This window comes from Gluconobacter frateurii (genome assembly GCF_002723955.1).
GTDB classification, from domain to species: domain Bacteria; phylum Pseudomonadota; class Alphaproteobacteria; order Acetobacterales; family Acetobacteraceae; genus Gluconobacter; species Gluconobacter frateurii.
This window is the reverse complement of record NZ_BEWN01000001.1, coordinates 1-115343: the sequence shown is the minus strand read 5'-3', so window position 1 is coordinate 115343 and position 115343 is coordinate 1. Positions and strand designations below refer to the sequence as shown.

Genomic DNA, 115343 nt, shown 5'->3' with positions numbered 1-115343 from the left:
CCGTCTTGTAGTACTGCGTGGGCGCCTGAAAGATCACGCGGGCTAGTGGAACAGTCGGATCGAGCGCGTCGTGAAAGCCTTTCACATCGCCCTCGCCCAGCAGTTTTACGCCCCGCGCCGCAAGCGGTGCGATCGGATCGAAAATGCCGAGAAGAGCGTGGCTATAGCCCTGCTCGTCACCAGCGATCAGTTCCGGGTAATTGAAGTCATCACCCGTATACATCCGCACACCTTTTGGCAGGCGACGACGCATGATGATTTCCTTCTCCTTGTCGAGAAGGGAAATCTTGATGCCGTCCACCTTCGAGACGTTTTCTTCAATGATGCTCAGGACTGTTTCCAGTGCCTCATTGAAGTCATCCGTGCCCCAATAGCCAGCCAGAGCCGGATCGAAATCCTTGCTCAGCCAGTGCAGAACGACAGGCTCATCACAGGCAGAGAGCACTTCGCGGTAGACCCGCTTATAGTCCTCAGCACTGGACGCCACGCGAACGAGGGCACGGCTGGCCATCAGAATGACGCGTGCGCCAACCTTCTGGATCGCCTCGACCTGTTCCATGTACGCCGCGAGAACATGATCGACGGAGCGTGCATCCTTCGGGTCCAGATGGTCTGTCCCCGCACCGTTCACGACCATCGCATCCGGCAGTTCGGCCTTGGTGCGACGGATCAGATCCAGCGCGCCGGGCCAGTCCAGCCCCATGCCGCGCTGGGCCGTATCCATGGCTTCCGCAATTCCAAGGCCCATGCCGACGAGATAGCGACGGAACTCAAGCGTTTTCTTCCAGTCGATCGTTGCGCGGCCGGACGGTGCATTATCCGTGAACGGATCAGCGACGACATGGGCCGCCGAATAGACGATCCGGGCCGGATTGGCAGGAAGGACACTGCGAGGAACAGGAGTACCGATCAGATGGTAATCCATCTTCCGGCCGGTTTCGTCGGGCAGGATGATCTTCATAACCGTTTCTCAGAAGCGCGGCACAAGCATTCCGGCATCCGCCGAAATGACCTGGCCTGTGGTGTAAGGCAGTTTCCCGGTGGCAAGGGCCGCAATGATGCGCCCCATGTCCGAGGGCTCTCCAACACGGGGAAGCAGGGTCAGTCCCTCTTCCGCGCGCTGGCGGTAGTGCTGGATCACGGCAGCCGTCATTTCTGTAGCGATCAGGCCAGGCTGAACGTCATAGACCGCGATATTCTCGATCCCGAGACGCACGGCCAGAGCCTTTGACACCATGGCCGCCGCAGCCTTTGACGCGCAGTATTCAGACCGCTGCACCGCCACAGCCGTCGCGTTCGACGATGTGACGTTGACGATCGAATGGAACGCATCCGCTGACCGTTCCCGTCCCAGAAGACGCTTTGCGAAAGCCTGTGAGAGAAAGAACATCGCCTTCGCATTGATTGTCAGGCAGCGGTCCCAGCTTGCTTCGGACACCTCCAGCAGGTCACCCCGCTGGAGAACGCCGACACCCGCATTGTTCACCAGCGTTGTCAGCGGGCCGAGTTCGTCTTCGATCCGCGCCAGAACACCGGCATGGGCGCTGATGTCGGAGACGTCGAACGGGGCAGCCACAACCTTAGCGCCCAGCCCTTCCAGACGGGCCACAGCTGCACGCAGTTCTGCATCATCAACTGGCCCGTTGACCGCTAAAGAGAATCCCTCTTTAGCGAGCGCTTCAGCGGCGGCGAGGCCAATCCCGCGTGAAGAACCGGTGACGAGAGCGACCTGTTTCATGCACGGGCGCCCTTCTTGAGCAGTTCACGCGCAATGATCATGCGCTGGATCTGGTTCGTACCTTCGTAGATCTGCGTGATCTTGGCATCGCGATACAGGCGCTCAACTTCGAAGCCACGGATGTACCCGGAACCACCAAAAACCTGCACGGCATCGGCGGTGCGAGCCACCGCCATGTCACCCGCAAAGCACTTTGCCATGGAACAGGAGCGTGTGGCATCCTGCCCGTTGTCGATCTTCACCGCAGCGGAATGAACCAGCAGACGGGCAGCTTCGATGTCCTTGGCCATATCGGCCAGAAGCCACTGAACACCCTGAAATTCAGAGATATGCTTGCCGAACTGCTTGCGCGTTCCGGCATAATCTACAGCGGCTTCAAGGCCAGCCTGTGCAATGCCAACGGCCAAAGCCGCGATGCCAACGCGCCCCTTGTCCAGCACGCTCATCATCATGTGGAAGCCACGGTTCATCTCGCCCAAAAGGGCATTGGAACCCAGGCGCACATTGGTGAAATCAAGCGCACCGACCTGACTGGCGCGCTGACCCATCTTGTGTTCCTTCGGGCCGCGCTCAACACCCTTGGCGTGCAGGTCCACAATGAAGATGGACATGCCACGGTTGCCGGCTTCCTTGTCGGTCCGAGCCAGAACGAACCCGAGATCCGCTACCGGAGCATTATGGATCCAGATTTTGCCGCCATTCAGGATCCAGCCGTCGCCATCGCGTTCGACCGTCGTGCGGATACCGGACACATCCGTGCCAGCTTCCGGCTCAGTGATGCAGTAGGCGACCTTGCGCTTCATGGAGAGAATGTCTGGTAGAAGGGCTTTCTGCTCATCCGTGCCGTGACGCACCAGCAGCGTGGAAATCAGTTCCACCAGACCGCACTGGTCGGCAACGCTGGCGTAACCGCGGGACAGTTCTTCCATCACGACGGCATAGGTCAGGGTATCGAAGCCAGGCCCACCCAGCTCTTCCGGAACAGCAATACCGAACAGGCCCAGACGACCCATCTCTTCATAAATTTCGGCCGGGAAACGCTCTTCGCGGTCGAGGGCCTCAGCAGCAGGGCGAATAACTTCATCCACGAAGGCTCGTGTGGTTTCGCGAACCTGCTCCTGAATTTCATTGAGAAACATAACCCGATTCCCTTAGTTAGTAACTAACTGGTTAGTTAGTATGTTGGCTGATCTGTTTTCAAGGCTATTCTGCATTATGAAATCAAAAGAACTTGATATTCGTAATAGTCAGAATGAATTCGTTCTTATTCAATAACAGTTTTTACTTCGCCATCTTTTTCTACCTCAGCAGAATAGCGCGAAAATCATTGACGTTCGTTCCCGTAGGACCTGGAACAAACAGGTCATCCAATGCCTCGAAAGCAGTATAGGCATCGTTTTCCGCCAGCAGGACGGACGGGTTAATTCCGCGCTCCCGCAGTCGCCCCATACTCTCCCCATCTGCAAAGGCCCCGGCATTATCTTCAGACCCGTCAATTCCGTCCGTATCCGCTGCGAGCGCGGAAACAGGCAGGCCTTCAGCCGCGAGCGCAAAGGACAGGAGAAACTCCGTATTGCGTCCGCCTCGTCCACGCCCGTGCAGGGTCACCGTTGTTTCGCCACCTGACAGAATGACGACCGGCTTCTGAAAAGGCTGATTGCGGATACTGACCTCACGGGCAATCGCCGCGTGAACCTTGCCAACGTCCCGCGCCTCTCCCTCAATCGCATCAGACAGAATAACGGCGGGAACCCCGAGATTCCGTGAGGCCGCTGCAGCTGCCTCCAGAGACAGATGAGCCGACGCCACGATCCGGACTTCATTTCCGTCAAACGCCGGATCTTCCGGGCGGGGTGCCTGCCCGAGTTCCCCATCGAGCCATGCCTGAACTTTAGGCGGCAAAGTCAGCTTCCAGGCTTTGGCCATGTGGCGAGCATCTTCGCGTGTCTTTGTATCCGGAACCGTCGGACCGGACGCAACCTGCGCCGGATCATCGAACGGCACATCCGAAACCACGAGCGACACCACTTTTGCCGGGGCAGCTGCAACAGCCAGACGGCCGCCCTTAATGCCCGAAAACTGCTTGCGGATGGTGTTCATGACAGAGATCGGCGCTCCTGACGACAGAAGAACTCGGCTGAGCTCTGCTTCGTCTTCCAGCGTGAACCCTTCTGGCGGGCAAGGCAGCAGGGCTGACCCACCCCCACAGATCAGAGCGACAACCAGATCATCCGGACCCAATCCACGCACGGCCTCAAACAGAGCCGCCGTTGCAGCCAGACCGGCTTCATCCGGGACCGGATGGGAAGCCTCCAGAACACGGATCTGTTCTGTAGGGTAGCCATAGCCATAACGGGTGACGACAACACCTTCCAGCGGGCCATCCCACACGCGCTCGAAAGCTGCGGCAAGCTGGGCTGCACCCTTCCCGGCCCCAACCACGACCGTCTTGCCTTTCGGGCGCTCCGGCAGGTTAGCAGCCAGCACGAGGTCTGCGTCGGCAGCCGTAATGGCGGCGTTGAACAGACCCGTCAGGAAACTGTGATCGTCGACTGTCATGGCTTCTTTCAGACTCCACTCACGGAAAAGACGGCCCAGCGCGTTCAGAGCGTGAGCCCCATCACGGCATCTCTGAACAGAACGGCATCCATTTCCTTCAGTTCAGGAGAAACCTTCAGCGGCGTAGAAGCCTGGTCAAGCACGTCTTTCTGAAGATCAATACCTGGCGCGATTTCCGTAACCGTCAGTTCACCGTTCAGAAGCTTGAGAACACAGCGTTCCGTCACATAGGTCACATCCTGCCCTGTTTCGGTGGCTCTGCGCCCTGAGAAGCTGACCTGATCCACCTCCGGCACGATCTTGGAAATCTTGCCTTCCCGATCAATCACGAGCCGACCGTCTTCAATGTGCATCTTGGCTCCAGCATTAAAATTGCCTGAGAAAATGATGCGCTTGGCCCGTGCCGTAATATCCACGAACCCGCCCGCCCCTGCCGTACGGTGCGGCGTGGCAGCAAGGCGGCTGACGTTGACCGATCCATCAGCCCCAATCTCAAGGAAGGACAGCAGGGAGCAGTCAAAACCGCCCGCCTGGAAGTAGCTGAACTGATGGGGCGAAGCGACAAACGCCTCGGCATTACTGGCGCAGCCGAACTTGAAATCCAGCAGCGGAACGCCGCCAACCGGTCCCTGTTCGATGACCCATGTCACGCTGCCATGCAGGCCTTCTTCCAGCAGGATGCGCGGCACATTGGCGGAAATACCGAAGCCGATATTGACCGCCCAGCCATCCTTCAGCTCCTGCGCCACACGTCGCGCAATCACCTTGCCCGGATTGAAATCCGGAATGGCAAACGACGACAGAGGCCGGAAAATCTCGCCAGAAATTGCAGGATCATAAGGCGTGGCAGTGGTCTGAAGCTGATCAGGCGCTTCCACGACAACATCCACCAGAATACCCGGCACTTTGACATCATGCGGCTTCAACGTGCCCTGTTCTGCCACACGCCGAACCTGCGCGATGACCAGTCCACCATTGTTATGAGCCGCCAGAGCCATTTCCATGGCACCAAGGGTGGCGCCTTCCTGCTCGAACGTCAGATTGCCATTTTCGTCCGCTGTCGAGGCGCGAATGATGGCTACATCTGGCTTGAGCGCAGGGAAATACAGCCAGTCCTCCCCTTCGAAGTCCAGGTGGCGCACGATGGGATTGGAGCGTGCGGTTTCATTCATCGCACCGCCTTCCCGCTTCGGGTCCACAAATGTGTCGAGACCGACTTTCGTCAACACGCCGGGGCGCAATGCCGCGCCCTCCCGCAGCATGTCGAAAATGACGCCGGACGGAAGATTATAGGCGGCAACGTCCTCGGCCAGAATACGCTGCCAGATGAGCGGCGGCTCTGCATTGCTCGGACCGGACGGGTAAGATCCGCCAATAATCTTCCGGATCATGCCGGGCTGCGCGATGTGATCCACGCCCTTGGTTCCAAACATGTCACCCGTCGCAATCGGATGGATCGTCGTGAGCTTCTTGGGCGCAGCGTCTTTTTCAAAACGCTCGCCAAGAGCCTTCAGGACATCATCAGGACACAGCAGGCCGGATGAAGCGTTAATTGCGATCGTGGCCCCGTCCTTGATGAGACTGACGGCTTCTGCGGCGGTTCTGGTCTTAGTCATTAGTTCTGATCCACTATAACTATCTTATTAGTTACTTATGATCGCGTGAAATATGCTCTTTGCGAGGAAGCGCCTGAAAAACATTGTCTTCAGGCATTCCCCAGAATGAAATCAGCCGCTCGCTCACCAATCATGACCGTTGCCGCATTGGTGTTGGACCCGAGCAACGAGGGCATGACCGAACTGTCACAGATCCGGATGCCTTCCAGACCATGCACATGCAGTCGTGGGTCAACCACGGCCATCTCGTCTCTGCCCATCTTGCAGGTACAGGTCGGATGATAAGATGTGCGCCCCTGCTGACGGGCATAGTCCTCATAAGCCTTGAGCGTACGGCCGCCACCTTCTGGCAGACAAACCTTGCTGATGTATTTCTGTAGCGAATGACTTCCGAACATTTCGTAGCTCAGGCGAACGCCTTCTGCCGTTGTCCGCAGGTCATCCGGATGTCCAAGGAAGTTCGGATCCACAATCGGCGCTTCCCGCGGATCGGATGAGCGAAGCGTGACAGACCCACGCGCTTTTGGACGGAGCGTATAGCTGTTGAGCGTGATGCCGGACGTACCTTTCGGTACCGAGGCCACACCCGCTTCCGCACCTGCTCCCGCCAGAAAGTGGAACTGAAGATCAGGACAGCTTGCCGCCGGATCGCCGTACCAGAAAGCTCCGCCTTCCACGACGTTCGAGGCCACCGGACCACTTCTGAACAGCGAATATTGCAGGCCAGCCCACATCATCCACTTGTACTGGTTGTACTTGTCGAAACTGTCATGGCCTTTCAGCTCAGCAACGATATCGACACCAAAGTGGTCCTGCAGGTTCTGCCCCACACCCGGCAGATCATGAACAACGGGAATACCATGTTCTTTCAGATGTGCAGCCGGACCAACGCCAGACAGCATCATCAGCTTCGGCGTTCCGATCGCACCGGACGTGACCAGCACTTCCTGCTCCGCACGCGCGATATGAACCTGCCTGTCAGCCACGTACTGAACGCCAACGGCCCGCTTGCCTTCAAAGACAATCTTCAGAACCATCGCACCAGTAATGACCGTCAGGTTTTTCCGCTTAAGGGCCGGACGCAGATAGCCAACAGCTGTGGAGCAGCGGCGGTTATTGCGAACAGTGAGCTGATAAATACCAGCGCCCTGCTGAACTGGACCGTTAAAGTCAGGGTTATACGGAATTCCGATTTCCTGACAGCTCTGCACGAAGGCGCGGCTGACGGGGTTCGGGCAATCCAGGTTTGACACGCCGAGTGGACCATCCGTTCCGTGCCATGATCCGGCCAGAATGGAATTTCCTTCAGAGCGGATGAAGTACTTCTGGATGTTTTTGAATCCCCAGCCATCTGCACCCTCTTCTTCCCACCGATCGAAATCAGATGGGTGCCCGCGGGTAAAGACTTCTGCGTTGATGGAGGATCCCCCCCCAAGAACGCGCGCCTGTACATACGGAATTTGGCGGTTATTGGCGTGTTTCTGCGGCGTGGTGACAAGCCCCCATGTCAGGGGACCTGTCGTCATTTTCGCAAAGCCAACCGGCATGTGAATGAGCGGATTGGTGTCACGCTTGCCTGCTTCGATCAGGCAGACGCGCACCGCCGGGTTTCGGGAGAGACGGGCGGCAAGAACACATCCTGCCGAACCGCCGCCAACGATAACGTAATCGAAACCAGTCATATCAGGAGATCCAGTGCGTCCGTTTACCGAGATCGACGTGAACGGATTTGATCTGGGTGTATTCCTCCACTCCGTACATCCCCGCTTCACGGCCCCAGCCGGACTGCTTGAAACCACCCAGCGGCATTTCGGGGCCGCCAGCCATGATCGTGTTGACCCAGAAGCGCCCGGCCTGAACCTTGCGTGTCACTTTCAGGGCTTTGCTGATGTCCTTCGTCCAGACAGACGCCGCCAGACCGTAAACCGTGTCATTGGCTAGAGAGATCGCTTCTTCCAGGCTGCTGAACCGGAAGACGGACAGCACCGGGCCAAAGATTTCGTCCGTCGCAATGGACATATCCGGTTTCACATTCGTGAAGAGCGTTGGCGCAATATACTGCCCACGACCCAGATCGACCTTGTTGCCGCCGCACAGAACGCGCGCGCCTTCAGCCTTACCCTTCTCAATATAATCAAGAATGGTTTTATTCTGCGCATCCGTCGTAATGGCGCCAATCTGCGTTTCCGGGTCGAACGGGTCACCCACGCGGATCTTTTCCATCTTGGCGACAACAAGCTTTTCGAACTTGTCGGCCACAGACTCTTCAACGATCAAACGGCTGGACGAGACGCAGCACTGCCCGGTGTTGAAGCTGATCCCAAAGGCCACCGCATCGGCCGCATCTTCCAGATCGCTGTCCGCAAAGACGACAATCGGGTTCTTGCCACCAAGCTCCAGGCCAAGCTTCTTGAGATTGCTGTCTGCGGACGCATGGATACAGGACCGGCCAACACCCGTGGAACCAGTGAAGGACAGCATATCCACATCCGGATGCTGCGTCAGAGCCTGACCGACACTCTTTCCGGTGCCTGTCACGACATTATAGACGCCCTTTGGCAGGCCCGCTTCCGTCAGAATATCGGCAAGCATCAACGTGGTTGCGCTGGTGACTTCCGCTGGCTTCACGACGACCGTGCAGCCCGATGCCAGAATGAACGGCACGCGCTCACACAGAATCATGAACGGGAAGTTCCAGGGCGTGATGAGGCCAACGACACCCACCGGCTCGCGCAGAACCATTCCGAACAGGCTTTCGCCCAGGTTATTGAAGCTGTCGCCGTGCAGAAGGCGCGCGGCACCGGCAGCCATCTCGAAACAGGAAATACAGTTGTCGATCTCGGCCTTAGCCTGAGAAATTGGCTTGCCGTTCTCCAACACTTCCCAGAAGGCAATATCGTCGCGACGCTGCTTCAGCAGTTCAGCCGCCTTCAGCAGGATCGCACTACGTTCCGAACTCGCCAGGCCAGCCCATGTGCCGTTTTCAAACGCACGCCGGGCAGCAGCAACTGCATCGTTCAGATCGGCTTCCGTGCAGCGGGCAATCCGCGTGACTACAACATCGTGACTGGGAGACTTGCGCTCGAACATCTCACGTCCGTGGCGCCACTCACCATCGATGAAAAATCCAAAGTCACGAGCCACTCCGGATGGAGCCAGTTTCTGTGCCATCTTGTTCATGGACGGCTTCTCCCTGTCTTTCTGGCGACTGCGCAGGCACATCGCCGTTTCAGTTTCTGCTGTGAGAAGACGGTCATCAGATCAAAAATCTTTAACGCTAAAGATTCTCGTGAACGTTCTTCACACCAACGGCTTCAAAAAGGGACGCTTCATTGACGGGCGATATCCGGAAACAGTCCTCTCCAAAGGAAAGCCCTTCAACCCAGAACGTTTCAGGAAAAACTTCTGCGCTGGAATATTCCTTCAACCTTGCCCGCCGAGCTTCTCCTTCTCGCTTCTGGACGGGAAACACCCCCCTTTTTGCACCGATTGGTTACTTTGGTAGCGCACAACGGAAAATCTCATAAATCACGTTATAGTGATATATAAATCGCTTTTCTATGTGATTTTTTATGTGATGTTTTGACGTCTGATCATTTCTCGCCATAAAGCGGGAAAACTTCCGGCCCGTTCCAGCAAAAGCGAGACACTCCGTTGAGCGCACAGCCCACAGACACACAGCCATCCCGCCCCCGGATCCGGGATGCCGAAGCAACCAAGGGCCGTATTCTTGATGCTGCAAAGAAAGAATTTGCACGTAATGGCCTGGAAGGCGCGCGCGTCGATGCCATTGCGCTGGAAGCCAATGCCAACAAGCGCATGATTTATCACTACTTTGAAAGCAAAGAAAAACTCTTCCAGACAGTTCTGGAAAACGCCTATTTCGATATTCGGGAATCCGAAAAAAAGCTGGAACTGGACAGTCTGGATCCGCGTGAAGCTCTGGAGAGACTCGTTCGCTTTACCTGGAACTATTACATTCAGAATCCGGAATTCATCTCACTGGTAAACAGCGAAAACCTGGCTCAGGCTCGACATCTCAAAACCTCCGAACCCGTGAAGATCGTGAGTCGGCGCTTCGTCGGGCTGGTCGACACCATCCTGAAACGTGGTGTCTCTGAAGGGATTTTTCGCTCCGGGATTGACCCCGTGCAGCTCAACATCACCATCGCAGCGGTGAGCTATTACTACTTCACCAACCAGTATACTGGTTCGATCATTTTTGAGCGGGATCTTATGTCCGAATCCGCTCAAGCTGAGCGGATCCGCTTCAATATCGACACGATCTTACGCATCGTCTGTTTGTGAAAGGAAATAGTTTTCTGTGCCAGCTGGTCCAGAAGACTTTGACCGATTAATAATCAATTTTGGAAATTTGGCTGGTGCTGCTGGCGAGGATTGAACTCGCGACCTCTCCCTTACCAAGGGAGTGCTCTACCACTGAGCTACAGCAGCATACCGGTGCCTTGGCGCGCTTCGTATCCTCTCAGCGCGCCAAGTGCAACCCCCTTAATCGTCGCGATGTACCTTTTCCATGCGCTCATGGCGTTCCTGCGCATCAATGGAAAGCGTGGCAATCGGGCGTGCTTCCAGACGTTTGAGACCAATCGGCTCACCCGTTTCTTCGCAGAAACCGTAGCTTCCGTCCTCAACGCGCTGCAGAGCCATATTGATCTTGGCAATTAGCTTACGGGCTCGGTCACGGGTTCTCAGCTCGAAAGCGCGGTCCGTTTCGACACTCGCACGGTCGGTAATGTCAGATTCATGAATACCGCCTTCTGAAAGGCTGGCGAGCGTGCCGTCGGCCTCTTTCAGCAGGTCAGCACGCCAGCGCAGAAGCTTCTGCCTGAAGTACTCCACCTGGAGGGGGTTCATGAATTCTTCTTCGTCGGAAGGGGTATAATCCGGCGGCAGCGTAATCATGCGCATCCAATCCCTGCTAGTCCGCCAACGTCCGATCGATAGCCGCGGGCGATAACGCGCGGCTTATAGCCATCACAAGCCGTTTCGCCAACCCCGAACATCCTTTTCGATTTCTGCGCCAAGGGCAGAATTCAGCGCCTGTGTTAGGTGTTTCTTTACGATAGCGCGTCATCCTGAGCGGCGAAGGGTCTTTGTTACAGCCCCACCCGTCAGGATTTCACTGAATTTTCATGTCTGTCCTATCGCTTCGTTTCCCTCATCTTTGGCGCCTGACTGCGCTTTTCTGCGTTTTGATCCTGTTCGTCCCCACCCTGACGCTGGCCGCAACGGTCCGCATCAAGGACATCACGGACATGGAAGGCGTACGAACCAATCAGTTGATTGGATACGGGCTGGTTGTCGGCCTTAACGGTACTGGAGACAGGCTGACAAACTCGATTTTCACGCGAGAGACTCTGATTTCGATGCTCAACCGTCTGGGTGTGAACATTCGCGATCAGGAAACCCAACTCCAGACTCATGACGTGGCAGCCGTGATGGTGACAGCCGATCTGCCTGCTTTTGCGCATGGCGGAAACCGGATTGACGTCACCGTGTCCGCAGCGGGTGACTCCTCGTCCCTGACGGGGGGCACTCTTCTTGTCACCCCGCTCATGGCTGCAGACGGAGAGGTTTACGCGGTGGCCCAAGGCAGTTTGGCAACCAATGCCTTCAGTACCCGTGGCGCAGCGGCCTCCATCACCCGCAATGTCCCGACGAGTGGCCATATTGCCAATGGTGCCGTTGTGGAACGCGAAGTGCCGTTCGATCTGAGCCATCGACACAACCTTCATCTCAGTCTGCGCAATCCTGACCTGACGACTGCAAGCAGAATGGCTGCCGTAATCAATCGCACACTGGGGCCCATTGCAGTTGTCCAAGATCCGCGGACCGTCCTGTTGGATCTCAGCACGCATGACCCGGTACCCACGCTTTCGCGTATCGGAGACCTGTTGGTGACGCCGGACAATCCCGCGAAGGTCATTGTGGACGAAGCCAGTGGAACCATCATCATGGGAGCGGACGTGCGCATCAGTACCGTCGCCGTGGCTCAGGGAAATCTGACTGTACAGATCACAGAAACGCCTCAGGTTTCACAACCCGGACCATTCTCCAATGGCCAGACGGCTGTAGTCCCACGCACGAACGTGAAGGTTGATACCGGTAAAAACAATCATTTGGCTGTCATGTCCGGAGGAACAACACTACGGGAGCTGGTCTCAGGCCTGAATGCCCTGGGAGTAGGACCGCGTGACATGATCAGCATCCTGCAGGCCATCAAGGCTGATGGTGCCCTGCAGGCAGAACTGGAGATGCGTTGATGACCGTTTCATCTGTCACGACTTCCGCACAAGGCTACGCGTTGCACAACACAGCGCCCGATGCCGCAAAAACCATGAAAGCGGCTCAGGATTTCGAATCCATGACCATCAATCAGATGCTCCAGCCCATGTTTCAGAACGATGATGACAGTCAGAACATGTTCAGTGGGGGAGCTGGCGAAAAACAGTTCCGTCCCATGATGGTAGAGCAGATTGCCAAGCAGATGGAGAACAACGGTGGCATTGGCCTGACAGATGCCATTGATCGGCAAATGTTGGCCATGCAGGAGCAGAAATGACGCTTCTCATCATTCATGCCATGGAAAAACTTGTCGCCATTCTAAAAACGGAAAACGCTGCCTTGTCCCTAGGCCGCATTCCTGAAGCATTGTCGCTGACATCAGACAAGCAGACTGCGGCGTTGGAGTTGGAAAAAGCTATTGAGGCGGCTTCCATTCAGGATATGTGCGTTTTTGCAGATACGTCCATTTCTCCCGAACATCGCACTCTTCTGGAAACGATGCTGGGCCTCAGCAAACAGAATGGTGAGTTGCTACAGCGTGCCATCAAGACACAGAAGCGACTCATCGAGTTGCTGACAGACCCATTGCCATCCGAAGCGCCGCAAAGTTACGGCAGCCTAGGCCACTATGCAGAGGGCACCAGCAAGCGGCAGGCGCTTTTTGTCAGCCGCGCTTGAGCAGGAGGGTCAGTCTTCAGCAAGGACCTGACGGCTGACCTTGACCTTCGCGACACGGCGCCGTTCCATGTCCATGACTTCAAACAGCCACCCTTCGAAGGCCACCTTGTCGCCCTTGGCTGGAACTCGCCTCAGCAACGCCAGGATGACGCCACCAAGTGTATGGTAGCTGCCCCCTCCCGGAAGTTCCGGAAGATCCAGCCGCGATCGCAGCTCATCAGCGGGCATGAAGCCGTCAAACACATATTCATCGCTGCCCTCAGCGGCTTGAAGCTCAGAAGAACTGGATTCCGTCTTTTCTTCACCGACGATGGCTTCGAACACATCTGACGGCGTGACGATTCCTTCGAAAGACCCGTATTCATCCAATACGAACGTAATGCCGAGGTTCACGCCCCGCATCCGTTCGATCATGTCCTGGGCACTCAGGCTGTCTGGAATGACCGGGGGGTCACGCAATGCTGCTTCGATGGACACCGGCATACCCAGTAGCAGGCGATCCATGATGTCTTTTGCGAGAATAACGCCCACAGGATGATCGACATCCCCTTCGCACACCACAATTCGGGCATAGGATGACTGCCTGAGCTTGCGCACCAGTGTTTCCTGATCGGCATGGCGATCAACCCAGAACAGTTCGTTACGAGGCGTCATGATAGCGCGCACGGGACGGTCGGCCAGCCTGAGCAGGCGTTCGATCATGGCCTGCTCGTCTGTTTCCAGCACACCAGCGCGGGCACCTTCCGCCAGAACGGCACGCAGTTCTTCTTCTGTCACGGCAGCGCGGGTCAGAGGGCCAACGCGCAGGAGACGCAAAACCAGCGAGGAGGTGCCGCTCAGCAACCAGACAACCGGCTGAGCCACCCGAGCCACCACAACCAGCAGCCAGGAGAGGCGTGAGGCAATCAGTTCCGGCTGCTGCAGAGCAATCTGCTTGGGGACGAGCTCGCCAAAGACCAGCATGGTAAACGTAATAGTCGCCACAACCAGCACGATCGACAGTTCACCCGCAAAAGGGTGAAGGGCCGGGACGGTTGCAATCCATTCCCGGATATTGGCTTCGATCTGGCTACCGCCAAATGTTCCTTCCAGAATCGAGACCAGCGTCATGCCGATCTGAACAGTGGGAAGAAAGGCGTGCGGATCATCCGCAAGACGTAAGGCTGCTGGCGCGCCGCGCACGCCCTGTTTGACAAGAACTTCCAGCCGAGGGCGCTTGGCTGAAATAAGAGCCAGCTCTCCCATGGCAAAAACAGCGTTCAGGAGAATAAGCAGGCAAATAACAAAAATGGGGGTCAACATGATCCGGCCAGAGTAATGAGAGCCTGATGATAGTCAGGACTGACCCCGGACACCATGATATTCACGCAGCCAGAGGGCAGGATACAAAAAAACCGGCCCTGAAGACCGGTTTTTCTGTCTGTCTCAATCAGAAAGCGCTGATTTAGTCAGCTGCATCCGCAGCTGCTGGAACAGAATTGGCTGCTGCACGACCGTTGACGCGTACACGAGGCCCACGGGCAGGCTTTCCACCTGTCGAGATCTTTTCCATCTGCTGAGCCACCTGAGCCTCATAGCCGTATTCGGCTGGGCGCTGATTGGCGAGCGAGATTTCCGGGACCATCGGCTTTTCAGTTTCCGGGCCGAACAAGGCGACCTTGGCGATGTGCCAAGGACGACGAACGGCATCCATCACGGCAGTGGATTCGTAACCCGAGTGAACCATGCAGTCAGCGCATTTCTCATATGCGCCAGTGCCATACTTCTCCCACTCGGTATCGTCCATCAGCTCCTTGAAGGTCTTGGCATAGCCTTCACCCAGCAAATAGCAGGGGCGCTGCCAGCCAAACACCGTACGGAGGGGCTTACCCCAAGGCGTGCAGTGATAGTTCTCGTTACCGGCCAGGAAGTTCAGGAACAGCGGCGACTGCGTAAAGCGCCACTTCTTGCCCTTACCCAGACGGAAGACGTCACGGAAAAGCTGCTTTGTTTTCTGACGGTTCAGGAAGTGAGCCTGATCCGGAGCGCGCTCGTAGGCATAACCCGGAGCCGTCATGATGCCATCCACGCCCAGCGCCATGACTTCATCAAAGAACGCAGCCAGACGCTCAGGAACTGCGCCGTCAAAGACTGTGCAGTTGATGGAAACGCGGAAGCCACGAGCCTTGGCGGCCCGGATTGCTGCCGTTGCCTTCTCGAACACGCCATCCTGACAGACGGACGAGTCATGCATCAGCTTGTCGCCGTCCAGATGCACGTCCCAGGAGAAGAAGTGGGAGGGCTCGTAATCATCAAGCTTCTTCTCAAGGAGAAGACCGTTTGTGCAGAGATAGACGTACTTCTTCCGCGCAATCAGACCTTTGATGATCTGCGGCATTTCCTTGTGCAGAAGGGGTTCACCACCCGCAACGGCAATGACTGGAGCGCCTGCTTCCGTATCGGCATCCAGGCATTCCTGGAGGCTCATGCGCTGGTTCAGGATCTGTGCCGGGTAGTCGATCTTACCGCAGCCGGCGCACGCAAGGTTGCAGCGGAACAGCGGTTCGAGCATCAGGACCAGCGGATATCGCTTGCGGCCCGTGAGGTGCTGCTTGACAACGTACCGTCCGACTCGGACAGCCTGCATCAAAGGAACGGCCATTATAATCCTCTGGTTCTGGCCTCCGGAATAATGCGCCATGACAGCGCGCCGGGGGCCTTACACATCTGAATGAGGCCCGTGCGGCCTTGGCAATGTCGGTCTGGGGTAACCGGCACCGGAAGGGCGCGTCGGACTCTTGATTGACTGGCTATAGCCTCATTGCCATGTGGGCCTCAATGTCATTGGTTGCAATTGTATGTAGTGATGTGGCCATTCGACCACAGAACGATTTATGCATCTGGCTGTTGTTACCGTGCAGCAGGAGCATGACCTCTTGCACAAAACGTCTCAGAGGACGAAAGCATGACCATGAATTCCCGATTTGCTCAGACAGCGACTCTGTCACTTCTCTCGGCCTGCCTTCTTGCAGGAACCCCTGTGACAGCAGCACACGCTCAGACTGCCGCGGCAGAAGCCCAGAACTCCGCTTCTTCCATTGCTCCAATCCAGGGTCTTTATGACGCGCTGAAATCCGCCCAGACGACGGGGAAGACAGCCCAGCAGCGTGCAGGAATGATCGCTCCGGCCATCGACCGGGCCTTTGATCTTGAAGCGATCCTGCGCCGCTCAGTGGGTGTTCGCTACAACAGCCTGAGCCCGGATGACCGCACCCGCCTGCTCGGTTCTTTCCGTCAGTTCACAATTGCGCGATATGCGTCATCCTTCAAACCAGGCGCCAACGCTGTTTTCGTCATCAAGCCACAGACACGCTCCAATCCCACGGGCGGCCAGATCGTAGATACGACGATTGGCGCCAGCGCAGATAACGGCACGCCCATTGATTACATCATGACAAGCGGTGCCTCCGGCTGGCGCGTCACGGACATTCTGCTTGATGCGCATATCAGCCAGGTTGCGGCTCAGCGCGCAGATTTCGGCGGTGCACTCTCCAAGGGCGGTGCAAGCGGTCTTGCGGATCTGCTCGACCGGAAAACGACACAGTTCCTGCATGATTGAGCCTTGTACGGCAGGAACACTCTTCCTTCCTGACGTGAAGGGGAGATAAAAGACCGCCGTGCCATCTCCTCTTTCCATTGCAGCCGGCTTCTGCAGTCTTGTTTCAATAGCTGGCAACATCCAGGCCTTGACAGGCGCGATGCTCCTCGCGCGTTTCCGTAAGCGGGAACGCCGGGAGGACGGGGCTGTCCGCCTGTCTGACAGGCAATGGCCCTCAGTCACGGTCCTCAAGCCCCTGCATGGCAACGAACCTCTGCTGAAAGAGGCGCTGGAAAGCGTCTTCACGCAGGATTACCCAGATTTCCAGATTGTCTTCGGTGTTCAGGACGAGACTGACACGGCGCTTACAGTCGTAAAAAATCTGCGTCAGCGGTACCCGAATGTTCCCGTCAGTATCGTCATCAACGCTGCGGAACATGGACCGAACCGGAAAATCAGCAATCTCATCAATATGTACGATGAGGTGCAGCATGATGTTCTGGTCATCTCCGACTCTGACATTCATTGCGCTCCGACTTATCTGAAGCACGTCGTCACCAGCCTCGAAACGCCGGGAACCGGCCTTGTGACAACTCTTTATGCAGGGCGCACGGCAGGAGGAACGCTGGTTCAGCAACTCGGCGCCTGCCAGATCAATCACAATTTTCTGCCAGGCGTAATGATGTCACGCCTGTTGGGCCGTCAGGACTGCCTTGGCGCCACCATGGCCCTGACACGCGAGACCCTGACAGAAATTGGCGGCCTTGAAGCTCTGGTTGATCACGTTGCAGACGATGCCGAACTTGGTCAGCTTGTCCGTCAGCGCGGGCAGGGCATCGCCATTGCTCCGTCCCTCACCCATACAACTGTTGGCGAACACACCCTCAGCGAACTGCTCTCCCACGAGTTGCGCTGGGGCAGGACCGTCAAAAATGTTGAACCCGTCGGCTACGGCCTGTCTTCCATTCAGCTTCCGCTGTTCTGGGCCGTCACAGCCGTACTCTTTCGTCCCAACACATGGTGGACCTGGCTACTGCTTGGACTGACATGGGCTATTCGTGCCCTTGGCAGCCGTATTATCGACCGCGCGACGGAGTGTCCTTTACCCGCCGCAATTCCTCTTCTGGTGCTCCGTGACTGGCTCTCCGCAGCCATCATGGTTGGCAGTGCAAGAGGGTCACGCGTTGCATGGCGCGGCAGAACGGTCCATATCGCCCGAAGAAAACGTAAATCTTCGGCGCGCGCCGCAGCGTTCCAGTCTGGCGCCACCACCCACAGGAGTGTCCGATCATGATGAGAACCCTTTTTCTCCAGCCTCCTTCCTTCGACGGCTTCGATGGTGGTGCTGGCTCCCGTTATCAGGCCAAGCGTGAAATCAAGTCTTTCTGGTTTCCGACCTGGCTGGCCCAGCCGGCAGCTCTGGTGCCCGGCTCCCGCCTGATTGACGCCCCTCCGGCAAAGATGGGCATGGACCCGATCCTTGAGGACGTAAAGAATCGTGACCTCGTGGTCATGCACACGTCCACGCCGTCCTTCGCATCTGACGTCCGCGTGGCGCAGATGATCAAGGATGCCAACCCCAAGATCATGATCGGCATGGTCGGCGCCAAGGTTGCTGTGCAGCCGGAAGAGAGCATGAAGCAAGGTGGCCCGATCGACTTCGTGGCCCGTAACGAGTTCGACTTCACGATCAAGGAAATTGCTGAAGGCAAGCCGCTCGCGGAAGTGGACGGCATCACCTGGCGCAACGCCGAAGGTGAGATCATCGCGAACAAGGACCGCGCGATGATCGAGGACATGGACAGCCTTCCGTTCGTGACGGAAGTCTACAAGCGTGACCTGAACATCAACGACTACTTCATCGGCTACCTGAAGCACCCGTACATTTCCATCTACACGGGCCGTGGCTGCAAATCCCGCTGCACGTTCTGCCTGTGGCCACAGACGGTTGGCGGCCATCGCTACCGCACGCGCAGCCCGGAGCATGTCGCTGCCGAGATCCGTCTCGCCAAGCAGTACTTCCCGGACGTGCAGGAATTCATGTTCGATGATGATACCTTCACGGACGATCTGCCGCGCGCAGAAGCCATTGCCCGCGAGATGGGCAAGCTAGGCGTCACCTGGTCCTGCAATGCCAAGGCGAACGTTCCTTACGAGACCCTGAAGGTCATGAAGGAAAACGGCCTGCGTCTGCTTCTCGTGGGCTATGAGAGTGGCAATCAGCAGATCCTTCACAACATCAAGAAGGGCATGCGCGTCGAAGTCGCCAAGGAATTCACGAAGAACTGCCACAAGCTGGGCATCAAGATCCACGGCACATTCATCGTTGGCCTGCCGGGCGAGACGAAGGAAACCATTCAGGAGACCATCGCCTTCGCCAAGGAAATCAACCCGCACACGTTGCAGGTTTCGCTGGCTGCTCCGTATCCCGGCACCGCGCTGCACAAGCAGGCAACCGAGAATGGCTGGCTGAACGTCGATGCAGCCGAGCTGATTGACGAGAACGGTGTGCAGATCGCTCCCCTGCATTACCCGCACCTGTCGCACACGGAAATCTTCGAGAGCGTTGAAGAGTTCTACCGGAAGTTCTATTTCCGCGGCTCCAAGATCGCTTCCATTCTGAACGAGATGATCCGCAGCCCGCAGATGATGAAGCGCCGTCTGCGCGAGGGCGTGGAATTCTTCCAGTTCCTCAAGGACCGTCACGCGGCCTGAGACCGTCCGTGACGGCCTCGTTTTCTCAAAAGGGGCATGGCTTGACGGCCATGCCCCTTTTTTCATGATCCCCGCCCCCTGTTCCGGAACGTCATCATGACCCGTCGCGCCATTGTTTCCGCCGATGATTTCGGCATGAGCCTGGAAGTCAACGAAGCTATCGAGGCCGCCCATCGCAAGGGTGTTCTTTCAACGGCAAGTTTGATGGTGGCCGGCGATGCGGCGTCGGATGCAATCCGTCGGGCTAAATCCATGCCCGATCTGCGGGTGGGGCTGCATGTTGTCGCGATCGAAGGGAAATCCGTGCTCGACCTTCCGGCCATCACGGATGAACAGGGCTGGTTTGGTCGCGATCAGCTTCGACTAGGTGTTGAATATTTCTTCAGTCCCCATGCCCGAAGCGCCATCCGCCGTGAAATCGAAGCGCAGTACCGCGTCTTTGCCCGGACAGGCCTTCCGCTGGATCATGCCAACGCACACAAGCATATGCATCTACACCCCACTGTAGGACGCTTCCTGATCGAGTCAGGCCTCAGTCACGGCCTCAGAGCCGTTCGCTCCCCTTTTGAGCCGCCGGAGCCAGTAGATGCCAAAGACAGCTTCGGGGATCGTGCCCTGCGTCGCTGGATTGGGGTTCTTCGCCACCAGATTCACAAAGCAGGTCTCAAAACCAATGACTGGTGCTTCGGGCTGCGGTGGTCCGGCCATATGACTCCTGATCGTATCCGTTCCCTGATCCCGAAACTGCCGGATGGGGTTAGCGAGATCTATTTTCATCCCGCCACAGCCCAAAACGCCATGATGCACCGCTTTATGCCCACCTACGATCAGGAGGGAGAACTGGCAGCACTTCTTGATTCCGGGGTTCGGGATGCTTTCACACGGGAGAGCGTCCGCCAGATCGGCTGGTCGGACCTTTAAGGCGTCGCACTGCCCTCTTTTTTGCTGTTTACGTGTCATGTTGCGGTATCATTATGATAGCAGAGAGATAAACCTCTGAACCGGCGGGAGATTTTGACGCGTGAAGGTTAAAATGAACGGACGACACCTTTTCGGGCGACTGCTTGTTCTCGCAGGTTTGATGACTTCCCCCGCATGGGCTGATCCAACCTCGGTTCTCAGCGTCAAGGATGGCGATACCGTTCACAAGTTCAGCGTCGAAGAACTTTTGCACCGACCAGAGACCCAGAGGCTCGATCTTTCCCACATCAAGCAGCCGCTTGGACCAGACGTCCCCGCGATCCCGCTTTCAGCCCTGATCCATCAGGATGACGCACTGGCTTTTCAGGCCACAGATCTCTTTACGGCGGAAATCCCCCGCAGCGTCTTCGAACAGGCCCGCAAGCATCATGTTACGGCATGGATCGCAATCGAGGACAAGGAATGGCCAAAGCGCCACCCACACGGACACGATCTAGGACCTTTTGCGCTGGTCTGGACGGGAGAAGACGTCGGCATCATCAAGCAGGAACAATGGGTTGACCAGCTTGCGGCCATTTCCCCATCATCCAGCAATGAACTGCCTGTCGGAACCAGTTCCGCCGCGGCACAGGGGCAGGTTGTGTTCGCGGAAAACTGCCTTCCCTGCCATCAGTTGATGGGCGTCGGCGAAGGCACGATGGGGCCGGACCTTGGCCGCCCGATCCCTGTTACGGAATATATTACGCCCAAGGGACTACGGGCCATTGTCCGCAACCCAAAACAGGTTCGGAAATGGCCGAGCGAACATATGGAAGCCTTCCCGGAGAGCGCAATTTCGGAAACCGAGCTCGACGCTCTCTGGGCCTATCTTCAGGAAGTTGGCCAGTCTGGTTTAGCCCAGAAACATCTCTGAGACCTCTGCGAGAGGGTGATCCGGGAAACACGTCCCCGGATCATGTATTGCATCAGGCGCGAAGAGAAAAATCTTCCTGAGGGCGCGCACCGAAGCGGGTGATAATGGCGCCGGCAGCCTGATTGCCGAGCTTCGCACACGTCACAAGATCATGCTGCTTGCTGAGGCCTGCCAGGAAGCCCGCCGCGAAGGCATCGCCCGCGCCTGTCGTATCAACGACCTTGACCGGCGTGGTCGGAACATCGTGACGCTCGCCCTTGCTGATGACGACAGCGCCTTTTTCACTCCGCGTGACGACAGCGAGCTGCGTTTCTGCAGCAACCTGACGCAGGGCCTCTTCGAAATCCGCCGTTTCATACAGCGCCAGAAGCTCGGCTTCGTTGGCAAAAAGAATATCGACGTGCCCCGCAACAAGACCACGGAACGCTGCATGGTGACGGCCGACGCAGAACGTGTCTGACAGCGTCAGAGCAACCTGACGGCCAGCTTTGCGGGCCAGCGTGGCAGCATGTTCGAAAGCAGCCTGAGCGTGTGGCTTGTCGTACAGATAGCCTTCCATGTACGTGATGGCGGCATCCGTGACCGTGTCTTCATGAACGTCTGCCGGCGTGAATTCCGTACAGGCCCCGAGATAGGTGAACATGGTGCGCTGCCCGTCGGGTGTTACGAGGACGATGCAACGGGCGGTCGGGATTTCTTCAGACGCAGCCAGTGGCTGTGACGGAAACGTCAGACCCTGATCGCGGATATCCTGAGCAAAATGCGTTCCGGCCTGATCTTCGGCGACCTTGCCAAGATAGGACACCTTTGCGCCCATACGCGCGGCAACCACGGCGGTATTCGCGCCAGAACCACCACCGGCCACACGCTCAACAGCAATACGGTTTTCAATGTCCTGCGCCGTTGCCGCGTCAATCAGGGTCATACTGCCCGGAGCGGCGCCAAGATCAGCAATGACAGAGGGGTCAACGGAGGCAAGAACATCGACAATCGCGTTGCCAATGCAGAGGAGATCATGCTTGGGGGCGGACATTAAAGCTCCAGAGTTCATAAAAAAGGCAGAAAATCGTTCAAGACGCCATCTGCGCCATTAAATCAACACGATCATAGGTGCCCTCTGGGAACACGCCAACACCCCGGACAGACTCTCCCTGCCGTTGCGTACGTGTCAGATTATGACATTTAGCCGAAAGCGCGGGTTGTCCGTCCGGGGCGTGACCGTGTAAGCCTTGTCAGAGGCCGCACCTGACCGCATCTGCATTTGCAGGGCTGCCAGCGGGCGACCGAGACAGAGTCATTGTTCTTTCCAGATCCGTAGCGGGGTTTCCTTGTTCAGAAGACGCAAACCGGAAGAAGACGCAAAGCCTGCCGAGACCAGTCAGCTAGCCGGGCAGCCCATCTTTCCCAGCCGGCCGGATGCTTCCAGCCAGACCACTCCTGCGTCCGGATCCGGAACCGCCAGCCCCCAGCCCAACCAGCAGAAGGACCCCGCCTCTATGGGTCGTACCCCTTTCCCGGCGCCGCCATCCCCGAACAATCTGCCGGGCGCAACGCCTGCAACTGCGCCCCGTCCGGGTGCAGCAGGCGTACCGGGTGCTCCACGCCAGACGGGTCCGGAACGTCGCACGCTGGTCGTTGGCCGCGGCATTAGCGTTCAGGGTTCGGTTCAGGATGCCGAGCGTCTGGTCGTTGAAGGGACTGTCGAGTCCAGCATGATCCAGGCGGCTGAAGTCGTCGTTGCACAGGGCGGTGTTTTCCGCGGTGCGATCGAGGTCGAAGATGCGGAAGTGGCTGGCACGATTGACGGCACCCTGACCGTTAATGGCAGCCTCACGATCCGCGGCAGCGGCCGTCTGATCGGCAAGGCCAAGTGCCGTCGCCTGCAGGTTGAAGACGGTGGCCAGATCACCGGTCAGCTCGAAATGATCACGGATGGCGTCGCGCCCCGTGCGCCAATTGCGGAACCTGCAAAGACAACTCCGGAAGTGGCAGAGGAAAAGGCTGAGGGCTAATTCCTTCCGCTTTTATCTGACGGTTCTGAAAAACCCGCCCCTCTTCAGTGAGGGGCGGGTTTTTTCGTATAGACGCGATAAAAAATAGTAAAGAACGGATACGAAGAGCTTACAATTATAATAAATTCCATTTTAATAAATATATCTTCATTACAAGATGCATAGAATGCGCGACAGCAAACAACAGATTAAATCTGCATTTAATTAAATCTCTGTATTAAATGGGAGTTTAAATCCAGCTCTACAACATAGTGTGTATATCGGCGCATCTACCTAAACCGCATCAGGACGCGCCAACCAATGAATGCCATTGTTGTCACCGCGCTAAGACGACCCTTAACGTTCGTCGTCCTGTCGATTCTGATTGTGATGCTTGGCATCCTCTCGATCCTCAGGACGCCAACGGACGTATTCCCCAACATCAAGATTCCGGTCGTCGCAGCGGTCTGGACCTATCCAGGTCTTCTGCCACAGGAATTTGCTGGCCGTATTACCTACAACTTCGAACTGGCCGTCACGACGACAGTCCAGAATATCGAGCATATGGAGTCCAACTCCTATTATGGTCGTTCAATTGTAGACATCTACTTCCAGCCCGGCACGCCCATCGGCGATGCCGAGGCGGAAGTGACAGCAATTTCCCAGACGGTGCTCCTTGGCATGCCCCCGATGGTGCCAGCGCCCATGATCATGGCCCTGAACCCGTCTCAGGTGCCGGTCATTGCCCTGCAGATCACGTCTGACAAGCAAACACCTTCGGATCTGTTCAAACTTGGCGTGATTACGGTTCGTCCATTGCTCGCAACCGTTCCAGGTGCCGTCGTGGCTCACCCGAATGGCGGTATGGACAGCTTTGTCATGGTCTCCATGAACCAGGCAGAACTCCGGGCTCATCATCTTGCTGCGGCGGACGTTCAGGCTGCCCTGCGCAAGCAGAACATCGTTCTGCCGGCCGGTGATCAGAAGATCGACGCAACCGACTGGATGGTGCAGACCAACGCCGCCCCGCAGAGCATGGAAGACATCGCCAATATCCCCGTCAAACGGGTTGGCAATGCGGTCATCTATGTGAGGGACGTCGCGGACGTCTATCGTGGTGGTCATCCTCAGACGAATCTGGTGCTGGTAAAAGGCCGTCAGGCCGTGGAAGTCATTACCCAGAAGGGCGGCACGGCCTCCACTCTGGATGTGGTGGCCGCAACCAAGGCGCTTCTCCCGCGTCTGCGTAAAATTCTGCCGCCTGATGTACATGTCTCGATCCTCGAAGACGCCTCCGTGATGGTGAAAGACCAGATCAAGGACGTCGTGCAGGAAATGATTACCGCCGCGTTCCTGACCGGTATCGTGGTCCTGCTGTTCCTTGGCTCCTGGCGCTCCACCGTCATCATCGCCACGTCTATTCCGCTCGCCATTCTCTGCGCGCTCATCGGGCTGGGATGGGCGGGTCAGTCCATCAACGTGATGACTCTGGGTGGCCTCGCGCTGGCTGTCGGTATTCTTGTGGATGACGCCACCGTCATGATCGAGAACATCGATACCCATCTTGAAATGGGCAAGGATCTGGAACTCGCCATCATCGATGCGGCGAATCAGATCGTTATCCCGACCTTCGTCTCCACAACCTGCATCTGCATTGTCTGGCTGCCACTTTTCGAGCTGGACGGCGTGTCGGGCTACCTGTTCATGCCGATGGCAGAAGCCATCATTTTTGCGATGATCGCGTCCTTCATCCTGTCCCGTACGCTCGTGCCGACCATGGCCAAGTACCTTCTGGCAGGGCAGGTTCATCATGGCGCGCATGGTGAAACCGACCACGGCCATCCGGAGCCCAAGGGCTTCTTCGGACGGTTTCAGGCCGGTTTCGAAGCGCGCTTCAATCGCTTTCGTGATGGCTACGGCACACTTCTGGAACGCTGCATCGGTCGCCGCACGGCATTCGTTGGCGTCTTCCTGCTGATTTCGATTGCCTCAACCGGGCTCTATGCCTTCGCGGGCCGGGACTTCTTCCCGGAAGTCAAATCCGGAACCCTTCAGATGCATATGCGTGCCCCACTGGGCACGCGTATCGAAGTGGCCGGCCGTATTGCAGCCCTTGTAGATGATCGCATCCACGAGGACCTGCCTGGCAAGGTTGAAAGCATCATCTCCGATTGCGGCCTGCCAGAAGGCCCCCACAACCAGGCCTTCATGCCGACCCCAAGCGTCGGCACGCAGGACTGCGATCTGACGATTGCCCTGAAGAATGACGCCTCCCCTGTCTGGGACTACCGCAAGCTGCTCCGCAAGGATCTGTCACAGCGCTTCCCCGGCACGGTATTCACATTCCAGCCTGCTGACCTGACCCAGAAAATCCTGAACTTCGGGTCTTCCGCCCCGATCGACGTTCAGATCTCTGGTCCGGATGCCATGCAGAACTACGACTATGCGCGCCACGTCATCGGCAAGATCCGTCAGGTTCCGGGTGCTGCGGATGTGACCATCCAGCAGACCATGTCCACGCCGACCCTGATGGTGAACGGCAACCGTACCTTCGGTCAGGCGACTGGCGTGACGGAAGAAGACATCGCCCAGAACGAACTTTACACCCTGTCAGGCTCAGCCGTTGTTGATCCGCAGTTCTGGCTGGACCCGGAAGACAACGTCACCTTCCCGCTGAACCTTTACACCTCACAGGATCAGATGACGCATCTGAGCGATCTGCTGACCATTCCTGTGGATAAAGGTGAAGGTAATCCCGAAAACATCGACCCACAGCTTCTCGGCGCTGTCGCAGACGTGGTGGCTGCTGGCACACCGGGCGAAGTCTCCCACTACAACTCGATGTCCGAGATGGACATTTATGTGAACGTCGAAGGCACGGACATGGGCTCCGTTCTGGATGGCGTGAAGAAAGTTCTGGCTGACGACGCACACAACGTCCCGCGCTCGGCTGAAATCGACGTCCACGGACAGGCCACCACCATGCATGGTGCCTATTCCCAGCTTGTCTTCGGCCTCTGTGTCTCCGTGGTGCTGATCTATCTGCTGATCGTCGTGAACTTCCAGTCCTGGCTTGACCCGTTCATCATCATCACGGCTCTGCCGGGTGCTCTGGGCGGCATTGCGTGGGCGCTATTCCTGACGGGCACACGCCTGTCGGTTCCGGCTCTCACCGGCGCCATCATGTGCATGGGGACTGCCACCGCCAACTCCATCCTCGTGGTCTCGTTCGCCCGTGAACGTCTCGAAATCCATGGTGATGCCCTCAAGGCCGCACTGGAAGCTGGCTTTGGCCGTATTCGTCCGGTGCTCATGACGGCACTCGCCATGATTGTCGGCATGATCCCGATGGCGATTTCGAACTCCACGAACGCACCGCTTGGCAAGGCCGTCATCGGCGGCCTGCTGGTCGCGACGATCTCGACCCTCCTCTTTGTCCCCTGCGTTTACGCCATCCTCCACAACCGTTCCTCGCGTCAGAAGGAAACTGTCTAATGGCCAGCTCTCCGAAAATCTTCGCCATTGCGGGAAGCTGCGTTCTCGCGCTTTACGTGGGCTTCATCGTTGTTGAAAAAACCCATGCGGCAACGGAACTGAAGGCTGACACCGAAGCCGGCGCGATCCCGAACGTTGCAGTCATCAATCCCAAGCAGTCCCCGGAAAAGGTCGCCCTGACGCTCCCCGGCACGATTGATGCCTGGTATCAGGCGCCGATCTATCCGCAGGTCTCTGGCTACGTGAAGATGTGGTACAAGGACTACGGCGCTCATGTGAAAGCCGGTGACGCTCTGGCCGAGATCAATGCCCCAGCCCTTGATGCACAATATGCGCAGGCCAAGGCTGATCTGGACTCCGTGATGGCGAAATATCATCTCGCTACCGTCACGGCAGAACGCTGGCGCGCCATGGGACGGTCTCAGTCCGTCTCGGGGCAGTCCGTCTCGGTCTCCAACGCGAACGAACAGTCTGCGCATGCAGAAGTGGACGCCGCACAGCGGAACGTCGATCACTTCGAAGCTCTTGAGAAGTTCAAGACCATCGTTGCACCGTTCGATGGCGTCGTGACGGCCCGTAACATCAACGTCGGCGATTACGTCAACAACGGTGGCGGCGGTCTGAACTCAACGGGTAGCGCTTCCGAACTCTTCACAGTGGCGGACGTGCAGAAGCTTCGTCTGTTCGTCTCCGTGCCGGAAACATTCTCCTATGTTCTGCAACCTGACCTGACGGCGACCATCAGCGTCCCGCAGTATCGTGGCCGCACATTCGAAGCGAAGTACCTGACGACGTCCCGCGGGTTCGATCCCAACACCCGCACAGCCGTTGCCGAGTTTACACTTGAGAACAAGGACGAAGTCCTGTGGCCCGGCACCTTCGCCTCCGCAGCCCTGAAGTCCCACAACGAAGACGCACATCTGTACGAAATCCCGACCAGTGCACTCGTTTTCCAGGAAAAGGGCATGCAGGTCGCGGTCGTGGATGAGAGCAGCCGTGTGCATTACCGGAATGTGACGGTTGGCCGTATGGCAGACACCTCGACCGAAATCCAGACAGGCATTTCCCCGACCGACCGCATCATCTCCAACCCGCCAGCCGACGTGCTGGAAGGCGACAAGGTGAATGTCGTGGACGGTCAGCGCGGCTACAACCAGTCCGGCTTTGGAAAAGACTGATGATGAACCCTATTCTTCGTCGCGTCTCGCTCGCTTGCGGTTCAGCCCTGTCCCTGCTGGGACTTTCTGCCTGCGATCTGGCACCGACTTACAAGGCTCCGAACTTTGTTGTTCCAGCAAGCTGGCAGGGTCAGGCCCCGTTCGCTATCGCAACGCCCGCTGACACAGTCCTCCCGGAAAACTGGTGGACCATGTTGCATGACCCGCTTCTAAATGAACTGGAAGAACGGGCAACAGCAGACAACGGCGACATTCAGGCTGCGGCAGAACGCTTCATTCAGGCACGGTCGCTCGTTGCGGTCGCACGCTCCGAGCTGCTTCCGCACGCCAGCATGGAAGCGGGTGCGTCAGACAACAAACAGTCTGCCGACCGCCTGTTCCGCAATGGTGCCACCCTCACCCAAACTGAAGAAGATTACGGCGGACTGGTGTCCTGGGAGCCGGATTTCTGGTCATCCATTCGTAACCGCGTGCGATCCCAGAAGCAGTTTGCCCAGCAGCGTGCAGCGGACTTCGCCATGGCACGCCTGAGCACACAGGCCGAACTGGCGCGCGATTATATTGAACTGCGTGGTTATGACGCACAGGACGCGATCTACGAGCAGTCCATTTCCTTCTACAAACGCGCCGTCACCATTACGGAAAATCAGGTTCAGAATCAGGCCGCACCCCGTCTGGATCTGGCACGCGCGCAGGCGCAGCTTTACACGACACAGGCCGCGCAGCTGGATATTCAGGCGGCCCGTCAGGTCACGGAACACGCGATTGCGGTTCTGACCAACTCGTCTCCCTCTGCGTTCCATATTCCGCAGATTCAGACCTTCAGCTTCATCCAGCCCAGCATTCCGGCTTCTGTTCCTTCCGAGCTGCTTCAGCGTCGCCCGGATATCGCCTCCGCAGAGCGCGAAATGGCGCAGGCCAACCGGGAAATCGGCATCGCGCGTGCGGCTTTCTATCCGCATATCGCTCTGAAGCTCGGAGGCGGTTTCGCGTCCAACGGTTTTGATCTTGCCAATCTGGCCAACTCGCTCTGGACCTATGGGGCAAGTCTGGACATGCCGCTCTTTGATGGCGGCCTGCGTCGTGCGGAGCTTCAGCGCACTTGGTCGGCTTATCGTGAAACGCGGGACGAATACCGCATGAAAGTTCTGTCTGCTTTCCGCGAAGTGGAAGACGGACTGTCCCGCACGGAGCGTCTGTCCAAGGAAAATGCTGCTCTTGAGCAGGCCGTCAAAGCCAATCTGGACACCCAGAACATGACCATGACGCTCTATCAGGGCGGTGTTGGCACCTATCTGGAAGCTATTTTCAGCCAGGAAAACACACTGGAAAGCCGAATTCATCAGGTTGAAATCGCAACCCGCCTCTACAAAGCAGATGTCGATCTGATCCGCAGCCTGGGTGGCGGATGGTCAACACGCAACCTGCCGACCATGGATCAGACGCTCTCCGTGGAGCCGCTGCAATACGACAACCTGCATCACCCCCAACCGGTTGGTGACGTTAATGCGTCCCAGCATCCAGAGCAGTTCGAAAACCTGAACTCCTCTGCTCCCGACACACCGGGACTGGGTCAGGGCAACACACTGCCTGCGCTGCCCATGGGAAGTCTTTCCAACACCTCTCACTAATCCCTGCAAAGACCGGCCCTACAGAAGCCGGTCTTTTTTATGGGTATGTAATTCCAGAGCACAAAAAGGCTTTTCATTCAGTAACGTTAAGTTACATTTAGACCCGACACATGCGAAGTGTGAGGGGAAATGGAGCTACCGCCACAGAAGCCTGATACAGAACCTGCACCTCTTCCCAAGGAAGAGGCCAGCAATTCAGGCTGGCTTGGTCCACTCATGTTCTGCATCTGCCTGATGCAGTGTCTCAGCCTCGCCTGGTATCTTCCAGACAGGTCGCATCAGACCCGGCCCGCTTCCGTAAATCATTTCCTGACGTCCAACCCGCAATACCCTGCTCGTCTTCTGAAACAACAGCTTGCGGATAACGTCTCAGTTCACTGCGACATTGATGCTGAGGGACATGCACACAGTTGCCATGTCACGCAGGGACATTACATCGAGTTCAATCAGACGGCTCTGCTGTATGCGGAACGCGCCATTTATCATCCCGCTCTGCAGAACGGTAAAGCCGTACCCAGCCCCGATTTTAAATTGCACATCAATTTCATAATAGAGTGATCAGGAATATCCTCCTGATTCATAAAAAAAAGCCGCCCTGACCGGGCGGCTTTTTCTGTTCAATCCCGGCGATCCCGGATCTTCACGTAAGCAATGGCGGCATGTTCCGCACAGTAGGGTTTTCCGGGCAACGGTGTTGCCCCACAGAAATGGAAACCCGGTGTTCCCGGATCACCGATCGGCCAGCAGCAGGACGGACCACGACGGGCCGGACGGTCGATACTGGCTGTAAACCTTGGAGGCGGAGCAGGACGAACCGGCGGGGGAACACGAGGCTCTGGGGCAACAGGAGCCACACGCGCAGGAGAGTCCACTTTTGCAGCGACTGGACGCGGCGGCGGAGACATCATGACGCTTTCCAGAGCGGGCGACGGTTTGGCCGGCGCAGACTTTGGAGTGTCAGCCTTGACTGCCGCCGGCTTTGCTTCAGTCTTTTCCACCAGAAGATCTGCAGATGCCTCAGCTTTCGGAGCTGCTACCTTACGGGTGGGCGGCTTGCGGCGGGGTGTCTCCGTGGACGGTGTTTCCCCGTCCTTCACCTTGCGGTTGCGGATCGGAGATGGGCGCGGTGGCAGGCCCAGACGGTGGGCTTTGCCAACAACAGCATTCTTCGTGATGGAAAGCTGGCGGCCGATTTCAGCGGTCGAAAGTCCCTGACTCCACAGCTCCCGAAGTCTGGCGATCGTCTCGTCCGTCCAGTCCATATACCGGTTCCTCTGTCCCGCATCCGGGCCTGTCTGGCCCACTATCCTGTTGCCCGACCAACCCTGATCACAGGGTTGGGATAATCTGGCTGACGTTCCTTACCAGAAAGCCATCCATACGTCGAAGACGCTTATTCTGCCTCGACGGGCTCACCTTCTGGTGCAACCCGTTGAAGTTCAACACAGCCTTTTACAACGGCCAGTGCAATCTCACCACGGACCAGCGCCTGCGCATCCAGCCCGAAAACTTCCCGACGCCAGCCCCTGAGCGCACCGACTTCCGTCTCACCCAGCGCAATCCGGTCCAGATCATCGGACGAGGCCACGAGACGTGGCGCAACCTTGTGCTGCTCACACTTGGCCGTCTGAAGAACCCGAAGCAACGCTACCAACGCCGCAGAAGGACGTCCCTTGTCTGATTTGGAGGGGGGCTTTGGCAGATCTGCATCCGGAAGGCTCTCACCAATACGGACAGCCTCCAGAAGCCCCTGCCCCATCTTGCCTTCCGCAAAACCACGGGTCACCCCACGCACGCGGGCCAGCGCCTCGATGCTGTTCGGCTTGATGGCAGCAATTTCGAGCAGACTTTCGTCCCGGATAACACGCTGACGGGGAATATCCGCGTTCTGCGCTTCCTGCTCACGCCATGCCACGATTTCTCTCAGGATACCGAGCATCCTGCGGTTATTCGTGCGGGCCTTGAGCTTTTCCCACAGGCGGCGCGGGTCAGGGCGGAAAGTCTCTTCAGATGTCAGAACAGCCTGCTCGGCATCCGCCCAGCGCAGACGACCTTCGTCCTCAAGCTGCTTGCGAAGCGCAAGATAGACCGTGCGGAGATGCGTCACGTCTGCTGCTGCGTAGGCAATCTGGGCCTTCGTCAACGGACGGGCTGACCAGTCACTGAAACGATGCGCCTTGTCGATAGCCTGCCCCGTAATGGCGCCCACAAGACTGTCATAGCCGACCTGATCGCCAAATCCGGCCACCATCGCTGCCACCTGTGTATCAAACAGGGACTGCGGAAGCCGGTCGAAAATATGAAGGAAGATTTCAAGATCCTGCCGCGCGGCATGGAACACCTTGATGCATCCGGGCTCATCCAGAAGCTCGCCCAATGGAGCCAGATCAATACCCGGCGCCAGCGTATCAATAACGGCGACGTCTTCTTCGCCAGCAAGCTGCACGAGGCAGAGTTCGGGCCAGTAGGTCTTTTCCCGAACGAATTCCGTATCGATAGTAACAAACGGCTCCTGCTTCAGCTTGTTGCAGAGCCGTGCAACCTCCTCGCTAGAGGTCACGATGACGGGGGACGGGAAATCAGAGGCTTTCGGACGCATGGCCCGATCCTACACAAAGGAATCGCCTCTGACCACGCCCCCACTGCCCTCGAATGAAGGACAGTGGATAGCGAGTAGCCGTCAGATCAGATGGATTTTTCGATCCAGGCCTTGAGCTGGCTCTTCGGCATCGCACCCATCTGCTGCGCAACCGGCTTGCCGTCCTTGAAGACGATCAGCGTCGGGATGCTGCGGACGCCATACTGCGTGGGGGCTTCCGGGTTGGAGTCGATGTTGACCTTGGCGACCTTCAGGCGGCCCTGATACTCAGCGCCGATTTCCTCGAGCGCCGGAGCAATCATCTTGCACGGACCGCACCATTCTGCCCAGAAATCGACCAGAACCGGGCCGTCAGACTTCAGGACGTCTGTTTCAAAGCTGCTATCCGTAACGGCAACCGTATTTGCGCTCATGGACGTGTTCCTTGTGATGAAACGTGTTTCTGTAAACCGATATCGGCTTCTCTGGTCAGGACTGCAAGAGCCTGCCCATTAAATCAAGACTCCTCCAGTACACGATCCAGAAGCCCATCCGGAAGAACCATAACGGACGGTCCCTCCGTCCAGACCAGTGAACAGTGAATGGCAAAATCAGGATGTAGTTGCTGGAGAACAGCCCGATAGGCCGCCATCTGCCGTACATAGGCCACCGGTGTTCGCTCGACCCGAATCGGGGGAGTACGGTTCGTTTTGTAGTCACAAATCCAGATTTCTCCGTCCCCGATCCACAGACGATCCACCTGCCCCAAGACCACGCGCCCCTCACTGATGCCCGAAATCGGCTGCTCTGCCCTGCTGCCCGCCTGAAACAGGGGCGCGAGATCTGGATGGTGCAGGACGCCCATGACCTGATCCGTCAGACGCCCGACCTCACTCTCTGTCAGCCCGAGCGCAGGCCTGGAGAGCCAGCGGGTTGCAAGCGCCAGCCGGTCTTCAGAAGGCGTTTCCGGCAAAAGTTGAAGCAGGCGATGGATCATCGTGCCGCGCCGCATGGCCTGTTCCCGAACGGGCTTTGGCCTGCCCGCAAGCAGTTCCAGCGGGGAACGGGCTGCGGGCACTTCCCCAAACTCTGCGCCATCTGGCCGACTTGGAGCCAAAGGGCGCGTCATGGCGTCTTCCATCGGGGCGACGTCCGCGCGCCAGTCAGGCGCACGACCGAGCCACGCAGGCAATTCCAGCATGGGCGCGACGATCTGCGGCGTGGCATCCGGCGCAGGAGCCACGCTCCGCTCTTCTTCCAGAACCAGACGGTCTCCGTCCCACCCCAGTCCCAGCGGTTCGGATCGCGCATTGATGAGCGTTTCGAACCCGGCCTGACACTGACGATACCAGCTCGTGTCTTCCGGCTGACGTTTCGTGGAGGCTCCGCAGATCACCAGCCAGTCACTGGCGCGCGTCAGGGCTACGTAGAGCAGACGGTTGTTTTCCGCCCGCGCCTTCTCTGCATCCCGGGCAGACAAGGCCGTCGTGACATCCGTGCCAGCATCTTTCTTCGGCACCCAGATCGGAAGGTCCAGCCCGGCGGCCTCTTCCCACAGGAAGTCTCCACTGGCTGGCGCACGGGACAACGTATCCGGCATCACGACCAGACGGGCCTGCAAACCCTTGGACCCATGCACGGTCATGACGCGGACAGCCCCGGTTTCGCTTTCGGCTTCACGCTTACTGGTGATTTCGCTGGCTTCCAGCCAATGCAGAAACCCCTGAAGCGAAGGAGGATGCAGCCCTTCGTAGCGCAGGGCAGCGGTCAGCAGTTCGTCCACCGGTTCAGCCGCTTCAGGCCCGAGACGACGCAGAAGTCGTGTGCGCCCACCATGCGGGCCAAGCGCTTCGGCCAGCAGGCGGTACGGTGTGGCATAATCCACCCGTGCATAAAGCGCAGACAGCATCGTCCATGCCGCCTGCCATTCCGCACGCTCCCGATGACGTTCCCGCAGGACAGTCCAGAGGGGCTGACCTTTCGGGCCAAGGGCGTGGGCGCGACCATCTTTTGTCGCCAGCGCCATCAGCGAATCATCGCTCAGGCCACCAAGGGGAGACGTCAGAACCGCCGCCAGTGTCAGATCGTCTTGGGGCAAAAGCAGTGCCGCACAGAGCGTCATGAGATCGCGAACGGCCACCTGCTGCGTCAAACCGACGCGCACCAGTGTCGCCACTGGCACATTTCGCGATTTTAGTGCCCGGATCAAAGACCGCAGGAAGGACGAACGGCGCGGCACGAGAATCAGAACATCGCCCGCTTTCAAAGGCGCCTGTCCCGGTTGCGGCGAACGACCAATCTGTTGATCAATCCACCCGGCAAGCGCCTCCGCCAGACGCTGCGGCGCACTGCGCTGGCCGGTATTGGCTTGCGGAGCCTGCCAGGGGGTCAGACCTTCATCATCGTCCTCGCCTTCCAGCACCGGGACGAGCGGCCAGAGTTCAACGCGCCCACCCTGCCCCGGACGTGCGGACACATGGGGAAGCAGTGCCTCCTGCCCCTGTTCCAAAAGACCATGTGCGGCATTCGGCTGGGAAAAGACCGCATCAACGAAAGACAGAACGGGCGTGACGGAGCGGAAGGAGACGTTCAGATCCGGATCACGCCACGGCAGGCCCGCATTCTGAACGCGACGGGCAAACTCGGCTCTCCAGCTATGAAACTGTTCCGGGTCAGCGCCCTGAAATCCGTAAATGGACTGTTTGTAGTCGCCGACCGCGAACACTGTGCGGGGTCTCGGCCCCTGCTCCCAGGCACCCTCACCGGAAAAGAACTCGGATGTCAGAGCCCCGGCGATCTCCCACTGAAGGCTGGAATTGTCCTGCACCTCATCCAGCAGCAGATGGTCGATACCGCCATCCAGTTTATAGAGCACCCAGGCCGCACCCGGATCTTCCAGCAGGTTTCGCGTTTCCTGAATGAGATCGTTGTAATCCACCAGTCCACGCGCAGCCTTGCCCTCACGAAAGTTCGACAGCATTGGCGCAGCAAGAGACAGAAGCGCGCGATTCAGGGAAAGAAGCACGGCGCGCTTGATGCTTTCTGTCAGATCGAGGAGGCGCTGGCCTTCCTCTTCCAGCAGCGGCACGATTTCAGGAACGACGTCCTGTGCTTTCTTGCTAATGATGCGGTTCATCTGCCGCACGGTGCCCTTGTCCGTCAGCAGACATTTGCTCCAGACGGGTGCCGAACGGTCTTCCAACTGTGTCCCGAGCCACAGGAGCATCTGCTCCACAGTCGGCTTCGCAGCGGCCGTGACAACGCCGAGCGCCGCCTGAAGTCCGGCTCGCAATTCCGCTTCCTTGCGTGGCTGACAGATCAACCCTTCCAGATCAGACGCCGCCTCCTGCCCGGCTTTCAGGGCGCCCCGATAGGCGCTCAGCACAGCGTCCGGCAGGATCTGCCAACGGTCCAGCAGGGGACGGACGCGACTTTCTTCCATATTCAGAGCGCGGATCCGCTGGAAGAACCTGTCGATCCCGATGGTTCCCGCCACTTCCGCCACGATTTTCGGAGCCTTGGCGAGTTCATCTTCCATGGCTTCCCGCAAAGCCAGCGTTGTGTCCGTATCTTCCATCAGGGTGAAATGCGGATCAACGGACGCTTCCAGCGGGAAACGTCGCAGTAGAGACTGACAGAACGCATGGATCGTCTCGATCCGCAAACCGCCCGGCAGGTCCAGAACCTTCAGGAACAGCGCACGGGCTGCACGCCGTGTCTCATCCGTATTGGGAACACGCAGTTTCTCAAGTTCCCGGCCCAGACGCTCATCCGGGAGCGACACCCATTCGCCAAGCCGGGACTGGAGACGATTGGCCATCTCCGCGGCCGCGGCCTTGGTGTAGGTCAGGCACAGGATGCGGGATGGGTTTGCCCCTTCGGCCAACACAATCGACCCATCATCTGCTTCTACTTCAAGGGGCAGCATCAGACGAAGCAGACGATCAATCAGCAGCTTCGTCTTACCTGATCCAGCAGACGCGGACACGAAGACGGACGCCATTGGGTCAGACGCTGCAAGCTGGGTGCGATCGGCTTCAGCAATAACGTCAGCGCGGTTGCGAATCTCGCTCATGAGTCGTCTCCTTCCGCATAGGCCGCGCGCCATTCATCCACCCGTGCCAACTGGGCGTAATCCGTGTAGCGCGGCACATGCCCGGCCCAGGGCTGGGAGCGATAGGGCTGATCGGGCTGGTCATACTCATCAATGAGGCCACGCAGTTTTTCCATGGCCTCACCAATCAGGGCCGCCGCATCAAGGCTGGATTTCCGGCTTGGAACTTCGCTCTCTTTCCCCGGATCATCGCCGCCTGTCAGATGCCAGTACAGAAGCTGTTTCGTCTCGGCAGCCGGAACGCCTTCAAAAGCACCTTTGGCCAGCAGTGCCCCTTCCAGAACAAGCTGAACGGACCAGCCCCCTTCCACGGCTTTGCCGGTGGGGGGGGAACCGGTTTTGTAATCAAAGATCGTCGCCTTGCCGTCTTCATCAACATCAATGCGGTCCGCCCTACCGCGCAGTTCGAACGGTGCACGTGCAGCTTCGATCCTGAAGGACGCAGACACTTCCATATGCCGCGCGATGGCGTGCTCCTGTTCTCGACGGATCCGCTCCTGTACGGCAACCCAGTCCGCAATACGCTCCAGCCTTGGGCTCCACCAACTGACCAGCGCAGGTCGCATATTGGCCTTGGCCAGTTCTTCCGTGAAGGCACGCTTCAGGGATGAGGCTACGTTCTGCGGCCAGCGGTCCGGATAGTCTTTGAGAACGCGATCCATCGCCTCGTGCACAATCATGCCGAAATCCGCGTGTTCCGCACCTTCTTCAAGCGGCTTGAGCGCCTTTAGCTTCAGAACATGCTTGGCATAAATGGCATATGGGTCCTGCATCCACGTCTCGATCTCCGTGATGCTCAGACGACGCGGCCGGAGTGCCACAGGAGGCCTTGGCTCTGGGGGAACCACGGTTTCTGCACCATCCAGCGGCTGATCCATGGCCTTTTGCCATTCGAGCGCTGGATGCACGGGCAGTTTCTGCCCACGGCCGCCCAGAAACGCTTCCATTCGCACCATCCAGCGGGCGGGCACACCCGGGGCACCGTCCCGTCGGGCGGAGCTGGAGAACACAACCTCCCCAGCGGCCAGCGCCGTTGAGACGAAATCATGGGCGCTGATGCCGATCTGACGCTCGGGAGACGGCAGACCAACACGGGTCCGCATCGGGCGGCTCAGCCATGGCCCCGGATCTGTTGCAGGTGGCCAGACCGTTTCGTTCAATCCACCCAGAACAACCACATCGAACGCCAACAGACGCGCTTCCAGCACACCGAGAATGGTGACACGCGGATGGGCCAGTTCCACACCGCCACGATGCGCGCGAAGGCCCGTCAGCATCTGCCCGGCCATGGACGTGTTCAGGAAAGAATCCAGATGCGCCAGCCTTTGGGGTGGCAGGATGCCGGTATGCTGGATTAAAGCGGCCAAGTGACGGGATAGCGCCTCACCATCATCCCCCATCCAGAGACGTCCGCCCGGATGCAGTCCTTCTTCGGGATCGGCGGTCAGTTCAGTTTCCGTTGCGGCCAGGGCTTCGGCGGTATGGATCAGGGCTTCCAGCAATTCGGGGAGCGGAACCGCGCCAGAGAGGCTGAGCAGAGGAGCGAAAGCGGCTTCAATCCGGGCGATGAACGCTGCTGGGCCTTCCGGCTCATCAGGAGCATCCGCGCTGGCACCATTGTCCGGGTCACGCTGGTTCTGGATATACGTCTCGAGTGCCGCCTTAAGGCCCGCGATACCGGGTGCAGGAGCAGGTCCACGCAGCAACAGACGCTCCAGCCGACGGGCCGAGGCGTGACAGTTACCCGGTGTCCGACCAAGAGATGCCAAAGGGTGCTTCAGAACAGAAAGCAGAGCCACCGGGGAAAGCTGGGCCTCGGCTGCCGTGGCGATCAGGCGCAGGAACACGGCAGCTGGCGTCTGCGCCAGAGGCTCACCCGCACTGTCATCAGCATAAATCCCGAACCGCAGAAGCTCCGTCCCAACGCGCTGAGCAAGGCTACGATCTGGCGTCACAAGCGCACAGGTCTGGCCCGGGACGGACACCACATTGCGAAGGATCAGCGCGATGGACTGCGCTTCCTGCTGCTGATCCTGTGCGGGGAGCAGAGACAGGCCTGAAATATTACGCGGGTTCAGATCCCGCCCCCAGGCAGTAATCCCCTGTTCCGGCAGCATAACGCCACGCATCAGGCGCTCTCTGGCCCGATCCCGGCCGCCGTCCCAATCCGTCAGATCATCGCGTGTCAGCCCCAGATCCGTAAGAATTTCCTTGAGACCCGCCTGTGGGTGTGACGCTGGAAGCGCGTCCCACATTGCCTGAGGCAGGTCCAGATCAACACCCGGCAGAATCACCAGTCCAGCCGGTAACGTCGCAACCGCCGCCAGCACATCTGAAACCGCTGCTGACCCATCTGCAAACCCCACCGCCCATACTGGCGTGTGGGGAGGAACATGCTGCCACGCTGCCGCCTGCGCTTTCAGACGCGCGACCTGCCGGGCAACGGGGTTCGACAGACCTTCTTCTTCCAGCCATTTCGGCCAGATCGTCGTGACGATTTCCAGAAATTTCAGCGTCTGCTGCCAGTGTTCCGAAAAGCGTTCTTCCACGGCTTCTGGCAAACTTGCCGCCAGATCGACCCCACTCCGCTCAGCCTCATCCATCAGATCCGCCAGTGCCTTGGCCAGCGGCCAGGCCCGGTCGATACCCTTGGTCTTGTCCACCCCAACACTGACAATGGGCGTTTGCAGAATCAACATGGACAGCACGGCAAGCCGTCTTTGCGGCTCGACCGCCGGAGGCAGCGAGACATCAATCCCGATAGACGCCAGCGCCTCTTCATCCACGTCATTGATCGCAACGATGCGCGGCAAAAGAGAGGCCTGTCCGTCTAGTACGCGCAGGAACGCTTCCATCAACGCACGCCCGGCACGACGGCTCGGCACGAGCAGCAGCCCCGGCCCGTCCGTTCCGGCAGCGGGGTCCTGTTTCAGCCATTCATGAGCGACCCGATCCAGAAACGGCTCGGTGCCCGCGATCGTAACAACCGTCATAGCGCAATCCCGCTCAGACGTTCGTTCGGCCAGCCGGTCAGCTCTGCAAACCGTTCGTCTTCTGTCGCACCAGAGGTCAGCGTCAGATGCAGGGCATTGGCGGGCAGGAGATCTTCGGCGCGCTCTGGCCATTCCACCAGCATGATGCCTTCGCAGGCTTCATCCCAGGCCAGTTCATACAGCGCATCCGACCCATCCAGCCGCCATAGATCATAGTGGAAAACTGGCCCGGCGGCGGTGTCGTAAGGCTGAACCAGCGCGAAACTCGGGCTTGGAACTTCCATTTGCGGGTCACGGGCCAGAACCCGCAGAAATGCACGCGCGAAGGTGGTTTTCCCAGCCCCCAGACTGCCGGACAGGGCAATGCAATCGCCCGGAGCGCACCGCCCGGCGATTCGGGCCGCAAGATGTTCGGTCGAGGACTGATCAGGGAGGCGTATCTGCATGCGCATAATGTGACGCCGCACGCGTCATCCAGCAAGCGGGGGAATGTTCTGGTTTCTGACAACAGGATATTGCCCTGTACAAGCATAGAATATGACACAAAACGAAATAAAGTGAACGTTTTGTGATTCTTTGAAAAATACAAACAACCCTTATTGACTCTTTATTACATACAAAGAGAAATGGTTTTTAACTTTTCAGTAACCATTCTGAACAAGACCATTCCAATCAGGGTATTTACCGATGACATCCAATCTTCTGATCAATGAATTCATGTTTAATCCAAGTGTTTCTGGAGATCCGAACGAATTTATTGAAGTCAAAGGGGATGCTGACACAGATTACAGCGAATGGTCACTGATCGTTGTCGATGGCGACGGCAGCGTTGCGGGCAAGATTGACAATGTTTTCCAGCTCGGAACGACCAACAGCGCTGGCTACTGGGTGACGCCATACCAGACAAATGCTTTGCAGAACGGCACGCAAACTGTCCTTTTGGTCAAGAATTTCACCGGTAAGGCTGGCGATGACCTCGACACTGCCAACGCAGGCACCTTCACCTCCACACCATGGTCTGAAATAGGGGACACGATTGCCGTTTCAGACGGTGGCAGCGGCGATCCGACCTATGCTGGCGCCCCGGTTCTGACAGGCAAGCTGATTGCCGGCGCGTCCCGCATTCCTGATGGAACAGACACGAACAGTGCCTCCGACTGGGCGATTGATGACCCCTCACTTGCCGGCATTGACGGCTACGGAACCACTGCTGCTGCGGGAACGGTTCTGGTCACACCCGGTGCCGCTAATGACGGCAGCTCTACAGGCGGTTCGGGGACAGGAACCGACACAGGAGGTTCTGACACCGGCACAGGCGGCTCTACGGGGTCCGATACCGGGAGTGGCACGGGTACTGGCACCGGATCGGACACAGGTGGAAGCTCGTCTGGCGGAACCAGCACCACGCCCCAGACCCTGACAATCCAGCAGATCAATGGCGTCGGCTATTACAGTCCGTATGCGGGGGCCAGCGTCACGACCGCTGGCGTCGTCACGGCAATCGATACGAATGGCAGCATCGGCTTCTGGGTTCAGCAAGCGGATAAAGACCAGAACACCGTCGGCAGCACAGGCATCTTTGTTTATGCGGGTAAGACAGCCACCCTTCCGACCGTGGGTGAGACTGTTACCATCACCGGCACCGTCACGAACTACTCTGGCACCTCCTGGAGCAAGTCCCTTACCCTGCCAGAAATCAATCTGGTCTCTTACACAGACACGGGTGCTGCCTACGCAGAAATTGCCCCAACGGTCATTGGTCAGGGCGGCCTGACGGTTCCAGCCGCGTCTTACCTCGGGGACCTTGAGCAGGCGATCGATCTTAACAAGAGCACGGCGTCTCTAAGCCCCGACACGAATGCTCTTGATTTCTATCGTAACCTCATCGGTCAGGTCGTTACCCTGCATGATGTCGTGGCGACCGGTGCCACAGCCTCCAACGCCACATGGGTTGTGCCGGACAATGGCAATGGTCTGCTGACGCCTACCGGTGCGCTTCAGAGCACCGAGAGCAGCATCAACACTCAGCGCGTCGAAATCTATTACGACAGCGGCGTCACTCCCGGTTCTGCCATCAGCGCCGAAGTGGGCGACAAGCTCGGGGACATTACGGGCGTCCTGACTTATTACAACGGCGTTTATGAGCTAATCCCGACCACGCAGGTCACGGTCATTCACACGGAAACCCCTGCTCCGGTCACGACCTTCCACAAGGACGAGCAGAATCTTCTCGTCAGTGACTATAATATCGAGAACTTCAACGCCCTTGATCCGGCCAATGCGGACCGTCTGGCACAGGTCGCCAAGATCATCGTGCAAAATCTCGATAATCCTGACGTTCTGGCCATTCAGGAAATCCAGGACGACAGCGGCACCACGAATGACGGCACCGTCAGTGCGGAACAGAACCTTGCCGCTCTGGTCAAGGCCATCGCCGATGCGGGTGGCCCGACCTACTCCTGGGCACAGGTCGATCCGGCGAACGGCACGCAGGGCGGTGTGTCCGGCGGCAACATCCGCAGCGTGTTCCTTTACAACACAGACCGCGTCACGCTGAAAGAACCTGTCACCACCATCGGCAGTGAAGAGCTGGACGGAACCTTCAAGAACACCCGCCTGCCACTGGTTGGAACCTTCGAGTTCAACGGCAAGGACGTCACGCTCATCAACGTGCATCTGTCCTCCCAGGCTGGCAGCTCGGAACTTTATGGTGCCACGCAGCCCCCCGTGAACCATGGCGGCACGACCAGCACCGTCAACAATCGTATTGCTCAGGCCCAGTACATCACGAACTACGTCCAGAACCAGCTTTCAAGCGATCCGACCGCGAAGGTTGGCATCCTTGGAGACTTCAATGACGTGGCATGGAGCGACGCCAATCAGGTCTATGCCAATGCTGGCCTGACGGACATGGAGACCAAGGAAGACGCGAGTAATCGCTACACCTACATCTATGAAGGCAACGCCCAGTCCCTCGATCACACCATCGGCACAGACGGTTTTGCCAATGCAGGCCAGTTCCAGACCCTGCACGTCAATACAGGCCAGCTGGACGGTGAATCCGACCACGATCCGTCCCTGACGCTACTGGAAATGACGGATTACAGCGCTACGAACGGTGCAGCCCTGTCTGACGTCGCCCTGACGGGCAGCCAGACCGCGGCTGTCCACAGCGGCAGCACAGCCTCAAACGTCAGCGTTGGGGATGGCAGCCGCCTTGCGCTTTATGCCGGCAGCACGACCCGGAACATCCGTCTGGCCAGCGGCGCCAAAGTGGACCTGCCGGAACTCGCCTGGTCCGACAGTGCCACGGCAACCCTGACCGATCCCTCCACGCTGGAAGTATCCAACGGCACCGACACCTATACGATCGCCCTCGATAGCGCTTACGACGCCGACTTCTTCACCCTTCAGTCCGACAGTACGGGTGGTACGATGCTTCTGGCGGAAGGCACCCCCTGCTACTGCCGCGGCACGCTGATCCGTACAGAACGCGGCGACGTTCCGGTCGAACAGCTTGAAGTTGGTGACCTGATCCAGACGCGCTCGAACGGCCTGCGCCCCATCCACTGGATCGGCCGCCGCAGCTATTCCGGCACGTTCGCCAATGGCAACCGCGATATCCTGCCGGTCACTTTCCGCAAGGGATCTCTCGGCAAGAACATTCCTGAACAGGACCTGTCCGTCTCCCCGCTCCATGCCATGTATCTGGACGGCGTGCTGATCCCGGCTCTGTCGCTCGTGAACGGCAGCAGCATCGTGCAGGCCGAGCGCATGGATGAAGTCGCGTATTTCCATATTGAACTGGAAAGCCACGACGTCATTTTCGCAAACGGCGCGGAGTCTGAAACCTTCGTGGACGACAGCTCTCGCGGCATGTTCCACAACGCCGCCGACTACAGCGTGCTCTACCCGAATGCAGAACCGGTTCCGGCTCAGTATTGCGCCCCACGCGTTGAGGAAGGCGCTCTTCTGGCCGCCGTCCGTGGCCGTCTGAACGCCCTGTCTTCCAACATCCAGCCCGCAACAGGTGATCTGGAAGGCTATGTGGATGTTGTTACCCATAACCGCATCGAAGGTTGGGCACGCGTTGCAGGAAGCGTGAAGCCTGTCCGTCTTCAGATCATCGATAACGGTGTGGTTCTGGGCGAAATTCGGGCTGATAAGGCTCGCCCGGATATTGGGGTGGCCTGTGGCTTCCGGTTTGACATTCCGGGGGGGCTGTCTCCGTTGGAGCGTCATGTTCTCGAAGTCCGCCGCGTCACGGACGGTGCTGCCCTCGGCAACACGCCCTGGATGATGGACCAGAAGGAACACAAAGCCCCACTGGCTATCGTGGCGTCTACTCCGGTTGACCCTCTGGACGGCTGCATCGACATCGCCACCCGCAATCGCATCTCCGGCTGGGTCACGAACTCGGCAGCTCCTGAAGACGCGGTAACGCTTCAAGTCGTGGATAACGGTGTAATTCTGGCCTCCGTCCTGGCCAATGGTCGACGCCCCGATGTTGCAAAAACGGGCCGTCCGCTGCTCTGCGGGTTTGATGTCATCCTGCCGGGCGGCCTCTCGCCCCTGACGCGTCATATTCTGGAAGTACGTCGTGAAAGCGATGGCGCCCTCCTCGGCGCACCGCAGGTTCTGGAGCCTGTGGGCATGTTCGACGCAGATATGGAGCAGACCGTCGCCCGCGCTGTCGAAGCCACTGCTGACGAACAGGCTGGCGATCAGGTTCTGTCCTTTCTGCTGGGCCAGGTCGAAAAACTCCGCCAGTCCCGTGCACAGGCCATCAGCGGCCTGACGGATAAGGCGCTCAACGCCACACGCCGTCGCCGGGGCATGAAAACTGCCAGCGCACCGCAGCGCAAACGCGCTCTGGTGATCGACAGCCTGCGCCCGGATGCAAAGCGGGATGCAGGATCACAGGCCATTCTGTCTCACATGGCCGCACTGGAAGGTCTGGGATACGACGTCTGCTTCATCGCAGCAGACCAGATGACCCTGACCACACGTCTGGACACGCTCCCGACCGTGACTGTTCAGGGCGCACCGGTCTTCGTATCCGTGGAAGATGCACTGTCCCGCCAGAAAGACAGCTTTGACGTTGTGTATCTGCACCGGGAAGACGTCGCCACGCGCTACATGGCGCTTGTCCGTCGCAACCAGACCAAGGCCCGCGTCCTGTATAGTGTGGCGGATCTGCACTTCCTGCGTCTGGCCCGTCAGGCCGCCATTCAAGGACGCCCGGAACTGATGGCCAAGGCCAATCAGGTTCGGGTCGCAGAATATCGCGCCGCTCTTCAGGCCGATGCCGTGCTGACGCATTCCCAGACCGAAGCCGCACAGCTTCTCAAGGATCTGCCTCAGGCGAATGTGCATGTCGTGCCCTGGGCTGTGTCGCAAACCGCTTCCGAGACCACAAACCGCAATGGCGTGCTGTTCGTCGGCAACTACGCCCATGCCCCGAACGGTGATGCCGCCCGCTGGCTGGTTCAGGACATTATGCCGGTCGTCTGGGCCATGGACCCGACCATCACCTGCACCCTCGTAGGAGCAGAGATGCCAGACAGCATCCACGCACTGGCCAACGACCGTATCCGCATTCTGGGGCATGTGCAGGATCTGGGCAGCGTTCTCGGTCAGGCTCGCCTGAGCGTTGCACCGCTGCGTTTCGGTGCAGGCATCAAGGGTAAGGTTCTGGAAAGCCTGTCCGCAGGTGTGCCCTGCATCATGACACCCGTTGCAGCCGAGGGCTTGACCCTACCGAAGAGCCTTCAGTCGCTCGTGAAGACAACAGCGGAAGATCTGGCTCGCCAGATCGTCGCACTCCACAAAGCCAAGGACCTGTCAGACATTATTCAGGCAGGACAGGCTTACACACAGGCGACGTTCTCTGAAGACGCCGTCATGGCGGCCCTTAACAGTGCGCTGGACCAAAAATCTGCCCTTCGCGCGGCAGGTTAAGGTCTTGAGCCTCATACGTCACTACTGATGACCAAGAACCCATGTCACCGGGATGCATATCCCGGTGACATAAGAATATTTTCTCTCGCCGCCACATCCATTTCCTCACAATAAATTCCCCATACACCTCAAACACAGCAAAACAATTGCCGACCATCGTCAGCACGAGTGGAGAGCTTCAAAAGCTTGCCGGAATATGCAAGCTACGAAAAATAGAAGACGAGGAAATATCATGCAGAATTTTTCGTATACCGAAGCCTCGGTAATCAGAAAACCAATTTTTGAATCACCGTCCGATGACATCGGATATTGGGAGGCCAATCCCGATGTTGCCACATGTATGCTGTCCGCGTCCCAGCATTTCGTACACTATGGCCAGCACGAAGGACGTATGCAGGCCACTAACCAGAATGCCATTGCGGACATACGCGAGAAGAAGCTAGCCCGTATCGAATTTCGCCAGCCCCCTACCACTCCACGCACTTATGGCCAGCCCGCGAATTACATGACGGATGCCATAAAGCGGGATTTTCACATTCCCTCCTTCCCGCCCATTTCCGCTCATAATTATGGAGACAAGATCTCCAACCTCCAGAAACAGCATCCAGAATGGATGTTTCTGGACGTCGGGGCCGGACTGCGGGACAGCGTCACCAGCCAGATGGTCAACGTTGACGTTTTTCCGTCTTTAAGCACCGACGTCGTTTGTATTGGCGAAAATCTGCCTTTTGCTGATGCCCAGTTCGATTTCGTGCTTTGCGCCGCCACACTGGAACACACAAAGCGCCCCTGGGAGGTCGCTGCTGAAATTTGCCGGGTACTGAAACCCGGCGGCATAGTTCGAATAGACTATCCCTTCCTGCAGCCGGTCCATGGCTATCCCTCGCATTATTTCAACGCCACGCCCGAAGGAAATATCAGCCTTTTCGAGAAGTGGTGCGACATTCAATTTTGTAGCGTAGAGGAACATTTCCACCCCGTACACGCCCTGCGCTGGATGATGGAGGAATGGAAAAACGGCTTGCCTGAAACGGTCAAAACCCAGTTCGGCGCTCTGCGCGTGGATGACTTTCTCTCGTCCTCCATCCCGCAGATGATCCAGCAGCCCTTCTGCAAAGACCTGAACGGTGAAACTCTGAAGGTAATTTGCGCCGGCTCAACACTAGAAGGCATCAAGAAAAAAGAAGAGCAATTTTACGGCAGTTCGCGCGAAGAGCATCTCGCTCAGTCTGCCTTGGCGGCGCAGCGCGATCTTGAAATCATCCGCGCCTCTACCTCCTGGAAATTAACAGCCCCCTTACGGGCAGCCTTCAGGCTTTTCCGAAAAAAATCCTGAAAACCACCTCGCCGCTTAGCAACTCGATCCATCGGGCCATGACCGTCTCTTCCTGAAACTCCAATGCTTTGCGGCGGCCCATGGCAGACATAGCCCGCCGTTTTTCTGTCTGCTCCATCAAGGACAGAAGCGCCTCGGCCAACGCGTGAAAGTCGCCCGGCTGAACCAGAACCCCACTCACGCCGTCTTCCACGATTTCCGCTGGCCCGGTTTCACAATCGAACGACACAACCGGCAGCCCGGCCGACGCGGCTTCCAGTAGAACCATGGGAAATCCTTCATACCGGGAAGAACAAACATACAGTCCAGCCAGCCGATATTCCGCTTCAATCTGGTGTGTTGCCGGAGCCAGCATCACGCACGAAAGCCCTTCTGCGGCCTGAAGCAAACGATCCCGGTCGGGGCCGTCCCCACGGATCAGCAGAGACCAACCTGCACTGCGGGCATCAGCTTCCACCATCCGCCATGCCGCCAACAGAAGGTCGTATCCCTTCTGTGGCGTCAGTCGGCCTACCGTCAGAACGGTTCGGGATGTCTCATCATAAGGCGTTTGCCAGACAAGAGGAGCCATGTTGGGGATGACTACCAGAGACGCCCGAACGTCCCGTCCTGCCTGCCAAAGCGCCTTGTCCCGAGCCGTCAGAACAACAACATCGTCAGCCCATCTGGCCGCAATCTGTCGCCCCCAGACCCGTTTGCGACGCCCCAGCGTAATGTTGAAATTGAAGTGCTCCCACACGATGCAACGGCATCCAGCCAGACGGGCGGCAGCCACGCCATACAGAGCATGTGTGGCTTCCACGACTACCAGTGTGTCGATGCGGTTACGCTTCAGATAGCCCACCAGTCTCCCAACAATTCGGGGCCAGGAATTGAAAATTTTTACCGGCTTTTCAAACAGGGATTTTACGGGAATTCTGTCATCCAGCGGAAAAACGGGCGGGCCGTTTCCCACAAGTTCCAGCAGATGAACCGTCACATCCCGCTGAACAAGCCCGTTCATCACCGCACAGGCAGAGCGCTCGGTTCCGCCTGTTGCATTAATATGTTGGATGACAAAGGCGCACCGCATGCGGGATGGTCTACCCCATTCAACTCAAAACGCCTAAGAAACAGATATGACGATTTCACCTCAAACCCTCTCCACCGACGTCGCGATTGTTGGCGCCGGTCCGACCGCCCTCTTCGCAGCTTTTGAATGCGGAATGCTCAAACTGAGCTGCGTTCTGATTGACGCACTCGACAGTATTGGCGGCCAGTGTGCGGCGCTCTATCCGGAAAAGCCGATCTACGACATTCCAGCCCATCCTTCCATTGAGGGCGGCGCGCTGATCGAGGCTCTGGATAAGCAGATTGCCCCGTTCGACGTCCCGCGCCTGCTCGGCTCCCGCGTGGAAACGCTGACGGGCCATCGTGGAGATTTCACGCTGACAACAGCGCGTGGCGACACGGTGAAAGCCAAGGCCGTCATCATCGCGGCGGGTGCAGGGGCGTTCGGCCCGAACCGTCCGCCGCTGGATGGATTGGAAGCTTACGAGCGCACAGGTGCCGTTCAGTATTACGTCAAGAAGCGTGCTGATTTCACGGGCAAGACAATCGTGGTCGCCGGTGGTGGCGATTCCGCGCTCGACTGGGCTCTGTCCCTCTCCGAAGTGGCCGAAAAGATCTATCTTCTGCATCGCCGTGACCGCTTCCGCGGCGCGCCGGAAACACTGTCCCGCATCGAAGAGCAGATTGCCGCCGGACGCATCGAGAAGGTCGTCCCCTACCAGCTTCATGCCCTGCATGGCACGGACGGGCAGCTTTCCGCCGTAGAAGTCACCACATTAGCTGGCGAATCCCGCCATCTGGACGCCGACACGCTCCTGCCATTCTATGGTCTGTCCACGGATCTTGGCCCGATCGCCCTATGGGGACTGGATACGCATCGCAACACAGTGCCTGTCACGCCAGCTACGCTGGAGAGCAGCACGCCAGGCATTTTTGCCATCGGCGACGTGGCCACATACCCCGGCAAGCTTAAATTAATTCTTCAGGGATTTTCAGAAGGCGCAATGGCAGTTCATGCCATCCACGCCATAGTTCATCCGGATACAGCCCTGCACTTCGAATATTCTACCAGCAAGGGCGTTCCGGGCTAAAAACCGGGGGTAGACAACCGTTTCCGCTGGTGCTGATCTGATCGGTACCAAATCGAAAAAACGGTTTTCTACCAATCGGAAAGCAGCAGAACTGTCATGAAAATCATCGTCATGGGCGCCGGTGTCATCGGTGTCACAACCGCCTGGTACCTCGCTCAGGAAGGCCATGAGGTTGAAGTCATTGACCGGCAGCCTGGCGTAGGGCTCGAAACATCCTTCGCCAATGCCGGTCAGGTCTCCCCCGGATATTCAACACCGTGGGCCATGCCGGGTCTGCCGTTCAAAGTCGCCAAATGGATGATGAGCAAGCACAGCCCGCTCATCATCCGCCCGCGCTTCGATACCGCCATGTTCCGGTTCATGGGCGAACTGCTCGCGAACTGTTCGGAAAAAGCTTACGACATCAACAAGAGCCGTATGCTCCGGATTGCGGAATATGCCCGCGACAAGATCGACGCCCTGCGCGACGAAACCGGCATTACGTATGATGGCGACCAGAAAGGTCTGATCCAGCTTTTCCGGACGGACGCACAGGTCGAACACGCAGCCGAAGACATGCGTCTTCTGGCCGAAAGCGGCATCGACCATCAGCTTCTGAACGTCGATGAAATCATCGCTCATGAGCCAGGTCTGGCCCATGCACGCCATCGTCTGCGCGGCGGCCTGCGCCTTCCGGGCGACCAAACGGGTGATGCCCATCTCTTCACGCGTCGCCTCGCCGCGATGGCCGAGCAGAAAGGCGTGAAGTTCCGCCTGGGCACGAACATTGAAGCCATTGAGGCCACCAGCGATTCCATCCTGAGCATCCGCACGAGTGCGGGCCGCCTCAAGGCAGACGCTTATGTTCTTGCACTCGGAAGCTACTCTCCGCGCCTGATGAAGCCGCTGGAGCTGCGTCTGCCGATCTATCCGGTGAAGGGCTACTCCCTCACCATGCCGATCACGGACGAGAGCCGTGCACCGGTTTCGACGGTCAATGACGAAACCTACAAGGTTGCCATTACACGCCTCGGGGACCGCATCCGCATTGGTGGTACAGCTGAGCTGACAGGCTTCAGCCTGCGTCTTAGCCCGGACCGTCGTGAGACACTGGAACTGTCCTTCAATGAAATGTACGGCGGCGGCGACCTCTCTGCCGCACGTTACTGGACCGGCCTACGCCCTTGCACCCCGGACGGTACACCTATCGTCGGTCCGGCACCGCGCTATGACAACCTGTGGCTCAACACGGGGCATGGCACGCTCGGCTGGACGATGGCCGCAGGCTCCGGCCAGATCGTTGCTGACCAGATCTCCGGCCGTCAGACAGCTATCCCGTCTCTGGATCTGTCTCTCGACCGTTACCTGTAAAGACATCTTCCCCGGCAAGGTCGTCATTGCCCTTGCCGGGAAACACTGAATGCACAGTGGCACAGGCTCTGACGGCAACTGCTGAATAGTTGCTGTATAGCTAGGACAGGCAGACCAAAACGTCCTCTCTTCTCACAGCCGGAAGAGCGTTCTGAAGCTTCTGCTTACGGCCTGCATCCTCATGCCGAGGCATTGCCAGGTACTTTTGCCGGATAGAGGGTGCCTTCACCAATCAGCCATTTCCGGCAAAGCAGACTGCCGAGCTCATGCCTGTCGGCCATGAGCCGCGGCGCTGTGATCGCGCGGCAGCCTTCAGACAATAAAAAACGGGGCCAGCCCTAAGGCCGACCCCGTTTCATCACAACAGACCGGTCAAACCGGTGCCCATTCTGAAATCAGTTGGACGGAGCAGCTGCGTCGTCTGTCGGAGCGGAAGTCGCAGCTGCGGCCTTCTTGTGCTTCTTGTGATGCTTCTTCTTGTGGTGGTGCTTCTTCTTGGTCGTCGTGTCCGTAGAAGTCGCAGAATCCGTAGCAGCTGGTGCAGCAGCTTCCGGAGCAACCGGGGTTGCAGCAGGTGCCGCAGCCGTCGGCGCCGTTGTGGTTTCTGCCGGTGCGGCAGGATCAGCGAAAGCCGGAGCAGCCGTCAGGGCCAGAGCGGAAACGGCAGCGATAAGGGAACGGTTGAAAAGGCGCATCTGAGAACGAGGCTCCAGAGAACTGAAAAACGGACCACATGCCAGAAAAACTGTAGTGGCCATAGTTTGAAACTAGCACCAGACAACGTCTTCGTCGTGCATTAACTTTTTGAAATTTCAGGGGGATAGAGGCTTGTCTTCGCAAAGACGCCTCAATTCCGCCAAAGTCCCCGCGAGGACTTCCTGATTTCTTTCTCACGACTCTCAGGCACAAAAAAAACGCGCACCGGAGACCCGATGCGCGTTCTTAAAGATCAGTTCCTTATCGGAAAGATCAGCTCTCACGACTCTTGGAAGCGCGCTTACGCTCGTTCGGATCCAGGTAACGCTTACGGATACGAATGGCGGACGGCGTCACTTCAACCAGCTCATCGTCTTCAATGTAGGCGATGGCCTGCTCAAGGCTCATGCGGCGCGGCGGCGTCAGAAGCAGTGCTTCGTCCTTGCCGGATGCACGCATGTTGGTCAGCTTCTTTTCACGAACGGCGTTGATGTCCAGATCGTTCTCGCGGGAATGCTCACCCAGGATCATGCCTGTGTAGATCTTCTCGCCAGCGTCAACGAACATCGTGCCACGATCCTGAAGAGCGAACAGCGCATACTGCGTCGTCTGACCATCTTCAGCAGAGATCAGCGAGCCGTTGCGACGGCCTTCAATCGTGCCAACATATGGCAGATAGCCGTGGAACAGACGGTTCATGAGGCCCGTGCCGCGCGTGTCGGTCAGGAACTCGCCATGATAGCCGATCAGGCCACGCGACGGGATCAGGAACGTCAGACGGACCTTGCCACCACCGGACGGACGCATGTCCTGCATCACGCCCTTACGCAGGGACATCTTCTCGACAACGACGCCCGAATACGGCTCGTCCACGTCGACCAGAACTTCTTCGAACGGCTCTTCACGCTCGCCGGTCTCTTCGTTTTCACGGAAGAGCACGCGCGGACGACCGATCGTCAGCTCGAAGCCTTCACGACGCATCGTTTCAATCAGAACGCCAAGCTGAAGTTCGCCACGGCCGGCAACTTCAAAAGCTTCGCTTTCCGGGCTTTCCGTAACCTTAATGGCTACGTTGCCTTCAGTTTCCTTGAAGAGACGGTCACGGATCTGACGGGACGTGACCTTCTTGCCTTCACGGCCACCCAGCGGACCATCGTTGATGCGGAAGGTCATGGACAGGGTCGGCGGATCAACCGGGCGGGACGGGAGCGGCTCGGTGATGGACGGATCAGCGATCGTGTCAGGAATCGTTGCTTCGGACAGACCGGCAACGGCCACGATGTCACCAGCTTCGGCTTCATCAACCGGCACGCGATCAAGGCCGCGGAAGGACAGCAGCTTTGTCAGACGGCCGCTTTCGACAACCGAACCATCCGGACGCAGCACGCGAACCGGCATGTTCACCTTCGCACGGCCCTGATCGATACGACCCGTCAGGATACGGCCAAGGAAGTTGTCGCTCTCGAGAATGGTTGCAACCATTCCGAAAGGTGCATCCTTGTCGACGTCTGGCGTCGGAACGTGGCGCAGAACCAGATCGAACAGCGGAGACAGATCCTTCTTCGGTCCATCCAGCTCAAGATCAGCCCAGCCCTGACGGCCGGAAGCGTACAGCATCGGGAAGTCGAGCTGGTGCTCGTCAGCGCCGAGGGACGCAAACAGATCGAAGATTTCTTCGTGCACTTCGTCTGGACGCGCATCGCTACGGTCGATCTTGTTCACGACCACGATCGGACGGATACCGCGAGCCAGAGCCTTACCCAGAACGAACTTCGTCTGCGGAAGAGCACCTTCAGCGGCGTCAACGAGGATGATCGCGCCATCCACCATGCTCAGGATACGCTCGACTTCGCCACCAAAGTCAGCATGGCCCGGCGTATCAATGATGTTGATACGCGAGTCTTTCCAGACAACGGACGTGCACTTGGCGAGAATGGTGATACCACGCTCGCGTTCGAGATCATTGCTGTCCATCGCGCGATCAGCAACGTGCTGGTTCTCGCGGAAAGAGCCGGACTGCTTGAGGAGCGCGTCAACCAGCGTGGTTTTGCCATGATCGACGTGCGCGATAATGGCGATGTTACGGATTTCCATGTGGTCTTCCAGACGGTGCATCGAAGATAAGAATTTGCGCCGTCTTCTGCACCGAATCCCGCGAATATGCAAACTCTGTCGCAGTCTTTTCGCATAAATCACGACTTGAGCGTGGACTGAAGCTGGTCCAAATCATCAGAAAACATAGTCTTTTGCGAGTAGAATCCATTATGTCCGACACACCCCCGACCGGGCCTTCAGCGCCGGGAACCGATGCCCTGAGCCAGCTTGGCCGCAATACACCTGCCGCAAGCTGCCCCGAAGAAGCCGTTCTGGAACGCGTCCCTTCCCCGCATCAGGGTCGCAAATACGTTGTCCGTTTTACGGCACCGGAATTCACGTCCCTCTGCCCGGTCACAGGCCAGCCGGACTTTGCGCATCTTGTGATTGACTACATCCCGAGCAAATGGATCGTGGAGAGTAAGTCTCTCAAGCTGTATCTCACCAGCTTCCGCAACCATGGCGCTTTCCACGAAGACTGCTCGGTATCGATCGCTGAGCGTCTGGTCGAACTTCTGGATCCGGAATGGCTGCGGATCGGTGCCTACTGGTATCCGCGCGGCGGCATTCCAATCGACGTGTTCTGGCAGACGGGCGAGCCGCCAGCAGGCGTGTGGATTCCGTCACAGGATGTGCCAGGCTACCGGGGCCGCGGCTGAAGCATGACGGAAGCGGCTGCCATTGCCCGTTCGGGCGGTCCTGTCACACAGGCGCGCCTTACGGTCGATTTCAGACGGCTGGGCCTTGAGCCCGGCATGACTGTTCTGGTCCACACCTCCATGAGCCGGATCGGCTGGGTGTGTGGGGGGGCCAGAAGCGTTATCGAGGCGCTGTTTCAGGCTGTGGGACCGGAAGGCACGATCGTCATGCCAGCCCAGTCCTCCGAACTGAGTGATCCGTCTGGCTGGTGCGAACCTCCCGTTCCGCAGAGCTGGTGGGATACCATCCGGGCCAGCATGCCCGCTTTTGATCCCCGCCTGACGCCCACACGCGGTATAGGGGCTGTGGCAGAGGTTTTCCGCACCTGGCCGGGCACACGACGGAGCCTGCATCCGCAGGTTTCTTTCAGCGCCCATGGTCCTCTGGCGGCAGACATTCTCTCCAGCCAGCCTCTTGAGGATCCGTTCGGCGCCATATCTCCCCTCGCCGTCCTGAACCGGACTGGCGCGCATGTCCTGATGATCGGGACTGGCTGGGACACTTGCACGGCGCTCCATCTGGCGGAACGTCTGGCCGATCCGCAGGGATCGACCTTTGAAGATGGAACAGCGCTTTTCGTGGATGGTGAACGACGGTGGGTCCGCTTCCGGATGCCGCAGACAGATGTGGACCGTTTCCCGGTTCTGGGTGCCAGACTGGACGGACATCCGATGCTGCGACATGGCCATGTCGGGGCCGCGCCTGCGCGCCTCTTTCCAGTCGATCAGGCCGTCAGCCTGGCCGTACAATCATGGGGCCAACCTGCTCTCACACCGTGAGGTCGGCCCCCATAATCTGACGGGGCCGCTTCCTCAACGCGAGGATCATCAGGGCGCTACCATAGACCAGCGCCACACCATCCAGCCCCAGATCAAGACGCGACACTGATCCTGACATCAGATGGTGCGCTATATCGGCAATCGGAATCAGGAAGGTTATAACGCCTGCAAAGACCAAAAGAGGCACAATACTGCGCGTCCCCCCCAGCCAGACCGCGACAAGAAGACAGCCTAGAAGCACCGCATAAAACAGAGCTTCTACCGTTTGATAATGACCGCCTTCCGGAAGGAAGGGAACCGCAGCCAGCACTGCGGAAATTCCGCTGACACACCCGATCATGCAGCCCGACGTCAGCACCGAAAGACATCGTGTCCCAAAACTATCGGCCATCAAACCTTCAGAGCGCTCCCGCCGTCTGCGCGATGAGAGCCAGAGCTGGTTTCCCGAATAAAAAAGAAACGCGCCTCCAAACCCCAGAACGGCATAAACCCAGCGGACGAGCCACCCCCCGTAAGTTCCGAAATGCAGAGCGTAAATCAGCGTCAGAGCCTGGAATGCCGATGTCTGATGGTCCGGCAGGAAATCCGTTGTGGTCAGACGGCCGGTATAGGGACTGACATCCGCATATCCTCCCTCCGGCCGCCGGGCGATCTGTGCCTTGTTCTGCACCGTAACCCGCAAGGAAAACTTTCCTCCACGGCTGGAATAAACCAGCGCTTCAGGTTCAAGGTCCGGAACCTGCCTGTGAAACGCCTCCACAATCTCCAATGGCTCCAGCAGGGTCTGCGGACGCTGCCCTGTGCGGACATGGTCTTTTCCCGGCTGATGACTCAAGGCGGCAGGAAGAAACAGAGTTTTTTCAAGCGCCATGATCGGCTGATAAAAAGCAAATCCCGCGGCGGACGCTGCCATCACGATATGGAACGGAAGCGAGCAGCCCCCCAGAAGCGTATGGAAATCAAGCCAGACCCGGCGCAGGTTTTCATTCACCCGCAAGGCGAAAAGATTACGGACCAGCGACGGCAGCAGAACGATCGTACCGGACACCAGCGCCACTGCATACAGCAGGGCCACAATTCCCATCACGAGCCGCCCGTATTCCCGGTTCAGGGGCAGGCCAATGCGCTGATGAAGGATATTAAGAAAGTACATGGCCTGAGAAGGCGTACGCGTCTGGGTAACAAGGCTGCCATCCGGAGCAAAGCCCGCATAAACGGTTCGTGCCGGACCATGATCCCTGTCAGAAGATGTCGTCCACATGAGACTGGAAGGACTGGCAGCGTCCGGACGCAACACCACCGTGTAATTGGCAGCCATCGACGGGTCGGAAGCCTGCGCCTTCTGCACCAGTTCGGACAGGCGTTCGGCCGGAACGGGTGCGGGTAGCATGGATGTCTGGGATGCCCAGTTTCCGAGAGGCAGTTCAAACATCGTCATGCCGCCCGCATAGAACGCAATGAACAGGAACAGGCCTGCTGTAATGCCCGCCCAGCTATGGACGTTCCGATAAAGCCTGACGATATCGCCGCGTATCTTCATGCCATGAGGCCATGCAAAAGGAAGAACAGTGCCCACACACTTCCATTGAGAAGCGCCAGAACAACCCATGCCTGACGAGGCGAGCGAAAAAGGAAAGAAAACGCTACGAGAAGCCCCCAGACTGGCCCTGGAAACCAGCGCAGAAGCTGCGATGTTACGGTTTTCAGCTGGGCATCCGCATGGAAGAACAGTCCCAGCACCCCCATCAAACCGGTGGCCAATGCGGCACCGAGCACCAGCCCAGCCATGGCTTTTCCAAACCAGCCGGCCCCGTCCAGAGGCTTCTGCTGTGCAATATCTTTCACGAGAGACGCCCTTGCGGTCTGAAAACTGCGATCAGGAACGGCAGGAGAATGCTGGTCAGCATCAGAAGCGCACCCACAGCCAGACATGCCGCCAGAATATGCAACTCCTGCGCCATGACGAGGACGGCCAGAAGGATACACACCCCTCCCGGCAGGACGCCTTTCCATATCGGCAAAGGCTGCCGCAAAAGACACTGGGATGGCGCAGACAGATAGAAAAGACCGGCCGCCAGAACCGTCAGGAATACAGAAAAAAGCTCAAACACCACTGGCGAGTTACCAACGATAGGACAGAGTGACAAAGACTGCCCGCCCCGGCGCCCAGGCACAAGCGACGGAACGCGTACAGGCGGCAACGTAATGACGGTTTGTAATGTTGGTGCCGTTAAACTGAATTCCGAAGCGCTGGTAATCGATGTGCGCCTGCAAATCCCAGACAACCTGGCTTGGAACCGTGAAGGTTGCAGGAAGTGCTCCCGCGGTGTTGCCCGTATAGCGCACGCCGCCTCCCAGACCCGTCACCCAGTTCCGGGTCAGATGGAAATCCCGCTTCAGGAACAGGGATGCCATATGGGACGGGATCGCAACCGGGCGCTGATTTTTCTGAGCCGCTACAGTCGTCTTCGTAATCCGGGGATCCTGATAGGTAAACGATGCCAGAATATCGATCTTGTAAGGCAATCGCCCTACCCCTTCAGCCTCAAACCCGCGCGTTCTCTGCTCACCCGTCTGGATGTCATAGGTTGAATCCGTGGGATCCGTGGTCAGAACATTACTCTCCACCAGATTGAAAAAATCAGCAGTCAGCATGAAATCTTCGCCCCACGGCGTACCATGCGGTGGCTTGTATTTCAGACCTGCCTCGATCTGGCGTCCACGCGTCGGAACAAATGCTGCATTCTCACGCGTCGTACCCACCTGCGGCTGGAAGGACGTTGCGTAAGACACATACGGAGCCAGACCGATGGAGGATTTGTAAAGCAGTCCGACACGCCCCGTGAAAGCATTGTTCTGCTGAGGTGTCTTTCCACCCGTCAGGTTGTTGACGGTCAGGCTTTGCGTGAAATCTTCACGGCCAGAAAGCGTAAGGTAGAAACGATGCCAGTCAGCCTGTTCCTGAGCGTATAGACCCGTCTGGGTTTCCGTTTCGTTTGTATTGGTTGTGGTGCCGTAAGTTGGCCAGGAAATCGGGTTATAAACCGGATTGTACAGATCAAGGGATGGCGCTGTCTTCTGCCCACGACGGAACGCCATGAAATCACTACGAAAATCAACGCCCGTAAGAAGTTCATGATGAACCGCGCCCGTCCTGAACTTTAGATCAGAACGCGTATCGAGCGTGACGTTGTTATAATTTGATGACTGCAACAGCGCCTGACGCGTCAGGGTTCTCTGGTCCGCAGACAGCGCAACAGCCGTCACGTATCGATATGACGCATCAATATGCGCGTAACGCATGTTCTGACTGATCGTCCAGTTCGGCGTCAGATGGCGCGTGAAGCTGTATCCGATCGATGCCTGACGCTTTGAATAAACGTCAAAATCGGCATCGCTGTTCAGGAAATTGCGCGCGATATATCCGTATGGGCTTGCATAAAGCGTTCCATCCGCAGGTAAAAACTGGGACGTTGACCCGCCATCGACCTGCTCATAACTGGCCAGAATCGTAAAATCCGTCTTGCTGTCAGGACGCCAGCTTACGGAAGGCGCAACATAAATCTCGTTGTTTTTAATATTCTTGGCATAGGTGTCCGATTTCCGGATCAATCCGTTGAAACGCCAAAGGAGTGTCTTGGAGGCATTGAGCGCTCCCCCCACATCTGCAGCGCCCTGAACACGACTGTAAGAACCGGTCTGGAATGTCACCTGATTCTGCTGGTTCAGCCGCGGGCGTTTACTGACAGCATTGATAATGCCGCCAAGCTGTCCCGAGCCATATAGCGCAGACGAGGCACCACGCAGAACGTCCATTTCCTCCAGGCCCCAGGGCTCAATGCTGTAGGAGAAGGATGTCGTCGCGTCGGGTGTCCGTGTTCCGTCAAGGTAGATGTCCGGGGTGAAACCACGGATCGTTCCAAAATAACCTCGGGGATCATCCTTGGAGCCATAATCTGACACACCAGCCGCATACCGGACCGCCTCCCCGAGACTTCGGGCGTTCAGCATTGTCATGCGGGCCTGGGTAATAACCGTGAGGTTCTGGGGAACATCTTCAAGCGGCGTTGAGGTCTTGGTCGCCGCGTTGCCGCCAGCCGCCAGCAATCCAACATGGCTGGCTCTGACTTCCAGCCGCTCTTCCTTGGATTGGCTTTCATGCCCTGAACGCAATGCAGGTTTTTGAGGGCGTTCCAAAGCATGATGATGCCGCGGGCGTTCCTGCTCTGGTTCCTGCGCAAAAACCAGACCTGATGGTAGTCCCAGCAATACAGTTGCACAGGGAATAAGACACGACCGTACCCGCATCGCAAAATCTCCGAGAAAGCGAGCGGGGGATAACACTAATGAGAATTATTCTCAATAACAGAAAAATGGGAAATTCCGAAAAACATTCGTAATTTCCATCACTTTTTCAAATTATAGACTGAGAGTTTTGTAACGTAACCGAAGAATGCGCGATTACGCCTCTATCCCCAACTGTCCCTGGAAATATAGCAGCGGCGCTTCGTCCTGGACCGTGATGCTGGTTGGGCGCGCCATAAAGAGCGCATGGGTGCCCCCCTGAAAGGTCTCCACAAGCTCACAATGCATCTGCACCAGTGCGCCATCAATGAAAGCCGTACCGTCTTCGGATCGCACCACAACGTCTGACCCGAATTTGTCAGCCGTGCGGCTTGCGAAAAGCATGGCGACATCCTTGTGACTGTTGTTCAGGATGCTCAGACCAAAACGTCCTGCTTCAGCAATCGCCTTATAGGTCGAACTGCCACGGTGCAGACAGATCAGGAGCAGCAGCGGGTCAAGGGAAACAGATGTCAGGGCACTGATGGTCGCGCCCTGTTCGCCTTCGCTGCCCGTGGCCGTCACAACAGCGACACCCGTTGCGAAATGGGACATGGCCCGGCGAAAGTCCTGCTCATTCAGCGTCGTCATGACAACTCTCCTGCCATCGTCGGAATCTTTGGTTCCGGCACACTTACAGGAGAACCTTGGTCGTCACCAGAACCTGAACAGCAGGGCCTGCTTCAGAAACGTGCTGTCATGGGATGCGCGCCCATCCGTCCGTTTTCCCGGTCAAGAGCTGTAATGGCCGCCATATCAGCGTCATCGAGCGAGAAATCGAAAACATCCAGATTTTCAGCAAGGCGCTTCAGATTGGCGGATTTCGGAATCACAATGAACCCGCTTTGCAGATGCCAGCGAATGATGACCTGCGCGGGTGTGCGTCCAACATGCCGGGCGATCGCGCCAATCGTCGCATTCTCAAGCAGTTGCCCCTTCCCCAGCGGACGCCATGATTCCGTGCGGATATTATGCTGCTCGTTGAAGGCCCGAACCGCCTTCTGCTGAAAGAAGGGATGAAGTTCAATCTGATTGACAGCTGGTACGACACCTGTTGCATCCATGATGCGTTCCAGGTGCTCAGGCTCGAAATTTGATACACCGATGGACTTGACGCGTCCTTCTTTCTGCAAGGCAACCAGCGCCTTCCATGTATCGACATACTGGCCCTGTTCGGGCATGGGCCAGTGAATAAGGTACATGTTCAGAACAGGACGTTTCAGCAGGCGGCAGCTCTCTTCATAAGCGCGGATCGTTTTGTCGTAACCCTGCTCGTCATTCCAGACTTTCGTCGTGACAAACACATCGGGCGAACCGAGGAGGCCTTCGCCAACACCATCCTCATTCTTGTAAAGCCGAGCCGTATCAACAGAGTGGTACCCAAGCTTTACCGCTGCGCGAACGACATGCGCTGTTTCTTCAGGTGGTGTCTTCCACACGCCCAGACCAAGCTGTGGAATGATGCGTCCATCGTTGAGCGTAATGCGCGTCTGGTTGTCCATGTAAGAAACCGGATCAGTCATGAAAAGCTCCTTGCCGTGCCTCAATGCTCTTTGCCAAACGCCTTTTTCTCGATGTCAGTTCAACCCTGTTCAAGCAGATGATAGAGCTTGCGACTCAGCGCCTCAGTGCTGAACGGTTTGACCAGCAGCGCGCAACCAGGCTCCAGCAGTCCTTCGTCCAGAATATTCTGCTCCGCATATCCGGTTATGAACAGGACTTTCAGACCCGGAAATTTTTCCCGCATACGGGCTGCAAGCTGCCGACCGTTCATCCCGCCTGGCATGCCGATATCCGTAATCATCGCCTCTGGCTGAAGGGAAGGGAGACGCTCTACCAGTTCCAGCGCAGAAATAGCATCTTCGGCGGTGAGCACCCTGGCTCCAAGATCCCCTACAACATCGCTGACAATCAGCCGAACCGCTTCTTCATCATCCACAATCATAACGAGTTTTCCGGACAGCCAAGGCATACCCCCCTGCTCCATCACGGCTTCGCCTTCGGCGGCTGGCGCTTTTTCAAGCAGCCCATCATATCGCGGCAGGAAAAGACTGACGGACGTTCCCTCCCCCAAACGAGACCGGATTGAAACTGCCCCGCCGGACTGACGTGCAAATCCGTAAATCATGCTGAGTCCAAGGCCCGTGCCCTTGCCTAGCGGCTTGGTCGTAAAAAAGGGATCGAACGCCCGTTTGGCTGTCTCGTCAGACATGCCGCATCCGTCATCTTCAACTCTCAGCAGAACATAATCTCCGGGCGGGACACCGACTTCATGGGCAGCGCCACTTCCCAACGTGCTGTTGCTGGTTGAAATTCGGAGCTGATTACCCTTTTCCTGCATGGCATCACGAGCATTGATGCAGATATTCAGGATGGCATTTTCAAGCTGATTGGCATCAATTCGTGTTGTCCAGATTTTGGAGACCAGTGCGAAAGTGAGAGAAATTTCAGGACCAACACTTCCCTGCAACAGTGCTTCCAACCCACTCACCAGCTCATTGACATCCGTCGGTACAGGATCGAGAGGCTGACGGCGCGAAAATGCCAACAGACGATGCGTCAGGGATGATGCACGGCGAACAGCGTCCTGCGAGGCAATAATATAGCGTTCCAGACCGGTCGTCCGCCCTTGGGACAGGCGCATGTCCAGAAGTTCGAGGCTACCCCCGATCCCGGCCAGAAGGTTGTTGAAGTCGTGCGCCAGCCCCCCGGTCAGTTGCCCAACCGCTTCCATTTTCTGGGACTGGCGAAGCTGTTCCTCAAGATCATTGCGGTCTGTGATGTCGCGCCCGACGCCATAGATGCTATCGCCTTCATTATTAAAGTTCCAGTTGTAGATCCGCCAGGTTCCATTGCGATGCCGCATACGGACATCCAGTCCGATGTCAGACCAAGGCGAACTTTGCTGGGCTCGGTCAAAGGCCTCGCAGACGGCAGCCTGATCTTCGGGATGGCACAGCGCATCGACCCGCAATCCAACCAGACCTTCCTGCGTGTAACCCAGTGCCCGTAACCATGAGGGGCTGACAGCAAGGTAATGACCGCTACGACTGATGATAACGAACAGATCCTTGGCAATCGTCCATAGCTGGTCACGTTCCCGCGTTCGCTGACGGATACGCTCTTCCAGCATGACGTTCATTTCGCGAAGCTGCTGCTGTGTCTTGGCCTGGCGCATGGCGGCATGGGTACGGTCTGCGACGGCGCGGGTAAAAACGATTTCTTCCTCAGCCCAGACATGCGGAACGGAGGAATAGACACACATGACGCCAACAAGACGCCCGAACTTGAAGAGGGGAACATTCATTACGGCGCGAATGTTCAAAAGTGCGAACCGTTCTGTTCGTCCGGCGGTCATCGGGTCCTGCTGCACATCGGATATGGCAACAGTCCGGCCCCGGGCAAGCAAAGGGCCGTAATCTCCATAATCGCGAAAGGCGTGAAATCCTCGGATGGAAGCCTGCTGCTGCAGATTAATCCCTTTGCCCAGGCTGGCCGTACGCATCGCGCCTATCAGCAATCCGGTTCCCGCTTCATCAACAGTCCCATATGCGGCACAGGTTACATTCAATTCCCGGCACAGGATCTGGGCGGCGACCTCCTCCATTTCATCTGCATTTTCAAGCGCGCGCAGGCGATCGCCAAGCTCCACGAGCACCGTCTGCCGAAGAGACTGGCGTTTGCTCTGATCGATATCGAAAACAATGCCTGTGAAGCGGATTGCTCGTCGCTCCTCGTTCAGATCACAGCGCCCGTTTCCTTCAAACCAGCGAATGCCTGACGGTGTCTGAATGCGGAATTCAAACTCACATTTTCCACCGACACGTACGGCATTCGCGATTGTCTCCGCAACACGTGCCTGATCTTCAGGTTCGATGGCCTCATAGAATGCCGTGACCGGAACACCCTGCTGAAGCGCATTGACATCCAGCCCCAGCGTTTCTGCAAGTCGGGCATCACCGATCACAAGACCGGAATTATCATCCCAGACCCAGGTTCCGGCGATCGCTCCGGCATCCAATGCAAGCTTGAGACGTACCGCAGACTGGTTCACCTCCGTCAGATCACGCCCGATGGCCAGAAGCTTCTGGACCTCTCCATCTTCATCAAAGACTGGTGTGATGGCCACATCCCAGAAGCGACGGTTGCCCCGCATCGTCGTGGCATATCCCTGAAAACGGGCGGTCTCTCCGGCAAGGGCAGCATTTACAGCCTGCTCTGCTCGTGCCCGCGCCTGAGCACGCCACAGATCGATCCATAAAATTCCATGCAGAATGATAGGGCTATCCAGTTCCATGGCCCGAATTCCGCCTTCATTGATGAAGCGGATGCAGCCTTCACGATCAAGAATATGGATGCAGTCTGGCGAGCTGGAGAGAAGCAGGCGAGTAAAAGCCTCACTGGATCGCAAGGCTTCTGCCGTCATGCTGGCATTTGACAGATCAACGACAACACCGACACAGCACAGGTCGTCACCATCCGTTTGCTCGTCGTCCATCCAAGCCCGCATGAGCAGATGCCGAACCATGGTCGGTCCCTGATCATGAGACAGAATGATGCGAAACCGGAGTTCACAGCTCCCTTCCTGCCGCAGCTCTTCTTCCGCGACGGTTTCGTAAGCTTTCCGGTCTTCCGGATGAAGGCGACTGTAAAAATCTTCCATCGATACGCCAGACGCCATCTGCGTAGAGGGGATACCCCAGGTCATCGCAAAACGCTCGTCACCCGTTATGACGCGCTTCACAAGATTCCCGCGAAAAAAACCCATCTCCGCGGCTTCAGCCATGCGCTTCACCCGGCGCTCCAGCCTTTTGAGCTGATCTGCCATTACGGTAGGAGCAACAACCGGCTCAGGCCTGAATACATCCCGCGCGTACTGCTCACACAATGCCCGCACGTTTTCCAGACCATCCCCTGCCTGGCGCACATACAGCCAGACTTCAGGCGATCCGCTATGAACGGGCAGCCGACGGGTAGAAGGAGCCTGCAAAGATGATGTCAAAGCAGCCAGAGAACATTCATCCCCGGCAGATGCGAGGAGCCATTCCTGTCCTTGATCCTGTGCCATGAGAAGAGCTGCCCCACCGCCCAAAGTCGCAGCAAGGGTCATGAAATGGTGTACGGACGGGGCCTGAAAAGCAGACCGGGTTTGATGCATTGCAGAAGACAGAAACCCGTCTTCGTCAGCCAGTAGTCCCTCTTCGCTGCTCATCATGTGTTTCCCCGGTCACCTCTTGCCCAATAACGAGACAGTAGAGCAGCTAATTCTAGCATATCCCTGACGGTTCGTCCTGCTATCGTATCTGGTCTTTTGCGCAAGCTTCATGCGACTTTGCCTCGGATCAGACGTTGCCAGAGTCACAAACATTTCATTCGAAGGAGATTTCATCATGCTGGGTATTGATCTGAGCGGCCGCACCGCCCTGGTAACCGGCTCCACCGGTGGAATTGGTCTGGCCATTGCCCGCCGCCTGGCAGAAGCCGACGCCACGGTTATTATTAATGGACGCAAACAGGACACTCTTGATGGGGCACTGGAAAAGCTGCGTGCCCATGTCCCCGGAGGCAGCTTTCGCAGTGTCGTCGCTGATGTCGGTACGCCAGAAGGCTGCGATGCCCTCGTCTCGGCAGAAAGTAACGTGGACATTCTCGTCAACAACGCAGGTATTTTCGGACCGAACGATTTTTTCAAAACTACGGATGAAAGCTGGCAGAAGCTTTTTGAAGTGAACCTCTTTTCCGGAGTTCGTCTTGCGCGGGCATATATGCCAGGAATGAAAGAGCGTAACTGGGGACGCGTTCTGTTCATTGCTTCTGAATCCGCAATCAATATTCCCGTCGAAATGATTGATTACGGCGTCAGCAAGACGGCCATGCTCGGCTTGGCCCGTGGACTAGCCAAGGACATGTCCGGCACAAATGTGACGGTCAATTCCATCCTGCCCGGACCGACGTTATCGGAAGGCGTTGAAGCCATGCTGAAAGCCCAGAATCCGGACAGCACCCAGCCTGTTGCCGAACTGGCATCGGATTTTGTGAAGAAGCATAGACCCAGCAACATTCTTCAGCGCATGGCAACGGTAGATGAGGTGGCAAATATGGTCGTCTATGCTGCCTCTCCTCTCGCTTCTGCCACAACGGGAGCGGCATTGCGCGTGGACGGCGGCACGGTGGATACGATCTAAAGCCCGCAGACAGCACGAATAAAAAAACCCGGGCCCTGACTGGACCCGGGTTTTTCTGTTTTTGAAACTCAACCGCGGCGGGCGGCGGAGATTTTCTGGTCAGTCCGATACTGGCTGAGCGCATAGACGGACCAGATTGCAGCCGGGATCCACCCAATGACCGTCACCTGAAGAAACAGGCAGATAATCCCCGCGAACGGGCGACCAATGGTGAAGAACTGAAGCCACGGCAGAAGCAGTGCCAGAATGAGACGCATGAAATGTTCCTTTCCTTTGACAGATTGAACCATTGTTCGTGAGGAGCGCCTCAGATGCAACAGCAACCTAGTTTGCGCCCCCGTCCTTGCACTCTCCTCCATCCCGGCAGATCAGTTCCAGCAAAAGCACGGAGTGTCCCGTAACGGTGTATTCGAACTTCTGCTCGAAGACCTCTTTCTCAACCTCCGCTCCTGCATCCGGCTGGTTTGTATCAAGCAGAAGTTTCCAGCGACCCTCGTTTGTTTCTGGCAGAATGAAGGGAACGGCCTCTTTCCACCCATTGAACACAATCAGAACCGTCGCATCCGATCCGCGCCTCATGATGCCGCTTCTCTGACTGCGCCCATCGATCATGAGACCAAAACACTGATCGTGCTGCCAGTCTTCAGGCATCATCAGACCACCGGTCGCCGTGACCCAGCTTAGCTCCTGAACATCCAGTTCCTTGTTATAGGCTTCCGTGAGAAAGCGACTGCGATGGAGGATCGGATAGCGATGCCGAAGTTCGGTCAGACGCTTTACAAAAGACTGAAGCCGTTTGCCCTCATCGCTGATGTCCCAGTGCAGCCAGGAAATTTCACTATCCTGACAATAGGCGTTGTTGTTGCCCTGTTGCGTGCGACCGAATTCATCCCCCGCCACGATCATCGGCGTTCCCTGAGACAAAAGCAGGGTGGACAGCATATTCCGGCACTGACGCCAGCGGACGGCATTGATGTCGGGGTTGTCCGTCGGTCCTTCTACACCGTAATTGTAAGACCGGTTGTCTGGCGAGCCGTCTTTCCCGTCTTCCCCATTCGCTTCGTTATGGCGCTCGTTGTAAGACACGCAATCCATGAGCGTGAAACCATCATGAGCCGTGACAAAATTCACGCTGGCCCATGTGCGGCGTCCGCTGTGGTTGAACCGATCAGGGCTGGCAAGCAGTCTGGGTGCCAGTTCAGCCGATTTAGCTTCGCCTCGCCAGAAGTCACGTGTCGTATCGCGGAATACATCGTTCCACTCTGCCCAGCCCGGCGGAAAATTTCCTACCTGATAGCCTCCCGGTCCAACATCCCAAGGCTCGGCAATTAATTTGACATGGGAGAGCACGGGGTCCTGCTGGCAGACGCGAAGAAACGTGGAATCATTATGGAATCCATCTTCTTCGCGAGCCAATATCGTTGCAAGGTCGAATCTAAATCCATCGACCCCCATTTCTTCAACCCAATACCGGAGACTGTCAGCTACGAACCGGATGCAATTCAGATGCGTCAGGCTGAATGTGTTTCCCGTACCTGTTTCGTTTATGTAATGTCTTTTACTGTCTGGCATCAGACGATAATAGGAAACATTATCCAGTCCCCGGAAAGAGAGCGTAGGCCCAAGCTCGTTCCCTTCCGCCGTATGGTTGTAAACCACATCCAGAATGACTTCGAGGCCGACCTCGTGGCATGCACGGACCAGAGCACGAAACTCCTGAGCAGCGTTATACGGATCGGACGCGTAATGGCTTTCGGGTGCAAAAAAGCCGATCGTATTGTATCCCCAGTAATTGCTCAGCCCTTTATCCGCCAGGAACTTACTGTTGACGAAGCTCTGAACCGGCAGGAATTCGACCGCCGTAACACCCAGTTCCCGAATACTTTTCAAAAGTGCCGGATTGGAGAGACCTGCATACGTGCCACGAATTTTTTCCGGCACATCCGGGTGTAATTTTGTGTAGCCCTTGACGTGCATCTCATAAATAACCGTATCCGCCCAGGATGTATTGGGATGATCGAAATGCTGAGGCGTCGGATCAATAATGATCGCTTTCGGTACAAATGCTGCGCTGTCCGCGGAGCTGAAGCTCAGATCCTGGTCTGCGTGCCCCAATTCATATCCAAAAAGGGAAGGATCCCATTTCAGGTCCCCCTGAAATGCTCTGGCGTATGGATCGAGCAGAAGCTTGTTCGGATTAAAACGGTGCCCTTCATCAGGCTCATAAGGACCATGAACCCTATAACCATAAAGCTGTCCTGGCCGAAGGTCCGGAACCCAGCCATGAAAGACATGATCGGTATATTCCGGAAGGCGGATCCGATCCGTTTCCCTCACACCGTCGTCATCGAACAGGCACACGTCAACCGCTTTTGCATGCGCTGAAAAAACTGCGAAATTGACCCCGTCATTTTCAAACATGGCCCCCAGACGATTGGGGGTTCCTTCCTGTAATCCCTTCTGGCGCGAACCGCTCATACTCATTGTTCCAGAAAAGACGCGAGCCGGTTTTCCTGCCCCCTGGCAGAGCCGCGCAGCCTTCAAAGGCCTAACGCAAAAGTAGCCTCGGAAAGAGGCGATCACTTATCCGTGACTTCGTTTCCAACACCCCTCATCAGGCGTTGTGCCATCAGAAAGCCAAAAATTAACCAACGTCCCCAATATGTGGGCCGGATAACAAGAAGGGTGTGTGTGATGGCGCAGAATACGCCCACTCCGGCCAAGCGGGAGCTACAGCTCTTGTCTGTCGCTGCTGAAATGTATCCTTTCGTCAAAACCGGAGGGCTGGGTGATGTTGTTGGTTCTCTCCCTCCGGCTCTTGAGCGGCAGGGTGTCAGCACACGGACAATACTTCCAGGCTATCCATCTGTCCTGCGCGCGCTTTCCAACAAAGAAGAAACGATCCGGATTAATAACGTTCTGGGTCATGCGGTTACGGTCTGGCACGGGCGTGCCGATGGTAATACGATCTATGCGCTTGATGTCCCCTCACTCTATGATCGGCCTGGGAACCCTTATCTCGACGCCACAGGCCAACCATGGGCGGATAATGGACTTCGTTATGCTGTTTTGTGCCGCGCGGCTGCACTCATTGCCGCCGGTCTTCTTCCTGACTGGAAACCAGAAGCCGTTCTGACCCACGACTGGCACGCCGGACTTGTGGCTCCCTATCTGCGCTATATGGAAGGGGCCACCCCTCCAGTTGCACATGTCATCCATAATCTGGCGTTTCAGGGGCTTTACCCCCGTGACATGCTCCAGACATTTGGCCTGCCTGACTGGTCCTTCACGTCCGACCAGCTCGAATATTATGGGCAGATCAGTTTCATGAAAGGTGCCCTTCAGCTTTCTGACAGACTGATCAGTGTCTCTCCAACCTATGTCGAAGAGATCCAGACACCCGAAGAAGGCATGGGCCTGGATGGTGTTCTGCGGGCACGCTCGAACGTTCTCACAGGTATCCTGAACGGCGTAGACCTTCGGGAATGGAACCCCATGACGGACCCGTCTGTCTTCTTTCCGTACGCCGTGGGAGACATCATGGCGCGGCGCGCCAACAAGCGCGTTTTTCAGGCTGAATTTGGCCTTCCCCAAAAAGCGGATGCCCTGCTGCTCGGGATGGTGAGTCGCCTGACGACCCAGAAAGGAGCGGACCTTCTCGCCCGTCTCGCCCCCCGCCTGTTCCAGGAGAACATCCAGCTTGCCGTAGTGGGAGTTGGCGATGAAACAATTATGCAGGAATTCGCGGCCCTTCGAAGCCGCTATCCTGACAATTTCGTTTGCCATCTTCGCTACAGCGAAACACTCGGCCACAGATTACATTCTGCCGTCGATGCCTCTTTGATACCGTCACGGTTCGAACCATGCGGCCTGACGCAGTTTCACGCGCTCCGGTATGGATCAATTCCCATTGCAGCTCGTGTCGGCGGCTTGAGCGATACGATCATCGACGCCAATTCCGCTGCTGTCTCGGAAGGTGTGGCGAACGGCATTCTGTTCTCTCCCACAACGGAAGACATGCTGTATCTTGCCATCCGTCGGGCCCAGACCCTGTTTCGCCAGAAAGCCGTCTGGGCACGGATGCAGCGCAACGGCGCTCTGCATGATGTCTCCTGGAACGGAAAAGCCGCTCAATATGCGCAGCTTCTCCATGAAATGTCCGGACACGAAACAATCATGACGGATACGGGCACTGATATCGCTCCCAGGCGCGCCGATCCCAACTCAGCCCGACCACGCCTGTCACGTCAGGTTGCCCGTATGCCGCGCACGGCATCGGGTACGACAACCTCGTCTCTTGTTCCATTTCCACCGCGTACGGGCACCCGCCCCTGAAAGTCTGTTCTATGCTTGCTCGTACGGTCGATCCTGCACTGCAATCCATGATTGACACTCTTATGACTGGCCAGTGCGGAGACCCTTTCGCACTGTTGGGACGGCACCGGGACCATCGGCAGGATGTTGTCAGGGTCTTCTACCCTGATGCTCTGGAAGTCCATCTGATGGTGGAGCAGTCATCCGGGCAAACCATCGAAAAAATCATGCGCCGCATTGATGACCGTGGGCTGTATTCAGCCACCCTGCCACGCTCGGCACGGTATTATCTCCGTATCCGCTGGGCAGATGCCTGGCAGGAAACCCACGATCCTTACAGCTTTGATCTGCTGCTCGGAGATATGGACCTTTATCTGTTTTCAGAAGGAAAGCATCAGCAGATTGACCGCATGATGGGGGCCATCCCGATGACGGTGGGGGGTGTGTCAGGCGTGCGTTTTGCGGTCTGGGCACCAAATGCCCGGCGTGTTTCGGTTGTTGGTGACTTCAACATCTGGGATGGACGAAGACACTGCATGCGCCTCCGCCATGGGTCGGGTGTTTGGGAGCTTTTTATTCCTGGCGTACAGGCCGGAGAACGATACAAATACGAACTAGTCTCCCATTCCGGGAAAGTCCTTCCCGCCAAAGCCGATCCTTACGCCAAAGTCGCTGAACTGCCGCCCGCCAACGCATCCGTTGTCGCGGCTCCGGATATGTTTGAGTGGCATGATGATGAGTGGATGACCACACGTCAGACCCGGCAGGCCAGTACGGCCCCCATCTCAATCTACGAAATGCACGCCCCCTCCTGGCGGCACCCTCAGCACGGTCATGACATCATCAGCTGGGACGAACTGGGAGACACGCTCATCCCGTATCTTCAGGACCTGGGCTTCACACATCTGGAGCTTCTTCCGATTGCGGAATATCCTTTTTCTGGTTCCTGGGGGTACCAGCCCCTGAGCCTCTATGCCCCTACGGTGCGTCACGGCTCACGCGCGCAATTCGCGCGATTTGTCGATCGGTGCCATCAGGCGGGTCTAGGCGTCATCATTGACTGGGTGCCTGCGCATTTCCCTGCCGATCAGCACGGTCTCAGCCAGTTCGACGGCACACACCTGTACGAACATGCTGATCCACAGGAAGGCTACCATCAGGATTGGCACACACTGATTTACAATTATGGACGCAATGAGGTCTGCGGCTTTCTGGCAGGAAGTGCCCTTCACTGGCTGGAACAGTTCCATATCGACGGTCTGCGTGTCGATGCCGTCGCATCCATGCTGTACCGGGACTACAGTCGTAAAGACGGAGAATGGCGCCCCAACATTCATGGTGGTCGCGAAAATTTGGAAGCTGTTAATTTCCTGCATCACCTCTCCGAAACATTGCATGAGCTGCATCCGGACACACTCCTGATTGCAGAAGAATCAACATCCTGGCCGGGTGTAACCGCTTCGGCGCGAACAGGTGGGCTCGGGTTCGACTACAAGTGGAATATGGGATGGATGCATGACACGCTGCGCTATATGGAGCGTGACCCGCTCTGGCGGGGGTACCATGCCTCGGACCTCACATTCGGGATGGTTTACGCCTATTCTGAGCGCTTCATCCTGCCTCTTTCCCATGACGAGGTTGTTCACGGAAAAGGATCCCTTCTGGCCAAAATGCCAGGAGATGACTGGCAAAAACATGCCAATCTCCGTGCGCTCTATGCCCTGATGTGGGCATATCCTGGCCGCAAACTCCTGTTTATGGGTGGGGAACTCGCCCAACCAGAAGAATGGGATCACGAAGGAGAACTCGCCTGGTATCGGCTGTCCGACCATTACGGACGCGGTGTGCATGACACGATCCAATCTCTGAACAGGCTTTATCGGCATTTGCCCGCCCTGCATGCCCTTGAAGACAGCTACGAAGGTTTTCAGTGGATCATCGCGGATGACACCCAGAACGCTGTTTTCGCATGGCTCAGGCAGGCTCCGGGGTCCCCGCCAGTTCTGGTTGTCGGAAACATGACGCCGGTCCCTCGCATGGATTACCGCATTGGCGTCCCATGGGGCGGTGTATGGCGGGAGTTGCTCAATACCGATGCACAAGCCCTTGGAGGAAGCAATCTAGGAAATCAGGGACAGGTTTATGCGCAGGACATTCCCGCCCATGGCATGGGACAGTCCGTCACTCTGACACTACCTCCACTGGCCGTGCTCTATCTTTCTCCCGCCTCCTGAGAAAAAGGGTCAATCCCCATGTCTTCATTCAGGTTCAGGAACCGCTTCGGCGCAGAACTTATTGCTCCGGATCGCACGCGTTTCACGCTCTGGGCACCTTCCTGCGACAAGGTTTCTGTGGAAGTGGAAGACCTGCCGCCCCTCACCATGCGGCGCCACTCTGACGGCACATTTACGGCCGAGGCCCCCTGTGGGGCCGGTGCGCGATACTTTTACAGGGTCCGGGACGAAATAACGGTTACAGACCCTGCAAGCCGCTTTCAGCCCGACGGCGTTCATGGACGCAGCGAAGTTCTGGACCCGGACTCCTACGACTGGAAACATCCAGACTGGAAAGGACGCCCCTGGGAAGAGACAATCATTTACGAGACGCATCTCGGTCTTGAAGGCAATTACGAGGGTATGAAAGCCCGGCTTCAGGAACTGGCCGACCTTGGCATCACAACCGTTCAGTTCATGCCCGTCAACAGTTTCAGCGGGCACTGGAACTGGGGTTATGACGGCGTTCTCGTTTATGCTCCAACTCCTGCCTATGGTCGTCCGGATGACCTCAAGGAGCTGATCGATCACGCCCATTCTTTGGGCCTGATGGTCTTTCTGGATGTGGTCTATAATCACTTCGGCCCGGACGGAAATTACCTTCTGGAATATGCCAAAGGCTTCTTCGACCCACGCTATGATACGCCATGGGGAGATGGCATTGATTTCCATAATCCGATTGTTGCCGATTTCTTTATCGACAATGCGCTGTACTGGCTAATGGAATATCGTTTCGATGGACTACGGATCGACGCAGCATGGGCCATTACGGATAGAAAATGGTTCTATAAACTTCAGAGCCGCATCCATAAAACCATCGAGAAAGGACGTCATGTCCATCTCATTCTTGAAAACGAAAACAACGATTCCGGACTACTACGTGACGGTTATTCGGGACAGTGGTGCGAGGACTGGCACCACACCCTGACCGTCATGCTTAGTGGTGAGGACAAGGGATTTTTCCTGCCCTTCCATACGGAAACAACAGCCCTTCTCAAGCGGGTTTTAACGGAAGGATTAGCCTGGCAGGGCGAGTATTTCCCGCCCCGAAAAAAGGCACGTGGCACGCCAAGCAGTGACCTGCCCTCCACCAAGTTCGTCACGTTCTTGCAGAACCATGATCAAATCGGCAACCGCCCGCTCGGGGAACGGTTGATTACCCTTTCGAACCCTGCCGCCTTTCGCGCCGCTTACGCTCTGCTATTGCTCTGCCCCATGACGCCCATGCTTTTCCTTGGAGAAGAATGGGGCTCAACGACGCCATTCTATTTCTTCTCGGATTTTCACGGTGAAATCGGCAAGAAAGTCGTTCTCGGGCGTGAAGAGCAGTTTGCGGAGTACTGTAACCTGACAGATCCGGAGATCCTCAAAACGCTCCCTAACCCCATCGACCCCAAAACCTTCAGACTGTCCAAGCCTGACCGGAGCCAGCGAGAGTCCCCAGCAGGGCAGGCATGGCTGGCCATGACGCGAGAACTCCTGTCCCTCCGCCACTCGAAAATTACACCTCATCTGAAAGGAGCTTACAGCGCCGGAGCTGACATTCTGGGAGACAAGGCCGTTGTTGCGCGCTGGACGTTGGCAAATGGCAGCCTACTGACGATAGCCATCAACCTTGGCAAAGAGGCCGCCAAATTTACAGACCCCGAAACGGTGTTCTACGAAACGGTCCTGAACCGCCATCCCGGACACCTTCCGGCTGGCAGTCTGGTCGCAGGACTGGACCGCCCTCTGTAGAAAAAAGATCGCCCTTATAACGGGCGATCGCTCTTACTGGATGCAGTCTTTTCGCTGAGCCATCCACCCTGAAAGCCTGCGCGTTCCAGACCATCGCGCAGGTATGGGTTCTTCTTCATGACGTCCCACACGAAACCACTGCGCCAGTTTTCCAGCATCAGCAGGATTGGCCCCTGATCAATACCGAGCTGCTGACCGTCTACCCAATAATCGTTCTTGTCCTTGAAGGACGGATTAAAGGAATCCAGGAAGCCGTACTGATTATAGATCCGGTTTCCATAGCGCTTTTGCATCTCTTCAAGAGCCGGAAGTGCGATTTCCGGAGCAAAGGCAATGGATCCACCAGCCGCCGTCGGGGCAATGGTGCCATCATCAAGAATGTAATCCCGCCCGGCTCCACGCGCACTGTAGGCCAGATAATGACGGGGTTTACCGTTGTAATCCTGATGCGCGTCTCCCGGACCGTCACACGCCGTCAGGCCCCAGATATTCGCCCCATAATCTTTCCAGTCGCCCGGATTGGCCTGTGCATAGGCCCGCTGCGCATATACGGCTTCGCGCCCATTCTGGAAATAATCATCCTTATGTTTGCGGTTGAAGTCATCCTGAATACCACGGAAGTCAATCCAGGATTCACTGTACTGATGACCAAACATCGGTGCAAAGTTCAGAAGCTGATGCCCCTGGAAGTCACCCCACTGCCCGTCATACGTAGCAGTCCAGGTCTTCCACGTCTGTGCAGGCAATGGATGCGTCGGAGAGGCGATAGCCAGAAGGTATATGATCAGACCTTCGTTGTAGCCTTTCCAGTCTGTTGTGATGAAGTTGTTCGGCGGAGACCAGCCCATGCTGAGCCAGGGACCATGGGCTTTCATCCACGTCCAGTCGACCCGGCGATACAGACGGTCCGCAATATCGCGGATTTCCTTTTCCTTCGCGTTGTCCTGATTATAGTAGGACTGCGCGAACAGAACGCCACCCATCAGAAGTGTCGTGTCTACGCTTGAAAGCTCTGACCAGTCCGCAACGCGGAGGCCCGTGTTCGGGTCAAGGAAATGGTAGAAAAAGCCCTTGTATCCGGAGGCACCAGAAACTTTGTCATTCTGCGGTAAGCTGATGAGAAATCTTAGAGTTGTCAGCGTACGATCAACAGCCTGATCGCGTGTGACATAGCCGCGCTCGGCGCCGATCCCGTAAGCTGTCAGCCCAAATCCCACACTGGCAATGCTGGCCGCGCCATTGGGAAGCGGCGAGCGATCCGGTACCAGTCCGTTTTTCGGATTGGCCGTATCCCAGAACCATTGGAACGTCCGATGCTCCAGATCTTCCACAAAGGCCTGATCGGTCTTGGTCAGCGCAGCGGGGTTGTCTGCCTGAATAGTACCGGTATTCGCTGCCAGCGCAGTTCCTGAAGAGAGGGCAAGATGCACAGCCCCTGCCATCACTCCGGTTCGGAGGAGACGGGAGGAGGAAGCACAGAACTGTTGTCCTGCACGTCGTGCTGTCGAGAGAAACCTGCTGCCTGGCGCAGGCTGCATCCGAAAGTCAGTGCTCATGCGCTCACCATAAGCGCAGACCACGCATCACTTGAATGTGGTGTTACATCACAAGATCGTGATGATTTTAACCCGCAGGAAACTGCCGATATTAACGAATATTATTAGCTCCGAAATTCAAGAATCAATACTATTTTGCAAGCTTCCGTTACACGTCCGATTCCCGCTCGACGGGGGAAACTCCCTCTCCCAGAAACCGGGCCGCAATTTCTGCCGTAACAAAGGCAGCAATCATTTCAGGTCTTTTGTCCCGAACGCCAAAATCCCCGATCGGGCAAACAAGCTTATCGATCTGCTCCTGCGGAATATCAATCGCTCGGAATGCACTTTCAAAACGCTTGCGCTTCGTCCGGGAGCCAATCATGCCAACGTATCGCAAATCGTTCCGGGCCAGCGCAGCACCCGTGATCAAAGCATCCAGCGTATGGCTCTGCGTCAGGACTAGAACGCCGGATCCAGCAGGCACCGCATCAAGAATGCTCTCCCAGTCAGACGTCACCTGCGCATCAACGGCTGGTGGAACCGGCCCGAATTCATCTTCCCGTGCGTCCACCCATATGAGTTGCAAAGGCAGCAATGCGAGCGACTTGGCCAGAGCCCTGCCAACATGTCCGGCCCCGAACAGGATCAGCCGAGGCAGCCCTTCCCGCTCTTTCCATGCCTCACGTTCAAGCGCCTCCATATCCACGACGCGCTCGATACTGACGGTGACGGCCCCTCCGCAACATTGGTTGATGGCCGGGCCCAGCGGAATATGCCGCTCAAGACGACCACCATTCTCCGTCAAAAGAGTACGGGCCTCTGCCATGCAGTCCCACTCCAGACGCCCCCCGCCAATGGTCCCAACCTGCTCGCGCGACGTCACCAGCATGTAGGCCCCGGCTTCACGCGGAGTAGATCCTTTGGCAACCAGAACCGTAATTCTGGCCACTGCCTCCCCCGCATCACGCCAGCGGCGGATGGCTTCCAACATGGTCAGTCGATCTCGCCACGCAGGCTCATGGCAGTACGCAGAACCCGTTCCGGCGTGGCGGGTGCATCAAGCTGGGGGCAGGTCTTGTAGTCATTCAGGCTGGCAAGCGCGTCAGAAATGGCCTGAAGAACAGCCACGCCATGCACAAAAGGAGGCTCCCCAACGGCCTTGGACCGGAAAATTGTCTCTTCCCGGTTCGGGGCGTTTTCCAGCAGTTCCACATTGAAAATACGCGGACGATCCGAACAGGCCGGGATCTTGTAGGTGCTGGGGGCATGTGTCCGCAGACGACCAGCGGGATCCCAGACCAGCTCTTCCATCGTCAGCCAGCCTGCGCCCTGCACGAAGCCACCTTCGATCTGCCCGACATCAATATCCGGGTTCAGGGACTGCCCGGCGTCATGGAGAATATCCACGCGGTCCATGGTGTTTTCACCCGTCAGCAGATCAACGGACACTTCCGCACAGGCCGCGCCATAAGCGAAGTAGTAGAATGGACGTCCTCGCCCTGTTGCCGGATCCCAGGAAATCTTGGGCGTTTTGTAGAACCCGTTGGAAGACAGGGAAATACGGGCGAAATAAACCTGCCAGGCCAGTTGCTGGAAAGTCATGACGTCTGAGCCGACATGCACGCCATCTGGCAGGAACTGCACGTCTTCCTCAGCGACATTCCACTTCTCGGCAGCAAACGCGATCATGCGGCGCTTGATCTTGGTAATGGCGTCCAAAACTGCCATGCCGTTCAGATCTGCCCCGGAAGACGCAGCCGTTGCGGATGTGTTGGGAACCTTGCCAGTTGTGGTGGCAGTAATGCGTACCCGGTCGGACGTCAGCCCGAACTCACGCATGGCAATCTGCACCATTTTCGTGTGCAGACCCTGCCCCATCTCCGTCCCGCCATGGTTCACCTGCACGGAGCCATCCGTGTAAACGTGAACCAGCGCACCAGCCTGATTGTAATGTGTCGCCGTGAAAGAAATGCCGAATTTCACCGGCGTCAGGGCAATCCCGCGCTTGATGTAACGACTGGTTTTATTGAAAGCGCGGATCTCTTCCTTGCGCTTTGCATAATCGCAGCGCCGTACCAGTTCCGTGACGATTTCCCGGCTGATCGAATCTTCCACCGTCATATGATACGGCGTGACGTTCCGGTCTGTCGTTCCATAGAAATTTCGCAGTCGCACAGTCACAGGATCAAGCCCCGTCGCAAATGCGACTTCCTCGATCACCCGTTCTGCCGCGACAATACCCTGCGGGCCACCAAACCCTCGATAAGCCGTGTTGGACTGCGTGTTGGTGCGCAGTGGCTCGGAACGGAACCGCACATCCGGATAGAAATACGCGTTGTCTGCATGAAACAGCGCACGATCCACAACAGGACCGGACAGATCGGCGGACCAGCCACAGCGGGCTGCCAGAACCATATCGACTGCCAGAATGTCCCCGTCATCCGTAAAGCCGACATCATAATCGACGACAAAGTCATGCCGCTTGCCGGTCATCATCATGTCGTCGTCACGGTCCAGACGCATCTTCGCAGTCTGCCCGGTCAGATCAGCCGCAATGGCCGCCAGACAGGCCGCAGCATTGGCCTGCGTTTCCTTACCCCCAAAGCCCCCGCCCATCCTGCGCACTTCCGTCGTGACCAGATGATGCGGCCGACCCAGAACACACGCCACCAGATGCTGCGTTTCAGACGGATGCTGCGTGGAAGACCAGACACGCATTTCCCCGGCCTCACCCGGCTGAGCCAGAGCGGCCTGCCCTTCAAGGTAGAAATGCTCCTGCCCGCCCATCGTGATACTGCCAGACAGACGACGCGGTGCGGCAGCCAGTCCGGCATCCACATCACCGCGCTTCATGACCAACGGGCGCCAGACCAGATCGCCACCGGCTTCCCGCGCCTGAGCGACGTTCAGGATAGCAGGCTTTTCTTCATACTCGATCTTCGCGAGCCGGACGGCCTTACGGGCAGCCTGACGAGACGTCGCCACCACGGCAAACATCGGCTGGCCCCAGTAGTAGACATGATCCGTGGCCAGTAGGGGCTCGTCATGCGCATGAACCGGGCTGATCTCATTCTCGCCCGGAACATCCTCGGCCGTCAGAACCCGCACCACACCCGGCGCAGACCGCACAGCGTTCAGATCCATGGAAACGATCCGCGCATGAGCTTTGGTGCTCAGCCCTGGAACAACATGCAACATGCCTTTCGGCTCAGGCATATCGTCAATGTAGTTTGCTCGCCCTGTCACATGCAGGATCGCGCTTTCATGTTTCATGCTGGTCGATGCAGCACCCTGAACCAGCATCTTGCGAGCCTCAGACATGAGCCAGCCCTCCGGTGCGAGCCAGACGCGCCAAGGGGCCGCCCGTCGTTTCTTCAAAGAAACGCGTCAGCAGATTGGCGGCCACTGTGCGACGGTACCAGTCCGTCGCACGCATGTCGGTCAGTGGCGTAAAGTCCTGTGCGATGGCAGCGCGCGCGGCTTCAAGTGCCTCTTCATTCCAAGCACGTCCCAGCAGCGCGGCTTCCGCCTGCTCAGCCCGCTTGGGTGTTGCCGCCATGCCGCCATAAGCCAGACGTACGGACGTGATGATGCCTTCAGCATTCCGCTCCATCATGAAGGCCCCCAGAACCGCGGAAATATCCTGATCGAAGCGTTTGGAAATCTTGTACGCACGAAACTGCGCATTCTCCGGAGGAACCGGAATAGTCACGCCTTCCACAAACTCGCCCGGCCGACGGTCCTGCTTTCCATAAGCAATGAAATAGGATTCCAGCGGCAAAGAGCGGCGCTCATTGCCCAGACGCAAATAAAGCGTAGCCCCTGCGGCAATAAACATCGGCGGTCCATCACCAATCGGGGAACCGTTCGCGATATTCCCGCACACCGTCGCGCTATTGCGAACCTGCGTCGAACCCAGACGGCGGATCATTTCCCCCGCATCCGGCAGCAATTCCGCAATGCGTGGCTGGGCTTCCTGATATGTCACGGCGGCCCCAATTGTAAGACCTTCCGCTGTTCGTTCCATACGGCGAAGTTCTGGCACACGGCCGATGGCCACAACATGCCGAAGCTGCCGCATCCCCTTCGTCACCCACAGGCCAACATCCGTAGCACCGGCAACGATGGTGGCGTCTGGGTTCTGTTCCAGCGTTTCGGCCAGAACATCTACATTACCCGGTACCGTCAGCGTCCCTTCCGGGCCAGAAAGCTGCACGGTTTCACCATCATTCAGCTCAACCAGACGCTCCGTAATGGTCTGAACCTGCGCATCGAAACGATCAGGCCCCGCGGTCATGGACTGCTTCATGGCCCGCACGATGGGCGCGTATCCCGTGCAGCGACACAGGTTTCCCGCCAGCGCGTCATCAATCTTCGCATCGTCATCCGTAGCACCCGGCGCCTTGCGATAAGCGGCCATGGACATGACAAAACCCGGCGTACAGAAGCCACACTGGGAGCCATGCTGCTCGACCATTGCCGCCTGAACCGGGTGCGGAGCATCCGGCGTGCCGAGATCTTCAATCGTATAGACCTGAGCCCCGTCCAGCATACTCACGAACTGGATGCACGCATTAACCGCGCGCCAGACCAGCCGGCCCTGTTCCAGCCGAACAACCAGAACCGTACAGGCACCGCAGTCCCCTTCGTTACAGCCCTCTTTCGTTCCGGTCCGGCCGCGCTCACGCAGCCAGTCCAGCAAAGTCAGCGTCGGAGAGATGCCGGCCAGTGCACAGCGTTCGTCACCAAGATAAAACTGGACGACCTGCCTCATCACACCCGCCCTCCTGAACGCGACGTCTGTACTGGAAAAAGAAAGAATTCTGGCTGAACTGGCAAAACGCGACCCTGAAAAAAGCGGGGAATCCCGGATACGAAAATGGGAAGACTAGCAGACTCCTGCACCGGGCAGAGCGTTGCCGTCCAGTACCAAGATACGCATAGAGTGTTGCTTTTTCGAGAGCATGCTTGATCGGAAGCCCAAATAAAAACACCCGGCACGACGGCCGGGTGTTTGCAGAGTGCCTGAAAACCGAATTCAGAACTTTGCGGAGACGGTTCCAAAAAACTGTCGCGGGGCAGCAATGAACAGATTGGCGTTATCATCGCCCGAAACAGAGGCAGCACCATAGACGCCACCAATATATACCTGATTGAACAGGTTCGTGACACCAAAGGATGTCTGGAAGTTCTGAACAAATCCGATCTTACCAAAATCATACGTCGCGTTGAGATTGGACGTCCAGTAAGCGGGGATCTTCTCGTCGTTCGTATAAGTCATGTAACGCGCACTGGTATAGGTTGTGTTGAAATTGAAAGTCGCGCGCTTCCAGGTATATGTGACGTTCGCCTTGTACATGAACTTCGGATAGTAGACCTGATGCTTTCCCTTGATGCTGATATAGGCACCATTATAGGGCAGCCGTGAATCTTCGTATGTCGCATCGTTCCAGCTGAAACTGTTGGTGATGGCCAGACCAGGAAGAGGACGGATCGTTCCCGCGACATCCGCACCGTTCATCGTTTCACGACCAACATTCATGAAAGCGCTGTAGGTGTTACCCGTCGATCCACTCGTGATGGCAGCCAGTCGGTTGTAGTAATCCGTGTGATAGAAATCGGCGCTTCCAGAGAAGAAATGCGAGTTGAAGCGATAGCCGACGACATAATTCCACGTCCGCTCTGGCCTTAACGTCTGCTTGTTCGCATTGAACACAGACTGGGCAGAGTTTGTGGAACTTCCCAGGCCACCCCATGGGTTTCCGCTGCTACTCTGCGCTCCGTAATCGTAGGCCCGCATGTTTTCAGCAATGTCAAAATAGATTTCATGCTGGTTCAGGAAATGATAATCGAAATTGAAATGCGGCAGGAAGGCATTTGCCGCCGTCAGGCTGCCAGACGCCGGATGACTGTAATAGACGCCCCACTGTGACAATGTGTCTGTATTATCAATGCTGGTACCACCGTGGGTCGTTTGCAGCAGAGATCTGAACCCGGCCGTCACCGTCATTTCAGGTAGAATGTGGTATGTGTCCTGGAGATAGAACTGGAAGGTATTGGTGTTGAAGGAATCTTCCCACCATTTCGTGCCGTTCTTGAAATTGGAAATGGACGAATGTGGTGTATCCACACCGTCTTCATACATCTCCATCGGGTAATTAAAGCGGTCGTTCTCGTACCAGAGACCTGTCTTGATATCGTTATGATGCCCGGCCTGAATATCGAAATTCTGTACAAACCCCAGTCGACGCACATCCGGATGCCCGGTTTCCATGGCCATCGGAACCTGAGACGTAGGAGATGTCAGGAACGGGTTGGTCGCACTATAATCACCGTTCGAAACATGCGCATAAGCAATTGTTTTGGAATTCACATTCGGGAAAAGCCGGAAATCCCCCGTAATGGCCGACATGTAGTTCCGCTGTGTCTGGGTTCCGTCATAGGCGTAATCGCCAATTTCATCGTTGGACAGAATGCCTTCCAGATTGCTCGGAACACCGCCATTCTGGGCGTAAGTCGCATATTCCTTGGCCAGTTCGTAATTCGGCTTCAGGTAGGTCGTGTTACGCCCCATCTTCTGCCACATGTTTTTTGTCAGGCTGAGGTAATTGTACTGCTCGAAATTTGAATAATCGAAGATGGCTGTAATCTTGCCGCGATCCCCCACCGGCTGCACAAGCTTGAAATTGGCCTGTTGCTCCTGCTGGTCTCCATAGCCTTTCCACAGATCCTGTGCCGTGCGGGCATAGGCGACGTAAAACTTCGTCCCGCTTGCATTCAGAACACCACTGTCAGCCCGCGCAAATGTACGGAAACCATTGTTGCTGCCAAAGAGCTGGCTGATCCGGCCGCCAGCCTTGTTTTCCGGATCACTGGACGTGAACGTAATTGCCCCACCGAGGGTCTGTGCAGACGGCGTATCAAGAGCTCCTGCTCCCTGAGACATGGTCAGGCTCTCGATATTTTCCTGAATTTCCATCTGGTCGACGCCAAGACCGTTCCAGTTGTGGAAGCCCTGTCCTCCCATTGGAATACCGTCCAGGGAAACCCCAAGCTGGGTCTGGTTGAAGCCGCGCACATAGAGCGTATTCGCCACGGTATCGAGGCCGAAGGCATCATCAGATGCAAAGTTCGCGCCCGGCGTGGTCAAGGCCAGAACCTGCATCGGGCTTGTACCCGCCACGAAATGATCAAGCGTCTGACGACTGACGACCTCGACCGCGCTGTGCGCACCAGTTCGATGCGCCCGGACCATCAGGGCTTCTGAGCCAGATTTAACAGATGGTTTTGGCTTGGCTGGCACGGGCTTCTGTCGTGACAACATTTTTCTGGAAGACGTCTCGTGACGGTGTCGGGCGTTCTGGGTAGCGGCGCTCGCTACGCCGGTCAGCAGGCCTGCCAGTGCAACGCCAGACAGTAGAAGCCGAGATGCTCGGGGCATTAGGATTCCGTTTCATTGGATATCAGACCCGACATTGGAAAGTTTTTATTCTTAGTGTGTCAATTTTATATCGTATGATTTCTGACTCTAAAAGGTCATCAGTTGCAATTTCGCAACATGAGAATTCACCTCCGTTTTAGAAGCGACGCCAAGGCCGGCCAGAGTTCTGCCTGCTCCACAGCGCTCACCGTAAAGCGCAACATGGTGGACGGTGCCTGCGTGGATGAGAAAAGTGTCCCAGGCGCCAGCAGCATCCCAGCCTCAGACGCAGCGCGCGCCACCGCTTCAGAATCCTGCCCACAATCCGCCCAGACAAAAATTCCCGCCGGTGGCAGATACGGTACGTTCAGGCCACAGGTCATCAGCGCATCAACGCATTTCTGCCGGGCCTGATTGACCTTCTGTCGCAGCCTCAGCAGATGCCGCCCGTAATGCCCCTCCCTCAGCAGGCGCGTCATGACGTTCTCGCCGAGCTGCGGCGTGCAGAGACCAGCCAGAAGCTTGAGATCAATCAGACGGGCAACCAGATCCGGCCTTGCGGCCAGAACACCGACCCTCAGCCCGGCTGCCAGTGTCTTGGCATACCCGGTGACGAGAATGACGCGTTGCAGACGGTCCATGGAGGCGAGGCGAATGGACGTGCCATCATGGAAATCCGCGTAAGTATCGTCTTCCAGAATCATGAAATCATGCTTCTCGGCGAGACGAAGCACGTCATGCGCGGCAGCGGCTCCTAACGTGTAGCCCGTCGGGTTATGGACCACACTGTTGATCAGAAAGAGCTTCGGACGATGCTCCGTTGCCAATCGCTCCAGAACTTCCAGATCCGGCCCTTCCCGCCGTCTCGGAACACTGATGATCCGGGCGCCATAAGCTGCAAGACGTCCAAAAATCAGAGGCCATCCGGGGTCCTCGACCAGAACCGTATCACCAGGCTGAACCATCAACCGAAGCACAAGATCTATCGCGTGCGTCACACCCGCAGTAGTCATCAGATGATGATCCGGATGCGCAGCTACTCCTTGCGTGCCCAGCATGGTCGCGATGTGTTTGCGCAACTGCGGGCTACCCTGCGGATGCCCATAATGCAGAAGGCCTTCAACATCCGTGCGGGCACTCGCCCGGATGGCACCCGCCACAAGATCTGCATCCAACCAATGCTGTGGCAAAACCCCTGATGCCGCTGTGAGCTTTACGGACGTTCCGGTTCCAAACATTTCACGCAGGAGCCATGTCACATCGAGCCGTGAAGGCTCGGTCCGCTCTTGCATGACGGCTTCTGCCACAACAGGGAGGTCCGCGGGTGGCCGCACGAAATATCCGGCTCCCGGCCGGGACAGGATCAGCCCCCGGGCCTGAAGACGTTCATAAGCCTCTATCACCGTATAACGGCTCAACCCCGCGCTTTCTGCCATTTTACGGACAGACGGCAAGCGACTGCCCGGCCTGAGCATATGCGCATCGATCCGCCCTGCCAGCTCGGCTTCAAGCTGTTCGACCAAGGTTCTGTCCGCCCCACGAACAGGCTTCCAGACAGGAAGAATTCCGGATGGAGCAACGGAAACTGGCATGGTCAAATCTCCGATACAGTCTGAAAGAATACGACCAGATTGTACCGGTACTGTTCCGGTAGCAACTGTCATAGTGCGCAGGACGATCCCGTCTGCAACAGGAAATTCCGTCATGCCGACTTACTGGCAGGCTTTCGCGCCGCTCGTTCTCTTCACGTTTGTTGCCTCCGTAACGCCCGGACCGAACAACATGATGCTGGCCTCATCAGGGCTGACGCATGGATTTCGGAAAACCATTCCGCACATGCTCGGGGTGGCACTCGGCTTCGTCGTGATGGTGGTTCTGCTCGGGCTGGGTCTGGGAAGCCTGTTTGAACATGCGCCGTGGTTCTATGTGGCTCTGAAATATGCCAGCGCGGCCTACCTGCTCTGGCTGGCCTGGAAGATCGCCATGTCGTCTTCCGCACCAGAGGCCAACGACAAAGGGCAACCGATTACTTTTCTACAGGCTGTCGGCTTTCAGTGGGTCAACCCGAAAGCCTGGGTCATGGCTGTGGGGATCATTGCAGCATACGTGCCCAAGGAAGGGTTCTTCTTCAATCTCGCCGTTGCTGGTTTGATCTGTGGCCTCGTGAACTTTCCGTCCGTGGCGCTCTGGGCCGGGTTTGGCGCAGGCATGAGACGCTGGCTGCATCGCCCCCTGCTGCTCAAAAGCTTCAATTATACGATGGCCCTGCTTCTGGTGGCCTCCCTCTATCCGCTGGCGTTTGAAACAGCATCACACTGACACTCAGGCCACCAGCGGATAATGGCACGCTACGCGCCGCCCCTCTCCACAGGGTTGGAGACTGGGGCGGTCTGTCGCACATTTTGGCTGCGCGATCGGGCACCGTGTGTGGAAGCGACACCCTGACGGTGGATTGACCGGGCTGGGAACATCGCCCTTCAACGGTGGCGGCAAAGGACGGTCCGGTCGCGGAACAGCATCCAGAAGAGCCTTTGTGTAAGGGTGCGCTGGACGATCCAGAACCTCCAGTCCGTCGCCTTCCTCCACGATGCTGCCCAGATACATGACCGCAATCCGGTCCGCCATCTGTCGGACGACGGACAGATCATGGGAAATAAAGACGCACGCTACGCCGAGCGATGCACGCAGATCCCGGAACAGATTCACGATCTGCGCCTGAACAGACACATCAAGCGCGGAGACAGGCTCGTCCGCAACGAGAAGGTCTGGGCCCAGGACAAGCGCGCGGGCAATGTTCAAACGCTGACGTTGGCCACCGGAAAATTCATGCGGATATCGATCAGCCACCGAACGGGCCAGACCAACCTGATCCAGTAGTTCATCAACGCGGGCGCGAATGTTCTTGCGGCCATGAATCCGGAGGGGCTCGGCGAGAGACTCCCCTACCGTTCTGCGAGGATTAAAGGCCGCCGAGGAGTCCTGAAAGACCATCTGCATCCGCGCACGCCACGGCCGTAGCGCACGGTCTGACAGACCAGAAATCCGGTGTCCGTCAAACAGAACCTCGCCCGAAGTCGGATGGGTCAGACCAATCAGCGTACGTCCCAAAGACGACTTGCCACAGCCAGATTCCCCAACCAGTGCCAGCGCCTCCCCCCGGTGCACCTGAAGCGACACATCCGAAACAGCGTGCAGCACACGGCCACCGCCCAGTCTGTATTGTTTCTCCAGCGCGCGGGCTTCCAGAAGAACACTCATGCTGCGTACAGGACACACGCCACGCGCCGCCCTTCCTCTGTTTCGATCAATGCCGGACGGACTGCACAGTCTGGCCGCACAAAGCTACATCGCGGGGCAAACACACAGCCGGACGGTCGATTTTCCGGGGTGGGTGGCTGTCCGGGAATGGTTGGAAGCTGCTCAGGCCTTGGCCCTTCCAAGGGTGGGATGGCGGCTAGGAGAGCCTGTGTATAAGGATGCAGTGGACGGTCGAGAACATCCCGCACCGGACCACGCTCCACCACCAGCCCGGAATACATCACCGCAACATGCGTGCAGGCCTGCGCGACCACGCCCATGTCATGGGTAATCAGCATCACGCCTGCGCCCTCATCCCGGATTTCCCGCAGAAGCGTCAGGATCTGGGCCTGTACCGTCACATCAAGCGCTGTCGTCGGCTCGTCCGCAATCAGCAGATCGGGCGAGCAGGACAGCGCCATGGCAATCATCGCACGCTGCCGCAAACCACCTGAAAGCTGATGCGGATAGCGCTTGGCCGCCATTGCCGGGTCGGGCACGCCCATTCGCCCCAGAAGCTGCACCGTCCGGGCGCGCGCTTCCCGTCGGTTCAGAGGCTGATGCAGCCGGATCTGCTCATCAATCTGCGCCCCGATGGAACGGACGGGTAGAAAAGCCGTCATGGGGTCCTGAAAGATCATGGCAATCCGTGCGCCACGCAGCTTTCTCATGGATTTGTCAGGCAGTCCGACGAGATCCTGTCCGGCAAACACGATCTGACCGGATGCGCGAAGGCCGGGCAAAAGTCCCATGACACTCATCGCCGTCAGACTTTTCCCGGAACCGGATTCCCCGACCACACCCAGAGCTTCTCCGACCTGCACCTGAAAGGACACGCCTTCCAGAAGACGTCGGCCATCTGGCAGATCCAGCTTCAGGTTCTGAATATCGAGCAACGCTTCAGCGCCCATGTTGCCCCTCCCGAATACGAGGATCGAGCAACGCATAAATTCCATCCACCAGCGCGTTCGCAATCACAACAAAGATCGCGGCGTACATGACCGTTGCCATAATGAGCGGCAGATCAAGTGTGGCGAGGGCCTGATAGGTCAGCCGCCCCACGCCCGGCAGGGCAAACACGACTTCGGTCAGCAATGCGCCTCCGCCAAGAAGCTGTGCGAAATCCAGCCCGAAGAGCGACACGTAGCTTAACCATGACAAACGCAAACCGTGCCAGAGCCAGACACGAACGGGTCCTGCGCCCTTGGCCCGGGCGGTTCGAATGGAGTCCTCCCCCATAGCGGACAGCAATTCCGAACGAAGAATGCGCGCGTACAATCCCATAAAAGACACAGCCAGCGTCAGGGACGGCAACAGCAGGGAGCGCGCCCAGCCGAGCGGATTTTCTGTAAGCGGCACATATCCCAATGGTGGCACCCAACGGAACATCCAGGTGTCATGCCAGCGGCTCTGCGTGAACAGGTTCACGACTTCACCAAGCCAGAAGACCGGCATGGATAGCCCCACCAAACCCAGCACCATCAGAAACCGGTCCACCCAGCTATCACGCATTACAGCGGAGACAATTCCAATTCCCAGCGACCCTATGACCCAGAAAAATGCCGCCCAAAGCACGAGCGATAAGGTCACGGGAGCTGCAGAAGCTACTTCCGGCACGACCTGCTGACCGTGATTAACGAAAGACGTCAGATCCCGGCTAACGAACAACTTCTCCATCATACGCATGTACTGAACGGGCAACGGGCGATCGAACCCATACTCCGCCCGCACGCGTTCCATAACCTGCGGGCTGGCTCCACGCCCGGCGATCCGTGCCGTCGGATCTGCACCCGGCGTGGCGAAAAAGATGCAGAATACCAGAACGGAAATACCGAAAATGACGAGAGCCATCTGGCCGATACGGGACAGGAGCGCTGCGATCATCGTCCGGCTCCCTTCGGGTCCAGATAATCGCGCAGGGCATTTCCCAGAATGTTCAGGGCCAGCACGGTAATGACAATCGCAACACCTGGAGCAATCGCCACAATCGGGCGCGTATAGAGCAACCCTTCGCCATCCTGAATCAACGTTCCCCAGGAGGCTGATGGAGCCTGCACACCCAGCGAAAGAAACGACAACGCCGATTCTGCCAGCAAACAGAGCGCCAGGACCAGAGGCGCCAGAACAACCATGGACGGCGCCAGATTGGGCAGGATTTCACGTCGGAGAATCCGAAAATCAGATGCGCCCATACCGCGTGCGGCCGTCACGAAGTCTGCCCGTGACAGACTCAGAACGCGGGCACGCAACGGCCGGGCGGCATAAGGCACATAGACCAGCGCAATAATGCCGATGGGAATCAGGAAACTGTCAGCACCAAGCGTCACGAACCCCAAGTGAATCCCGTGGCCGACCGTGACGACAGAAAGGGAAATGGCGAACAGATAAACCGGAATCGCCCAGAGAATATCCAGAAGCCGGGACAGCAGAATATCCACCCATCCCCCAAAATATCCTGCACAGATCCCGATACTGCCCGATAGACACAGGCACAGAAACGCCGCGGCGGACGCAATCAGAAGCGAACTTCGCCCCCCATAAAGAAGACGCGACGCCACATCCCGTCCTTGAGAATCCGCACCCAGACTATAGGCGCCTGCAGACCAATCCGGCCCAAGTGGGGTCAGACCAAGATGCAGCGGATTGTCATTGGGTTGCATAAGGTCGAGCGTCTGCCCATGACGCACGGCTGTCCCGGCAACGTTGGAAGAAAACGGGTCCACGCCAGCCACACGCGCATAAAGGGGCGCGCACAGGCTGGCCAGAACAACAAGCCCCAGTGCCGCTATGGCGAAGATGACGTCCCTCTTCACCGAAAGGGCACGGACCATTCGCAAAAAACCGTTTTCCCCCACGCGCACTCCCATCCCATGAGCTGTTCAGCATTCCGTTCTAGCTGACAGTTCAGGGAAGAGAAGAGCCGTGAGGAAAGAAACGTAATGTGTGATTTTCAGATCGGCTTCAAAACAGTCCGGGCGTGCTGGGCCACACGCCGCCGCAGGGCAGAAAGATCCGCCACTGTTTCATTATGCAATGCACGAACGCTTTCATGGGCTGCATAGAACCGGCGTGCGCCCGTCGTGCTGACGAGGATGGCAACGCCAAGAAAAATACCGTTGATTTCGATAACCGTAGAACCAAGCATGATGTCGAACCTTCAGGTGCCCGACATGTCTGTGCTGTCGGGAAATTACGGAAATAGAGAAAGGGGTTTCCGGGTGGCGGAAACACGGCAGCGCGACGGCTGCCAGCTACACATTCGACACATCATGGAGATGCCCTTCTATGGAGGTCGATGACGCTCCCTCTTAAGCAGGAAAGCCACTGAGCGTCAATATACAACTTTTAATAATGCCGATTTACAAAATTAATGTTTTATACAACATTTCGTTATAGTTATTTTATTGAAAAATTCCAGCCTGCCCTTTTCCAAGTCCTGTGATACAGAAACGGCATGAACAAAAAGGTCGTGTCTTCCCCCGCTCCGTTTGAAGGTTATGCCGCTCCACGTGGCAGAGTTTACAACTCCTTTCTGGAAACTGTCGGGGGCACGCCGCTCGTCGCCCTCCCCCGTCTGACCGAGCAGGAAAAGCTGCACGGACGGCTGCTCCTCAAACTTGAATTTTTCAACCCACTCGGCTCTGTCAAAGACCGTATCGGCGTTGCCATGCTGCGAGACGCGGAAACACGGGGCCTCATTACACCAGGCCGGACCGTTCTTATTGAACCAACCTCCGGCAATACAGGCATTTCCCTTGCTTTTGCCGCCGTGGCGCTGGGTTATCGCCTGATCGTCACCATGCCGGAAAGTGCCTCTACCGAGCGTCGGAAGATGCTGCGCCTGATGGGTGCAACAACAGAGCTTACTCCCGCCAATGATGGCATGGCTGGGGCCATCCGCCGCGCGGAAGAACTGATGGAAACCCTTCCGGATGCCTGGATGCCGAGCCAGTTCGAGAACGATGCCAACCCTGCTGTTCATGAGCAGACTACAGCGCTCGAAATCTGGAATGATACCGCCGGACAGGTGGACATGGTTGTCGCCGGTCTTGGCACAGGCGGCACTGCATCAGGCATTGCCCACGGGCTGAAGAAATTCAGCAAAGCCATCAAGGTCATTGGTGTGGAACCCCGGGAAAGTGCGGTTCTGCATGGCGACGAGCCGGGCCCACATGGCATTCAGGGCATTGGACCAGGCTTTCAACCGGACACTCTGGATCTACGCGCGCTCGACAGCGTCATTGAAGTTTCGGAGCAGGAATCCCTGACAACGGCCCGGCTCTGCGCTGCTGTAGAAGGCATTCCCATTGGGATTTCTTCTGGGGCAGCCCTTTATGCAGGGATGTCGCTGGCCAAGAAGGCATCAAGCCGTGGCAAGACCATTGTGGTGATCGCGCCGTCCTTTGCGGAGCGTTATCTCTCCACACAACTCTTCGATGGACTGTCTTAATTACATTATAATATAGTTATTTTATTTAATACTGATCTATGTTCGTTATTAATCCAGACATTCAATCCTGATCGGGAATCGTCTTCCGGTCAGGCTTCTGGAGATCACGGGCATGAATCTTTTTTCCGGCCGCGCTACCGCTCTGGACCTTACGGCAAGTGCTCGGGCGCTTTCCTTTCAGCGCTCTTCCGAAGAAACGGTTCTGGCCGCTGAATTTCACCGCATCAAAGAACACTTCACGCCGCTTCTCGTGCCCGGACTTTTCAATTCCGGCCCACATCACTGGCAGACCCGATGGGAAAGCGCCTTTGGCCTCACGCGCCTGCACCAGACGGATTGGCAAAACCCGGAACCCGAAGACTGGGACGCAACACTGACGGCTGCAATCCAGCAGGCTGAAAAGCCCGTTCTTCTGATTGCACACAGTCTGGGGGCTGTTCTGACGGCCCACTGGCTTACACGCCATGAGACATCCCGGATCGCGGGGGCATTTCTTGTGGCACCCGCGGATATCGAACACACGACACACCCGGAGGCTGCCCGAATCCGCGCTTTTGCGCCCTTGCCAGAAGCCCCATCACCTGTTCCGATGGCCCTGATGGCCAGCCGGAATGATCCATGGCTTTCCAGCGACCGTGCTCGAACCCTTGCCAATCACTGGCACGCAGAGTTCACGGATGCAGGCCTCACCGGGCATGTCGGCAGCGATGACTTTCTGGGTCTTTGGAGCCACGGTGCAAAGACCCTTGTGTCTTTCGTTCAACGCCGCCTTCAGACGTCCTAGGAGCGCTTTGCTTCAGGCTTCCAGCGATTGAGAAGAAGGGAATTGCTCACAACCGAGACCGAACTCATCGCCATGGCGGCCCCCGCGACAATCGGGTTCAACATTCCTAAAGCCGCCAGAGGCAGACCCAGAAGATTGTAGATGAACGCGAAGAAGAGGTTCTGGCGGATCTTGGAAAGCGTCGCGCGAGACAGGGAAATCGCATCCAGAACGCTCGTCAGTTCGCTCTTCATGAGCACGACATCCGCCGTATCAAGTGCAACAGCCGATCCAGCACCAATGGCAAATCCGACATCCGCAGCAGCCAGCGCCGGCGCATCATTAACGCCATCCCCGACCATGCCGACAACTCGTCCCTCAGCCCGGTAGCGCGCCACGCCTTCCGCCTTATTCTGCGGCAGTACACCGGCCAGATAATCATCCACACCGACCTGCCGCGCCACAACTGAGGCGGTCCGCTCATTATCGCCCGTCAGCATAACAACCTTGATGCCACGCGCCTTGAGAGCCGCGACCGTCGAAGCGGCATCCGGGCGCAGATTGTCTCCCAGAGCCAGAATCCCCAGAAGCCGCCCGCCTGTCGCCACTGCAATAACCGTCTGTCCTTCGCTTTCCAAAGCATCTACAGGCAGGGTCGTCAGGTCATATCCGGCATCAGTGAGATAGCGAGGCGATCCAAGAAGCGCAGGCTCGCCTTCAAGCTGGGCTTCGACGCCAAGACCCGGAATGGCCTTGAACCCATCCACGCTCAGAACCGTCGCATGATGCGCCATTCCATGATCAACAATCGCGCGGGCAAGCGGATGTTCTGAGTTCTGCTCCAGAGACGTTGCCACAGCGAGAAGTCGATCCATGGAAACGCCAGATACCGGATGCAGACAGGTCACACTGGGTCGTCCCTGCGTAAGGGTCCCCGTCTTGTCGAGAATGATCGTCGACAGTTTTTCCGCACGTTCAAGTGCATCAGCATTCCGGAACAGAATCCCATTCTGCGCCCCACGGCCAGTTCCGACCATGATGGCGGTCGGGGTCGCAAGCCCCAGCGAGCAGGGACAGGCAATGACCAACACGGACACTGCTGAAACCAGACTCCACGTCGCAGACCCCGTCACAAGCCAGCCGATCAGGAACGTCACAACAGCAAACGCCACGACGGCCGGAACAAATATCCCGGACACACGATCCGCAAGCCGCTGCACATTGGCTTTCGACCCCTGCGCCTGCTCGACCATACGCACAATTCGCGCCAGCGCTGTATCAGAGCCAACGCCTGTCGCTTTGACCTTCAGGACCCCATTCGCGTTGATCGTGCCGCCAAAGACGTCACTTCCGGTCTGCTTCAGAGCAGGGACACTTTCACCGGTCAGCATGGCTTCGTTGACGTCCGAAGCCCCCTCCAGAACGGTTCCATCCACCGGGATACTCTCACCAGGCCGGACGACAAAGATGTCCCCGACATGCATGTCCGCTACCGCCCGATCAACCAGAACACCATCACGCTCCACATGCGCAGTCTGCGGCTGAAGCTGAAGCAGGCTTTCAATCCCTGCGCTCGTGCGCACCTTGGCGCGTGTTTCCATCAGCTTACCCAGCGAAATCAGGGTAATGATTGCGCCACTCGCTTCAAAATAAACCGGCTGGTCCAGACGGAACAGAACAACGATCGCGCTGAACAGATACGCAATGCTCGTTCCCAGAACGACCAGCACATCCATATTGGCCGATCCGCCGCGCACGGCATTCCAGGCCCGGCGATACAGATGCGCTCCGCAAACAAACTGCACCAATGTGGCACTGACAAACTGCACGGCCACCGGCACGGTTTCCATCCGTCCCAGCAGCATCCCGAACATTTCAACGAAGAGCGGCAAAGCCAGAATAAACGTCAGCAGGAAGCGGTTACGCTCTTTCCGCCAGACGGCCTCACGCTTTGCTTTGGGGTCTTCGCGCTGACCGTCATCAAGACGCGCCGCACCGAAGCCCGCCTTCGTAATCTTGCTCGCCAGATCTTCCGGAGTGACGATACCGGGAATGTAGGTCACATGCGCACGTTCAGCCGCATAATTCACGCTGCCCTGAACGGAGGGCATACGGTTCAGCACTTTCTCGATCCGGGCCGCGCAAGCCGCACAGGTCATGCCGGTAATCGCGAAATCCACACTCTGTTCGTCAACAGAGAAACCGGCCTTACGAACGGCAGCGACAACATTCCCGACATTTGCTTCCGGCCCGTCCAGATCAACCTGAGCCCGCTCAGAAGCAAAATTAACGGTCGCATGAACGCCACTCTGCCGATTCAGCACTTTCTCAATCCGCGCAGCACAAGCCGCACAGGTCATCCCGCCAACTGGGAAACTGACTGTTTTTGACATCTGAACATCTCCTGAGCTGGCGAGAGTCGCAAAACCGGGCGGCTCCGGAAAACGAAAGGGAATATACCCCCATACGGTATTATGAAAGAACCTGTATCGTCATACCTTGGGTAGAAAGAATGGCCTCGTGGTCATGAAAGCGCTTCAGGCCTGAATGATGTGCCACACTAATGAGGGTCACCTCCGGCAGAAGCGCAAGAAGGCGCGTATAAAGAAGCGCCTCATTCTCTTCATCGAGGGCAGATGTTGCCTCATCCAGAAAGAGCGTTGCGGGCCTTGCCAGAAAGACACGGGCAAATGCCAAACGCTGCTGTTCGCCGGGAGAAAGCACGTCGCCCCATGCGGCGTCATGATCCAACTTTGACACCAACGCCCCTAAATTGGAGGCCTCCAGAGCCGCCTCGCATGCATCCAGTTCATACCGGTCAGACGTTGCCGGATAGCTAAGAGCCTGCCGAAGCGTTCCTGTTGGAACATAACTCCGCTGCGGCAAGAACATGGCGTCCCGCATGTTGAACGAGACACTCCCCGCTCCACAGGCCCAAAGCCCGGCCAAAGCCCGCAGAAGAGTGCTTTTCCCAGCTCCGGACGCACCTGCAATCATCAGGCGCGCGCCACTTGGGATGGTCAGATCTCCGACAGTCGCAATCCGCGATCCATCGGCGCGATCAAGAACCAGATCCCTGATCTCGATTTGCCCCTGCTCCACCGGTGTACGGACAATCCCACCTTCTGGGCGTCCCGTCACAACACGCTCGAATTCACTCAGACGCTGAAGGATGGAGCGGAGCGTGGCCAGATCCGTGTAGTTTTCGATGAACCATTGCAGGCTTCGGCGCACATTCATGAAGGCTGAATTGATCCGGGAGTATAGACCAAACGTCAACGCATGCGCCAACAGCTTCGGGATCAGCAAAGCCCACAGAACAATGTTGATCCCGCCCGTATAAAGCTCGACCACGGTATTGGCGCGCCATGTGTAAGCCAGCACGCTGCGCCAGTTGGTGGCGATCCGATGCAGACATTCCGAAAGCCGGAAATGCTCTGCGCCCTCACCGCCATAAAAAGCAATCTGTTCTGAATTACGCCGCACATCCAGCAGAGCTGCACGCAGATCAGCGTCATAATGCTGCTGGCGATAATTGGCGCTGACGAGCGGGCCACCTGCTTTTTCCAGAACCAGAGAAATGAGCAGAATGGAAATTGTCGTCCCGAAAAACATGTAGCCCGGAATGACGATGTGCCAACCGTGCCAGACAAAGGACAACGTGCCACCAATCGTCCAGAGGACAACCGCAAACGATAGAAAGGTCGTCACCGCCTGAATGGCGTCCAGGCCCAGGCGCAACGTCCAGACTGACATTTGCGCCAGATCATCCGCGATACGCTGATCAGGGTTATCGGCCCGATTTTCTCCGTGCTCCAGATGATAATACGCATTATCGGACAGGTATTTTCGCAAATAAACCCGCGTATTCCACAGCCGCCAGCGCATGGAGAGAACCTGCGTCATATATTGCTGGATGACACGCATCCCCGCACTCAACCCCATCATCACGACATAAATGGGAATGAGCGCAATGCAGGCCGCGACTTTATACGCGAACATCGTATCAAAAAACGTCTGGTCCCATTTTCCGAACCAGACAGCAACCTGCACATCCAGAAACGACAGACCGATAATCCCCACCAGAAGCCCCAGTGCTTTCCAGCGATCTTCTGATCGCCAGTAGGGGAGAAGAACCCTCCAGTCCAAAAGGGAATGCGGGGGTGTCGGGTCTTCAGTACGTGCCACGAAGCGTTGCCATGAAACTGCGGGGAGCGGCCGGGAAATTGAGCTGCCAGACGCCACTGGCGCGCTCGTAATAATAGCGATTGGTCAGGTTATAGGCATTAAGCTGGAGTTTCAGATGCTTGTTAAAGCGGTATCCAATAACGCTGTCGAGCGTCATATATCCGCCCTGAACAGTCGTCGCATAACTCCCGCGAAGGTTGCTGTACGCATCCAGCCCAACACCAAAACTCAGCCCTTTCAGGCGCCCTTGCTGTGCATTGTAATGTACCCAGGATTTGAACATGTGACGCGGTGAAAAAACGCCCCCGAAATCGGAAACTTTCGGATTGGAAACCTTGGTATCCAGATATGTATACCCGATGGATACATCGAGACCTGGCATGATCTGCCCATCAACCTGCGCTTCCCAGCCCTGCCGGCGAATGGGGCCAGTCGTGATATAGAAGCTCGTATGAGCCGGGTCTTGAACGGGTTGATTGACACTTTCCATCCGGAAAAGCGCGGTTGAAAAATTCAGGCGACCGTGAAAATACTCGCCCTTAAAGCCAGTTTCGACCTGATTGCCCTGCTGCGGCGTCAGACCGTCCCCGTTGTAAGTCAGCCGCCCGACAGAGGGCGTGAAAATGCTGGCATAACTGGCGTACCAGGAAAGGTTGGGCGTGATCTGATAGACCGTCCCCAGATAGGGCGTGAGCTGACCGTGAATATTGGCCGTCGTCTTCCATGCCCCTTCCGGGGATGGGCTGGCATCCCGCGTCTTTTCGAAAAACCGCGACACACGCCCGCCAAGGATCAAGGACAAATGGCGGATCACTTCAAGCCGGAGCTGTCCGTAGAACCCCCACTGATAGGCGTTGTCATCCGTCCCTTCCGCACCATCGGCCGCATTGTAGGTAATGCTGCCAGCAGCCGGCTTCTTCACCACTGCCGTGTTGTTGATGCTGACATCGGAATACACCGCGTCCGACGTAACCGCGCCATAGGCAACATGCGTATCATAAGAGTTGTAGTTAAAGCCCAGAAGCACATGATGCGTCCGGTGTAGAAGCCGGAAGCTGCCTGTTGTGTAAATATCAGCCGAACGGGACGTATTCGTTCCACGATATGGGAAATTGCCGACATCTTCGTAGGTTAGCTTACCAGTCTGTGCATTGATCGTAGTCCACGGCTCATTATAGAGCGTGTTGTAGCTCTGATCGTAGAAAGTCCCACGCGCCGTGACCGTCCAGTCGCCCCACAGCTTCTGCGTCAGAGACGCAATCGTCTGCTGGGTCATGTAATCACTATATCCCCAGGGCTGCGTCGGGTTCGCATCTCGGCCGCCGTACCAGAGTGTCTGGGTGGTTGTGACAGGTAGCCCGTAATACGGCGCATCAATATTCTGCTTCTGCGCCGCATGGGACACCAGAAACGTGGTGGACGGCGTGATGTCCCATTCCAGAACGCCATAAGCCTGCCAGCTTCTATTATGGGCGTATTTGTAGAAGTAATCGTTATCCTGAAAGAGATCGGCCGTACGGAATCGCAGTGTTTTGGAGCGATTAAGCGGAACGGTCAGGTCCACATCCGCACGATAGTTATTGAAGCTTCCCACGGTGGCATTCCCACTCGCGGCAAAATCTTTTCCGGGTTTTTTCGTGACCTGATTGACCACGCCCCCAGCGCCACCGGCTCCTTGCAGCAGACCAGCAGACCCGCGCATGACTTCAATCCTGTCATACATCGAGAGATCAAAACTCGCGTTGTTCAGCGTTCCCGCCGCATTGGGCGTTCCATCAATCGACGTTGTGAGCTGATAACCCCGTGAATAAAAATTGCTATTGACCGTTGATCCCGGCAGCACGCGGATCCCATTGATCTGGCGCATGGCGTCCGTCATCGTCAGCATGTTGGAATCTTCCATGCGCTGCTGTGTGATTACAGAAATCGAGTGCGGAATATCCTTCAGGGCAACAGGCGTTTTCCCCCACGCTTCCACAGCCGGGGCGGTGTAAGAGCGGGACGTTCCATAGACATGCAGATTTTCGGTGCTTCCATCCACGACGGAACCCTCATCACCGTTCAACGAGGGACTGGGTGCCGAAGTCTGAGAGAGCGCAGTGGAGGCTACGGTCTCCCGACACACCTGCGCAATTTTGGCGCCCGTTCCCTGAACATCATGGCAGCGGGACACTTTCTGACGGCTTTTTTCCCCCAGTTCTGAAGCGCGTACATCAGGGGCACCACCCATCATCAAGGTTCCGCAGATCAGGGCGGAGCTGGAAACGGAGAAAAAAGAGGAACGCCGAAAGGTGTTGGCGCCATGGTGCGTCATGAAACCTGCCCAGGAACTATAAGACTGCCGCATGATCTGTTTCACTTTAAGAATATTATTCTGCGACATGACACCCGGCACTGGTTTCGCATATTGAGCCGGATGTTGTGTATCGTGTGCCCTCAGGAATGAGAAGGCAGGCGTACGCTATGGAACTGCATCAAAGCCTGTCTCTTCAATTGCTTCCCGCAAGATTGGCACTGTGGTGACGGCTGGATCATAGGCAATCGTGACCTGCCCTCCGTCCAGAACAACTGCCACAGCAGAGACACCCTCGAGACGTTCCAGTGCCTCGCGCAGACGCTTTGCACAGCCTTCACAGGACATTCCCTCAACTGTCAGATGTGCCGTCTGCGTCATGGCCCTGTTCACCTTCTTTCCAAAGATCCTTGGAATACCGCGATTCCCATATACCCCGTTTAGGTATCTTCTTTTCCCTAAGCAATTTGAGCAGGCATTTGAAATTAAAATCGTTAATGGAACGAATTAAAATTCCCGTACGTACCGGGGGTATCTATCAGAGCAACCTTCCCGCCGTGCCAATGCCCACACCTCATTTGAAATCGCTCTTCCATTTATTCCTTGCCCCGGTATAGGATCGAGCCGCAAAGCAGACAGAAGATATCCATCTGTCTGGAACAGGGATCTGAGATGCTCGGAGCGCATACCCGGAGATGGCTTGGCCTGATCGCCTGTCTGCTGATGCAGATCGGACTGATGGCTGGCGCATTCCCCGCACATGCTGCAACCCGGGCCCACGTCATGACCATGGATCACTGTGTATCCATGGCACAGCATGCTTCTATCAGTTGTGTCCAGCATGACATGCAGGCCATGATGTCAGAGGCTTCGTCCCATCATCATGACAGTCACGGGCAAGGCTGCTGCCATATTCATGTGGCGTCGGCAGAACCCGCTCTGGCGTTCGCCTATTTGACGCCGCTTTCTACTCAGATCGCCATTTCCGGGCGCTTTGTTCAGGCCGGCCATCCATCCCTGTCTGGAACAGACTGGATTCCCACACCGCCTCCCCCCAAATCACAGCTGTCCTGAAACGTCCCGATCTGTAGGGGCTCTGACTTTCTTGGTCCGGGCGCTCTATGGTTTTCCTGCACCGTTTCCCGGTTTTCAGCACATGCACAGTTTTTCCAGCCACGCACGCGGTCTGACGCGTCGTCGCTTCGTCACAAGCCTCGGTGCCGGCGCCTGCCTGATCGCCCTGCCTCAACAGGCAAAGGCAGAAGGCCATGCGTCTTCCGGCTGCCTGCCCGCAATGCCGTCCAATACATGGGATCTGAAGGTCAGCCGAACGCATGTGTCCCTGGATGGAAAATCCATGCATGCGCCCAGCATTGGAGGCACCGTCCCCGGCCCCATCCTGCGATGGAAACAGGGCGAGACGGTCACTCTGAACGTCAGAAACACGCTGGATGAAACAACATCCATTCACTGGCACGGCATCCGGGTGCCATCTGAGATGGATGGTGTACCCGGCTTGAGCTTTGCGGGCATCCCGCCCGGCGAAACCTTTACCTATCGCTTCCGCCTGCATCAGAGTGGCACATACTGGTATCACAGCCATTCCAACATGCAGGAAGCGATGGGCCTGTACGGCGCAATCGTCATTGACCCGATCCGGCCTGATCCAAATGCCTGTGACCGGGACTATGTCGTCTTTCTGGGGGAATGGACCGATGTCATGCCCCATGACATTGTCAGCAATCTCAAGATGCAGGATGACTATTATGTCTTCCGTCAGCGAACGGCTGCGTCCTTCCCAAAGGAAGCCCGTGAAGCCGGAAGTGCCATGGCCGCACTGAAAAACCGGCTCGCCTGGTCCCGGATGAACATGGCCGCAACCGATATCGCGGACGTCTCGGGAGCCATCTACACCTATACACTCAACGGTCATGCTCCGGACATGAACTGGAACGGCCTGTTCCGGCCCGGCGAGCGCGTGCGCCTGCGCTTCATCAACGGCGCCACCATGACGCTGTTTGACGTCCGTATTCCGGGTCTCGAAATGCTGGTCGTTCAGGCGGATGGAAATGATGTCGAGCCGGTTCCGGTTGATGAATTCCGGATCGGTGTGGCTGAAACCTATGACGTCATCGTGCAGCCAAAGGAAGACCGCGCTTACACGATCTTTGCCCAGAGCGAGGACCGCACAGGCTTTGCCCGCGGAACACTGGCCCCTCGCGCTGGCATGAGCGGTCTGATCCCGCCCATGGACCCACGCCCCGTCCGCACCATGGTCGATATGGGCATGGGAGACATGAAGCCGGGGGAAAGCATGGATCACATGTCCATGTCCGGCATGGACATGAAGGGGATGGACATGGGCCATATGGGGCACATGGCCATGCCAAAAATGGAAGTGGACGATCCGGGGCCACCTCCCCTCAACGTAGAAAACCAAAACGTCGCCATGATGCCCATGGATCGGACGGGCAGCCCAGGGGACGGACTGGAGAATAACGGCCGTCGTGTCCTGAACTATAAACAGCTTCGTGCCACACGGCCCGGCGCAGACCCGCGCCCACCTTCGCGGGAAATCATCCTGCACCTGACCGGCAATATGGAGCGCTATATCTGGGGCTTTAACGGCCGCAAATTTTCTGAATCCGGGCCTATCAAGCTGAAAAAAGGCGAACGCGTCCGCTTCACATTGATCAATGACACGATGATGGAACACCCGATCCATCTGCATGGTCTGTGGAGCGAACTGGAAAACGGGCAGGGAGACTATCGCCCCTACAAACACACCATCGTTTCCCAGCCCGGCTCCCGCATGAGCTATCTCGTTACGGCGGATGTCCCCGGCATGTGGGCCTATCACTGCCATCTGCTGTATCACATGGATCTCGGCATGTTCCGCACCGTGCTGGTGTCATGAAGGCCGCGTTGGCAACAGCGCTATTCCTTGTGGGGGCTGGGGCAGCGCATGCGGAAGACAGCCCGCAATATCACGCCGCAGACGCTCCCGTTCCGGGCGCCGTCACGCATCTGGGCAACATCATGCCCGTCATGATGGACCAGAGCAGTTGGTTCCACGGCATTCTGGAACAGGCCGAAGGGCGTTACGCACCATCCGGAACCGATTTCCGATGGGATGGTGAAGTCTGGTACGGCACGGATTATGACCGACTCTGGATCAAGTCTGAAGGCACCTTGGAAAAAGGGCGCCTGAGCGACGGCCAGCAGGACATTCTCTACAGCCGCGCCATTTCGACATACTGGAACCTTCAGGGGGGCGTGCGCGTCGATCTGGATGATGGCCCGACACGAACGTGGGGCGCCTTCGGCATACAGGGGCTGGCCCTGTACCAGTTCGAGTTTCAGGCAACGGGTTATGTCAGCGATCGGGGACGGTTCGGTGCGCGCGTCGAAGGATCTTACGACTTTCTGCTGACCAATCGCCTCATCCTTCAGCCTCAGGCCGAGTTCAATCTTTACACCAAATCAGACCCGTCTCGACTGGCAGGCGCTGGCCTGTCGGACGTGGATGCCGGACTACGGCTTCGCTACGAGCTCTGGCGCAAATTTGCCCCTTATGTGGGCGTCACCTACTCCGGCCATTTAACGCAGGCCCGCAGAATTGCGCGCGATCAGGGTGAAAAGCCCGGTTCGGTCCGCTTCAGCCTCGGCATCAGAAGCTGGTTCTGATTTTCACATCTCTCAGGAGTTTTCTCATCATGACAAAAACCCTCTCCGCTCTCGCAGTCCTGCTCTGTGCAACAGCAGCCCATGCTGCCCCGGCACCAATGCCCAAGCAGCCCTCAACAGCGGCGGTTGACCCGCTTGCAGGCCTGAACATGGATCAGCAGATGGAGCTGTGCGATCGCCTTGAAACACTCAAAAAGGAAAACAAACCACTCTCGCCGAAGATGCAGCAGCAGCTTAAAGCCTGTCAGGCCATGAGTATGGAGTCCGCACCGGACGCGGCCCCCGACGCCACACAGGAGCGTTAAACCTTCTCTCAAAGAAGAAGAGGCGTTAGCGCATCATCCGGCGTACGACCTGCAAAAGCTCGTCAATCGCCTCTTCACCCCCGTCCTCCTGCACGGCCTTTCTGACGCATCCATTGGCATGCGTGGACAGAATCTGGATGGACACACCGTCCAGTGCAGACTTGATGGCCGAAATCTGGGTCAGAATATCCACACAGTAGCGGTCATCCTGAATCATGTTCAGAACGCCACCAACCTGTCCCTCAATTCGGCGAATACGGTTCAGCAGTGCCTTTTTCTGGGGCTGTTCGACGCGCTTTTCGCCAGATGTCTCAATAGTGGCACAGTGAGCACAGCCTTCTGTCGGAAATTCATCGTCGTTTGTTGTTACAATACTCATGGAACACAGCTCCTCTGCAGTCAGGCAGAAGCGTGCATAGCACCCCTGTGTTCCTTACGGCCATGCTGGAAAAGACAACGCGCCCGTAACCTCACATGGGACCCTCTCCTTTCCTATTGAAAAAATGGGAGAAAAAGCACTCCAATCTTAAAAAGGAAGATGTGGATGCAATTAATTCTCATCTCTCTCTTCCCGCTTTTGCCCGATGAGCCTATCTAGAGTGCAGCCAGACGCTTCTGAAGGGCGCTGGTACGCACTGGGATATGAAGCTGATGTGGTATCTGGATACACTCCCCAAGGGGAATTACGCCATTATTGATCGGGTTGAAGAGCGGACTGCGGCTGATCCGATCAGTGCGCGCCTGTGTGAACTTGGCTTTGTCCCTGGCGAAAGTGTCAAAATCGTCGCGACCGGGCCGGTCGGCGCAGATCCTATTGCTGTCACTCTCGGAACCTCCCGCTTTGCCCTTCGTAAAGGGGAAGCCGCCCGGATCGTTCTCCGACGACCCGTCTGACACGTACCATGGCCTCTCCGACACCGTCGCTTCAGGCAGACTCCACGCTGCACATCGCGTTGGTAGGAAATCCCAACTGCGGCAAGACTTCACTGTTCAACCAGTTAACTGGCAGCCGCCAGAAAGTCGCGAACTATGCGGGTGTGACGGTCGAACGGAAAGAAGGGTTCTTCTCCACCCCGCAAGGCCGTTCCGTCCGTGTTCTGGACCTTCCGGGAGCCTACAGCCTTTCCTCGACCAGCCCTGATGAAGATGTCACGCGAGATGTCTGCCTTGGTCGGCATCGTACGGAGACACGCCCCCAGCTTCTGATTGGCGTTGTCTCTGCGACCAATCTTCGTCTGCATCTCCGCTTCCTGCTGGAACTCCGCAGCCTCGGTGTTCCCATCATTGTTGCCCTCAACATGATGGACGAGGCCAAGCGCAGTGGGATGACCATCGATGTCGCAGGCCTTGAGCGCGATTTGGGTATGCCCATCGTGCCTGTCATCAGCCTGCACAAACAGGGCGTTCATCCACTCCTGGAAGCCCTGGATCGCCCTGTCCCGCCTCCGCCGGCTCCTTTGCCCGACGGAACGGATATTCATGCTGAGGTGCGGCGACTGATCCAGACCTACGTCACAGATCGCTCTGCCGGTCAGGAAAGGCTCGTTGATCGTCTTGACCGCTGGTTCCTGCATCCTGTCTGGGGGCCGGTCATTCTGCTCGTTGTCCTGTTCGTCATGTTCCAAACCGTTTTTGCATGGGCTCAGCCGCTCATGGACGCTTTGGAAGGCGGCATCACCATGTTGGGCGAACTACTCCTCAGGCCATTGCCTGATGGGGTTCTGAAAAGCCTTCTGGCCGATGGCGTCATTGCCGGTGCAGGCACGGTCATCGTGTTCCTTCCGCAGATCCTGATCCTCTTCCTCTGGATTCTGGCGCTGGAAGAATCTGGCTACCTGCCCCGTGCCGCATTCCTTCTGGACCGCCTGATGGCTCTTGCCGGGCTGAGCGGACGCTCCTTCATTCCCCTGCTATCGAGCTTTGCCTGTGCCATTCCCGGCATTATGGCGGCCCGAACCATTCAGAACCCGCGTGACCGGCTGGTGACGATCCTGATCGCTCCATTGATGACGTGTTCGGCACGTCTGCCGGTTTATACGCTTCTGATTGGCGCGTTTATTCCTCACAAAACCGTTCTGGGAGTTCTGGGACTTCAGGGACTGGTCCTGTTCGCCCTCTATGCCGTAGCCATTGTAAGCGGCGTCATTGCAGCGCGTATCATGACGCGCGGCGTTAAATCTGAAGAACACCCCCTGCTTCTGGAACTGCCGCCCTACCGTCGCCCGAACCTCAAAAGTCTGGCGCTGGGACTTTGGCAGCGCGCGGTCATGTTCCTGTCGCGCGTTGGAACAATCATCGTTTCGCTGAACGTTTTGCTCTGGGGGCTGTCCAGCTTTCCGCTTCCGCCGCAAGGTGCGACAGGCGCAGCCATCGATTACAGTCTGGCTGGATGGATTGGCCATCTGATGCTGCCAATTTTCGCTCCAATCGGTTTCAACTGGCAGATCTGTGTATCGCTCATTCCAGGCCTTGCGGCCCGTGAAGTTGCAGTGAGCGCGCTGGCGACTGTTTATGCTCTTGGCGTGAGCGAAGATGCAGCACCTGAAAAGCTTCTTCCCCTGCTGTCCAGCCAATGGAGCATTGCAACTGCATTGTCGCTTCTGGCGTGGTATGTTTACGCACCCCAGTGCATTTCCACCCTAGCTGTCATGCGTCGGGAAACGCGATCGATGAAGATCGTTCTAGGTGCAACCGCCTATCTTTTTGGGCTGGCATATTTCGCCGCATTCGTCGTCTACCATGTGACCAAAGCCATCACAGGAGAAGCATGATGATCGAGACTGTCATTGCCGTGCTGCTGGTCTCTTTTGCAGCGCTCTACTGGTACACACGCCTTTTCCCGGCAGGATGGGGAAAGCTGAAGCTCTCCATGGGCCTCCAGAGCCATATTCCCGCCAAGGTACCGTCCAAAGGCTGTGATAACTGCTCTGCCTGTAGCGGAAAATCCGGCGGCTGCCACTGAAATCGAACCCTAGAAAAGTTCCTGCCTTTTCCTAGACAGACGGCACGCGCTCAGTGAATTACCAACGTGCCAGTTATGCCTTTCTACAGAAACCACCGCGCGAAAGCAGATAGCCAAACTCTGGCTATCTGCTTTATCGAAACCTCCAAAATCTGACTTTCACTGATTAGAGATAAATTTCTGGGATCTCTCTCATAGATCCACCCGAATTCGCCCACCAACCATCCGGGGCGTTCCCGGGATTCCAAAAATTCCGTTTAGTCCTGTCTGACGTGTCACATCATAATGACGGTCCAGAACGTTGTTCGCATAGGCTGAGACAGACCATTTGCCACTTTTCGGCGCAAAGGTCAGACCGACATTCATCAGAAAATATGCGGGCATCCGGTAGAGGTTGTTCCCGGGAACATCGACCTGAGACCCGCGATAGCTGTAGTCGATGTATGGCGTGAGCGTCCAATGTGCATCCAGCTTCGCCTTGTAGGAAGCCGATCCTTCCAGGGTCAGCTTGGGAATACCCATATCAACGCCAGCATAACTGCGATAAAGCGCCATCAGCTTGCCGGTCTTGACGTAGGTTGCCGCCACAGCGGTTGTATCAATCGCGCTGTAGTCCTTATAATTCCCGCGCTCATAACCAAAGTGCTGATGCAGCAACAGCCCGGGAATGGGATTGGCATCAATGCCCAGTTCCACGCCCCAGATCCGGCTCTTGGGAATATTCACATACTGCCCAACCACACCATAGTTCGGCACTACAGCCAGCCCCGCGACCTGCTGACCATGATAGTCATACCAGAACGCATTGCCATTCACGCGCAGCTTGTGATTCCAGTAGTCGGACTTGAAACCAACCTCATAAGCCAGCAGGGATTCAGGCTTGGTGGGAGTGAGCTGCGAGGCCACAACCGTATTGTTGGCTGTAAATCCGCCTGGCTTGAAGCCTTTCCGAATTGAACCATACAGCATCAGATTGTCGAGCGCCTGATATTCAAGTCCACCCATCCCGGCAAACTGGTTTGTCAGAGCACCACGCCGCCCATAATGGGTGTCGTACGGGGTCGGATACACAGCCGTATTATAGCGCATCGTCTGCATGTTATAGAGGTCACGGTCGTCGGACTCATGCGTAATTCCGGCCAGCACGTGCAGCCGTTTCGTAACCGTGAAACGCACATGACCATACTGGCTAAATGCCTGCTGGTCCTGGTTATAACTCGTGCGCTGGATGTAAGGCCGTGAGCCCGAACCGGTATAATCGTTGTAAATCACTGAATGCATCTGCGTGCGGTCATAGTACATGCCCACATCCCATTGCAGCCGGTCATGCGGATTGTGGGATGCCAGCTTCACCTCCTGTGAGAACAGATTGGCATCCGTATTGACGTCATCATCGTAGATTGCGTAGCGCGTTCCATCCAGATCCATCAGATTATGCACATACATCTGCTGAAACGCGGTAATCGTGCTCAGATCAGCAAACCCCAGAGACCGGGTGAAATTGATACCCGCCCCCCAGAACGTGTTGTTGTAGGACGGCTTGGTGCCTGCGGAATTCCCCGTGAGCTTCAGAAATGCCGGCGTAAAGCCCCATCCCGTTTTCAGATTGTCCTGATAGGCAGGTGTATTGCGTGCCAGATCCTGGACATTGAAGGCGCCCATCGCCTGCGAATTATCCTGCATCCAGTTGCCACTGAAGACGATGTTCGTCATGTCATCCGGCTGCCACGCAATCTTGGCACGAAGACCACCTTTGTTGGCGTTTCCCAGGGATTGCCCGGTACTGATGTTCTTCTGAAAGCCGCCTCCCTGCTGCGTGAAACCGGCGATACGATACTGCACGTTGGATGACAGCGGCCCGGACACATAGAGATTGGTAATGCTACGATTATACGTCGCGATGTCTTCGGATGCGCCGTAATGAAAGGTCTTCGTCGGATCCGCCGTCTTGATATTGATTTCACCTGCAGTGACTGTCTGACCATGCGTAAAACCCGACGGACCGGTGTTCACATCCACGCCGGACATATCGAACATCGCCGCACCGGCCATATATCCGATGGGGAGCGCTACGCCGTCCACGTATGTCATCACCGATGGGGTGTTATTGGCGGTAAAATCGTTCAGCCCCACACCACGCAATGTAAAATTCACCGCCGAACTTGAACCCTGCGGCTGCACAGTCAAATTAGGTGCCAGATTCATCAGCCCCTTTACATCTGTCACCTGATGTCGGGCAAGTTCAGTTGCATCAATATGGGTAACAGAAACACCCTGATGCTGTGTCGCCAGCGGTCCGAGGGCATTTTTTGTTCGATACACCCGGATTGATTCCGGATCGGAAGAGGGGTTTGCATGTCGAACGCGCGCTTGCGAAACCGCAGAAGAACCATGAGAAGTCGCTGCGCGACTGACAGCAGCACGCCCCTTCGTTCCATGCCCGCTCTTTCCCATTGTTGTGGCTGCAACTGCCGTCATTGGTAACGTCAGGACCAATGCGGTTGTACACAGAAGAATATTGTTTGATCGGAACATTTCAGGTCTCCCCGGAACAACACCGGCTATCAGAGGGTGTGGCAGCCATGCGAAGTGCATGATGGATTTCAGGGCGGCATCCGGACTGCATCAGTCCAGGCATCCCGCAAAATTCTGGAAACTCAGTACGTGCTTTCGATCTCTTCGAGAGAGCGGTTCACGGTCGACGGTCCAAAGACCAGAATGGACAATGCGCCAAAGAGAAGAATCAGCGCCGTCATGCCGAACACGCCTGCAAGTCCGGCCTTCGGATACAGCACTCCAATCAGAAGTGGCGCAGCGATTGCCCCAATGCGACCGATTGCGGATGCACTTCCCATTCCCGTCGCACGAAGAGCTGTCGGGAAAATTTCAGGCGTGTAGGCATAAACCCCGGCGAACGTGCCGTTCATGAAAAATGACAGCAAAATTCCTGCAATCAGGATACCTGTCGATGACGACACAAGCGCCATACTGGCAGCGCTGATCACGGCAGCTCCCAGATACGTCACGATTGTCGTTTTTCTTCCGGAATATTCGTTGCAGAAGCCCGCGCTGAAATAGCCAGGGATCTGCGCTACACAAATGGCAATCGAAAATCCGAAGCTATGCGTAATGGTGAAGCCGCGTGCGATGAGCAGCGTCGGCAACCAGGAGAAAAACGCATAATAGCTGAACGTGACGGCCAGCCACAGAACCCAGCTCATCGCCGTGATACGCCATAACTGGGCATGCCAGAGCCGTACGAATTGTCCTGCAAAAGGTATTTTGACGGGTGGAACTGACTCAGCTTCATAGGATGGCGACAAAACGCCAACACTCTTTTCGATCTTGCAAAGAACCGCATGAGCAGCATCACCCTGCCCGGTAGTTAGCAGCCATCGTGGAGATTCCGGCAGCGCACGGCGCCACCACAACAGCATAACCACCGGACACGCCGTCAAACCTATTGCCCAACGCCATCCATTTTCCGATCCCGGCACCAGCGCGTAACCCAGCAAGGATGCAGCCACAAATCCAAATGAGAAAAACCCTGCCAGTGCACCAGTGAAAATTCCGCGATATCGACGCGGTACAAATTCCGAAAGATAAGGAGCGATAATGGCAGATTCAGCGCCCGTTCCAATCCCAGCCAAAACGCGCGCCAGTACAAAACCATGCCAGGAAACACACAGCGCCGAGATAAGAGACCCAATGCAGTAGCAGGCCAGCGCCCACATCATGACAGAACGCCTTCCCCACCGGTCTGCGACCGCCCCGGCCGTCAACGCGCCAATGAAATATCCAAAAAATGCTCCGCTCCCCAAGAGACCGAGCTGGGCCATGGACAGGCCCCATACATGCTGCAGGGCGGGCATGACGAACGCGAGAATGGCGCCATCAAGCCCGTCGAAGCAGTATCCTGCACCGCCGAGAAGCAGGAGCCTGTAGTGGAAGCTGGAGAATGGGAGACGCTCCAGTCGGTCTGCAATGGACATGTGTTTCTATCCCGGAACGATGTGAGTGTTGAAGCGCAGTTCTGTCCGGTTACCCTGCACGCCCCGGAATATTCACGGCGACAGGGCAACACAGACGAACCTCGGTAAAGAGCTTCGATATTTCGGAAATGCTTACCCGACGATCAGGTCTTCTTTTCTGTCGGGATATTTCGTGAGCACTTCATACCCGGTTTCCGTCACCAGAACCGTATCGGAGTGGCGATAACCACCTTTGCCTTTCAGATAGATGCCTGGCTCGATACTGAAGATCATGCCCGGCTGAATAACGTTGTCTTCGCCCAGTGCCAGGAACGGCGCTTCATGACTTGTCACGCCAAAACTATGTCCGGTGCGATGCAGGGGCGTCTCGTATCCTGCCGCATGAGCAATAGCCTGACAGGCCGCATCAATTTCCGAACCAATAGCGCCAGGTTTGAGCATGTCATACGCCTTGAGGCGCATTTCCATCATCGTATCGAAAGGTCGTTTTGTATCTTCGGGAATGCTGTTGAGGAAAAACGTCCGCTCGATTTCAGCGCCATAACCGTTGATCTTGCCAGCTACCAACCCCAGAAACGGGCCGCCTGGCTCGCATGTTGCAGTCAGGCAGGAGAAGTTATGCGGATCATCCGTAAAAGCCGGTGGCTGAATGAGCCCAGCTGCATGACTGGACATCACATTGTACTGCGGCGATTCCGTCAGGCAGCGCTGATAAAAGTAAGGCGTTACGTCGCCAATGGCATGAGCGACCATCACACCCGGCTGCACTTTCCCCAGCATCATTGCGAGTGCTTTTGTCATCACGTCACTTGTCCACGCAATCCTCGATATTTCATGCGCTGACTTGATCTCACGGATCTCGTCAATGATGTTCAGAAGCTTAATCGGGTTCCCGATCTGCGCTTGCAGATATGCTGGACAGGCGCCTTCAATCCCGACTGTTCCCTGTGTGGGCAGAGCGTCCGAAAACCGGTCAGACCAGCGTTTTCCGACAACTGCGGGAAACTCAGCATAGTCCAGAAGCGTCAAATCTCCGACCTTGTGACGCAGCACATGCGGGACTTCGAGAACCGGCACAACGAAGAACGTTTCCGTCATCGTCAGAACCAGAACGAACGGGCGTTCATGCACAAAATTCGCGAAATTCGTCAGGTAATAGACATTATCCGGATCAAAAGAGACATAGGCAGTCAGACCAGCCTGCTCCATCTTTTCACGAACCCGGCGATGGCGTTCAGCGATCTCAGGCGCGGAAACCTGTGCGGCGGTGAGAGGCGGCATCGTCATGTTTGACCCTATCTGTCTGGAACCAGCGGCCTCCCCTCAGAGGATTGGATGCTGGTGAATCTATATAAAAGCAATACAACCTACTTGTTTTATGAGCGTCAAGAAAATTATTCTAAATCTGCAATGACCCTCTTCGGGAAAGACTGTTCGTGATCCGCCACGTCTTCAGGCCGGACGTGCTGCAATCCTTAAAAACTCCGTGCGTGAAAACCGGCGCCACACTTCGAAAGAACGCGCCAGATTCTCCACAGGCACCCCCCGCGCGCGCTCGACAGCCAAGCCTCGGAGCAATGCAGAATTGAGCAGTCGCAGTTCGACAAAGCGCGGATCTGGGGGTGCCATACGCTGCCCGGAAAGCCAGCGGGTCATAAACTGGTCAATGCGCTCAAGGACGGGCGCCGTCACAGCCTCCAGATCAGGATCGCTCCGGCGGGCCAGCTCAATTTCCACTGTCGCCAGAAATTCCGGTCCGTCCGTAACCAGCCGCCACATCGTGTCCAGCATAGCATCCACACGCTGCTCAGGCGTGGCCTGCATACTTAGTGCCCGCCGATAGAGCCGCGCGCGCTTGAGGGCGTAATGGCGCAGAACTGTCGCCATAACCTGTGACTTGGTTGGAAAATGATGCTGCAATGCCCCAAGGCTGACATTTGCCGTCTTGGAAATGCGCTGGATGGTTGTGGCCGCGTACCCTTGGGTCTGCAACAGCATGACCGTCGCCTCCAGAATTTTGGCGCGCGTCGCAGCACTCCGATCAGCTTGGGTGCGCCGACGGGGCGGCAGGAGACTGGAAGGTGAAGGAGCGGTCATAGGCCTTAAGATCAGGGGATCTATCGAACAACACTTTCGATACGGCCCTGACTCTTACAGAAGCAGCCGCAGGTAGGGAATACTCAGCACCAGCACCGTCAGGGAACATCCAATCACAGTCTGGAGACAGTCACCTGGCCACCTGATACACAATATGCGGGCAGTTCGCCCCCATCGACCTGTTTGTGATGTGCCCGACCTCACGACAAAGTCGAGCGTTGCTTTTCAGATGGATTGTGCAGACAGCTTCGCTTTGGCCGGATTAGAAACGGGTCTCCCGGCCAAAGCGGATACAGGCTCTACAAAAGATCAGACAACCGCCATCAGTGCTGCATTACCACCCGCCGCCGTTGTGTTGGTGCTGCAAACCCGTTCCTGCACCAACCATTCCATCGGATAGTGACCATGCTCGTCAGGGGTATGGAGACATACGACAGGCCCATGATCAGACTGAAGCGCAGCCAGAACCTGTTTCCTGATCGCCTCGTCTCCGTTGCAAAGCGCAATATCACACTGGGCACTGCTTGATACCGGCAGGACATGCGACAGAAGCCCAACTGGCGGTGGTGGCAAACGACGCCATATTTCTGCGGGAATAGCGCAAACATTTCCTGCAGTCAGAGCGTCCGTGACCTGTTGGCACACATCTTCAAGTGTCGGGCCTGCACAGAGAACTGTCCCACGCGCCGTCAATGTATAGACGTTTTCTTCGCCAACAGGCCCAGGAAGAGTGAGCTGAGCCCCTAGCAGCGTCCCGGCACTGGCTTTTGCCCGGAAGTCGGGAGCAATAGCCCGCAGCCATTGACCGGCGGCATTTAGGACAACAGGCAAATCCCGTCTGGAAAACGCTTTGATCTCTGGACGGTGTGCGAGAAGACGACGCAGATAAAGTGGTCCACCGGCCTTCGGACCAGTGCCCGAAAGGCCATGCCCTCCGAAAGGCTGAACTCCAACCACAGCCCCCACAAGGTTACGGTTGATATAGATATTGCCTGCGTCCGAGGCCGCTTTCAAATCCTCGATTGTTCTATCAATTCGCGAGTGTATGCCGAATGTCAGGGCATATCCCGTATCGTGGATGTTTTTCATGACTTGCGGAAGTTCATCCCGCTGGTAGCGGACAACATGCAGAACCGGGCCGAAAACTTCACGCTGAAGAACGGCAAGGCTATCGATTTCAATCAGTGTCGGCGCGACGAACGTTCCGTTCTCACATTCCGCCTCAAGTGGTGATTGATGAATTCTGAAACCTCGCGCACGCATATCCTCGATGTGACGCAGGATACCGGCCTGAGCCTCGGAACTGATCACCGGACCAACATCCGTTTCAGGCAGTGAGGGATCACCCGTCCGCAGTTCTTCCATGGCGCCCTTGAGCATGGTCAGAACACGATCTGCGCTATCGTCCTGAAGACACAGCACACGCAGAGCGCTACAGCGCTGGCCCGCGCTGTCAAAAGCGGACGACAGAACGTCTGCAACGACCTGCTCGGACAGCGCAGAACTGTCCACGACAAGTGCATTCTGCCCACCTGTTTCGGCAATCAGCGGAACGGGCGAACCATTCGGGTTCAGGCGTTGGGAAAGCTGCTTTTCGATCAGCTTGGCAACTTCCGTTGAGCCCGTAAACAGAACGCCCGTCACCCGTGGATCTGCGACCAGCGCCCCTCCAATGTCGCCTCCTCCCAGCACAAGCTGCACGACCTCTTCGGGGACGCCCGCCTTATGCAGACACTGGATGGCTTCCCCGGCGATCAGCGGCGTTTCTTCAGCTGGCTTGGCAAGAACACTGTTTCCGGCAGCTAAGGATGCCGAAACCTGTCCAAGGAAAATGGCGAGAGGGAAATTCCACGGGCTGATACACACCACAAGTCCAAGCGGAACAGCCTTATTGTCTGCAAACTCGCGTCGGATTTGGGCAGCATAATAACGCAGAAAATCGACGGCCTCCCGGATTTCGGAAACAGCATTTGCAAGAGTCTTTCCTGCCTCCCGCATGATGAGCCCCATCAGACGCGGCATATCGTCCTCCAGATGACTGGCAGCCTTCTCAAGACAGGCTGCGCGCTCTGCAACAGGCATATTTTTCCAGACTTCAAAGCCATCCTGCGCTTTGCGGATGACGTTCTTCACGTCCTCAACAGATGTGGCCTGAATAAAGCCGACCGTGTCCTGCCTATTGGCGGGATTGGTAATCGCCTCTCCTGTTTGCGCGCCAAAAGCTGCTGGAATACGCAGCGTTAGCCCAAGAGCTTTCAGGGTATTTTCATCAGAAAGATCAACCCCGCGAGAGTTCTGGCGCTCAGGCTGAAACATATCCAAAGGAAGCCGAATTGCGCTCGCAGGTAGGTTGGCAGCCAACGTCACCGGGTCCGTAATCAGGTCCTCAATCGAGACAGCCGGGTCCTGAATACGGTTTACGAAAGAGGAATTGGCTCCATTCTCCAGCAGACGACGCACAAGATAAGCCAACAGTGTCTCATGAGTACCCACAGGCGCATAAACCCGGACCGGCCTGTCCAGCTTTTCGGGACCAACAACCTCCTTATAGAGGATCTCCCCCATGCCATGCAGGCACTGGAATTCATATGACTCTACCGTGAAGTCAGGGCCTGCAAGGGCGTGAATGCTTGCCAGCGTCTGGGCGTTATGGGTCGCGAATTGTGGAAAAACAGCATCTGGGGCCGCCAGAAGCTTTTTGGCGCAGGCGATATAGGAGATGTCTGTGTGAACTTTCTGGGTGAAGAGCGGAAAATCCTCCATCCCTTCCACCTGGGCCCGTTTGATCTCGCTGTCCCAGTATGCGCCTTTTACCAGACGGACCATCAGACGATGATTTGTCCGACGGGCCAGGTCGATGATCCAGTCAAGAACAAACGGCGCGCGCTTCTGGTAGGCCTGAACGACAAAGCCGATACCCTTCCAGTCTTTCAGAGCTACGTCGTGGCAGAGAGCTTCCAGCAGATCGAGCGATAGCTCAAGCCGCTCCGTTTCTTCAGCGTCGATATTGAAACCAATATCGTACTGACAGGCCAAACGCGCGAGTGCTGTAAGACGTGGTCCAAGTTCAGCAAGAACCCGGTCTCTCTGAAGGCGGCTGTAACGCGGATGCAGAGCTGAAAGCTTGACGGAGATTCCCGGCCCTCGATAGACGCCCGCACCAGCCGACGCCTTGCCGATCGCATGGATGGCCATTTCATAATCACGGTAATACCGGTCGGCATCCCCCATGGTCGTGGCAGCTTCGCCCAGCATATCGTAGGAATACCGGAAGCCCTTTGCGACCAGAGGCTTGCTGTTTTCAAGAGCGTTCTCAATGGTCTGACCGGTGACGAACTGCTCCCCCATCATGCGCATTGCGAGATCCACACCTCGGCGGATGACGGGCTCGCCGCATCGTCCGATCAGGCGCTTGAGGCTCCCAGGAAGCGCTTTGGTCTGTTCCGTAGACAAAACTTTTCCCGAGACAACCAATCCCCAGGTCGCAGCATTTGCGAAAAGCGAGGACTTGCGACTGATATGCTCATGCCACTGACCATTTCCAATCTTGTCACGGATCAGTGCGTCACGCGTTGGCAGATCGGGGATACGCAGCAGGGCTTCAGCGAGGCACATCAGTGCCACGCCTTCCTGCGACGACAGATCATATTCCTGAACCAGATCCTGCACGATACCACTACTGCCGGACTGGCGCAGCGCCTCAACCAAACGCCGTGCTGTCTGACGTGCCAGCACAACCTGCCCCTCAGCAAGGGTAGCCTCTCGGGACAGAGCTTTCACACGACCAGCTTCCGGAACACGGATATGATCGGTAATGGCCTGACGCAGCAGGGAACGAGAGGGAACGGTGGCAGCAAGCGACGCAAAGGATGTGGTCATAAGGGTACCGGTGGTTTGATTGTCCTTCCCCAGATATTGAAACGCTTACGAAACAGGTACTGGTATTTTACCAGAGACAACGAATTAAGTTCGGTATATTGATTTTTGGGCGAATTATATTTGTAGGCAGTTCCGCAATGGACGACATGGATCGCAGAATTCTGAGACTTCTGCAGAAAGACGGACGTATCACAAATCTGGATCTCTCCCGGCAGATCCATCTCAGTCCCGCCGCCACACTTGAACGCGTTCGCAAATTGGAGCAAAGCGGCGTTATTCAGGGCTATATGGCACGCATTGACCCAGAAACCATCAATCTGGGGCTGCTAGTCTTCATTCAGGTGACACTGGACCGCACCAGCCCCGATATTTTTGAGTCCTTTTCAAAGGCTTTGAAAACCATTCCCCAGGTCTGCGAATGCTACATGGTGGCGGGAGGATTTGATTATCTCGTGAAAGCGCGAGTCAAGGACATGGCTGCCTATCGAAACTTCCTTGGAAAGACCCTGACGCGTCTGCCCGGGGTGCGCCAGACCCATACCTATACTGTTATGGAAGAAATAAAATCGGACCCTGAACTCCCCTTGTTCTAAACCAACCGAGCTATTTCTATCTTCCAAAACAGGGCATCGATGCTCGACCAAAATGTTGCTTTAGGGCGAGCACGGGTTCCCCGTGTGCTCGCGTTTATCCGCTTTCCAGCCATTTAAATCAGACTATTGGCTGTGAAATTATCCGCCTGCTTAAGGCAGCGTTAGACGGTGTCTGTTGGACCACGAAAAATTGGGTGGCAAAGTCACGATAGGAGTGCAGTGATCGACCCAGAATTTTAGTGAGTCGCTCAATATCTCCTGTCTCAGGAAGCATTCCCTCCGACACGTAACGTTCTGCCATCAGCCGCATTTCATATGCCATCCATTTGGGCATGAAAGGCGCCATATTCTGTTCAACCATCGTCGGATCATCACAGCCATAATTGACAGAGCGCCCCAGAACCTGCGCCCATACCATATTGCCGCCAGATCTGGCCCGTCAGCGTGTCAGGACCAACAAGATTGATCGTCGTGACTGAATGTTCGGTAGATGCCTGCGCGCCTTCGAGTAAGAAGCGCGAAAAACCGTTGCGTTGCAGCCCACTTGCTGAAGCATCCGTTCCGCACCCGACTGTACGCAAAATGTAGAACATTTACGATGCGATCTTCATGAAGCACTGACAGATAGACGGCATATTTAATTCCTGCTTCACGTGCGAGATTCAAAGTCAGAATTGCTTGGGTAAACTCGTCTCCGTTTACGGAATTCAAAAGAAACAGTCCCTCCACGCCAGAGAGCGCCGTACGCATTGCATCAATATCAACTGATCACCTCCGACGACATCAAAATCCGCTGAGAAACCGACTTTAGGAGGATCACGTGTCCACGCCGGCACATGAACGCGCTCCGAGCGACAAGATTTCCCACAACGCGGCGACCGATATAGCCAGTTGCACCCGTAACAAGAACGGTCATAAGGCTAACACCAGTCAGTGGTTTGAAGACATCTTCACAATTACCGATCTC

Annotated in this window: 86 protein-coding genes and 1 tRNA gene (1 of these 87 running past the window's edge); 35 read left to right on the top strand and 52 right to left on the bottom strand. The window is 56.9% G+C overall.

Annotation, left to right across the window (positions count from 1 at the left end; all coding sequences use genetic code 11):
* The 7 genes from GFR01_RS00445 to GFR01_RS00415 all read right to left on the bottom strand — a co-directional run.
* Positions 1 to 961 carry the 5' portion of a dihydrodipicolinate synthase family protein gene (locus GFR01_RS00445; protein WP_099180865.1) on the bottom strand. Its footprint begins 188 nt before the window's first position, so 961 of the gene's 1149 nt are visible here — the first part of the coding sequence; the start codon lies at positions 959 to 961; the stop codon falls past the left edge of the window.
* Between the two features lie 9 nt (positions 962 to 970).
* Positions 971 to 1738: a 3-ketoacyl-ACP reductase gene (locus GFR01_RS00440; protein ID WP_099180864.1), complete on the bottom strand. Its 768-nt coding sequence runs from the start codon at positions 1736 to 1738 to the stop codon at positions 971 to 973.
* Positions 1735 to 2877 carry an acyl-CoA dehydrogenase family protein gene (locus GFR01_RS00435; protein WP_063904502.1) on the bottom strand — a complete coding sequence of 381 codons (1143 nt, stop codon included), beginning with the start codon at positions 2875 to 2877 and terminating at the stop codon, positions 1735 to 1737. The genes GFR01_RS00440 and GFR01_RS00435 overlap by 4 nt, the downstream gene beginning before the upstream one ends.
* A gap of 160 nt (positions 2878 to 3037) precedes the next feature.
* Positions 3038 to 4297, bottom strand: a complete 1260-nt coding sequence (locus tag GFR01_RS00430; RefSeq protein WP_099180863.1) for a glycerate kinase type-2 family protein — start codon at positions 4295 to 4297, stop codon at positions 3038 to 3040.
* 44 nt (positions 4298 to 4341) lie between these two features.
* Positions 4342 to 5913, bottom strand: coding sequence for an acyl CoA:acetate/3-ketoacid CoA transferase (locus GFR01_RS00425; protein ID WP_099180862.1), 1572 nt, complete (start codon positions 5911 to 5913; stop codon positions 4342 to 4344).
* Between the two features lie 89 nt (positions 5914 to 6002).
* Positions 6003 to 7595: a GMC family oxidoreductase gene (locus tag GFR01_RS00420; RefSeq protein WP_099180861.1), complete on the bottom strand. Its 1593-nt coding sequence runs from the start codon at positions 7593 to 7595 to the stop codon at positions 6003 to 6005.
* Position 7596: 1 nt separating this feature from the next.
* Entirely contained in the window at positions 7597 to 9093 is a 1497-nt protein-coding gene (locus GFR01_RS00415; RefSeq protein WP_174694633.1) for an aldehyde dehydrogenase family protein, read from the bottom strand.
* Between the two features lie 474 nt (positions 9094 to 9567).
* On the opposite strand from GFR01_RS00415, the gene GFR01_RS00410 reads away from it, so the two are divergent.
* A complete protein-coding gene (locus GFR01_RS00410; RefSeq protein ID WP_063904507.1) occupies positions 9568 to 10221 on the top strand; it encodes a TetR/AcrR family transcriptional regulator in 654 nt (217 codons plus the stop codon).
* Between the two features lie 72 nt (positions 10222 to 10293).
* Here GFR01_RS00410 and GFR01_RS00405 read toward each other — a convergent pair.
* Together GFR01_RS00405 and dksA are read right to left on the bottom strand one after the other, a co-directional pair.
* Positions 10294 to 10368: transfer RNA gene (locus GFR01_RS00405), tRNA-Thr, on the bottom strand.
* Between the two features lie 54 nt (positions 10369 to 10422).
* The gene (gene dksA / locus GFR01_RS00400; RefSeq protein WP_029495790.1) at positions 10423 to 10836 is read right to left on the bottom strand and encodes an RNA polymerase-binding protein DksA; all 414 of its coding nucleotides are present in this window, start codon (positions 10834 to 10836) and stop codon (positions 10423 to 10425) included.
* 230 nt (positions 10837 to 11066) lie between these two features.
* On the opposite strand from dksA, the gene GFR01_RS00395 reads away from it, so the two are divergent.
* Genes GFR01_RS00395 through GFR01_RS00385 form a run of 3 tightly spaced genes read left to right on the top strand, consistent with a single transcriptional unit; the run spans position 11067 to position 12897 of the window.
* Entirely contained in the window at positions 11067 to 12197 is a 1131-nt protein-coding gene (locus GFR01_RS00395; protein ID WP_063904508.1) for a flagellar basal body P-ring protein FlgI, read from the top strand.
* Positions 12197 to 12496 carry a rod-binding protein gene (locus GFR01_RS00390; protein WP_063904509.1) on the top strand — a complete coding sequence of 100 codons (300 nt, stop codon included), beginning with the start codon at positions 12197 to 12199 and terminating at the stop codon, positions 12494 to 12496. The genes GFR01_RS00395 and GFR01_RS00390 overlap by 1 nt, the downstream gene beginning before the upstream one ends.
* A complete protein-coding gene (locus GFR01_RS00385; RefSeq protein ID WP_099180859.1) occupies positions 12493 to 12897 on the top strand; it encodes a flagellar protein FlgN in 405 nt (134 codons plus the stop codon). Before GFR01_RS00390 ends, GFR01_RS00385 begins: the two co-directional genes overlap by 4 nt.
* Before the next feature lie 9 nt (positions 12898 to 12906).
* Here GFR01_RS00385 and GFR01_RS00380 read toward each other — a convergent pair whose 3' ends face one another.
* Together GFR01_RS00380 and hpnH are read right to left on the bottom strand one after the other, a co-directional pair.
* Positions 12907 to 14199 carry a hemolysin family protein gene (locus GFR01_RS00380; protein WP_099180858.1) on the bottom strand — a complete coding sequence of 431 codons (1293 nt, stop codon included), beginning with the start codon at positions 14197 to 14199 and terminating at the stop codon, positions 12907 to 12909.
* Positions 14200 to 14341: 142 nt separating this feature from the next.
* Entirely contained in the window at positions 14342 to 15538 is a 1197-nt protein-coding gene (gene hpnH / locus GFR01_RS00375; RefSeq protein ID WP_099180857.1) for an adenosyl-hopene transferase HpnH, read from the bottom strand.
* A gap of 309 nt (positions 15539 to 15847) precedes the next feature.
* On the opposite strand from hpnH, the gene GFR01_RS00370 reads away from it, so the two are divergent.
* The 5 genes from GFR01_RS00370 (at position 15848) to GFR01_RS00350 (ending at position 21023) form a co-directional block, all read left to right on the top strand.
* Positions 15848 to 16495 carry an ABC transporter substrate-binding protein gene (locus GFR01_RS00370; RefSeq protein WP_244902087.1) on the top strand — a complete coding sequence of 216 codons (648 nt, stop codon included), beginning with the start codon at positions 15848 to 15850 and terminating at the stop codon, positions 16493 to 16495.
* A gap of 58 nt (positions 16496 to 16553) precedes the next feature.
* A complete protein-coding gene (gene hpnI, locus GFR01_RS00365) occupies positions 16554 to 17768 on the top strand; it encodes a bacteriohopanetetrol glucosamine biosynthesis glycosyltransferase HpnI (protein ID WP_099180855.1) in 1215 nt (404 codons plus the stop codon).
* Positions 17765 to 19189, top strand: a complete 1425-nt coding sequence (gene hpnJ, locus GFR01_RS00360) for a hopanoid biosynthesis associated radical SAM protein HpnJ (protein ID WP_099180854.1) — start codon at positions 17765 to 17767, stop codon at positions 19187 to 19189. The genes hpnI and hpnJ overlap by 4 nt, the downstream gene beginning before the upstream one ends.
* 96 nt (positions 19190 to 19285) lie before the next feature.
* Positions 19286 to 20110, top strand: coding sequence for a hopanoid biosynthesis-associated protein HpnK (gene hpnK, locus GFR01_RS00355; protein ID WP_099180853.1), 825 nt, complete (start codon positions 19286 to 19288; stop codon positions 20108 to 20110).
* Positions 20111 to 20210: 100 nt separating this feature from the next.
* Entirely contained in the window at positions 20211 to 21023 is an 813-nt protein-coding gene (locus GFR01_RS00350; protein ID WP_099180852.1) for a c-type cytochrome, read from the top strand.
* Between the two features lie 52 nt (positions 21024 to 21075).
* Here GFR01_RS00350 and GFR01_RS00345 read toward each other — a convergent pair whose 3' ends face one another.
* Positions 21076 to 22056 carry an adenosine kinase gene (locus GFR01_RS00345; protein ID WP_099180851.1) on the bottom strand — a complete coding sequence of 327 codons (981 nt, stop codon included), beginning with the start codon at positions 22054 to 22056 and terminating at the stop codon, positions 21076 to 21078.
* A gap of 295 nt (positions 22057 to 22351) precedes the next feature.
* On the opposite strand from GFR01_RS00345, the gene GFR01_RS00335 reads away from it, so the two are divergent.
* The 5 genes from GFR01_RS00335 to GFR01_RS00315 all read left to right on the top strand — a co-directional run bounded on the left by GFR01_RS00335 (position 22352) and on the right by GFR01_RS00315 (position 29876).
* Positions 22352 to 23035 carry a bactofilin family protein gene (locus GFR01_RS00335; RefSeq protein WP_240285208.1) on the top strand — a complete coding sequence of 228 codons (684 nt, stop codon included), beginning with the start codon at positions 22352 to 22354 and terminating at the stop codon, positions 23033 to 23035.
* A gap of 300 nt (positions 23036 to 23335) precedes the next feature.
* Positions 23336 to 26509, top strand: a complete 3174-nt coding sequence (locus GFR01_RS00330; protein WP_099180850.1) for an efflux RND transporter permease subunit — start codon at positions 23336 to 23338, stop codon at positions 26507 to 26509.
* Positions 26509 to 27687: an efflux RND transporter periplasmic adaptor subunit gene (locus GFR01_RS00325; RefSeq protein WP_099180849.1), complete on the top strand. Its 1179-nt coding sequence runs from the start codon at positions 26509 to 26511 to the stop codon at positions 27685 to 27687. The genes GFR01_RS00330 and GFR01_RS00325 overlap by 1 nt, the downstream gene beginning before the upstream one ends.
* Positions 27687 to 29318, top strand: a complete 1632-nt coding sequence (locus tag GFR01_RS00320) for an efflux transporter outer membrane subunit (protein WP_099180848.1) — start codon at positions 27687 to 27689, stop codon at positions 29316 to 29318. The genes GFR01_RS00325 and GFR01_RS00320 overlap by 1 nt, the downstream gene beginning before the upstream one ends.
* Before the next feature lie 129 nt (positions 29319 to 29447).
* The gene (locus GFR01_RS00315; RefSeq protein WP_099180847.1) at positions 29448 to 29876 is read left to right on the top strand and encodes an energy transducer TonB; all 429 of its coding nucleotides are present in this window, start codon (positions 29448 to 29450) and stop codon (positions 29874 to 29876) included.
* A 59-nt stretch (positions 29877 to 29935) separates the two neighbouring features.
* Here GFR01_RS00315 and GFR01_RS00310 read toward each other — a convergent pair whose 3' ends face one another.
* From GFR01_RS00310 to tsaE, 6 genes are all read right to left on the bottom strand, one after another.
* A complete protein-coding gene (locus GFR01_RS00310) occupies positions 29936 to 30580 on the bottom strand; it encodes a GcrA family cell cycle regulator (protein ID WP_167384181.1) in 645 nt (214 codons plus the stop codon).
* A 131-nt stretch (positions 30581 to 30711) separates the two neighbouring features.
* Positions 30712 to 31917, bottom strand: coding sequence for a ribonuclease D (rnd, locus tag GFR01_RS00305; protein WP_099180845.1), 1206 nt, complete (start codon positions 31915 to 31917; stop codon positions 30712 to 30714).
* 86 nt (positions 31918 to 32003) lie between these two features.
* Positions 32004 to 32330 (bottom strand): thioredoxin TrxA, encoded by a 327-nt coding sequence (trxA, locus tag GFR01_RS00300; protein WP_007283421.1) that lies wholly within the window; start codon positions 32328 to 32330, stop codon positions 32004 to 32006.
* Between the two features lie 83 nt (positions 32331 to 32413).
* Complete coding sequence (gene addA / locus GFR01_RS00295) at positions 32414 to 35971, bottom strand: double-strand break repair helicase AddA (protein ID WP_099180844.1); 3558 nt, start codon at positions 35969 to 35971, stop codon at positions 32414 to 32416.
* Positions 35968 to 39003: a double-strand break repair protein AddB gene (addB, locus tag GFR01_RS00290; protein ID WP_099180843.1), complete on the bottom strand. Its 3036-nt coding sequence runs from the start codon at positions 39001 to 39003 to the stop codon at positions 35968 to 35970. The genes addA and addB overlap by 4 nt, the downstream gene beginning before the upstream one ends.
* Positions 39000 to 39449, bottom strand: coding sequence for a tRNA (adenosine(37)-N6)-threonylcarbamoyltransferase complex ATPase subunit type 1 TsaE (gene tsaE, locus GFR01_RS00285; RefSeq protein WP_099181564.1), 450 nt, complete (start codon positions 39447 to 39449; stop codon positions 39000 to 39002). The genes addB and tsaE overlap by 4 nt, the downstream gene beginning before the upstream one ends.
* A 241-nt stretch (positions 39450 to 39690) precedes the next feature.
* Between tsaE and GFR01_RS00280 the strand changes: the two genes are divergently transcribed.
* A complete protein-coding gene (locus tag GFR01_RS00280; protein ID WP_099180842.1) occupies positions 39691 to 44964 on the top strand; it encodes a Hint domain-containing protein in 5274 nt (1757 codons plus the stop codon).
* A gap of 232 nt (positions 44965 to 45196) precedes the next feature.
* Positions 45197 to 46300 (top strand): class I SAM-dependent methyltransferase, encoded by a 1104-nt coding sequence (locus GFR01_RS00275; RefSeq protein WP_099180841.1) that lies wholly within the window; start codon positions 45197 to 45199, stop codon positions 46298 to 46300.
* On the opposite strand, the gene GFR01_RS00270 is transcribed toward GFR01_RS00275, so the two are convergent.
* Positions 46275 to 47372: a glycosyltransferase family 4 protein gene (locus GFR01_RS00270; protein WP_099180840.1), complete on the bottom strand. Its 1098-nt coding sequence runs from the start codon at positions 47370 to 47372 to the stop codon at positions 46275 to 46277. The genes GFR01_RS00275 and GFR01_RS00270 overlap by 26 nt on opposite strands.
* 46 nt (positions 47373 to 47418) lie before the next feature.
* On the opposite strand from GFR01_RS00270, the gene GFR01_RS00265 reads away from it, so the two are divergent.
* Positions 47419 to 48441 carry an NAD(P)/FAD-dependent oxidoreductase gene (locus tag GFR01_RS00265; RefSeq protein ID WP_063904529.1) on the top strand — a complete coding sequence of 341 codons (1023 nt, stop codon included), beginning with the start codon at positions 47419 to 47421 and terminating at the stop codon, positions 48439 to 48441.
* Between the two features lie 96 nt (positions 48442 to 48537).
* Complete coding sequence (locus GFR01_RS00260) at positions 48538 to 49791, top strand: D-amino acid dehydrogenase (RefSeq protein ID WP_099180839.1); 1254 nt, start codon at positions 48538 to 48540, stop codon at positions 49789 to 49791.
* Between the two features lie 395 nt (positions 49792 to 50186).
* On the opposite strand, the gene GFR01_RS00255 is transcribed toward GFR01_RS00260, so the two are convergent.
* Positions 50187 to 50486: a hypothetical protein gene (locus GFR01_RS00255; RefSeq protein WP_063904632.1), complete on the bottom strand. Its 300-nt coding sequence runs from the start codon at positions 50484 to 50486 to the stop codon at positions 50187 to 50189.
* Between the two features lie 274 nt (positions 50487 to 50760).
* Complete coding sequence (gene typA, locus GFR01_RS00250) at positions 50761 to 52581, bottom strand: translational GTPase TypA (protein WP_063904633.1); 1821 nt, start codon at positions 52579 to 52581, stop codon at positions 50761 to 50763.
* Positions 52582 to 52751: 170 nt separating this feature from the next.
* Between typA and queF the strand changes: the two genes are divergently transcribed.
* Both queF and GFR01_RS00240 read left to right on the top strand, forming a co-directional pair.
* The gene (queF, locus tag GFR01_RS00245; RefSeq protein ID WP_063904531.1) at positions 52752 to 53240 is read left to right on the top strand and encodes a preQ(1) synthase; all 489 of its coding nucleotides are present in this window, start codon (positions 52752 to 52754) and stop codon (positions 53238 to 53240) included.
* Positions 53241 to 53243: 3 nt separating this feature from the next.
* On the top strand, positions 53244 to 54059 hold the full coding sequence (locus GFR01_RS00240; protein ID WP_099180838.1) for an aminoglycoside N(3)-acetyltransferase: 816 nt from the start codon (positions 53244 to 53246) through the stop codon (positions 54057 to 54059).
* On the opposite strand, the gene GFR01_RS00235 is transcribed toward GFR01_RS00240, so the two are convergent.
* From GFR01_RS00235 to GFR01_RS00205, 7 genes are all read right to left on the bottom strand, one after another.
* The gene (locus tag GFR01_RS00235) at positions 54049 to 55599 is read right to left on the bottom strand and encodes a PepSY-associated TM helix domain-containing protein (RefSeq protein WP_099180837.1); all 1551 of its coding nucleotides are present in this window, start codon (positions 55597 to 55599) and stop codon (positions 54049 to 54051) included. The two genes, GFR01_RS00240 and GFR01_RS00235, sit on opposite strands and share 11 nt — an antisense overlap.
* Positions 55596 to 55904, bottom strand: coding sequence for a hypothetical protein (locus GFR01_RS00230; RefSeq protein ID WP_099180836.1), 309 nt, complete (start codon positions 55902 to 55904; stop codon positions 55596 to 55598). The genes GFR01_RS00235 and GFR01_RS00230 overlap by 4 nt, the downstream gene beginning before the upstream one ends.
* Positions 55901 to 56170: a hypothetical protein gene (locus GFR01_RS00225; protein ID WP_099181563.1), complete on the bottom strand. Its 270-nt coding sequence runs from the start codon at positions 56168 to 56170 to the stop codon at positions 55901 to 55903. The genes GFR01_RS00230 and GFR01_RS00225 overlap by 4 nt, the downstream gene beginning before the upstream one ends.
* A 10-nt stretch (positions 56171 to 56180) precedes the next feature.
* Entirely contained in the window at positions 56181 to 58367 is a 2187-nt protein-coding gene (locus GFR01_RS00220; protein WP_099180835.1) for a TonB-dependent siderophore receptor, read from the bottom strand.
* Between the two features lie 153 nt (positions 58368 to 58520).
* Positions 58521 to 58994: a flavin reductase family protein gene (locus tag GFR01_RS00215; RefSeq protein ID WP_099180834.1), complete on the bottom strand. Its 474-nt coding sequence runs from the start codon at positions 58992 to 58994 to the stop codon at positions 58521 to 58523.
* A 92-nt stretch (positions 58995 to 59086) separates the two neighbouring features.
* A complete protein-coding gene (locus tag GFR01_RS00210; RefSeq protein ID WP_099180833.1) occupies positions 59087 to 59926 on the bottom strand; it encodes an aldo/keto reductase in 840 nt (279 codons plus the stop codon).
* A gap of 59 nt (positions 59927 to 59985) precedes the next feature.
* Entirely contained in the window at positions 59986 to 63618 is a 3633-nt protein-coding gene (locus GFR01_RS00205) for a PAS domain-containing protein (RefSeq protein ID WP_099180832.1), read from the bottom strand.
* 175 nt (positions 63619 to 63793) lie between these two features.
* On the opposite strand from GFR01_RS00205, the gene GFR01_RS00200 reads away from it, so the two are divergent.
* Positions 63794 to 64588, top strand: a complete 795-nt coding sequence (locus tag GFR01_RS00200; RefSeq protein WP_174694631.1) for an SDR family NAD(P)-dependent oxidoreductase — start codon at positions 63794 to 63796, stop codon at positions 64586 to 64588.
* A gap of 68 nt (positions 64589 to 64656) precedes the next feature.
* Here the strand turns inward: GFR01_RS00200 and GFR01_RS00195 are convergent, their stop codons facing one another.
* Together GFR01_RS00195 and glgX are read right to left on the bottom strand one after the other, a co-directional pair.
* A complete protein-coding gene (locus tag GFR01_RS00195; RefSeq protein WP_010503854.1) occupies positions 64657 to 64845 on the bottom strand; it encodes a YqaE/Pmp3 family membrane protein in 189 nt (62 codons plus the stop codon).
* 67 nt (positions 64846 to 64912) lie between these two features.
* Entirely contained in the window at positions 64913 to 67066 is a 2154-nt protein-coding gene (gene glgX / locus GFR01_RS00190; RefSeq protein WP_099180830.1) for a glycogen debranching protein GlgX, read from the bottom strand.
* 216 nt (positions 67067 to 67282) lie between these two features.
* Between glgX and glgA the strand changes: the two genes are divergently transcribed.
* The 3 genes from glgA to treZ are packed head-to-tail and all read left to right on the top strand — an operon-like array spanning position 67283 to position 72912.
* Positions 67283 to 68923 (top strand): glycogen synthase GlgA, encoded by a 1641-nt coding sequence (glgA, locus tag GFR01_RS00185; protein WP_099180829.1) that lies wholly within the window; start codon positions 67283 to 67285, stop codon positions 68921 to 68923.
* Positions 68924 to 68934: 11 nt separating this feature from the next.
* On the top strand, positions 68935 to 71136 hold the full coding sequence (gene glgB, locus GFR01_RS00180; RefSeq protein WP_099180828.1) for a 1,4-alpha-glucan branching protein GlgB: 2202 nt from the start codon (positions 68935 to 68937) through the stop codon (positions 71134 to 71136).
* Positions 71137 to 71154: 18 nt separating this feature from the next.
* Positions 71155 to 72912: a malto-oligosyltrehalose trehalohydrolase gene (gene treZ / locus GFR01_RS00175; protein WP_099180827.1), complete on the top strand. Its 1758-nt coding sequence runs from the start codon at positions 71155 to 71157 to the stop codon at positions 72910 to 72912.
* A gap of 14 nt (positions 72913 to 72926) precedes the next feature.
* Here treZ and GFR01_RS00170 read toward each other — a convergent pair whose 3' ends face one another.
* The 6 genes from GFR01_RS00170 to GFR01_RS00145 form a co-directional block, all read right to left on the bottom strand.
* A complete protein-coding gene (locus GFR01_RS00170) occupies positions 72927 to 74354 on the bottom strand; it encodes a glucoamylase family protein (RefSeq protein WP_099180826.1) in 1428 nt (475 codons plus the stop codon).
* Between the two features lie 262 nt (positions 74355 to 74616).
* On the bottom strand, positions 74617 to 75441 hold the full coding sequence (gene xdhC / locus GFR01_RS00165; protein ID WP_099180825.1) for a xanthine dehydrogenase accessory protein XdhC: 825 nt from the start codon (positions 75439 to 75441) through the stop codon (positions 74617 to 74619).
* 2 nt (positions 75442 to 75443) lie between these two features.
* Positions 75444 to 77771, bottom strand: coding sequence for a xanthine dehydrogenase molybdopterin binding subunit (gene xdhB, locus GFR01_RS00160; protein WP_099180824.1), 2328 nt, complete (start codon positions 77769 to 77771; stop codon positions 75444 to 75446).
* Positions 77764 to 79224, bottom strand: a complete 1461-nt coding sequence (gene xdhA, locus GFR01_RS00155) for a xanthine dehydrogenase small subunit (protein ID WP_099180823.1) — start codon at positions 79222 to 79224, stop codon at positions 77764 to 77766. Before xdhA ends, xdhB begins: the two co-directional genes overlap by 8 nt.
* A 264-nt stretch (positions 79225 to 79488) precedes the next feature.
* Positions 79489 to 81891, bottom strand: coding sequence for a TonB-dependent receptor family protein (locus tag GFR01_RS00150; RefSeq protein WP_099180822.1), 2403 nt, complete (start codon positions 81889 to 81891; stop codon positions 79489 to 79491).
* Positions 81892 to 82016: 125 nt separating this feature from the next.
* On the bottom strand, positions 82017 to 83576 hold the full coding sequence (locus GFR01_RS00145; RefSeq protein WP_244902086.1) for an aminotransferase-like domain-containing protein: 1560 nt from the start codon (positions 83574 to 83576) through the stop codon (positions 82017 to 82019).
* Here GFR01_RS00145 and GFR01_RS00140 point away from each other — a divergent pair.
* Positions 83575 to 84189: a LysE family translocator gene (locus GFR01_RS00140; protein ID WP_099180821.1), complete on the top strand. Its 615-nt coding sequence runs from the start codon at positions 83575 to 83577 to the stop codon at positions 84187 to 84189. The genes GFR01_RS00145 and GFR01_RS00140 overlap by 2 nt on opposite strands.
* A gap of 3 nt (positions 84190 to 84192) precedes the next feature.
* Here GFR01_RS00140 and GFR01_RS00135 read toward each other — a convergent pair whose 3' ends face one another.
* The 5 genes from GFR01_RS00135 to GFR01_RS00115 all read right to left on the bottom strand — a co-directional run bounded on the left by GFR01_RS00135 (position 84193) and on the right by GFR01_RS00115 (position 88312).
* Positions 84193 to 85128, bottom strand: coding sequence for an ABC transporter ATP-binding protein (locus GFR01_RS00135; RefSeq protein WP_099180820.1), 936 nt, complete (start codon positions 85126 to 85128; stop codon positions 84193 to 84195).
* Entirely contained in the window at positions 85125 to 86078 is a 954-nt protein-coding gene (locus GFR01_RS00130; RefSeq protein ID WP_063904551.1) for an ABC transporter ATP-binding protein, read from the bottom strand. Before GFR01_RS00130 ends, GFR01_RS00135 begins: the two co-directional genes overlap by 4 nt.
* Positions 86068 to 87051, bottom strand: coding sequence for an ABC transporter permease (locus tag GFR01_RS00125; RefSeq protein WP_063904552.1), 984 nt, complete (start codon positions 87049 to 87051; stop codon positions 86068 to 86070). The genes GFR01_RS00130 and GFR01_RS00125 overlap by 11 nt, the downstream gene beginning before the upstream one ends.
* The gene (locus GFR01_RS00120) at positions 87048 to 87998 is read right to left on the bottom strand and encodes an ABC transporter permease (protein WP_099181561.1); all 951 of its coding nucleotides are present in this window, start codon (positions 87996 to 87998) and stop codon (positions 87048 to 87050) included. Before GFR01_RS00120 ends, GFR01_RS00125 begins: the two co-directional genes overlap by 4 nt.
* A 119-nt stretch (positions 87999 to 88117) precedes the next feature.
* Complete coding sequence (locus tag GFR01_RS00115; RefSeq protein ID WP_007283459.1) at positions 88118 to 88312, bottom strand: hypothetical protein; 195 nt, start codon at positions 88310 to 88312, stop codon at positions 88118 to 88120.
* 309 nt (positions 88313 to 88621) lie between these two features.
* Between GFR01_RS00115 and cysK the strand changes: the two genes are divergently transcribed.
* Together cysK and GFR01_RS00100 are read left to right on the top strand one after the other, a co-directional pair.
* Entirely contained in the window at positions 88622 to 89617 is a 996-nt protein-coding gene (gene cysK / locus GFR01_RS00105; protein WP_063904553.1) for a cysteine synthase A, read from the top strand.
* Positions 89618 to 89729: 112 nt separating this feature from the next.
* Positions 89730 to 90401 carry an RBBP9/YdeN family alpha/beta hydrolase gene (locus tag GFR01_RS00100; protein ID WP_099180819.1) on the top strand — a complete coding sequence of 224 codons (672 nt, stop codon included), beginning with the start codon at positions 89730 to 89732 and terminating at the stop codon, positions 90399 to 90401.
* On the opposite strand, the gene GFR01_RS00095 is transcribed toward GFR01_RS00100, so the two are convergent.
* The 4 genes from GFR01_RS00095 to GFR01_RS00080 all read right to left on the bottom strand — a co-directional run bounded on the left by GFR01_RS00095 (position 90398) and on the right by GFR01_RS00080 (position 97242).
* Positions 90398 to 92773 carry a heavy metal translocating P-type ATPase gene (locus GFR01_RS00095; RefSeq protein ID WP_099180818.1) on the bottom strand — a complete coding sequence of 792 codons (2376 nt, stop codon included), beginning with the start codon at positions 92771 to 92773 and terminating at the stop codon, positions 90398 to 90400. The genes GFR01_RS00100 and GFR01_RS00095 overlap by 4 nt on opposite strands.
* 79 nt (positions 92774 to 92852) lie before the next feature.
* A complete protein-coding gene (locus GFR01_RS00090) occupies positions 92853 to 94568 on the bottom strand; it encodes an ABC transporter ATP-binding protein/permease (RefSeq protein ID WP_099180817.1) in 1716 nt (571 codons plus the stop codon).
* Complete coding sequence (locus GFR01_RS00085; RefSeq protein WP_099180816.1) at positions 94555 to 96951, bottom strand: TonB-dependent siderophore receptor; 2397 nt, start codon at positions 96949 to 96951, stop codon at positions 94555 to 94557. Before GFR01_RS00085 ends, GFR01_RS00090 begins: the two co-directional genes overlap by 14 nt.
* Before the next feature lie 78 nt (positions 96952 to 97029).
* On the bottom strand, positions 97030 to 97242 hold the full coding sequence (locus GFR01_RS00080) for a heavy-metal-associated domain-containing protein (protein WP_099180815.1): 213 nt from the start codon (positions 97240 to 97242) through the stop codon (positions 97030 to 97032).
* A gap of 291 nt (positions 97243 to 97533) precedes the next feature.
* Between GFR01_RS00080 and GFR01_RS00075 the strand changes: the two genes are divergently transcribed.
* The 4 genes from GFR01_RS00075 (at position 97534) to GFR01_RS00060 (ending at position 100853) form a co-directional block, all read left to right on the top strand.
* Entirely contained in the window at positions 97534 to 97935 is a 402-nt protein-coding gene (locus GFR01_RS00075) for a hypothetical protein (protein ID WP_099180814.1), read from the top strand.
* An 82-nt stretch (positions 97936 to 98017) separates the two neighbouring features.
* Complete coding sequence (locus tag GFR01_RS00070; RefSeq protein ID WP_099181560.1) at positions 98018 to 99778, top strand: copper resistance system multicopper oxidase; 1761 nt, start codon at positions 98018 to 98020, stop codon at positions 99776 to 99778.
* Positions 99775 to 100548, top strand: coding sequence for a copper resistance protein B (locus GFR01_RS00065; protein ID WP_099180813.1), 774 nt, complete (start codon positions 99775 to 99777; stop codon positions 100546 to 100548). Before GFR01_RS00070 ends, GFR01_RS00065 begins: the two co-directional genes overlap by 4 nt.
* A gap of 29 nt (positions 100549 to 100577) precedes the next feature.
* Entirely contained in the window at positions 100578 to 100853 is a 276-nt protein-coding gene (locus GFR01_RS00060; protein ID WP_099180812.1) for a hypothetical protein, read from the top strand.
* Positions 100854 to 100878: 25 nt separating this feature from the next.
* On the opposite strand, the gene GFR01_RS00055 is transcribed toward GFR01_RS00060, so the two are convergent.
* Complete coding sequence (locus GFR01_RS00055) at positions 100879 to 101232, bottom strand: metal-sensitive transcriptional regulator (RefSeq protein ID WP_099180811.1); 354 nt, start codon at positions 101230 to 101232, stop codon at positions 100879 to 100881.
* A 263-nt stretch (positions 101233 to 101495) separates the two neighbouring features.
* On the opposite strand from GFR01_RS00055, the gene GFR01_RS00050 reads away from it, so the two are divergent.
* The 3 genes from GFR01_RS00050 to GFR01_RS00040 are packed head-to-tail and all read left to right on the top strand — an operon-like array spanning position 101496 to position 103815.
* Positions 101496 to 101747: a FeoA family protein gene (locus GFR01_RS00050; protein WP_007283472.1), complete on the top strand. Its 252-nt coding sequence runs from the start codon at positions 101496 to 101498 to the stop codon at positions 101745 to 101747.
* Between the two features lie 8 nt (positions 101748 to 101755).
* Positions 101756 to 103624, top strand: a complete 1869-nt coding sequence (feoB, locus tag GFR01_RS00045) for a ferrous iron transporter B (RefSeq protein ID WP_099180810.1) — start codon at positions 101756 to 101758, stop codon at positions 103622 to 103624.
* Positions 103621 to 103815 (top strand): hypothetical protein, encoded by a 195-nt coding sequence (locus tag GFR01_RS00040; protein ID WP_244902084.1) that lies wholly within the window; start codon positions 103621 to 103623, stop codon positions 103813 to 103815. Before feoB ends, GFR01_RS00040 begins: the two co-directional genes overlap by 4 nt.
* A gap of 192 nt (positions 103816 to 104007) precedes the next feature.
* Here GFR01_RS00040 and GFR01_RS00035 read toward each other — a convergent pair whose 3' ends face one another.
* From GFR01_RS00035 to putA, 5 genes are all read right to left on the bottom strand, one after another.
* Positions 104008 to 106350, bottom strand: a complete 2343-nt coding sequence (locus tag GFR01_RS00035; RefSeq protein ID WP_244902083.1) for a TonB-dependent receptor — start codon at positions 106348 to 106350, stop codon at positions 104008 to 104010.
* 122 nt (positions 106351 to 106472) lie between these two features.
* Positions 106473 to 107807 (bottom strand): MFS transporter, encoded by a 1335-nt coding sequence (locus GFR01_RS00030; RefSeq protein ID WP_099180807.1) that lies wholly within the window; start codon positions 107805 to 107807, stop codon positions 106473 to 106475.
* Between the two features lie 132 nt (positions 107808 to 107939).
* Positions 107940 to 109094 carry a M24 family metallopeptidase gene (locus GFR01_RS00025; RefSeq protein ID WP_099180806.1) on the bottom strand — a complete coding sequence of 385 codons (1155 nt, stop codon included), beginning with the start codon at positions 109092 to 109094 and terminating at the stop codon, positions 107940 to 107942.
* Positions 109095 to 109259: 165 nt separating this feature from the next.
* Positions 109260 to 109904 carry a TetR/AcrR family transcriptional regulator gene (locus GFR01_RS00020; protein WP_099180805.1) on the bottom strand — a complete coding sequence of 215 codons (645 nt, stop codon included), beginning with the start codon at positions 109902 to 109904 and terminating at the stop codon, positions 109260 to 109262.
* 309 nt (positions 109905 to 110213) lie between these two features.
* Positions 110214 to 113783 (bottom strand): bifunctional proline dehydrogenase/L-glutamate gamma-semialdehyde dehydrogenase PutA, encoded by a 3570-nt coding sequence (putA, locus tag GFR01_RS00015; RefSeq protein WP_099180804.1) that lies wholly within the window; start codon positions 113781 to 113783, stop codon positions 110214 to 110216.
* Between the two features lie 146 nt (positions 113784 to 113929).
* Between putA and GFR01_RS00010 the strand changes: the two genes are divergently transcribed.
* Positions 113930 to 114376: an Lrp/AsnC ligand binding domain-containing protein gene (locus GFR01_RS00010; protein ID WP_428845714.1), complete on the top strand. Its 447-nt coding sequence runs from the start codon at positions 113930 to 113932 to the stop codon at positions 114374 to 114376.
* 371 nt (positions 114377 to 114747) lie between these two features.
* Here GFR01_RS00010 and GFR01_RS15850 read toward each other — a convergent pair whose 3' ends face one another.
* Positions 114748 to 114969, bottom strand: coding sequence for a hypothetical protein (locus tag GFR01_RS15850; protein WP_218016643.1), 222 nt, complete (start codon positions 114967 to 114969; stop codon positions 114748 to 114750).
* Positions 114970 to 115343 lie beyond the last annotated feature (374 nt).

Coding starts and splice junctions, on each gene's coding strand:
- glgA (WP_099180829.1), top strand. CDS start 67,283: ATGGCGCAGAATACGCCCACTCCGGCCAAGCGGGAGCTACAGCTCTTG.
- xdhC (WP_099180825.1), bottom strand. CDS start 75,441: ATGTTGGAAGCCATCCGCCGCTGGCGTGATGCGGGGGAGGCAGTGGCC.
- GFR01_RS00050 (WP_007283472.1), top strand. CDS start 101,496: ATGAAGCTGATGTGGTATCTGGATACACTCCCCAAGGGGAATTACGCC.
- GFR01_RS00120 (WP_099181561.1), bottom strand. CDS start 87,998: ATGGTCCGTGCCCTTTCGGTGAAGAGGGACGTCATCTTCGCCATAGCG.
- GFR01_RS00420 (WP_099180861.1), bottom strand. CDS start 7,595: ATGACTGGTTTCGATTACGTTATCGTTGGCGGCGGTTCGGCAGGATGT.
- xdhA (WP_099180823.1), bottom strand. CDS start 79,224: ATGAGGCAGGTCGTCCAGTTTTATCTTGGTGACGAACGCTGTGCACTG.
- GFR01_RS00130 (WP_063904551.1), bottom strand. CDS start 86,078: ATGGGCGCTGAAGCGTTGCTCGATATTCAGAACCTGAAGCTGGATCTG.
- GFR01_RS00010 (WP_428845714.1), top strand. CDS start 113,930: ATGGATCGCAGAATTCTGAGACTTCTGCAGAAAGACGGACGTATCACA.
- GFR01_RS00035 (WP_244902083.1), bottom strand. CDS start 106,350: ATGTTCCGATCAAACAATATTCTTCTGTGTACAACCGCATTGGTCCTG.
- GFR01_RS00255 (WP_063904632.1), bottom strand. CDS start 50,486: ATGCGCCTTTTCAACCGTTCCCTTATCGCTGCCGTTTCCGCTCTGGCC.
- GFR01_RS00235 (WP_099180837.1), bottom strand. CDS start 55,599: ATGAAGATACGCGGCGATATCGTCAGGCTTTATCGGAACGTCCATAGC.
- hpnJ (WP_099180854.1), top strand. CDS start 17,765: ATGATGAGAACCCTTTTTCTCCAGCCTCCTTCCTTCGACGGCTTCGAT.
- GFR01_RS00220 (WP_099180835.1), bottom strand. CDS start 58,367: ATGCGGGTACGGTCGTGTCTTATTCCCTGTGCAACTGTATTGCTGGGA.
- GFR01_RS00325 (WP_099180849.1), top strand. CDS start 26,509: ATGGCCAGCTCTCCGAAAATCTTCGCCATTGCGGGAAGCTGCGTTCTC.
- GFR01_RS00100 (WP_099180819.1), top strand. CDS start 89,730: ATGAATCTTTTTTCCGGCCGCGCTACCGCTCTGGACCTTACGGCAAGT.
- GFR01_RS00385 (WP_099180859.1), top strand. CDS start 12,493: ATGACGCTTCTCATCATTCATGCCATGGAAAAACTTGTCGCCATTCTA.
- GFR01_RS00040 (WP_244902084.1), top strand. CDS start 103,621: ATGATGATCGAGACTGTCATTGCCGTGCTGCTGGTCTCTTTTGCAGCG.
- addA (WP_099180844.1), bottom strand. CDS start 35,971: ATGAGCGAGATTCGCAACCGCGCTGACGTTATTGCTGAAGCCGATCGC.
- hpnH (WP_099180857.1), bottom strand. CDS start 15,538: ATGGCCGTTCCTTTGATGCAGGCTGTCCGAGTCGGACGGTACGTTGTC.
- GFR01_RS00030 (WP_099180807.1), bottom strand. CDS start 107,807: ATGTCCATTGCAGACCGACTGGAGCGTCTCCCATTCTCCAGCTTCCAC.
- GFR01_RS00240 (WP_099180838.1), top strand. CDS start 53,244: ATGACGGAAGCGGCTGCCATTGCCCGTTCGGGCGGTCCTGTCACACAG.
- rnd (WP_099180845.1), bottom strand. CDS start 31,917: ATGCGTCCGAAAGCCTCTGATTTCCCGTCCCCCGTCATCGTGACCTCT.
- GFR01_RS00280 (WP_099180842.1), top strand. CDS start 39,691: ATGACATCCAATCTTCTGATCAATGAATTCATGTTTAATCCAAGTGTT.
- xdhB (WP_099180824.1), bottom strand. CDS start 77,771: ATGTCTGAGGCTCGCAAGATGCTGGTTCAGGGTGCTGCATCGACCAGC.
- GFR01_RS00425 (WP_099180862.1), bottom strand. CDS start 5,913: ATGACTAAGACCAGAACCGCCGCAGAAGCCGTCAGTCTCATCAAGGAC.
- putA (WP_099180804.1), bottom strand. CDS start 113,783: ATGACCACATCCTTTGCGTCGCTTGCTGCCACCGTTCCCTCTCGTTCC.
- GFR01_RS00315 (WP_099180847.1), top strand. CDS start 29,448: ATGGAGCTACCGCCACAGAAGCCTGATACAGAACCTGCACCTCTTCCC.
- GFR01_RS00265 (WP_063904529.1), top strand. CDS start 47,419: ATGACGATTTCACCTCAAACCCTCTCCACCGACGTCGCGATTGTTGGC.
- GFR01_RS00200 (WP_174694631.1), top strand. CDS start 63,794: ATGCTGGGTATTGATCTGAGCGGCCGCACCGCCCTGGTAACCGGCTCC.
- GFR01_RS00310 (WP_167384181.1), bottom strand. CDS start 30,580: ATGGACTGGACGGACGAGACGATCGCCAGACTTCGGGAGCTGTGGAGT.
- GFR01_RS00380 (WP_099180858.1), bottom strand. CDS start 14,199: ATGTTGACCCCCATTTTTGTTATTTGCCTGCTTATTCTCCTGAACGCT.
- GFR01_RS00075 (WP_099180814.1), top strand. CDS start 97,534: ATGCTCGGAGCGCATACCCGGAGATGGCTTGGCCTGATCGCCTGTCTG.
- GFR01_RS00055 (WP_099180811.1), bottom strand. CDS start 101,232: ATGAGTATTGTAACAACAAACGACGATGAATTTCCGACAGAAGGCTGT.
- GFR01_RS00145 (WP_244902086.1), bottom strand. CDS start 83,576: ATGACGGAATTTCCTGTTGCAGACGGGATCGTCCTGCGCACTATGACA.
- GFR01_RS00440 (WP_099180864.1), bottom strand. CDS start 1,738: ATGAAACAGGTCGCTCTCGTCACCGGTTCTTCACGCGGGATTGGCCTC.
- GFR01_RS00330 (WP_099180850.1), top strand. CDS start 23,336: ATGAATGCCATTGTTGTCACCGCGCTAAGACGACCCTTAACGTTCGTC.
- GFR01_RS00320 (WP_099180848.1), top strand. CDS start 27,687: ATGATGAACCCTATTCTTCGTCGCGTCTCGCTCGCTTGCGGTTCAGCC.
- glgX (WP_099180830.1), bottom strand. CDS start 67,066: ATGAGCGGTTCGCGCCAGAAGGGATTACAGGAAGGAACCCCCAATCGT.
- GFR01_RS00370 (WP_244902087.1), top strand. CDS start 15,848: ATGAATTCCCGATTTGCTCAGACAGCGACTCTGTCACTTCTCTCGGCC.
- feoB (WP_099180810.1), top strand. CDS start 101,756: ATGGCCTCTCCGACACCGTCGCTTCAGGCAGACTCCACGCTGCACATC.
- GFR01_RS00070 (WP_099181560.1), top strand. CDS start 98,018: ATGCACAGTTTTTCCAGCCACGCACGCGGTCTGACGCGTCGTCGCTTC.
- GFR01_RS00125 (WP_063904552.1), bottom strand. CDS start 87,051: ATGATCGCAGCGCTCCTGTCCCGTATCGGCCAGATGGCTCTCGTCATT.
- GFR01_RS00085 (WP_099180816.1), bottom strand. CDS start 96,951: ATGTCGCAGAATAATATTCTTAAAGTGAAACAGATCATGCGGCAGTCT.
- GFR01_RS00060 (WP_099180812.1), top strand. CDS start 100,578: ATGACAAAAACCCTCTCCGCTCTCGCAGTCCTGCTCTGTGCAACAGCA.
- tsaE (WP_099181564.1), bottom strand. CDS start 39,449: ATGCAGATACGCCTCCCTGATCAGTCCTCGACCGAACATCTTGCGGCC.
- GFR01_RS00205 (WP_099180832.1), bottom strand. CDS start 63,618: ATGATGAGCAGCGAAGAGGGACTACTGGCTGACGAAGACGGGTTTCTG.
- GFR01_RS00135 (WP_099180820.1), bottom strand. CDS start 85,128: ATGAGTGTTCTTCTGGAAGCCCGCGCGCTGGAGAAACAATACAGACTG.
- hpnK (WP_099180853.1), top strand. CDS start 19,286: ATGACCCGTCGCGCCATTGTTTCCGCCGATGATTTCGGCATGAGCCTG.
- GFR01_RS00260 (WP_099180839.1), top strand. CDS start 48,538: ATGAAAATCATCGTCATGGGCGCCGGTGTCATCGGTGTCACAACCGCC.
- GFR01_RS00435 (WP_063904502.1), bottom strand. CDS start 2,877: ATGTTTCTCAATGAAATTCAGGAGCAGGTTCGCGAAACCACACGAGCC.
- GFR01_RS00065 (WP_099180813.1), top strand. CDS start 99,775: ATGAAGGCCGCGTTGGCAACAGCGCTATTCCTTGTGGGGGCTGGGGCA.
- GFR01_RS00080 (WP_099180815.1), bottom strand. CDS start 97,242: ATGACGCAGACGGCACATCTGACAGTTGAGGGAATGTCCTGTGAAGGC.
- GFR01_RS00140 (WP_099180821.1), top strand. CDS start 83,575: ATGCCGACTTACTGGCAGGCTTTCGCGCCGCTCGTTCTCTTCACGTTT.
- addB (WP_099180843.1), bottom strand. CDS start 39,003: ATGACGGTTGTTACGATCGCGGGCACCGAGCCGTTTCTGGATCGGGTC.
- glgB (WP_099180828.1), top strand. CDS start 68,935: ATGCTTGCTCGTACGGTCGATCCTGCACTGCAATCCATGATTGACACT.
- GFR01_RS00390 (WP_063904509.1), top strand. CDS start 12,197: ATGACCGTTTCATCTGTCACGACTTCCGCACAAGGCTACGCGTTGCAC.
- GFR01_RS00170 (WP_099180826.1), bottom strand. CDS start 74,354: ATGGCAGGGGCTGTGCATCTTGCCCTCTCTTCAGGAACTGCGCTGGCA.
- GFR01_RS15850 (WP_218016643.1), bottom strand. CDS start 114,969: ATGTTCTACATTTTGCGTACAGTCGGGTGCGGAACGGATGCTTCAGCA.
- GFR01_RS00150 (WP_099180822.1), bottom strand. CDS start 81,891: ATGCCCCGAGCATCTCGGCTTCTACTGTCTGGCGTTGCACTGGCAGGC.
- GFR01_RS00195 (WP_010503854.1), bottom strand. CDS start 64,845: ATGCGTCTCATTCTGGCACTGCTTCTGCCGTGGCTTCAGTTCTTCACC.
- cysK (WP_063904553.1), top strand. CDS start 88,622: ATGAACAAAAAGGTCGTGTCTTCCCCCGCTCCGTTTGAAGGTTATGCC.
- GFR01_RS00215 (WP_099180834.1), bottom strand. CDS start 58,994: ATGACGACGCTGAATGAGCAGGACTTTCGCCGGGCCATGTCCCATTTC.
- treZ (WP_099180827.1), top strand. CDS start 71,155: ATGTCTTCATTCAGGTTCAGGAACCGCTTCGGCGCAGAACTTATTGCT.
- GFR01_RS00025 (WP_099180806.1), bottom strand. CDS start 109,094: ATGACGATGCCGCCTCTCACCGCCGCACAGGTTTCCGCGCCTGAGATC.
- GFR01_RS00270 (WP_099180840.1), bottom strand. CDS start 47,372: ATGCGGTGCGCCTTTGTCATCCAACATATTAATGCAACAGGCGGAACC.
- GFR01_RS00115 (WP_007283459.1), bottom strand. CDS start 88,312: ATGCTTGGTTCTACGGTTATCGAAATCAACGGTATTTTTCTTGGCGTT.
- GFR01_RS00210 (WP_099180833.1), bottom strand. CDS start 59,926: ATGACTGATCCGGTTTCTTACATGGACAACCAGACGCGCATTACGCTC.
- GFR01_RS00095 (WP_099180818.1), bottom strand. CDS start 92,773: ATGTCAAAAACAGTCAGTTTCCCAGTTGGCGGGATGACCTGTGCGGCT.
- typA (WP_063904633.1), bottom strand. CDS start 52,581: ATGGAAATCCGTAACATCGCCATTATCGCGCACGTCGATCATGGCAAA.
- GFR01_RS00415 (WP_174694633.1), bottom strand. CDS start 9,093: ATGAACAAGATGGCACAGAAACTGGCTCCATCCGGAGTGGCTCGTGAC.
- GFR01_RS00020 (WP_099180805.1), bottom strand. CDS start 109,904: ATGACCGCTCCTTCACCTTCCAGTCTCCTGCCGCCCCGTCGGCGCACC.
- dksA (WP_029495790.1), bottom strand. CDS start 10,836: ATGATTACGCTGCCGCCGGATTATACCCCTTCCGACGAAGAAGAATTC.
- GFR01_RS00275 (WP_099180841.1), top strand. CDS start 45,197: ATGCAGAATTTTTCGTATACCGAAGCCTCGGTAATCAGAAAACCAATT.
- trxA (WP_007283421.1), bottom strand. CDS start 32,330: ATGAGCGCAAATACGGTTGCCGTTACGGATAGCAGCTTTGAAACAGAC.
- GFR01_RS00430 (WP_099180863.1), bottom strand. CDS start 4,297: ATGACAGTCGACGATCACAGTTTCCTGACGGGTCTGTTCAACGCCGCC.
- queF (WP_063904531.1), top strand. CDS start 52,752: ATGTCCGACACACCCCCGACCGGGCCTTCAGCGCCGGGAACCGATGCC.
- GFR01_RS00345 (WP_099180851.1), bottom strand. CDS start 22,056: ATGTCCGCCCCCAAGCATGATCTCCTCTGCATTGGCAACGCGATTGTC.
- GFR01_RS00395 (WP_063904508.1), top strand. CDS start 11,067: ATGTCTGTCCTATCGCTTCGTTTCCCTCATCTTTGGCGCCTGACTGCG.